This window comes from Helicobacter jaachi, assembly GCF_000763135.2.
Lineage (GTDB): Bacteria > Campylobacterota > Campylobacteria > Campylobacterales > Helicobacteraceae > Helicobacter_C > Helicobacter_C jaachi.
This window is the reverse complement of sequence record NZ_JRPR02000003.1, coordinates 57,672-173,014: the sequence shown is the minus strand read 5'-3', so window position 1 is coordinate 173,014 and position 115,343 is coordinate 57,672. Positions and strand designations below refer to the sequence as shown.

The following is a 115,343-nucleotide window of genomic DNA, read 5'->3' as shown; positions in this document are numbered from 1 at the left end:
TTAATGGGCTGTGAGGAGTTGCTCACAAAAATATGCATAGATTCTGTAAGTTTATGCTCTTTGTTTGGGCAAGCGCAAGTATAGTAGTAGTATTGCACTTCTTTGACTTCACAAGTAGCGCGGGTTTCAAGCTGCTCTCTGCGATATTTTTCAATCTGCATATCTTCTTGCAAAATATGTGTCAAAAGCCAATCTTTAGCAATAGTAGAAATCATCTCTTTTAGCACTTCAACTGAATGCACATTCTTCACCATTCCCGCCATTTCTGCTACTATGTCGCGGTGAATTTTCCTATGCTCCTCTAGGCGCGGATAGCCAATAGCCTGCATATACTGCTCTTCATCTTTAAAATGCGTTTTCATATAGTCAAAAAACTCCACAAGTATCATCTTTATTTCATTAGGAGAGCTTGGACTATTAGCGATACGATAGGCTTTATGCGCTAGATTAAAAAGTGTCTGGTGCTGCTGGTCGATTATCTCATGCCCCACGCTAAAATCCCCACTCCATTGTGGTAACATAACCCCTCCTTAACCAAGCACTTTTAGAAACTTAATACTCTGCTGGCATTCTTTGCAGCGAATATTTTGGGTGCTATTTTTCACAAAAATATGCATAGATTCTGTAAGTTTATGCTCTTTATTTGGGCAAGCGCAAGTGTATATATAAAATTTTTGCGCCGCTTTGGCTGGATTTTTGCTCTGCATTTCTTTGCGATATTTTTCAATCTGCATATCTTCTTGCAAAATATGTGTCAAAAGCCAATCTTTCGCCATAATAAGAATCTTATCCTTTAGCTCATTAGCAGAATGAATGCTTTTGACCATAGCTGCCATATCGCTCACAATTTGGCGATGGATTTTCTTATGCTCCTCTAGGCGCGGATAGCCAATAGCCTGCATATACTGCTCTTCATCTTTAAAATGCGTTTTCATATAGTCAAAAAATTGCGTAATCATATCTTTGACTTCATTGCGTGTGGTGTGGCTATTGGCAATTTTGTAGGCTCTATGGGCTAGCTCAAATAATACTTGATGCTGCTCGTCGATAATCTCATGATGAACGCTAAACTCATCGCTCCAACTTGGTAGCATCACAAACCCCCATTCCTTATTTTTACCTTATTTTTGGCTGAAAAGAGGTTAGATTCTATACCTTTTAAGTTTAATGCAAGTTAAAATAAACTCCCTTTAATCGTAATTTTAAAACTTTTGCGATGATGTGGGCAATATCCATACTGCGCGATAAGTTTTTTATGCTCTAAAGTTCCATAGCCCTTGTTTTGTGCAAGCTTGTAGTGTGGATAGAGAGTATCTAGGGTTCGCATTTGCTTATCTTTATGCACTTTTGCCACAATAGAAGCACACGACACAACAGGCATTAAGCTATCTGCTTTGATGAGCGGAGTGAGTTTAATGTCCATAGATTCTAAATGCGCGGGCAGAAGTGCATTAAAAGTAGTATTTCCATCAAGGATAATGCCCTGTGGGAGCTGCTCTAAAGAGAGATTAAGGCTTTGTATAACATCTCCCATTTGGCTTATAATATGCTCTATCCCATATCGCATAGCCCAGCTTAAGCCATTTTTATCAATCTCCCATGCGTCAATCTGTGCGCAAAAAAGCTTAATTTCATTATCTTTTTGCGCATTTACAAGCGCGTTGTAGATGTTTTCGCGCTTTTTGGGCGTGAGCTTTTTGCTATCCTTAGCCCCAAAGGTGGCAATAACTTCTGCCTTGCCAATCACTCCAGCGACAAATAATCCCCCACAAATACAACCTCTTCCAGCCTCATCAATGCCCGCTACCCACATATAATCCCCTTAAAATCCTAACCAGTTACGCCAGTCATTTGTGTTAGCCACTTTACAATTATTTCTAAAAATTTTCTTAAAAGCAAATTATAGAATCTTATAGCAACTTGAAAGTAATGCCAATATTTGCGCATAATGTTTAAGTATTTTTGGGATAGAATCTGCGCATTTTTAGGTCTTTTAAACTTCACAATAAGCCTTAACGCGCAAAAAGCCAACACTAATGGCAAAAGCTTAAGGAGAGAAGGAGTAAATATGAAAAAAAGTATGATTGCCCTATGTGTGATTTGCGCGTGTGGCTTTGCGCTAGATTATAGCTTTGGCGGGAGGGCAGAGGCATTTGGCAAATTTAGCTTTAATGATGGCAAGGCAAATGAGGCAGATTCTATAAATCCTAGCGATAGCTATGCTTCGATGTTTGGGGCGCTAGAATGGGCAGTGCGTGAGGGTGGATTAGAGCTTGCTCTAGGTGGTGCGCTTAATACGCTTGCCTATGATAGCACCACTGCGCAAGGTGGAACATCATTAGGTAATGGCTATGTGGGCGCTTGGTGGGGATATAGAGGGAATGAGGGCTTAGAAACACGCCGATATATTTTGCATAACGCCTCCATTGGCTTTGAAAATAGCCTTTTTTCTTTCAAAGCGGGACGATATGAGACGCAAGGGCTTGATTGGTTTAATGCATGGAATGAGGGCATACAAGTGAGGATAAATCCCATAAATGGCTCATCTTGGCATTTGGCGGCTTGGGGATTTTACTCTAATGCGCGTGCAATGGTGTATAATAATTGGTTTTGGGATTATACACGCTTTAGTCTTGCAGGAGAGGCTTTAGGCGCTGGCGGTGTGGATTTAACATTTAATACAGAATCTACACAGACGCAATTTTCAGCCTATGGATATTATGTGCCACACCGCTTTAGCGCGCCGGGCGTAAAGCTTTGGCTTAAAATCTTAACTCATCAGTTTGAAGCTATAGGGCTTTTTCCGCGTAATGCGCTTAATCCTACTTGGTATGATGGCACGCAAATTACGCAGGATACGATACTAGGCAATAAATTTGATAGAAGCACGCAAACGCTTTTCTTAAAATATCAATATGGCGATGATGAGCAAGATAATTTTTATGCGGGAGCTATGTTTTATAAAAACTGGGGGAATGCAAATGCGTGGATAGGCACTTATGGCGACCCATTTGGGGGGATTGTGGATATTTGGACGGGGAGTGCGTATGATAAGGGAGCATCGCTTAGCGATATAGTGGGGCGTAATGCGACAAGCGGTATGCTCTATGTGGGTGGGGTGAATTATGATATAAACTGGCAGTTGCTTGGGCGCTTGACTACAAGTCCGCGCAGTGATGAGCAGAGCATTGCCCTAACGCTCACAAAAGAAATTATAAAAGATTTACGCTTTCGCATAAAGATTGAGTATTTTAATGATACTACCAAAGCAGGCTATGCTGTGGGAAATTCGCCTGTTTTAAGCCAAAATCAAACCAATGATAGAAGTCACATAATGACTTGGCTTTTGCATACATTCTAGATTCTATAATTCCCACGCTATTGCTTTTTTATAAAAAGCCGCGCGTATCTTGTCGGAGGGCAAGTGAATTGCCCTGCAACGCCTAAAGTATAAAGTTATAGCTGCTTAAAAGCATCTATCAACTTGTTTTTTAAGGCTAGATTCTATAATTCCCACGCTGTCGCTTTGTCTCAAAGAAACTTCATATGTTACAAGGCTAGATTCTATAAAACACATATTTGCAAGATTAATAATCCTGCAAATAAAGTATTATCTATGACCAATAAAATATCATAGGCATCATTGCAGACATAGCAGACCAAACAAAAACTAACGGAGAGAACTTAAAATCTCTAGGAGAGCTAGGAGCTAAGACATACGCAAACAGGCTGCGTGCTTTAAGCTATAGATAAATATTTGCTTAATATTTATAAGCATATGGCATAAATTTTGATATAAATTTTATGATATTAATAGTAAAAATATAATAAATTATGCAAAAATATTAAGGAGTTGGTGTGAAGCGTATTATTATTTCTAAATTATTGTGGATAGTGCCTATTGTGCTGCTCTGCTCATTTGGAGCATTTTGCCTGCTGCGTCTTGGTGGGAGCGACCCTGTGATGTCATATATTATTCATTCTAATCTTATTGCCACGCCTGAACTTATTGCTGATATTACGCGAAGCTTTGGGCTTGATAAGCCACTTTTGACACAATATTTTTTATGGCTAAAAGATGCCATAACGCTTAACTTTGGTAATTCTTATATGACTGGGCGAAGCGTGAGCGCTGATTTTTTATACTTTTTGCCCAACACCCTTTTGCTCGTGCTATGTGGCTTTATCTTAACTTTTGTTTGCTCTCTTCCTTTAGGGATTATAAGCGCGCATTATCATAATAAAATGCCTGATGTGCTTATCCGCTTTTTTTGCTTTATAGGAGTGAGTATGCCAAATTTTTGGCTAGCATTTTTGCTTATGCTGCTTTTTAGCGTATATCTTGGCTGGCTGCCTGCTGTGGGGATAGAGGGGGCAAAAAGCTTTATTTTGCCAAGTATATGCATTGCGCTTATGTCAATATGTATTATCGCGCGGCTTATTCGTGCTAATATGCTAGAAGCGCAGAAAGAAAGATATGTGATTTATGCCAAAATGCGCGGTGTGCGCGGTATGAGGCTGCATATAAAACATATTTTTTATAACGCATTTTTGCCTATTTTAACGGCTATGGGTATGCACATAGGCGAGTTATTGGGGAGTGCGCTAGTGGTTGAGAGCGTGTTTGCGCTGCCGGGTATTGGACTTTATAGCATTCAAGGGATTGCAAATCATGATTATCCTGTGATTGAGTGCTTTATTGTTGTGCTTAGCGTGTGCTTTGTGCTGTGTAATGGCGTGGTGGATATTTTGTATGGTGTGCTTGATGTGCGCATACGCAAGCACATAGAGGAAACACAAAGGGAGGCACAATGAATCTAGCCTCTACAAATAAACAACCTTCTTTTGCGGACACAAGCCTATGGAGAGTGCTTAATATCTGGCAGAATCTTAGCTGGTGGGGAAAATGCGCATTCATAGGACTTAGCATAGTTTTGCTTATAGCCATTTTTGCACCCTTTATCACTCCATATAAGCCTGATGCGCAGGATTTAGAATCTATCCTTGCTCCTATGAGCGCGCAGCATTTTTTAGGCACAGATTATTTAGGGCGCGATGTTTATACGCGTCTTGTGTATGGAGCTAGGCTCTCGCTTTTTTGCACTTTTATTATTTTAGGCTGCATTGTGCTTTTAGGCGTGACTTTAGGTGGATTAAGCGGCTTTGTGGGTGGGCAGCTTGATAGAATCTGTATGCGAATATGCGATGTGTTTATTAGCGTGCCAACTGTGGCGCTTTCACTATTTCTAGTAGGCGTGCTTGGAGCGGGCTTAGAAAATGTGATGATTGCTATTATTTTAACGCATTGGGCGTGGTATGCGCGAATCGTGCGTAGCATTGTGTTTAATCTTAGACATAAGGAATATGTGCGATTAAGCTATACCTTTGGCGAAAGCGGGTGGCAAAGGTTTAAGCGGCACATTATGCTGCCTATACTCACGCAATGCATTGTCCTTACAAGTATGGATATAGGGCATATTATGCTGCATATTGCGGGATTATCCTTTCTAGGCTTAGGTGTGCAGCCCCCCACTGCGGAATGGGGCATAATGCTTAATGAAGCAAGGGAATATATGTGGGATTATCCTATGCTTATTGTGTATCCGGGTATGGCTTTGTTTGTGAGCGTGGCATTATGCAATCTGTTGGGGGAAGCGCTAAGAGATACGCTTGGCATGGCTTGTATGATGGGTAATGCGCCAGAGGATACACAACAAGGCAGCAAGGAAGTTAAGGCCACTACAAGCGCGCAAAGTTTGAGTATAGAGAATCTGCATATTAAAATCGGGGATAAAACGCTGCTTAACATAAAACATATTAGCGTGCGAAGGGGTGAATGCGTGGCATTGCTAGGCAAAAGTGGGAGCGGGAAATCTCTAAGCGCGCTTGCTTTGCAGGGATTTTTACCATCAAATTTAGTGCAGCCAAGCGGTGATGTGCGGCTTAATGGTGCGCTTATAAATCCTGTTGCTTACCGCGCACGCGCTTTTGCGTGCATTATGCAAAATCCTCTAAGCTGCTTTAATCCCCTTCTTAGCATTCATAATCACATTAAAGAAAGTTTGAAATCTATCCAAAAACCCTATGATAGGGATTTTATCCACAAATGCTTGCGAGATGCGGGTTTAAATGAATCTGTGCTAGAGGCTTATCCTTGCGAGCTAAGCGGTGGTATGCTCCAAAGGGTAAGCATAGCGCTAGCGCTGCTCACGGAAGCACCCTTTATCATAGCCGATGAGCCAACAAGCGATTTAGATAAATCTACAGAATCTGCTATCTTAGATATTTTGCGACAGCTTCAAAAGCAAAAGGGCATAGGTATTTTGCTCATCACGCATAATCTACAAATCATTGCGCATTACGCGCAGCGCGTGTATGTGATTGATGAGGGCGCTATTATAGAATCTATAAGCATTGCTCATAATAGGCTTTATGCCCATTCGCACGAGAAAGACTTACAGGAGAGAAATTCGCAAGATTTGCAAAATATAGAATCCACCTACACCCCGCGCACGCAAACCACGCGCTATTTGCAGCAGATTCTAAATAAGGAGCTTTCATGCTAGATTTTATCAATGTATCTTATGCTTATCGCTCCTATCGGCTTTTTAGAAGTCATAAAAAGGAGGTATTAAGGCATATAAATTTTACTTTAGAATCTGGCACAAATCTTGCCATTATGGGACCTAGCGGTAGCGGGAAAAGTACGCTTGCTCAAATTGCTTGCGGACTTTTGCGACCTAGTGTTGATGAGCATAGAGCTAAGGGCGAAGTGCGCTTTAATGGAAAAACGCTTAATCTCCGCTCTCTAAGCGCGCGGAGGGCATTTTACTCCCAAGTGCAGATTCTATTTCAAGATAGTTTGGGCAGCCTTAATCCTTACTTTAGCTGCTATGAAAATCTCATCGAGCCGCTTATATATTTGCAAAAATACCGCTCACAAAGCAAGGCGCACCTTTATGAATTGCTTGAAATTTTTGGACTTTCAAAAGATGTGCTGCATAAAAATGTGGCGATGATTTCAGGCGGGCAAGCACAGCGAATCTGCCTCATACGCGCCCTGCTTGTCAATCCGCAATTATTAATCCTTGATGAAAGCACCTCAGGGCTAGATTATGAGCTATGCCTTGAAGTGATAGATTTTTTAAAGCGCTGGAGCAAAGAGAGTAGTGCAGATTCTAAACGCAGCATTTTGCTTATCACCCACGATGCGTTTGTGGCACAAAGCCTGTGCGATGAGATAAAAACCATACACAATGGGCATTTGCAGGCATTGCAATAATTATAAGAGAGCTTTTGCCCACATTAGGCTATGCGCTTAAAATTATTGATGATAACCCTTTGTGAGCGCGGTATTTTGCAACTCAATGACTAACTCATCATATGAAGTATGCGCTTCTTGCAAAATATGTGTGAGTAGCTCCAAAGAAGCGTGCATACCCCCTTGTGCCTCTGCGGCTCTAAGTTTAGCGTATAAATCACTCATAAACGCCACTCCCTCCTTGCTAGGGCGGCGACGCACAGAATAATAGCCAATGATATGATTATGCTCATCAAAAGAGGGCGTGATATTAGCAAACACCCAATAAATATTTTTCTGCTTTGAGAGATTTTTCACAAAGCCAAAAAACTCCCTGCCATGCTGTATATTATCCCACAAGACTTTAAAAGCAATATGCGGCATATCAGGGTGGCGGATAAGATTATGCGGCTGCCCTAGAAACTCCTCTTCGCTAAAGCCGCTAAAGCAGGCAAAATCAGCATTACCATAAGTGATATGTCCTTTTAAATCTGTCTTAGAGGTGATTAGGGTATTATCCTTGAGATAGACTTCTTTAGGCATTTGTCCTCCTTGCAAAAGAGCCTTTGCTCTTAAATGTTATAATCATACAATGTAAGAATAATGTAATTTTTAGATTCTGTAATTTTTGGGGATAAATATGCGCAATGCGTTACTTGTGGCTACATATAAGCCACCTTTTATAAGCTCAAATGCTTATCTTTCATCATTAAAAAGGCAATTTAACATAAAAAAAGCAGGCTATCTTGGCACGCTTGACCCATTTGCTAGAGGCGTGCTTGTGGTGGGCTTTGGCAGCTATACGAGACTTTTTCCATATTTGCTAAAAACTCCCAAAACATACAGGGCTACGCTGTGGCTTGGCGCAAAATCTGCTAGCCTTGATATTGAGCGTATAGAATCTATAAGCCTCGTGCAGGAGCGTGATGTGCAGGAGATTAAAGATGTGCTAGATTCTATGTGCGGGCGTATTACTTACACGCCGCCTATTTTTAGTGCTAAACACATTGGCGGCAAGCGCGCCTATGAGCTTGCGCGTGAGGGGAGGGCAGTGCATTTAGCACAAGTGCAAATGGAGATTTTTGACATAGAACTTTTATCTTTCACTCACCCTTTTATCCATTTTGAAGTGAGCGTGAGTGAGGGCGCGTATGTGCGTAGCATTGGGGAGATGATAGCTCATAAGCTTCAAGTGCATGGCGCGCTTTCAAGTTTGGAACGTGTGAGTGAAGGGGAAATGAGTGTGAGCCAAAATGAGGGGATTAGAATCTTAAATCCGCTAGATTATTTGCCTTTTACAAAACTCACATTTGCGCAAATACAAGCTCTATCACCGCAAATTAGTGCGACATTAGCGAGCGATATATTTCAGGGCAAAAAAATTACGCTAAAAAACATACAAAAGGGCAAATATATAGTTTGTTTTGAGGATTTTTTCTCTATAATTGAGGTTTTTGCAGATGGCAGCATAGATTACATTCTTAACAGGATAGCATTATGTTAATACTTTCAAGAAAGCAAGATGATAGCGTGATAATAGGCGATGATATTGAGATACGCATTATCTCTATTGACAAAGGCAGCGTGCGGCTTGGATTTTCTGCGCCCGCATCTTGTGTGATTTTGCGCGGTGAGCTTAAAGAAGCCATTAGCTCGCAAAATAAACAAGCTTGCCAAAATGTGCCTTTGGATAATCTTAGCACGCTTAAATCCCTCTTAAAAGCCAAAAAAAGCTAGGCTTACTATGCACATACTCATTTATCCAAAACTTAATATTTTTTTAAAGATTATTGGTTTTCAGGCGGGCTTTCATCAACTGCAATCGCGCTTTGTTTTGGCGCAAGGTGGGCTATATGATGAGATGTATATTTCAACAAGTAATGCCTTTGCACTCAAAGGCGATTTTGGCTGCGCGCTAGAGGATAATCTCATTTATAAGGCTAAATGCGCGCTTGAACATTATCTGCACAAGCACAATAAGCCCACAAAGGCTTTAGATTCTATAAAAGTAGAGGTGTTAAAGCGTATTCCAAAAGGTGCTGGGCTAGGCGGTGGTAGCGGCAATGCAGGCGCGTTTTTAAAAGCTATAAATACATTTTTATCACTGGGTTTAACGCAAAATGCGCTTTTAGATATAGCCAAAGGCGTTGGCGCAGATGTGGCGTTTTTTGCAAGTGGCGTGCAGAGTGCGAATGTGCGTGGACGAGGGGAGATTATAGAATCTACAAATACAGAATCTGCAAATGAAACGAGCTTAGATTATGAGATTTACACACCTAGTGTATTTTGCGATACTAAAAAAGTCTATCAATATTATGCAGATTCTATAAAGGCTAACAAACGCGCATATAGCGAGCCTGTTAAAGATTGGTTTAAACTCTCAAGCAAGGCTTTATTAGAGCAGCACAAAGATAGAGCGGAGATGAATGATTTATTTTTAAGCGCGCTCAAGGCGTATCCTGCACTTTTAGATGTGGCGCGCAATTTAGGGCAGGAGTGGTATTTTAGTGGTAGCGGCAGCAGCTTTTTTAGGCTTAAAAAGGCATAAAGGAAGCGTATGCAAAGTAGGATAATTGCCAAAAATAAAAAGGCATATTTTGATTATGAGATTTTAGAGAGCTTAGAGGCAGGCATTGTGCTGCTAGGCAGTGAGGTAAAAAGTATCCGCGCTGGGCGAGTAAATCTCAAAGATAGCTTTGTGAAAATTATGCGCGGGGAGGCGTTTTTATTTAATGCGCATATTTCATTTTTAGAGACTACTTTTGCGCATTTTAAGCCCAATGAGCGGCGAGAGAGGAAGCTATTATTGCACAGAAAGCAGCTTGATAGGCTTTTTGGGAGTGTGAGTAAAGAATCATTAAGCATTGTGCCATTAAACATTTATTTTAATCAAAAAAATAAAATCAAACTTTGCATTGCGCTTGCGCGTGGGAAAAAGCTGCATGATAAGCGAGAGAGTATAAAGAAAAAAATGCTTGAGCGTGAGGCTAGGGCGAATATGAAAGATTATGGCAAAAAGTTATGATTATAGAATCTAGCCCTTAACTCGCGCTTATACTACGCAATCAACAGCGTAGTATGATAGAATCTAAACCTTAAAAAACAAGTTGATAAGCTGCGTAGGCAGATTATAGCTTTATACTTTAGGCGCAAATGTGCGGATTTGCCGCCATTTGTAAGACCACGCGGAGCTTTAGCTCAACAGCGCGGACATGATAGAATCTGCACAAGGAGTAATGATGAGAGAAATGGTAGATTATGGGGTGCTTGGGTTTTTATTATTTTTAAGCATCGTAGTGCTTGGTGTAGCACTTGAGCGATGGTGGGTGTATAGGCATATTAATCTTAAAGATTTTAATGATAAGCGCATTTTAGAGCTTGTGCTGCATAAGCGCTTAACGCTCATTGCTACTATTGGTTCAAATGCTCCTTATATTGGGCTTTTAGGCACGGTGTTTGGGATTATGGTAACTTTTGTGGAGATTGGCTCAAACTCGCTTGTAGATACTCAAAGTATTATGGCAGGATTAGCTCTAGCGCTTAAGGCTACTGCTGCAGGGCTTGTTGTGGCTATACCCTCTATTATTTTTTATAATTTTTTGTTGCGGCGTGCAGAGGAGCTACTCTCTTTATGGGATATTGCGCATAATCCCCTGCCAAAGTCGCCCACAAGGTATGATGTATGAAAAAAATAGATTCTTTAAATCTTATTCCATTTATTGATATTATGCTCGTGCTATTAGTTATTGTGCTAACTAGCGCGTCATTTGTAGTGCAAAGCAGAATCCAAGTAGATGTGCCGCGCCTTGAAGAATCACAAGGGCAAAATGCCGATAAAAAGGACACGCATAGCATTACAATTGATAAGCAAGGGCAGCTTTTCCTTGATGATAAATCTTTGAGTTTAGAGGAGTTAAGGGAGCAGGTGAGTGGGTTTGATAAAAATATGCAAGTGATTATCCGTGGCGATAGGGAGAGTGATTTGGAATATTTCCTTGAAATCACTACTATGCTACGCGATAAGGGTGTAAGTGATGTGTATGTTATCACAGAGCAGAAGTAGATTCTATAAACTTAAGGAGTATGTATGCAAGAGTTAAATTGGCTCATTAATATTTGCTTTACTATTGTGATGGTAGGGCTGTTTGTGTGGGATTTTAAGACTTTTGGCGAGCCTATGCATAAGGACTTTAAGGCTATTATTATGAGCACGGGGGTGCTTGGGACATTTGTGGGCATTTTTGTGGGGCTTATGGGGTTTGATACGCTTGCTTTGCAAGATTCTGTGCCTTTATTGCTTAATGGCTTAAAAACTGCCTTTTACACTTCGATTGTGGGTATGGGGCTAGCCATAGCGCTCTCTATCGTGCAGCGGGCAAAGGGCGTAAAAAGCGCGCAAGATATGAATATAGATTATATTTTACACCAAGCACAGAATCTAGGCTATCTCAAAGATATAAATGAGTTATCTCATAAGACTTGCGCTCACTTAGCCGCGCTGCCCACAAAGGCGGATATGCAGCAGATTAATACCACTACCAATGCGCTTTTAGAAACAAGCCTAAAAAATATCGATACATCACTGCAAGAAGCCATTAAGCAGCTAGCCTCTGGCGCGTCTAAAGAACTAATTGCCGCGCTTGAGCTGGTGATAAGGGATTTTAACCATAACTTACAAAATCAATTTGGCGATAATTTTAAAGAATTAAATAACGCTGTGGGCAAGCTGCTCACTTGGCAGGAGCATTATAAACAAAGCATTGAGCAAAGCCAAGCGCTCCTTACTCAAACACAACACGCCATGCAAGAGAGTGCCGAGGCTATGGGTAAAACGCAAGTCACGCTAGATTCTATAGTGGCGCAAAATAGCAGCGCTATGGAGTTTTATGAAAAAACACTAAGCGTAATTAATGATATGAAAGCAAAAGGTGAGCTGCTGCAGGCTCAACTGAGCGAAGTAGCGACATTAGGCAGCAATGCGCGCGAGTGTTTGGGCGATATGGATAAGTTTTTTAAAAAAGCCACTTATGGCTTTAGCACGCTAGAGGAGAGCGCAGCACAGCATACAGAGGCTTTAAAGGGCGAGATAGAATCTTATTTCAACCAACTTCAAGAGCATTCAAGTGAGAATATGAGCCTTTTTAGGCGATTTGTAGAAACGCATATGAAAGAATCTCAAGAGGGTGTTACGCAGATTCTAAGTAATAATAATGCGCTTGTGCGTGCGCAGTATGAGGATTTAGCGCAAAGAAGTGATGAAGTGTTTAAGCAGCTTGCTCAAAGTGCGAATACGCATATTGAAATCCTAAGCCGCGAGTTAGAGAAAAATATTGCTAAAAACTTAGAATCTAGCACGCACCAAGCCGCAGAATTTGCGCGCTTAAGGGAGCATATCGCCACAAATCACACCGCTATTTTAGAAAGTTTAGAATCTAGCCTTGTGCGCTTAAATTCTCATAATGAAATCATTATGCAAGATATGGCAAAGGGCATAAAAAATATGCAAGATATGTATCTCTCAACCTTAAGCGCGAGTATGGATTCTGTAATGAATAAGGAGCAAGAGCTCATTAAAGCGCGCCTTGATAGCCTAAATGAGCTAGCCACTAAGACAGATAGCAATCTTAATGCGCAATATGAGCAAGTCAATCACTTTTTAAAGAAAATTGCAAGCGAGTATTTAAAAATTATGCAAAAACTCACTAAAGATTCTGTAGCCATTCCCAAAGATATGGGCGCACAGGTGATTAAGGAGTTTGGCGATTTGCAGCATAATTTGCTTGCACATCTAGGCAATCTTAATGCGCAAATTCAGCACAACAGCGTGCAACTCATCGAGCTATATCGCAATGTGCAAAATATTTTAAATGAAAATATTAATGGCAATAAATCCTTGCAGAGCGAGATTAGAAGCACTTTTAGTTCGCTTGATGAATCTTTAAGCGCGAGTATGGAGAATTTTAAGGAAAATTATGAATGGTTTTTGCGTCGTGTGCGTGAAATCATCGGCTCAAGATGATAGAATCTAACGCGCAGTAGGCAAGTGAGGTATTTATAGAATCTAGCCGCAATACATAAAGGGAGCATATGAAACATAATCAATGGATTAGCATTTCGGATATGATGGCAGGGATTATGATGATTTTTCTGCTCATTATGGTGTCTTTTATGCTTATCACGCAAGAAACGCAAGAGGATTTAAAAAGGCAGAATGAAAAGCTCTTAGCCCTTAATGAAGCGATGAGCGAGATTGCGCAGAATTATTCTAATTTGCAGCAGGAGCTGTATGAAGCGCTACTTAAGGAATTTAGCGGAGATTTAAAAAAGTGGGACGCGCAAATTGATGAGGATAATACGATTAGATTTAATGAACCAGAAGTATTGTTTGACACAGGCGCAAAGCAGGTTAAGAAGCGATTTAAAGATATTTTAGATGATTTTTTTCCGCGCTATGTGCGGATTTTATCGCTGCCAAAATTTCAAGACAATATCGAGGAGATACGCATAGAAGGGCATACTTCGCAAAGTTGGTTTTCTGCTCATACGCTTGAAGAGCGCTATCTTGGCAATGCTGAACTCTCTCAAGCGCGCGCTTTGGAGGTGCTAAAATATTGCTTTAATCTAAAAAGTATTGATGGGCAAAAGGAGTGGCTTATTAAGGTATTTCGCGCTAATGGATTATCCTTTGCTAAGCCTTTAAATGATGATGAAAAATCAAGGCGCGTAGAATTTCGAGTGATAACAAAGGCAAATCAAGATTTGCTTAAAATCCTTGAGATTAGCAAAGATTTTAAGCCTAAATAACCTCTTTTTAAGTAAAAAAGCGGCATAATCGCGGACTTTATTTTAATTTTTAAGGTAGCTATTCATGAAAAGGACTTATCAACCACACAACACACCAAGGAAGCGCACGCATGGATTTCGAGCGAGAATGAAAACTAAAAATGGTCGCCGCGTGATTAATGCTAGGAGGGCAAAAGGGCGCAAGAGGCTTTCTGTATAGAATCTGCGCAAGAGCGGATATGACTAGGGGGTAGATAGTAATTTGGTGAAGTTAGATTCTCTCAAAAATAAAGCAGAATTTGACTTTGTTTATAAAAATGCTCGGCGATTTTTTCATAAAAATTTTGCCCTTTACGCACTTCAGACACATACTTATCCCAATTCACCAAAGATTTTGCAAGTCATTTTAGCCCGTCAAGCGCGCGTATATTTGGGATTAAGTATTTCTAAAAAAATAGGCAAAGCCCACATGCGCAATCTCATCAAGCGGCGGCTAAGGGCTATTGTTTATGAGCAGCATTATGTGGGCTTTTTGTTTGTGATTGTCGCAAGGCAGGGCATTACATCAGTTGATTTTGCCACACTCAAAGCAGATTTACTCTTTGCTTTTAAGCAGTTAAAAATATCCTCGCGCCATAAAAACTCTGCAAAAGATTCTATAAAAAGCACATCTGCAAAAGGCGCAGATTCTATAAATCATACAGAATCTGCAAAGCACATAGAATCTAAAAAGAAAATAGATTTTGCAACAAAGCCAGATTCTATAAAAAAGAGGGATTTTACCAAAAGGGCAGGGCTGTGCAAATCATAAGAATATCACTCATTGGGCTTGTGAGATTTTATCAAAAGTTTTTATCTCCGCTTACTATGGGCGCATGTCGGTATTATCCGAGCTGCTCGATGTATGCGCTGTGGCTTTTGCAGTTTGAAAACCCTTTGCTTGCGGTGTTTAAGATAATGTATAGAATCCTGCGCTGCAATCAGCTTTTTGCAGGAGGGATTGCCTATCCATTAGTGAGATTGAAACTTAAAAACATTGTATTTGAGCCAAAAAGCGTGAAATATTGGCTTGTCCCCTCTACAAATGTAAATTTTTTAGATATAATTTCACCTTTTGACAAAACTTACACCATGCGAGTTTATATCATCAAATCACTCTTTTAAAAGGCCAAATATGTATCGTCCAAATGAACAAGATAGCGGTATATCTCTTACGCGCGTGCTGGTTGCCATAGGTTTATCCATTGCTTTTTTTGCTATTTATGCCTATTTTGTCCCACAAACACCGCAAAAAAGCGCGCAAAATACAAATACTCAAACGCTAGATTCTAAACAAAATGCTCCCCAAAATATAGAATCTGCCCATATAGAATCTGCACCCAACTCACCAGCTGCTCAATCAAGCACCCAAACATCTGCCCAAACTACACAAAGTGCGCAGACATCAATACCGCAATCCTTAAAGCAACAAGTCATCGCACATATAGAATCTAGCGAATTTGAAATGGAGATTGATGCGCTAGGCAGGATTAAGCAAGTTTATCTTAAAGATGAGAAATTCACGCGCAATGAGCAAACAAGTCTTTGGAGTATGATAGCTAGTGCGTTTGGCATACGCACAGCCCATAAGCCAAATATCGATAAACTCGCGCTTTTTGGAGATTCTCAACTGCGCACTATGGAAGTGCGCTTTAGCAATGCAAGCATTAATCAAAAGGCATTTGAAACTCCATACACTGCGAGCAAAGCGCATATTGGGATTAAAGATAGCCCAGCAGAATTAGTCCTCACACAGAATCTAGGTGAAGTAATTTTGACAAAATACATCACCATTTATCCTAATTTATCCTATGATGTGCGCATTACGCTAAGTAAGCCTGATATTGAATATTTTGTGAGTAATGGTATGCGCCCAAGCGCGGATAGTGATACTTACGCGTTTCGAGGTGTGATTACGCGCAATAGCACAGATGGGGTTTTGACTAAAATTGAAGATGGCGATGCGAGCAGTGATTATTTGGCTAAAAATGCTCAAGATATGCGTAGTTCTAGCTTTGTGGCGAGTGTGGATAGATATTATACGAGTTTATTTTTTGCTAAGACGCCCTTGTATGTAGTGGTAAGCGGCGATAATGCACATAATCCTATGCCTTATGTGCGTTTTTCTAATCAAGCAGAGTTTTCAGGCTACATAGGTCCAAAAGATTATAGGCAGCTGCAACAAATTGATGAGACGCTTACCGATGCGGTGGAGTATGGGCGCATTTCGTTTTTTGCTAAGCCGCTTTTTTTACTGCTTGCGTATTTGTATGATTTGTGCGGGAATTGGGGTTGGGCAATCGTGCTTTTAACGCTTATTGTGCGTATTGTGCTTTATCCGCTCACTTATAGAGGTATGGTCTCTATGCAAAAGCTCAAAGATTTAGCCCCAAAAATGAAAGAGCTGCAAACGCGCTATAAAAGCGACCCGCAAAAGCTGCAAATGCACATGATGGAATTGTATAAAAAACATGGGGCAAATCCCATTGGCGGCTGCTTGCCACTTATTTTGCAAATCCCTGTATTTTTTGCTATTTATCGTGTGTTGCATAATGCAGTGGAGCTTAAAAGTGCTGCGTGGATAGCGTGGATTGATGATTTATCAGCTATTGACCCCTATTTTGTGCTGCCTGTGCTTATGGGGGTGAGTATGTATGTTTCTCAAAAGCTCACGCCTGCAAATTTCACAGACCCTATGCAAGAGAAAGTTTTCAAGATGCTGCCACTTATTTTTGCGATATTTTTTATTGTTTTTCCTTTCCCGGCGGGGCTTGTGCTGTATTGGACAGTGAATAATATATTCTCTATTATCCAGCAAATCATTATTAATAGAGTTATGGCAAATAAAAAAGCAAAGGAGATAGCCGAGCATGAGGCATTGCACCACAAAAATAAGTCAAATAAAAAGGGGATAAAATGAAAAAAATTGTAGAAAAAACTTTAGAGGCAGCCCTCATTAAGGCTTCAACAGAGCTTAATTGCTCTGTGGCAGATTTGGAATATGAAATTGTGCAAAATCCCACAAATGGCTTTTTAGGACTGGGTAAGAAAGATGCTATTATTATTGTCGATACTAAGCATAAGAGCGCACACCGTAAAGAAAGTGCAAAAAGAGAAACTTATCTGCCAAAGCAAGCGCTAGAGATAGAGGAGATAGATGAAGATTCTCAAAATTTTATGCCAAAGCCGCAAAAGATTTGGGGAGAGCAAAATTCTTGGGATAATTATAATCGAGACGATGAGGCAAATATCAAGCAAATACGCACAGAGTTAGAATCTTTGTTTAAACTTTTACCTTTTGATATTGATAAATTTGAAGTGCGTATGCTGGAGGACAATACACTTTATATTTACATTGATGGACGCGATTGCGCGCTGCTCATCGGTGAGAGGGGCTATCGGTATAAGGCGCTCTCATACTTACTATTTAATTGGATTAATCCTAAATATGGCTATTCTTTGCGGCTAGAAATTGCTGAATTTTTAAAAAATCAAGAAGAGATGATAGATGTGTATCTTAAAGATATTGCACGTTTGATTAAGCTTAATGGCAAGGCACAGACAAAAGCACTCGATGGGATTTTGGTGTATATTGCTTTAACTAAATTGCGCGAGATGTTCCCAGAGAAATATGTATCCGTGCGACAAAATGAAGCAGATGAGAAATACATCATCATCAACGACTTTAGACGATAGCACTATTGTCGCTATTGCTACTCCCATAGGCATAGGCGCTATTAGCATTGTGCGCTTAAGTGGTGCGCGCGCTTATGAAATTACACTTTTACTCACAAAAAAAAATCAATTATTGCCTCGTTATGCGCATTTATGCCGGATTTATGATAGAGAGGGAGTAGCCATTGATGAAGCCATAGTGCTTTATTTCCCAAAGCCTCACAGCTACACGACGCAAGATGTGTGTGAAGTGCAGTGCCATGGCGGGATTGTGAGTGCTAGAGCGATTGTGGAGCTGTGCATCAATTTAGGCGCGAGAATGGCTCAAGCAGGCGAATTTAGCAAGCGCGCTTTTTTGGGTGGGCGATTAGATTTAGCACAAATTCAAGCCATAGCCGGACTCATACAATCTCAAAGCCTTGAGGCAAATAAAATGCTTATGCGCCAACTTAGCGGAGAGCTAAGCACTTTTGTAGAGGAGGTGCGTGAAAGCTTGCTTTTGGTGCTAGCTTATATGGAGGCGAGCATTGATTATGGTGATGAAGTGGGCGATACTACTCATTTTATACACACGACTTTAGGGAAAATAAAGCAGAAATTAGAGCAAGTTTATAGCGCATCAATAGCACGACAAGGGGTGATTAATGGCTATACTTTAAGCATTATAGGCAAGCCAAATGTGGGCAAAAGCTCTTTGCTTAATGCGCTTTTAATGTATGAGCGTGCTATTGTGAGCGATATAGAGGGGACGACGCGCGATACCATTGAGGAGACATTGTGCATTGGTAGTGCTTTGGTGCGCGTGGTGGATACAGCGGGCATTCGCCAAAGTGATGATAGCATTGAGCGCATTGGCATCACAAAGGCAAAGGAAGCCGTGTCACGCAGTGATATTATTTTGGCTGTGTTTGATAATTCACAGCATTTTGATGAAAAAGATAGCGCGATTATGGATATATTAGAGCAAAATGCTAGAGAAAATAAGCATATTGTGATTATTTTAAATAAAAGCGATATGGGCGCGACACATAATGAAAGCATTTTTGCAAAGTTTAATGCGCCTATATTACGCACAAGCATTAAGCATAATGGCGCGCGCGATATTTTAAAAGTTATTGAACCAATTGTGAGCGCAAATAGCGGGAGTGATAGCATTATTCTTACATCAAGCTATCAGCTTGAGTGTCTAAAAAATGCGCTAGATTCTATAAATAAGGTTATTGCTGGGCTTAAAGATGATTGCATACAGAGTTGGATTGAGCTACAGGCATTTCACATACAAGATTGTATAGAATCTATCAGCGCGCTCACTCGCCCTTATGAGCATACAGAGTTGCTTGATAGGCTTTTTGGCACATTTTGCCTAGGCAAATAGGCTAATGCTTGATTTCTCGCGCTCTATTATAGAATCTAGGCTGCTTTTTGATTATCCCTTTTTACTTAAACGCGATGATTTAATCCATCCCTATTGTAATGGCAACAAAGCGCGCAAATTCGCCGCACTCCTGCAAAATCAATACCACCAAAACATTTGGCTAAGCTATGGCGGCAATCAGTCTAATGCAATGGCGTCTTTAGCCTATCTTGCGCACATTAAGGGCGCGACATTTCATTATGTGATGCCCAAAGCTACTTTTGCGCCCAAAGGCAATCTAGCCTTTGCCCTTAAATGCGGTATGCGCGCGCATACTTTGCCTGTGGGTAGCAGTGTGGAGCATTTAAAATCTTATGCGCACTCTTTGCTTACGCCTAAGACACTTTTTATTCCTCAAGGTGGCGATGTGCAAATGGCATATTATGGTATGCGCGCCTTAGCGTGCGAATTAAAGCAAAGTATAGAAAAGCAGGGCAGGGGAAGTGGGGTGATTATTTTTTACACAAGTGGCAGCGGTGTGGGAGTGGTGGCACTTAAAAAGGCTTTAGATTTACTCTATCCGCAAGCAAGTCTAGTAGCACTTAACTGCGCTAAAGCGGATTTGTGCGCTTTGTTTGATAGCCATAATGTATCCGCACCCATTATTTTAGAATCTCCCTTTATCTTCGCTAAGCCCAAAATTGCGATATGGGATATGCAAAGCTATCTTAAAAGCCATAATGTGCGCTGTGATATTATCTATGATAGCGTGGGATTTTATATGCTGCGGCAGCATTTGCACGCTTTCAAGGGCTATAAGCTTGTGTTTATCCACTCTGGCGGGCTTATGGGTAATCTTTCACAACTCCCCCGCTATGCGCATATTTTAAATCCAGCGCATAAGCGTAGTCAAAAGGTATGAATAGAATCTAGCCTTGTAGGCTAGTCCTGCTTATAAATACATTTGTGCTACAATACCGCCTTAGGCATAGATTCTGTAAATGGAGCATAATAATGGCAGACAATCCCCAAGCTTTTATTCGTAATTTTTCAATCATCGCGCACATCGACCATGGTAAATCCACACTCGCAGATAGGCTTATTCAAGAGTGCGGCGCGGTGAGTGAGCGCGAAATGAGAGCGCAGATTATGGATACTATGGATATTGAAAAGGAGCGGGGGATTACCATTAAAGCCCAATCGGTGCGATTAAATTATCATTATAAAGGGCAGGATTATATCCTTAATCTCATTGATACACCCGGGCATGTGGATTTTAGCTATGAGGTTTCGCGCTCTTTGAGTTCATGCGAAGGCGCGCTACTTGTGGTTGATGCAAGTCAGGGCGTGGAGGCGCAAACTATTGCAAATGTGTATATTGCTATGGAAAATAATCTTGAAATCCTCCCTGTGATTAATAAAATCGACCTCCCAGCAGCCCAGCCGCTGCGTGTAATGGAGGATATAGAATCTACTATCGGGCTAGATTGCACAGAAGCTTTGCAGGTGAGTGCCAAAAGTGGCGTGGGCATACAAGCGCTTATAGAATCTATCATTGAGAAAATTCCAGCGCCCAGCGGAGACCCACACGCTCCAACAAAGGCTTTAATTTATGATTCGTGGTTTGATAATTATTTGGGCGCTTTAGCCCTTGTGCGGCTTAAAGATGGAAGTTTGCGCGTGGGAGAGGAAGTGCAGGTGATGAGCAGTGGGAAAAAATATGAGGTGCTAGCGCTATATTATCCCCACCCTGTGCAGAAAATCCCAACGCAGAGCATAGCGTGCGGCGAGATTGGCATTATCTCACTAGGATTAAAAACGCTCACAGATATGGCAGTGGGAGATACTATTACAAGCGCGAAAAATCCTACCAGTGAGCCTATTGAGGGGTTTCGCCCAGCAAAGCCTTTTGTATTTGCAGGCATTTATCCTATTGAAACAGATAAATTTGAGGAGCTGCGAGATGCGCTTAATAAGTTAAAACTTAATGATTCTGCGCTGAATTTTGAGCCAGAGACAAGCATAGCTTTAGGCTTTGGCTTTCGTGTGGGATTTTTGGGACTTTTACATATGGAGGTGGTTAAAGAGCGCTTAGAGCGTGAGTTTGGACTTAATCTCATCGCCACTGCGCCCACAGTGGTGTATGAAGTGTATCTCACTGATGGCACAAAAATCTTAGTGCAAAATCCTAGCGAGCTGCCAGAAATCCAAAAGATAGAATCCATTAAAGAACCTTATGTGCGTGCGAGCATTATCACGCCTAGCGAATATTTGGGCAATATCATTACTTTATTAGCCAATCGGCGCGGCGTGCAGGAAAAAATGGAATACCTCACACAATCGCGTGTAATGCTTGTGTATGCGCTGCCTAGCAATGAAATTGTTATGGATTTTTATGATAAGCTCAAATCCTGCACGAAAGGCTATGCGAGCTTTGATTATGAGCCTATAGAATCTAGAGAGGGGGATTTGGTGCGGCTTGATATACGCGTAGCAGGCGAGATTGTCGATGCGCTCTCAATTATCGTGGATAAATCAAAAAGCTATGAGAAGGGCAGGGCGTTGGTTGAAAGTATGAAAGAGCTTGTGCCGCGTCAGCTGTTTGAAGTGGCTATCCAAGCAAGTGTGGGGAATAAAATCATTGCTAGAGAAAGTGTGAAATCTATGGGGAAAAATGTAACTGCAAAGTGCTATGGCGGCGACATTACACGCAAGCGCAAATTGTTAGAGAAGCAAAAAGAGGGCAAGAAGCGTCTTAAAGCCATAGGCAAAGTTGAGCTACCTCAAGAAGCGTTTTTAGCTGTTTTGAAAATCGATGGATAAAATATGATAGCGTTTTTAGACTTAGCCAAAGTGAATGAGCGATTTAGGGGCGAGCTAGATTCTGAAATAGATGATATTTTAAAAAGTGGCAGATATGTGCTAGGCGAGCATAATAAGCGCTTTGAGCAGGCTTTTAGTGCGTATTGTGGCGTAAATGCGAGTGTGGGCTGCGCTAATGGCTTAGATGCGCTAAAATTAGCTATTTTAGGGCTAGATTTAAAGCCTGGTGATGAAATTATCGTGCCAGCAAATACCTACATCGCCTCGATGCTTGCCATTTGGGCGTGCGGCTGCGTGCCTGTGTTTGTCGAGCCAAATATAACAAATTATAATATCGATGTGGATTTGATAGAATCTGCTATCACGCCCAAAACGCGCGCGATTATGGTGGTGCATCTCTATGGGCAGGCTGTGGATATGCAAAAAGTGTGGGATTTAGCCTCTCGCTATAAATTATTTATTATTGAGGATTGCGCACAGGCGCATGGAGCGATATATCAGGGCAAAAGAGTAGGCACACTAGGCGATGTAGGCGCGTTTTCATTTTATCCGGGTAAAAATTTAGGCGCACTAGGTGATGGCGGTTGTGTGGTGAGTAATGATTATGCGCTTATAGAGAAAATCCGCGCTTTAGGCAATTATGGCTCGCATAAAAAATATGAGAATATTTACAAAGGCTGCAATTCAAGGCTTGATGAGCTGCAAGCGGCATTTTTAAATATTAAGCTTAAAAAGCTTGATGCCGATAATGAGCGGCGCAGGGAAATTGCACGCTTTTATTGTGAAAATATAGAATCTAGCTTGATTATTTTGCCTAAATGTGAGGACAAACACGCGCATGTGTGGCATTTATTTGTTATCCGCTGCGCGCAAAGGGCAAAATTGCAAACATATTTAGCCCAAAATGGCATTGAAACGCTCATACACTATCCTATCCCGCCGCACAAACAGCAAGCCTGTAAGGAGTATAATCATTTACATTTGCCCATTACCGAACGCATTCATAATGAAGTGCTTTCGCTCCCTGTAAGCCCTGTGATGAGTGATTGTGAGGTGCAAAGGGTGGTTGAAGTAATCAATAAATTTACTTAAATATGGCGTATTAATTTACTCATAATTTGGTAGCCTTCTATAAATCTTTAAATTTTCATAAAAGGAGAGCGTATGAAATATCGACAACTAGGCAGTAGCGGGGAGATGATACCCTGCATGATGTTAGGCACAGCGACTTTTGCAGGTAGCACGGAGCTATTTAGGAAATGGGGGCAAACGCAGGTTTTCGAGGCAAAGGAGCTAATCAAACTTAGCATAGATTCTGGCTTTAATGCCTTTGATACGGCGGATTGCTATTCGCTTGGCGACGCGGAGATTGTGCTTGGCGAGGCGCTTAAGGACTACAAAAGGAGCGAGTATTTCATCAGCACAAAGACTGGCATGTGGATGAGTGATAATCCAAATGACATCGGCACTTCGCGCGCTAAGATTGTAAGGAGCGTGGAGGCTTCGTTGAAAAGGCTGCAGATTGACTACATTGACTTGTATCATCTGCACTGCTATGATGCGAAAACGCCGCATATTGAGGCTCTAAGCGCGCTAAATGAGCTTGTGAAAGCGGGGAAAATCCGCTATTTTGGCGTGAGTAACTACTCTGCGTGGCATTTGATGAAAATGCTAAGCGTGGCGGATAAGTATAATCTGCTGCGTCCTAGCGTGCATCAGGCGTATTATTCGCTTGCTGCGCGTGAGTTTGAAAATGAGCTAATGCCGCTGGGTGTGGAAGAGGGCGTGGGGACACTTGTGTGGAGCCCACTAAGTGGCTCGATGCTAAGCGGCAAAATCACGCGCACTAAACGCGATGTGGAGGGCTCTCGCCTTAGCACTGATGGCGCGTGGGACGTGGATATGGAGAAGCTTTATGACATCACCGATGTGTTAGAATCTATTTCGCGTGATACTGGGCATAGCATCGCGCAAATCTCGCTAGCATGGGTGCTAAGCCGCCCTAGCGTGTCTAGCCTAGTCATTGGCGCGCGAAACACTATGCAGCTTGACGCAAACCTCAAAGCTGCGAGTATAACGCTAGATTCTAAGCATATAGAGGCACTAGATAAGGCAAGTCAAACAAAGCTGCCATACCCATACTGGCATCAGCGCGCCACGGTAGATAGCCGCGACCCTTATCCGGTGAAGAGATATTAGAAGTTATAGAATCTAGATTCTATACAGGGCTAAAGTGGAATGGCAAATGGGGCGGATTTAGGCAGAGAGCAAGCTATTTTTGATGAAAAGATAGCCGCATTTTTGCGCACAGGTGAGGATTGTGGAGATTGTGCGCATATCTTGCACGCACCGCTTATTGTATCGCTCACTTCATACCCTGCGCGCATTCCCACACTACACTACACGCTTTATACGCTTTTTGTACAGGATTTAAAGCCAAGTGGCATTGTGCTATATTTAAGCGAAGATGAGTTTTGCAACAAAGAGGGCGATTTGCCTAAAAGCGTGCTAGATTTTAAGGCATTTGGTTTGCAAATTAAGTGGTGCAAAGGCAATCTTTATGGCTACAAAAAGCTCATTTATGCGCTTAAAGACTTTGCAGATTCTATAATTGTAAGTGCTGATGATGATAATTTATATCCCACAGACTGGCTTTCAAAGCTTTATGTGGCTTATGAGACAAATGCGCATTTTATCCACTGCCACCGCGCGCATAGGATTACATTTGACAAATATAATCATATTTTGCCCTATCAAAAATGGGAACTTGATGTGGATTTTATTCAAAGCGTGCCATCATTTTTGAATCTCCAAACTGGCGTGGGTGGCGTGCTATACCCGCCGCATTGTTTGTATAGAGATATTTTTAAGCAGGAGTTATTTTTGTCGCTTTGCCCATTTGGTGATGATTTATGGTTTTGGGCAATGGCGGTATTAAATGATGTAAAAATAAATATCGTAGAGCATAATGCCAAAATGCACAAGAGCTTTATTGACTTTGCGCGCACTGGGGCTTTGTGGGTGGAGAATGCTAAAGGGCGCAATGATATATATTTGTCAAATTTATTTAAGCATTATCCATTACTGCGGGAAAAGATAACTTTTAATGTGCAAGAATATTGGGAAATCCGCTACAAGTCGTTTAAGACGCTAGGAGGGGGGGGCATTGGAGCTTCTGGAGCTGGAAGTTATAATCACTTGGCAGATTTTAAGGCGCGCGTGCTTAATACCTTTGTGCAGGAGCATAACATAGCGCGCGTGCTAGAATGGGGCTGCGGCGATGGCAATCAGCTAAGCCTCTGCGCATATCCGCAATACATTGGGCTTGATGTATCAAGCTTTGTGATACAAAGGCTTAGGGAGAAGTTTAGGCAAGACAATACTAAAGCCTTTTATGAAGTGGAATATTTTTTACAAAATCAAGCGCAAATGCCCTTTACAAGCGCGGATTTAAGCCTTTCACTTGATGTGATTTATCATCTTATTGATGATAGAATCTATGCAGCATATATGCGTAATTTATTTGCTTTTTCGCATCAATTTGTAATTATTTATGCTTCTAATGTTGATGCGCCACATACTGCGCATGTGCGACATCGCGCCTTTAGTAAATGGATAGCAGCGCACATTAGCGGCTGGGAGCTTATAGAATCTATCCCCAATGCCTACCCTTATGATGCGCAAAATCCACAAAATACATCATTTGCAGATTTTTATATTTATAAAAAAATATAAAACTTGTTTGTTTTTGCTTAAAAAGCGGTTATAATGGTTTTTGTGTATTTATATTTGCGCATTTTTATGTAAGGAGAGTATATGAGAAGTGTAGTTTTGCTTTTGGCGCTGCTATGTGCGCTGTGTGCAAGCGATGTGCAGGAGTTGCAAAAAACGCTAAAAGCTAATGATATTATAGGCAAAGTCATCTCAAGCACAAGTTTGGGTAATGGCTTAGATATGGTGGTTATAGAGGCGCAAAATCAAGAAGTGCCATTTTTTGCCACAAGCGATGGAAAGGTAATTTTTCAACCGCAAGTGCTTTTTTTTCAAGATAAAAATACAGAATCTAAAGCGCAAGGATTCTATGCGAAAGTTCAAGAGAAGCAAAAGGCTAAGACTGATATCAAATTGCTAGAGGTGTTTAAAAGCCAGAGCGGAAAAGTCTTTCATTTTAAGGCTAAAAAGCCTAGTAGCAAGACGCTCTATATTGTCGCAGATGCGAATTGTCCTTATTGTAGGGAGGAGTTTAAAAAGCTTGAAGCGCACTTAGAAAAGGCAAATGTGGAGATGGTACTAGTTGGATTTTTGGGCGAAGATTCTATGCTAAAGGCTGCTAATGCGCTTAAAAACAAAAGTGGCAATCAAGCCAAAGATATAGCCATGCTCTCCCAGCTTTACCAAGCAGACATTAAAGGTAAGCCAATGGATACGCAAGGCGCAGCCACACTCACGCAAGCAGTGGCTAACACAGGCGTGCATAGCGTGCCTTATATCATCGAGCGTTAATATGCGCGGTGTAGATTCTCTGTTTAGAGTAGCTGTATATAATTCTCATTTTATTTTTAATTGTGGGGAATGGTATGAAAATCCTTGATGTGCGAGCGGCTAGCTTTGAATGTGCATTTCAAGAAGTGCTAGCGCGCGGTAAAATGGATATAAAAAATGTCTCCAATATAGTGCAAGAGATACTAGATTCTGTGCAGGAAAATGGCTTAGCAGCGATTAAAGCTCATATCGCGCAGTTTGATAAATGGGAGGCGCGTGAGTTTAGCGATATTTGTATCACGCAAGAGCAATGCCTTAAAGCCTATAACGCACTTCCCTTAGGGCTTAAATCTGCGTTGCATGTAGCCTATGATAGAATCTACGCCTTTCACCAAAAGCAAAAAGAAAAAAGTTGGATTGATTGTGAGGCAAATGGCAGCCTGCTTGGTTCAAAGCTCACACCTATGGAGCGCGCGGGCTTATACATTCCCGGAGGGAAGGCTGCTTATCCTAGCTCGCTTTTAATGAATGCCATTCCTGCGATTGTAGCGGGTGTTAAAGAAATTGTCGTATGCTCGCCAACACCCAACAATGAGCCGCATTCTTTGCTGCTTGCGGCATTGCATTTATGTGGGATTAAAGAAATTTATAAAGTAGGCGGGGCAAGCGCCATAGGGCTTATGGCGTATGGCTGCAAAGAAGTGCCAAAGGTAGATGTAATCACAGGTCCGGGAAATATTTTTGTGGCGTGTGCAAAAAAGTTAGTCTTTGGCGAAGTAAATATTGATATGATTGCCGGTCCTAGCGAAATAGCCATTATTGCGGATAAAGATGCTAATGCGCGCTATGTGGCGTATGATTTGCTCTCTCAAGCCGAACATGATGAAATGGCAAGCTCGATTTTAATAAGCGATAATTTGCCACTTATAGAATCTGTGCAGGCTCATATACAAGATATTTTGCCAACTCTAAGCCGCGCTCACATTGCGGAGAAAAGCATTCAAAATCGTGCTGTGATGATACATACACGCAGCCTTAAAGAAAGTATAGATATTGCAAATGCCCTAGCTCCAGAGCATTTGGAGATTTTATGTAATGAAGCTTTCGCAGTGCTACCACTCATTAAGCACGCGGGGGCGATTTTTTTAGGGCAGTATTCAAGCGAGCCTATTGGCGATTATTTGGCAGGTCCTAATCATACTTTGCCTACAGGCGGGAGTGCCAGATTTTTTTCACCCTTAAGTGTGGAGCATTTTATGAAGCGGAGTTCCATTATTGCTTTTTCTGCTCCTGCATTGGCAGAAATGGGCGAGGCTTGCGCACTATTAGCACAAAGCGAATCACTTCAAGCGCACGCGCAAGCGGTTTTAACAAGGCTAGATTCTATATCGACAAGAGATTTTTCAAAGGAGCGTGAATAATGGACGCATTTTTTGAGGGCACGCCGCTGCAAAAATGGCAAGAAATCATCTGCAACGCCTCGCCCACTTTAGTAGGGCTAGAATTAGAGCATTTATTAGAGCGCATAGCGATATATGAGGCGATTTTAGAAAAACAAGGCATTGATATAGAATCTGCCTTTAGTGAATACCGCTTTGATGAGGGCTTTGCAGAGGCGTTAAGTGAGGCAAAAAACAATCTCGCACTGGATTCTATGGCAAAAATATTGAGTAATTATGAATAGTATGCGCGCGCGAATGTATCCACAAATCTATAGATATTTAGCAATTTTTTTGCTTTGCTCCATTGCTTTGGCTTCTACGCCGCTGTGGGTATGGGAAAAAAGCCTAGAGCTTGAAAAAGAGCAGGTATATAAGGCGGATATTAGCGTGGGCAATGTGCAAAAAATACTAGAATTTCGCTGGACATTATTTAAAAATAAAGGGCTTGTGCTGCATATTCGCTATGATAAGTTTAATCATCAAGTCGTGCTGTATGAGGACTATCAGCGTAATGCCTATAAAATACCGCTTGGCAGGGGAAATAGCGAGCAAAAAGATGAGCCGCATTTGGTGATATATTTTAAAAATTTTGCGGATAAAAAGGCGCATTTAAAGCTTTATATTGAGGGCATTGGGGCAAGTGTGATTAGCGAAAGTGTGGGCAAAGTATGAATATAGCATTTGCCATAGAGCGCATAAAGGCGCACATTAAGCAATATATTACAGAATGTAAAAATGAGCAAGTAACGCAGCTTTGCACGCATTTAAGTTATGGAAAAATGCTGCGTAGCAAGCTGCTATTAGCCATTAGTGGTATGAGCGAGGAGGCTTTGCGGGTGTGTGCGTTCATTGAGATGATACAAAGTGCTTCGCTTTTGCATGATGATGTTATCGATGAGGCAATGACAAGGCGCGGCAAAGATTCTATAAATGCGACTTTTGGGAATAAAAATGCCATTATGCTAGGCGATGTGCTGTATTCTAAGGCATTTTATGAGCTAAGCACCTTAGATGTGCGATTGGCGCAAAGCGTGTCTGCGGCGGTGGTTAGACTATCTGTTGGAGAGATTGAAGATGTGAGCTTATCGCAAAGCTTCCATACGCACAAGGAGCGCTATATTCGTATGTGTGCGGATAAAACAGCTGCGCTTATTGTCGCAGCAGCGGAGTGTGGCGCGATTTTAAAGGGCTTAAATAAGCATATTTATAGAATCTATGGCGAAAATTTGGGCATTGCTTTTCAAATTGTTGATGATGTGTTGGATATTACACAAGATGCTAGCACGCTTGGTAAGCCCGCAATGAGCGATTTTAAGGAGGGTAAGACTACGCTACCTTATATGTATCTTTATGAATGTTTAGATGCTAATGAGCAAGCGCAACTGCTTTCATATTTTGGGATAAGTTTGAACGCAGAACAAGCAATGTGGATACGCCTCCAAATGCAAAAGCATAATATCATTACACGCAGCATTAATGAAGCCAAAATGTATGCAAACAAAGCTAGGGAGGCTATTCAAAATGAGGGAAATGACAAACTGCAAGCAATCCTTGCGCAAATGATTGAGCGGACATTTTAAGGGAGGCTACACATAATGGAAGAAAAGGTGCAAATGGAATATATGGTGGTGAGTTTTTCTCATAAAAATGTAGAAATTGATATGAGAGAGCGGCTTAGTATTAAAGAAAGTGAAATGCTCCCTTTTTTGCGCGAAATTACGCATAATGAAGCCATAAGCGAGTGTATTTTGCTCTGCACTTGTAATCGTGTGGAATTTTATGTGAGCGTGTATGACAAAAAGCGCGCGCTAGCACATATTTATCAAACTCTCAGTGCATTCAAGGGCATAGATGTGGCGCATTTAGAGCAAATAGCAGTTGTGCGCTTGAATGAATATGCCATTTATCATATTTTTGGCGTGGCTTCAAGTCTTGATAGTTTAGTCGTTGGCGAAACGCAAATCACAGGGCAGCTCAAAAACGCGTATAAATTTGCCTTTGATAATGGATTTTGCAGCAAAGATATGACGCGCCTTATGCATTTTGCCTTTAAATGCGCAGCAAGCATTAGGCAGCAGACAAATATTTCTTCTCATAGTGTCTCTGTAGCCTCAACAGCAGTATATATGGCAGAGCAAACACTTCAAAAGCAAGGTAAAACTTTAGCAGCCCTGCCTGTTTTGGTCGTTGGCAGTGGCGAAATGGGACGCCTCGTGTGCAAGCATTTATTAAACACTAAAGCACATATTACGCTCATTTCACGCACGCAAAGCCATGCTAAAGCCCTAGCAGATGAGCTAAACACAAAAGATATTCATATAGAATCTTGGGAGCGTTTGGAGCAGATTTTAAATGATTTTGCAGTGATTTTTAGCGCCACAAGCGCGCCAAAGTGCGTTATTAGCGCGCCAATGGTGCAGGAGCGAAATTTTCCTCGATGGTGGTTTGATTTAGCTTTGCCGCGAGATATAGAATCTATACAGCATAAAAATGTGCAGATTTTTTGCGTAGATGATTTGCAAGAAGTAGTCCAAGAGCATAAAGACGCAAGGCAGGAGAGTGCTAAGGAGGCACATAGAATCTTAGAGGGTTTTGTAGTGGAATTTTTCACTTGGCTGCAGACTTTAAGCATTGAGCCTGTGATTAAACATATCCGCTTTCTTGCGAAACAATCTTGCCTAAAAGAGCTTGATAGAGCCATAAAAAAGGGCTTTATCCCTAGCGAGTATCGCTCAAATGTTGAAAAAATTTTGCATGGTGCGTTTAATACATTTTTGCATAATCCCACAATGCGGCTAAGACAGGCAAGCGAAACGCCTCAAGGTGACCCCATTATCGAGGCGATGAAAAGTATGTTTGATATTAATGATGAAATTGTTATGCTCAATAATTTTAAATGCGAGAAAGATACGACATTTTAATATAAAGGACTGCTATGCTTTTTTCACAACTTTTTCTCACCACGCTTAAAGACGCTCCCAAAGATGCCATTTTAAAAAGTCATAAATACCTTGTGCGCGGGGGATTTATCCAGCAAATGGGGAGTGGGATTTATAATTTTTTGCCATTAGGGAAAAAGCTGCTTGATAAGGTGCGTTATATCGTAAAGGAGGAAATGGATTCTGTAGGGGCGCAAGAAGTGCTTATGGGGTTTGTTACACCTGCGGAGCTATGGAGAGAATCTGGGCGATATGAAAAGTATGGCGATGAATTGCTGCGCTTTACAGATAGGAAAGAAAATGAATTTGTGCTAGGTCCAACCCATGAAGAGGTGGTAACGCAAATGGTTAAAAATAGTGTAAAAAGCTATAAGCAGCTTCCATTGCATCTCTATCAGATTCATACTAAATTCCGCGATGAAATGCGTCCGCGCTTTGGGCTTATGCGAGGGCGTGAATTTATTATGAAAGACGGATATAGCTTTCATGCTAGTAGTGAGGATTTGGATAGGGAATTTGATGTTATGGAGCAAACATATAAGCGCATACTTACGCGAATGGGCGTTACATATAAAATCGTAGAGGCAGATTCTGGAGCGATTGGGGGTAGCGGAAGTAAAGAATTTATGGTGCTTGCACCTTGTGGGGAGGATACTATTGTGGTGTGCGAGCATTGCGATTATGGTGCAAATATAGAAGTGGGCAAGCGTGCGCATAGGAGTGCGCCACGCGCTCATGAAGTGCGCTATGACAGCAATGCGCCACAAGGGGATTTTGCACGATTTTTTACGCCTAATATTAAAGATATGCAGGCTTTGAGTGATTTTTTTAAGGTGGATAGATTCTATCTTATCAAAGCCATTGTGAAAAAAGCAAGGCATATTAATGGGAGTGCGGAATTAGTGTATTTTTTTGTGCGCGGCGATGATGATGGGGAAGAAACCAAAATGCTAAACGCCATTAATGCGCATCAAGCTTGCTATATCGCACTCGAGGAGGCGAGCATAGAGGACATAGGGCAAGCTGGGCTTGAAGCAGGGTTTATTGGACCTTATGCGCTGCGACATATTACTCATGCAAAGCATATTTATTTTGATGAATCGCTAAAAGATGCGCAGCACTTAATTTGCGGGGCAAATGAGAAAGATTGGCACTTTGTGGGTGTGAATCTAGGCGAGTTTGAGGGCTTAGTGTATGCGGATTTAGTGCAGGTTAAAGAGGGCGATTTGTGCCATAAATGTGGGGGGAAATTGTATTACACAAAAGGCATTGAGGTAGGACATATTTTTAAGCTTGGGACGAAGTATTCTTATGCACTTAATGCGCAGTTTTTGGATAAAAATGGCAAGGCGCAGGATTTTATTATGGGCTGTTATGGCTTTGGAATTTCACGCATTTTGCCTGCGATTTTGGAGCAAAAAAGCGATGAGTTAGGCTGCGTGTGGAGTAAGGAAGTGAGCGTATTTGATATAGTTATTATCATATCAAATATAAAGGATAAAGCCCAAAGTGAATTTGCTTATAGAATCTACAACGAGCTTAAGGCGCATGGCGTTGATGTGCTGCTTGATGAGCGCGATGAGCGCTTTGGGGTAAAGATGAAAGATTTTGAGCTGGTGGGATTTAATTATGCGCTTATTGTGGGCAAAGGCTTAGAAAATGGGCAGCTAGAGCTCATTAGGCGCGAAGGATTGGTAAAAACAGAGCTTGAAGCGGCAAATGTGTGTGAGCGCATCATTCATCTCATTAAGGAGTAAAAATGAGCATACTCACTATTGGCACGCGTGGTAGCGCGCTGGCATTATGGCAGGCTGAATATATCAAATCTCGCTTAAAAAACGAATGCGGCTTAGAATCTCAAATCCAAATTATCAAAACACGCGGAGATAAAATCCTTGATGTGCCGCTCGCAAAGATTGGCGGCAAGGGACTTTTTACTAAAGAATTAGAGGAAATGCTTTTAAATGGGACAATTGATTTGGCTGTGCATAGCCTTAAAGATGTGCCTGTGGAGTTTCCTCCTAGCCTTGATTTAGCCGCTATCACGCAGCGCGAGGATAGTAGAGATTGCTTTTTAAGCGTGAAATATCCTGATATGACTTCTTTGCCTAAAAACGCAAAAGTAGGCACAACTTCGCTGCGCCGCTCTATGCAGATAAAAAAATATCGCTCCGATTTAGACACGTTAAGTCTGCGCGGCAATGTGCAAACGCGCCTAGAAAAGCTAAAAAATGGCACATTTGACGCTATTATCTTGGCACAAGCGGGCATTACAAGGCTAGCCATTACTGCTAAAGATGTGCCATATATTACGCCTTTAGCCTTTATGATACCCGCTATGGGGCAGGGCGCGCTAGGTATTGAAATGCGCACTGATAGCCCATATTTTAAGACTATATCTACGCTCACGCATGCAGAGACTGCGCTTTGTGTGAGTGCGGAGCGAGCATTTGTCAAAGCTCTTAATGGCGGCTGTCAAGTGCCTATTGGTGTGCATGCAAGATATGTGAATAAGGCACTTATTTTGGAAGCCATTGTGGGGTTGCCAGATGGGAGCGAGTGCATTAGCGATGTGCAGGAAATGCCTATAGGCTTAGAGGAGCAAGAGAGGGCTAGGGATTTTGGGATACAGCTCGCACAGGGCTTTATTGCCAAAGGCGCAAGGGAGCTTTTAGCTCGCGCCGCACAAATGGCGTTTGCGTAGATTCTGTATTTTATAGAATCTATCTTTTTCTCTTTCACAACGCTTTGCGCTTTTCTAGATTCTATAAAATTAAAGCTCCGCAGAATCTGCGCGGTATATGTGCCAAAGGGGTTGCTCAAAAATATCAGGGATATTAGTAAGCACTTCAAAAGGCTTGAAGCGCTCTTTGTAGCCCATGCAATAGTGATTTTTAATCCAATATCCGGGATAGAAGTATTTTAAGCCATAATCCTTGCCAATTTGAATTTGCTTTAAAATATTAAGCGTTCCTAAGCTGTAGTGCGCAAAATGGTGGTCATAGAAAAAATACACCGCCGTAATGCTATCAAAAAGCACATCTACAAGCCCCACGCCAATGAGTTGAGAATCTACAAAATACAATAGCTCATAGCCAAAGTCTTGATGCCCATCTACAAACATATCCATATAGTTTTCGGGCGTTGTGGGGGTGTATTCCCAACCTTTTTTATCGCGCATAGTGAGATGATAGCGATTATATAGCTCGATATGGGCTTGTGTAACGGTGGGCTTTTGTATGTATGTATCGATATTTTGGGATTTTTTTAGCACTCTTTTGTGATTTTTGCTAAAAGTAAATTCATCAATGAGCGTGCGCACAGAAATGCAATCTGTGCAGCCATTACACATAGGAGTAAAAAAATAATTGCCAAACCGCCGCCACCCCCGCTCTAGTAGTCCATGATAAAAAGAAGGCGTTACATTTTGGATATGAAAATAGCGAAAAAGGCTTTTTTTAGAATCTATGTAGCTACAAGTTTTTTCATCAGAATAAAATTCAACCAATCTCATAGCTATTTGATATGCTCATAATTTTTCTTAAAAGTGCTTACTTTAAGCAGATACCGCCTACCCTCATCGGAGGGGAGCTTAGTGCGCAATGTATCATAGACTTTTGATGATGAGAGGGCATTAATGCGCTGGAAAGCTTGAGTTTTATCGCTTGCAAAAGTCCTAAGCACACTGCCCGCACCTGCATTATACGCCGTAATCACGCAATATTCTTGACTTAGCTTATCTTTCACATCGGGCAAATAGCGATTAAAAAGAATGCTTAAATACGCCACGCCATACTCGATATTAGTTTCAGGGTTAAAAAGCATTTCTTTAGTAGGCTTGCCCTTTTTGCCATTAATAAGCTCATACGCGTCCGCTCCTGCAGTGCTTGGCACGATTTGCATGAGTCCATATGCGGGCGCACCGCTCACAGCGTAGGGATTGAAATTAGATTCTGTTTGGATAATGCCTAGCACAAGGGCTGGCGAGACATTATACTTACGAGCGTATTTTTGCACAATGGCTTCATATTTATGCTCGCTTTTGCTTTGATAATCCCCAACCATTTGCAAATCCACATAATTCACCACCTTGCCCTTGCTATCCTTGCGGGTTTTTAGCTTATGAGTTATGAGATATTTGGCATAGCGTTGCGCGCGCCATTGTGTAAGTATATCCTCCCCATCGTTGTCTTTGATTAAGCCTGCTAAAAATGGTTTGCCATCAAAACTAAAATCATCGCTTGAGTATAAATCAACCTTGCTTGGGTCTTGAGGCAGCAAAAGTGTGTGGCTAATGGCTTGCTCTAGCGACTGCATAGGATTTATAGAATCTATAGTCTCAATGCGTATTGCTCCAGAGGTAAAATCAATGCTAGCCTTTGATTTGTAGTTGTTTGAATATTTCACATAAGTTTGCGCGCTAGGCAGGCTCACATCTTCCGCGCTCCACTGCTTTGCGACATTGCCGCTTAGCGCATTAGCAATTTTATTATATTGCTTCTTTGCCTCTTTAATATCGCGCAAAAGGGCTTTGTGGTCGCTTGCGTAGATTCTAAATTGATTACCTGCAATTTGCTGCAGAGCGTAATTTGGGTCATCAGCAATTGCGACTTTATGGGCATTTTGCACATTAAGCGCAGAGCAGCCAAACAAACAAAGCGCGAGAGTGAGAATCTGCAAGAGTTTATGCAAACCTTGCCGCAAAAAGGAGTTTTGTCGCCCAAAAACTTTCAAAAAATGCCTTATATCTTAAGATTTAGGCTTAGGATTGTAGCGTAAAAATAAAAACTTTTTATTATCATTATGAATGTGCTATACTTTTTGCCTATTCAAAAATTAATAAAATTAAATAAAATGATAATGTAAAAATACTATAAGATTAAAGTCATCTAAAGTTACTAAAGGCGGGTGAAATGTTATGAATATCGTGTTTGGTCCTGTGCATTCGCGGCGATTTGGGCGCTCTTTGGGCGTTGATTTATCACCTTTTGAAAAGCAGTGCAATTTTGATTGCGTGTATTGCGAGCTTGCAGGGCATAAAAGTGTAGATTCTATGCGTAAGATTGTGAGCGTAGATGATGTGATAAAAGCGGTAAAATCTGCACTCAATGTGCATGAATGTGATGTTTTAACGCTTACAGCAAATGGCGAACCAACGCTGTATCCATATTTACAAGAATTAATTAGCAATCTTAAGAAAATAGTGCCAGATTCTATAAAGTTGCTCCTTTTGACGAATGGTTCGCTTTTGTGGAAGCCAAGTGTGAGGAGTGCTATGAGCCAGCTTGATATGGTGAAATTTTCTTGCGATAGTTTAGAATCTAGAGCCTTTAAACACATTGACCGCCCGCATTCAAGCCTTAAACTTACGCAGATTAAAGAGGGCATTGCCACTTTTTGCAAGGAGTTTAAGGGCGAGATTATTGCTGAAGTGCTATTTGTCAAAGGCATTAATGACACTTTGGAGCAAAGCAGGGAAATTGCAGCATTTCTAGCTAGCCTACCCATTCATCGCGTGGATATTGGGAGTATTGACCGCCCACCTGCCTATAAGGTTGAGGCAGTGAGCGAAGAAGAGCTAAAAAAACTTGCGGCATGTTTTTATGCCTATCCTAAGCTTCATATTAATTTGCCCAAACGCAAAGATAATGCCGCAGAAAGTGCGCAAAAATCATACTCACAAGATGAGCTTATTGGGCTTATCAAGCGCCGTCCATTAAGCATTAATGACGCTCAAAAAATGTTAGATTCTCAATCATTAGCACTTTTATATAAACTCTGCCAAAAAGGTAGCATAAAGCAAAGCAGTGTAGGGAATAACGCATTTTATCAGCTCGCCGACGGGCTGCATAAAAAATTATAGAATCTATTGCAGAATTTCACTATCTTAGAACGCAAAGGCATAATATGACACAGCAGTATATAGAGCAGTTTATTTCACAGGCTTTAAGTGAGGATTTAGGTAGGGGTGATTTATTTGCCCTCATTGCGCCAGATAGGAGCGTTAAAGCCTCTGTTGTCGCTAAAGAAGATGGCATATTTTCAGGGGCTGTATATGCGCAAGCTTTAATGAAACACTTTAACATACACATCATACGTATGCATAATGATGGGGAATTCTTTTCACAAGGGGCGCATTTATGCGATATAGAGGGAAGTTATATATATATTTTGCAGCTTGAGCGCGTGCTGCTTAATATCCTAGCTCATAGCAGCGGGATAGCGACTTTATGCGCTGCATATATGGCGCAAATACAAGATATATCCATTAAGCTGCTTGATACACGCAAAACGCGCCCTTTGCTACGCGAACTTGAGAAATATTCTATCCGCAATGGTGGGGGCTGTAATCATCGCTTTGGGCTTGATACAATGCTTATGCTAAAAGACACGCATTTATCGCATATTGGGAATCTTTGTGAAATTATTAGCACTGCTAGAGAGAGATTGCCATTTATGTGTCCTATTGAAGTGGAGTGTGAGAATCTAGCGTATGTCAAAGAAGCTATAAGCGCGGGAGCAGATGTGATTATGTGTGATAATATGAGTGTGGCTCAAGTGCGTGAAGTGGTGGCTTATCGTAATGCCACCGCACCGCATATTGTGCTTGAAGCCAGTGGGAATATCACACTTGAGAATATTAGAGCATACGCGCTAAGTGGCGTTGAGGCTTTGAGCGTTGGCTCGCTTATTCATCAGGCGCGCTGGCTTGATTTAAGCCTAAAAATTAAGTAGTGTAAGATTTTATATGCGCTTTGATAGAGAATCTTTTTTTATGCATTGTTTGCAAAAAGAGGGTGTTACGCAGGGCATAGGCGATGATTGCTGCATTTTGCTTAATGCTAGCCCAAAAATGTATAAAACACATAGCGCGCATATACAATCGCTCACTCATCATTGCCCTGCATTATTTGCTAAGTCTAATAAATCCTTAGCTATCGGTATGGATAGCTTTTGTGAGGGAGTGCATTTTTTACAAAAGTGGTTTTCGCCCTATGAGATAGCGCAAAAAGCCTTTATGGTTAATCACTCCGATATGGTGGCAATGAATGCAAAGCCCTTATATGCGATGCTAAGTATCGCGCTGCCAAAGCATTGGGAGAGAAGGGAGATAAAAGATTTTGCTAGAGGTGTGGGCGATTTTTGCCGCCTGTGGGGGATAAAAATTATAGGTGGGGATACCATTAGCGCGGAAAAAATGCAAATTCATATCACTTATTTTGGTTTGAAGCATAAGCACACGCTTTATCGCGATAAAATAGCGCACGGTAGCCTTATTTGCTGCACTTGTGATATGTATCCAAAGTATGCGCTAACTCAAAGTCTAAAAAACCTTAATATGCTGCTTAAAAATCCCAAAGCTAAAAAGCCAAAGGGCATATTTTTATCCCCCAAATTGCGTGCGGACTTTATTTCTCATTGCGCGCATTTTTTGAGGGGGGGTATGGATATATCTGATGGCATTTTGAGTGAAATCACACGTCTATGTGCGCTTAATCATGCAGGGTTCAAATCGTTTATTCCCCTATTTAGCGCACAATCAAGGCTTTTTCTCCAAAGTGCGGAGGTGTATGAAATGCTTTTTGCTATAGCGCCTAAAGACTTGCTGCGCGCCAAACAAATAGCCAAAAAATATAGAATCCGCATTCGCCCGCTTGGTATGTTAAGTAAAAAACGCTACAAACTACCGCCATACCGCAAGTGGCATTAAGGCAGCAGATTACACAAAGGAGTTTTATGACCATTATTCTAGCCACCAACAATGCGCACAAAATCCGCGAATTTCAAGCCATATTAAAAGATGAGTTTAAGCAGCACAAAAACATCAGAGTATGCGCATATAGCGACATTATAGAGCCTTTTGAGATTATAGAATCTGGCGTAACTTTTAAGGAAAATGCCACAATTAAAGTTAAGGCTATTTATGAGGCTATTAAGCACGAATTTAAGTTTCGCCCCTTGCCCTATGCTGCGCCATATTTTATTATCGCAGAGGATAGCGGGCTATGTGTGCTAGCACTCAATGGCGAGCCGGGCATTTATAGCGCGCGGTATGCGAGCTTTAAGCACTTTGATAGCATAGAATCTAGCACAGATTTAGCCAATCTGCACTGTCTTATAGAATCTATAAAGCCCATTGCGCCTACACCTGCGTATTTTCTTGCACATATTGCTATGATTGAGATAAAGGCATTTTCTTGCACACCGTCAGCAGATTTTATCATAGAGCATTTTGAAGGCAAGCTTAAAGGCAGTGTAATAGCGCAAATGCGAGGCAATGCGGGCTTTGGTTATGACCCTATTTTCATACCTAGCGAGGATAATCCTTTAGGTTTAAGTTTAGCAGAATATAATCCAAGTGCTAAAAATCGTATATCCCACCGCAAAAAAGCCATTTCTCAATGCATAGAAAAAATTTTAAGCTAAGATTTAAGGTAAAAAAAATTTCTTTATGGCTACAATGCGCATTCTATCTTACATTACAAAGGATTAAAATGTTAAAAATGACAACTTCACGGGTTTCTATTATCGTTTGCGGCGCGCTTCTTATGTCGGCTTGCACGACAAATCCCTACACAGGCGAATCGCAAGTAAGTAAAACCGCTATTGGCGCATTAGGAACAGCGGCTGTGGGCGCTGGAATTGGCGCATTGGTGCATAAGAAAAATAGGGCAAAGGGTGCGGCTATTGGCGCAGGTGTGGGCGCATTAGCAGGGGGAGCAGTGGGCGCATATATGGATATCCAAGATAAAAAATTGCGTGAAGAGTTGCAAGGCACGGGGGTAAGCGTTACAAAAATTGGAGATGAAATCACACTTAATATGCCCGGCGATATTACTTTTAGAACAGGTAGTGCGGACTTAAGTGGGGATTTCTACCCAGTGCTTAATTCTGTGGCAAAAGTGCTTAATAAGTATGAAAAAACTATTGTGAGTGTTGTTGGATTTACCGATAATACAGGCTCTGATGCGACAAATTTAGCACTTTCTCAACAGCGTGCTAATGCCGTGGCGCAATATCTTAAAAATCAAAAAGTTAAAAGTGAAAGATTTGTCATTGAGGGCTTAGGCTCAAGCGAACCAATCGCTTCAAATGCCACTGCAGAGGGCAGGGCAAAAAATCGCCGCGTTGAAATTTCACTTACAGCGATTACTAAATAGTATAAAACTCCCCCAAGTTTAGGGACTTAAGGAGGATAGTATATGAAGCAGCTTGTGCCATCTATCCTCTTTGTTGCAAGCATTATATGCATTTTGTGCGTAGGATTCTATCCGCAAATGTGCGTTTTGTTTTATCCGGCATTTTGTGGGCTTGCTTTGGCGCTTTTTATCCAAACTTACAGCATTTTAAGAGTAAAAAAGCAAGCCACCATTAAAGCCTACTACAAGCCAGATTCTATATTGCATCGTTATTTTGCTCACTTTACACTTGTGAGATTTGTGAGTTTTTTTGTCGCGCTTGTGGGAAGTGTGACGCTTTTTTTTATGCTTATATTTCCTAGTGGGAGTGAGATTTTTTTACTTTGCTTACTTGTGCCAATTAGCATATATGGCTTTAGAGTGATAAATTTCATCTGTAAAGCCAATATTAGCGGGGATTTCGCATCTGTGCTTGCGCTTAAATATACCGCTATTGTTTGTGCGCTTGTGGCGTGTTTGATTGAGATTATATTTGCTAATAGCGCTCAAGGTGCGCCTATAATGGACACGCAAACGCATTATCAAAATCTATTACAAAGCTATCATATCGCACAAATGCCCTGCCAAATATGGCAAGAAATTTTTGCCTTTATTTTGCTTAAAAAAGCTATTCTTGATATGCTGTATGCAAATGTAGCAGATACTTATTTGCATATTGGGCTTGAGATATTATTTGCCTGCGGGCATTTTGCTTCGTTTGTGAGCTTTTGTTTGCTGTGTGTGGGGAGTGAGAGGGGTATTTATAAATATTTTGCACTTAAAAAACCAAAAAGGGAAGCTAAGGAAAATCAAATTATAGAATCTACGCAAGATTTGCCCGCTCATACACGCTCTTTTAGGCAGTTTTTCACCATGCTTTTTTTTCTCATAAGCCTCTATATCGCCTTTAATATAAGCATTCATCTGCAATCTTTGGCTAAATCTACAAGTGCGCTCCCTCCGCTGCTTAGCTCACAGATTCTAGAAAAAAATGCACCCTACATCACGCTAAGTATTCAAGGCGCGCAAGGCTTCATAAATAGCAGCGATGTGCCAGCCTTAACACACAAGCTCCAAAGCAATGTTGCAGATTTTCAATCTCAGCTTGATAGCGCTGTGCAGGGCAGTGTAGATGAATATTTTGTCAAAGAAGAAGTGATTATTAATGAATATTCTAAATGGTATTTTAGCGTTTATGGCGAATATACGCGGCTTTTTTACGCGGCGATTGGTAAGGGTGAGGAGATTGCACAAGAGCAGTTTATTTTTTTGCTTAAAACCTACACGCCCTATGATTTAGAGGCTCATCTTAATGACATTTATGATAAAGCATTGGCAAATCTTAAGCCCCATTTGCAGCAGAGTTTTAATTTTTTTATCACATACAAAAAGCCAAATAACGCGCAATTTACGCAAAATCTCTCTTTTAGTGAAATTAATCATAAGCTTGATTTACTCTCTCCTAGGGCAACTGATGGCATTGCAGCAATTTTTAGCGCAAGTGTGGCAGGCTCTATGATACTTAAAAGTTCAGCCAAAATGCTTGGTAAATCAACGGCGAAAGTAGTTGGCAAAACAGCTGTAAAAAAGGGCATTTCTACCACTGCTGGTGCTGGTGGGGCGATTTTATGTGGGGCATTGGCGCCATTGTGCGCTATAGGTTTTTTTGTGGCGAGTGATTATGCGATTAATAGCGTTGATGAAGTGCTAAATGAAGATGCGTTCAAAGCCCAAATGCGCGAGGGCTTTACGCAGTGGAAAATTCAGCTAAAAAACAGCCTTGTAAGCTATAATGCACAACTTTCAAAACAAATTTTACAAACTATCCCTTTAGAATCTAGCCCGACTTCTTCATCGTCACAAGCAGATTCTATACACGCAAATTAAGGAGGAGCAATGAAGCAAATGAGCAAGGCGACATTCATACTTAGTGCCTGCCTTTTTGCTGGCATAGTAGTGCTAGCAAATTTTACTGTGCAGTTTTCTGTGTTAAACACCCCGCTTACTTATGGCGCACTCACTTATCCTTTGAGCTTTTTGCTTATGGATATTTTAAGTGAAAAATATAGCAAAGCCCAAGTGCTAAAAACGCTTTGGCTAGGGCTATTGCTTGCCTTTGTGCCTTCACTTTTAGCTAGTGAGCCGCGCATTGCTATAGCGAGCGTTTGTGCATTTTTTGTTTCACAAAATTTAGATATTCACATCTTTTTTTATTTAAAAAATCGCTTCCCCAACCTTTGGTGGCTGCGTAATAACGCTAGCACGATGATTTCACAATTTATAGACACTATGATTTTTTTCCACATCGCTTTTTTATTTATTTATCCATGGGAACACATTGTGGCTATGCTTTTGGCTGATTTTAGTATGAAAGCCTTTCTTTCGCTGTGTGATACGCCATTATTTTATGCATTTGCCATACGCACTAAGCCCAAAATCACAAAATCATAAGGGGATAATATGAATTTTTCTAACAAATGCTCGCGTCTCTTTGGGCGCTTTGCCTCTCATAAGTTTTTTCCTCCCTTGCAGCGGCTTATTAATGCCATTTATGTGAAAATATTTCATATTGAGCTAGCTGAATTTGCCCCTAGCGCTAGCTATCCTTCGCTTAATGCCCTTTTTACGCGCGCACTCTGTATCCCTCGCTCCATTAATCCAAATCCTATTGTGCTTATATCGCCCTGTGATAGCTTGATTACACAAATTGGTAAGAGTGAAGACAAGCAGGCGTTGCAAATTAAAGGTATGGCGTATTCTATCGAGGAGCTTTTAGGGCAGAAGCTTGATAGAGAGTTTTATTATGTGAATTTTTATCTTTCTCCTAGAGATTATCATCGCTATCATGCGCCTTGTGATATGCAAATTTATGAAGTGCGCTATTTTAGCGGTGAGCTTTTGCCAGTTAATATGCCATCTTTGCACAAAAATCAACATTTATTTGCCAGAAATGAACGCGTGGTAGTTGTGGCAAAGACACCAAGTCATAAATGGCTTTATTTTGTGGCTGTAGGCGCGCTCAATGTGGGGAGTATTGTTATGCATTTTGAATCTAAGATACAAAGCAATGCCAAATCGCATAATATTTCCTACACCTACAGCACGCCTCTTTCTGTCAAAAAAGGCGAGGAGTTGGGTATGTTTAAAATGGGCTCAACCATTGTGCTGTTTATGGAGCAAATGCTCCTTGATGTGCCTATTAATCAAAAAGTGAAATTTGCCCAAGATATAGGCACTTACGCATAATTAATTTATTTGTGATATAAGCCACGCATACAAATAAAAGGAGTGAGAATGTCGGTAAATGAGGCAGATTCTAAAGTGCTTTGCGGCGAGATAAAAGCCCTATTAAAAAAGCTTGATGGGCTTTTGGTGGCGCATTTTTATCAAAAAGATGAGATTGTGGCATTAGCAGATTTATGCGGGGATAGCTTGGAATTATCGCGCAAGGCTTCTGTGAGCGATAAAAATTTGATTATCTTTTGCGGCGTGGCGTTTATGGGGCAGAGTGTAAAGGTGCTAGCTCCGCAAAAGCGCGTGGTAATGCCACGCCTTGCGTGCTGCTCAATGGCGAGAATGATTGATAGTGAATATTATGACAAAAGCATTGAAACTTTGGAGGCGTATGGGCTAAAGAGAGAGGAGATTTTCCCTATTACTTATATTAATTCAAATGCCGATGTAAAGGCAAAGGTAGCCCAAATGGGCGGGCTAGTTTGCACCAGTGCTAATGCGCATAAAATTTTTGACTTTGCCAAAGCACAGGGCAAAAAAATCTTTTTCCTCCCCGATAGATGTTTGGGGGAAAATCTCGCGCGCGCAGATGGCAAAAAAGCCTCGCTCTTAGGCAGGGATAGCAAAGAGGTGATTTTAGATTCTGATGTGATTTGCTATGATGGATTTTGCTCCGTTCATCAGCTTTTTACGCCAAGTGACGTGGCATTTTACCGCTCAAAATTCCCCGATATTAAAATTGTCGTGCACCCAGAATGTGATAGCAGCGTGGTGGAGCTAGCCGACTTTGTAGGCTCTACAAGCCAAATTATCACCTATGTGCAGAATCTGCCTTTAGCACAAAGAGTGGCTGTTGGCACGGAGTTTAATTTGGTTAATCGCCTGCGCCCTAAATATAATGGCACACAAACTACCTTTGTGCTAAGCTCAAGCAAGCCACAATGCCCTACGATGAATGAAACGACTCTGCAAGATATACTTGATGTCCTGCTCGCATTAGAAGATGATAAGCCCATAAATGAGGTATTTTTAGAATCTAGCGTGCAAAAATGGGCAAAAATCGCCCTTGATAGAATGCTTGAGCTTTCTTAATTTATCCCAAGATAGAATCTGCCATAAAGTCGCCCTCTATACTTTTTGGCGCAATTTGTGCGCTAAAAAGTGGCGTGAAATCCCCCATTTTATAATGCTCCACACCCACGCGCCCAATCATAGCAGCATTATCCGCGCAAAAAGCAAGCGGGGCTAAATGCAAGGTAATATCATATTGCGCGCATAGTTGTGCTAATTTTTCTCGCAGTGTGCTATTTGCGCTTGCTCCACCCACAATGGCAAAATGCTTTAAATGCGCACAACGCTCCTTAGAATCCTCCGCAAGCCCGCTATGCTTTAAATCCTGCTTTTTTTGCTCCTTAAAAAATAGTTCGCATTTTTGGGTAATGTGATGACACGCCGCCTCCTGAAAGCCCGCACAAATACTTGCCATATTTGCCTCACTTAGAGGCTTTGGCAAATCCTGCAGAGCTAGTCTTACAGCATTTTTAAGCCCAGAGAAGCTAAATTGCACTTTTTTATTACGAGCTAGAGGGATAGGAAAGTGCTGCGCGCGCAAATGCGGATACTGCCCTTTAAAAGTGCGCGCATAAGATTCTATAATAGGACCGCCCGGATAGCCAAGCCCTAGGTATTTTGCCACCTTATCAAAGCTCTCACCAAAGCTATCATCAAGCGTTTGAGCAATAAGCGCGATATGATTAAAATCATACATTTTTAGAATCTGTGTATGTCCCCCAGAGACGAGCAAAATACCAAGTGGCAGCAGGGATTGTGGATTTAATGGTGTAGATTCTATAGTGCGCGGCAAAGGCGCATTTGTCTCATCTTTAATGAAAAGTGAGTAAATATGCCCTTTGAGGTGATTTACGCAAATGAGAGGGACATTTAGCCCAAGACATAGCGTTTTTGCCATCATTAAGCCTTCAATCAGCGTTACGCTTAGTCCCGGGCGCGTGGTTACAGCAATGGCTTTAATAGGCGATAAATCATTATGTAGAAATATTTTAAGTTTTTCTAAAATCTCCGGAAGCCTTTGTGCATGAAGTCTTGAAGCGATTTCTGGCACAATACCACCATAAGTGCTATGCGCCTCATCTTGCGAGATTTTTATATGATACAAAAGCGCGCCATCATCGATACGAGTGAGAGCCAATGAGCTATCATCGCAGCTAGATTCTATACTTAAAATCATTTAATTCCCCAAAGCCTTTAATATGTTAGAATTATACAGCATATTTTTAAAGGACATTTTATGGCGCATACTATGGATTCTAAGGCGGATTTTGGGGTAGATTTTAAGGCAGTGAGGCTAAAGGCAGAGTGGGAAAGACAGGTGGCTACGCTTATGGCATTTCCGCATAAAAATAGTGATTGGGCAGCGCACCTAAGCCAAGCACAGCAAAGTTTTATAGATATTATTAAGCAGATTTTGCATTTTCAATCTGTCATTCTCTGCGTGGATAGTGAGGACGCAGAGGGGTTAGCATTACTTAAAGCGACATTTTATGATACTCCACAGCGCGCGCCTGTGGAGTTAAATGCAGATTCTATAGAATCTACCGCAAATCTTGCTCAAACGCATCTTGCACCCGCGCAGGCTTACATTAATGCGCATTTTAATGAATCTATCGCGCGGGAATGTATTTGCCTTTATGCGCTAGATTCTATCTTTGGGCTTTATATCGTGCGCGTGGGGACAAATGACACTTGGGCGCGGGATTTTGGCGGGATTAGCATAGAAAGCAAGCATGGGATAAAAATGCTTGATTTTACCTTTAATGGTTGGGGGCTTAAATATCCTGCCAATAAAGATAATCAAATCACGCGCCATCTTTTTAAAAAAGACTATCTCTTAAACGCGGATATGGTGCTTGAGGGTGGGAGCATTGATAGTAATGGCAATGGCATTTTGCTCACCAACACACAATGCCTGCTTGAGCCTAATCGCAACGCGCACCTAAGCCAAGCCGATATAGAATCTAAATTGAAACACTATTTCAATATTCATCAGATTCTGTGGCTGCATTATGGCTATTTGGCTGGCGATGATACAGATAGTCATATTGACACGCTTGCACGCTTTATTGCGCCTGATAGTATCGCGTATATTGTGTGTGAAGATAAGCAAGATGAGCATTTTGAACATTTAGCGCGTATGCAAGCAGAATTGCAAGCATTGAGGCAAAAGAATGGCGAGCCTTTCAAACTCATCGCACTTCCCTTTACAAAGCCTATTTTTGATGCAAACAAAGAGCGTCTCCCTGCGAGCTATGCGAATTTTTTGTTTGTGAATGATGCGCTGCTTGTGCCAACTTATAGTGATGAAAATGATGAGAGGGCATTGCAGATTTTGCAAGCGGCATTGCCTAAGCATAAAGTAGTGGGCGTAGATTGCCGCACGCTTATCCTTTGGCATGGGAGTTTGCACTGCATTAGTATGCAGCTGTATGCAGATAATCCTTCAAAGTAGGCATTTGCAGCTCCTCATACAAGGCTTTTGTGCGCTCTTTGCCACATAAATGCTCTACAATCTCTAGCGCAAATACCGCCGCAGTCGCAGGCGCTGTGGAAGTGATAATATTATCGTGCGTTACCACTGCTTGGGTAAGTTTATGCTTATCTTGCATATTTATTTCAGCCTCACAGCCCGGATAGCAGGTAAATTCACGCGGAAGCACGCCAGCCTTATCTAGCACAATGGGCGCAGCACAAATTGCGCAAAGCAGTTTATTATTAGCCCTAAAAGCTTGCAACCAAGATGTAACTAAATCATTTTTTGCAAGATTTTGCATACCCTCATAGCCTCCAGCTAGCACAACGGCGCTAAATTCTGCCATATCAAGCTCGCCTAAAGTCGCATTTGCCTCTATGATAATGTGATGTGCGCCCAGCACGCGCTTGTGAGAATCTAGGCTTGCCATTACCACGCGCACATTGGCTCTGCGCAAAATATCCACCACACTTATTAGCTCAATCTCCTCAAAGCCTTTTGCAAGCGGCACAAGAACACTTTTCATAACTCACTCCTTGTTGAAAATAATATACACATTGTAGCTTGCATAAGTAATCTTACCTTTATTTGGCGCAAACTAGCCCAAAGCTGTTGGATTATTTATAGAATCTAGTGCGCGAGGTTTGAGTGCGTAAAATCAAGCAAAAATTGCGTGAAAATATCACATAGCAGGCATAAATCCTTGATTGATACGCGTTCATTTATGGCGTGGATTCTATCATTTGGCACGCCTAGTTCGACTACATCGATATTATGCGCGGCAAAAAACCTCGCATCGCTCGTGCCTCCGCTAGTGCTTAGCTGCGTGGTGATATGAAAATGCTGCGCGATAGTTTGTGTGAGCAATTGGACAAGTGCGCTATGACTTGAGGTGATAAAAGGCAGCGAATTGGTCTTAAGCGTGAGCGTAAAGGGTAAATGTGCTAATACAGATTCTATATACGCGCGGATAGAATCTGCGCTGCTGCGCGGAGAGTTTCTCACATTAAACATAATCTTAAGTGATTGTGGCGTTATATTCACCACCTCCATACCCCCGCGAATATCTGTAACTACAAGCTTGCTAGGCGCGAAATACTTATCGCCACTATCAAGCTCAACACCCGCAAGTAAGCCAAGTCTATCGCCAAGCAGTTCAATGGGATTAATGCATTTCTCCGGATAGGCGACATGCCCTTGCTTGCCCTCAATTACAATAGTACCATTAATAGAGCCGCGCCGCCCAATTTTTAGCATATCGCCACTTTGTGCTATGCTTGTAGGCTCTGCCACAATACAAAAATGAGGGAGCAGCCCTTGATTTTTTAGCTCTTCAAGCATAAGGCGCGTGCCATAAGTCCCCTCGCCCTCCTCATCGCTTGTGAGCAAAATTGAAATCATACAACCCTTAAGGCAAGATTGTATATTTTTAGAATCTAGTTGAGATTTTATGGCTTTAGATTTTATAATGCGCGATTTTGCACTCTTAGATTCTGTAATTATAGAATCTAGCGCCCTGCAAATAGCGCGAACAAAGGCGCTCACACCACCTTTCATATCCTGCGTGCCTCTGCCATAAATATATCCATCATGCTCCATTGCGCAAAATGGCTCATATTCCCACCCTTGCCCTGGTGGTACAACATCTATATGCCCTGCAAAACATAAGTGACGCAGGCTAGATTTTGCTGTATTTTTAGGCGCGATGAGATAGAAAAGATTTTTAACGCCTTGCTTTTCTTGCTCGATAATAAGCGTATCAAGCAAAGGATTTTGCGCAAAATGGGCAAATTCAGCCTTAATTATCTCATAAATCCCACATTCCTTAGGCGTGATACTCTCCAACTTTACTAATTTTTGCAAAAGAGAAATGGGCATTTTAATCCTTTTTGGGCTTTGTTTCATCTTTATTTGGAAGCATAATTTGCGCGCCTAGCGATTTATATATACGCCCAACTCGCCCTACAAAATGCGGCAAAAAGTTTAAATCTTTGGCATAAATGCTATCGGCGATATAAAAAAAGCGCGCCTCTAGCAGCACGCTTTTAGCCTCGCCAAGCTCAAGCACATCATATAAATCACATAAAAAAGCAACCTTTATCCCCTGCGGCACGGGTGGATAGCTAGTTTCTAGCACCTCAAGGGGTATATCAAATGCATTTGCTTCGCTCACATTGTAGGCTAGCTCTGCGCTGCTATCTTGCAGGGCTTGCAAATGCGAGAGTTCGCACATACTAATGCTAGCCTTGCGCGTTTGGAGAATGTTTTTAAAACTATCTTTCTGGCTGCCATCGCTTTTTTGCATCATGCAGACAGAGAAAATAGGAGGATTTACGCAAAGAGGTGCAAAAAAGCTAAAGGGCGCGAGATTAACTAAACCATTAGGAAAAACGCTGCTTATCCACGCAATAGGGCGAGGAGTTATGGTATTACTTAGAATCTTATAATTTTGCAATGGGGTTGAAGTGGAGACATCAAGTATCATAAGTTAGCCTTTTGTGTTGATTTTCTAGCAGTCTATTAGTATAAGTGATAACTTCTGCTGGGGTGATAAACTTCATACAATTATGATGCCCCAAAGGGCATTCGCGCTTCTTGCAAGGTGAGCAAGGCAAGGCTTTTGACAAAAGCACAAAGGGGGGATTAGCACATAATACATTAGTAGAATCTTGCCTTATAGATTCTGTAAATGGCGTGTAGGGGGCTGTTTCATACATATCTGTGGGACCAAAAATAGCCACAATAGGCACTTTCAAGGCTGTAGCAATATGCATAGGTCCGCTATCATTGGTGATAAACACGCTCATCGCGCTAATGTAATCCACTAGCTCGTGTAAATTGGTTTTGTCTGTGAGATTATGAAAATATTGCATATAGGGGTGATTTTTAAGCGCAGCGGCAATGTCGGTATTTGCTCTAGATTCTATACTTGAGCCAAAAAGATAGACTTCATAGCGCTGGCTTAAAAAATACTCTATTATGCTTATAAAGTGCGATTGTTCCCATCGTTTTGCACTCCCAAATGCCGCTCCGGGATTAATCCCTATGGCATAGGTGCGAGTATCCAAAATAGGCTTTGTGCTAATGAGCTTAAGCGGCTGATTTGATAGCAAATCTAGCAAAGTAGATTGTGTATTGCTAGATTCTGTGTGCAAATGCTTGTGGTTAGGCATTTTTAAGGAGGGTGTCTGCAAAGATTTGAAAATATAAGTTTGCACTGCTTTAAGCGGCGCAATAAGGGCAAGATACAAAAGCACTTGATGATATTTTTTACCACTGCTATTATATTTTTTTAATGGAAGGGCGTTTGTGAGCAGGAAACTGCGGGCATTTCTCGCATAACCTATGCGTATTTTACTTCTGCTCAAATATAAAAGCAGAGCAGAAAAAAAAGTATTACTAAAACTAATGGCAATATCGTGCGTGCCGATGTTTTTGGCTAGTTTTTTAATAGCTAGGATTCTAAAACGCGATGTTTTACTCTCATCAATAAAAATAGCGCGCACGCGTGTATCGCGCTCATAAATCCCACAACTCGCCTTTGTGCCTACAAGCGTGAAGTCTGCTTTATCAAAGCTTTTTTTAAGCCACTCAAATGCCGCAGAAACCATCACGCTATCGCCAAGCCAGTTTGGCAAACGTAGCAAGATGTGTCTAACTTCGCTTTGAGGGGTGATACTTTGCACAATGACGCCTTATGTTAAAATTCTTTAAAGTGTGGATTCTACACATAAAATTATAATATCGCTTATAAAATCAGTCAAAAAAGCATAGATTAAGGGCTAAAATTCGTGTGAAAAGCAAAAAATTTGCCAAAATACAACATTTTTAAGGTAAAATCGGCGGTTTGACATATTTAATCTAATGTTTATTTACTTTTTAAGGAGGTTAGATGGCGTTGGTTGCCCCTCGCACATTGAGTGGATTCAAGGATAGATTGCCTAAAGAGGCGCTTGCTAAGGCACATTTATTAAATAAAGTGAGTAGTGTTTTTATGAATTTTGGCTTTGTGCCTATTGAAACGCCGCATTTAGAGTATGCTGATGTGCTAGTAAAACAGGGGAGTGAGGAGATACAAAAGGAGCTTTATCGCTTTAAAGACCATGGCGGACGCGATGTGGCTTTGAGATTTGATTTAACCGTCCCTCTAGCGCGCTTTGTGTCTCAATATAAAAATGAGGTGGATTTGCCTTTTAAGCGATTTGCTATTGGTAATGTGTTTCGTGGGGAGAGAGCGCAGAGAGGGCGCTATAGGGAATTTACACAATGCGATTTTGACTTTATTGGGAGTGATAGCATCTCTTGTGATGCAGAAATTTTGCAAGTGATTTATGCTTCACTTGTGCGGCTAGGGATTGATGAATTTACTATCTGGCTCAATCATCGCGCTATTTTGAATGGCATTTGTGAGTATTGTGGCATTACAGAGCAGCATAATATTAATGCCACTTTGCGTATTATTGATAAGCTTGATAAAGTCGGTACAGAATCTGTAAGCGCGGAGCTACAAAAAGAGCTTGGGCTTACTAGCACTCAAGCACAGAATCTGCTAGAATATACATCAATCAAGCAGCAGGGCGATAGTGAAAGCTTTTTTAAGCAAATTTCTTTCATGGAAGAGTGGAATGATTCTATAAGAAAGGGTATTGCGGATTTAAAGGCGATGTATGAGGTGCTTTCACCCTTGCAAATGGATAGGGATACTTATCGTATAAATTTCTCCATCGCGCGCGGATTGGGGTATTACACAGGTATAGTATATGAAACTACGCTCAATGCCCTAAAAAGCATAGGCAGCGTTTGCTCTGGCGGGAGATATGATAATCTCACGCGCACATTTTCCAAAGAAAAAATGAGCGGTGTGGGAGCGAGCATTGGTATTGATAGGCTTTTGGCAGCCTTAGAAGAATTAGAAATCTTGCAAAAAAAGGCAACATCAGCGCGTGCGCTTATTGTGTGTATGGATACATCATACTTTGGCTATGCGCATTTCCTTGCAGAATCTTTCCGCCGCTCTAAAGTGCCTATTGAAGTCTATCCCGAGGCGAGCAAGCTTAAAAAGCAATTTAGCTATGCCAACATTAAAGGACATGAGTTTGTGATAGTTATTGGTGAAAGTGAGTTTAACACTAAAACCCTCACGCTTAAAAATATGACTTCAGGTATGCAAATGGATAGCATTAGCTTCCTTAAGGCTTTGACGCTCATTCAAGAAGAAGAGCAAGAAGAAATGAAAATATAAGATTTAACGCAAGGAGCGGATATGAATATAGAATCTAGCCAGTGGGATTTAAGCGCACTCTTTAAAAATGAAGTGCAGCTTGAGCGATTTATGGCAAGCCACACGCGGAGGGCTAAGCATTTTGCCAAGCAATATGAAGGGCATCTCAAAGATATTAAAGCGGAGGCATTTTATCCCGTGATAAAGGAGTATGAGGAGGTGCTAGAGGGCATTGCGCGCATTATGACTTATGTGTTTTTGCGCTTTGCAAAGGACACCACGCAGGGTGATATGTATGCAAAGTATGAAATGCAAACTACACAAATTCATAACTTAGTGCTATTTTTTGAGCTAGAATTTTGTAAATTACCCGCACAAAGCCGCCAAACTATCATTCAAGCCACGCCACAATATGCATATTTTTTAGAAAAGCTCATCGAGCAAGATAAACATTTGCTCTCTTTGCCTGAAGAAAAGGTGCTACTTGCAACTTCGCCTGTGGGGGTTGGAGCATTTTCTCGGCTTTTTGATGAGCATTTAGCGCAGCTTCGATTTAAATCGCCACAATCTAAGGCTTCAAAATGGGAGAAAAAGGATTTTAAAGATTTAAAACATACAGAATCTAAAAAGGCAGATAAGATAGGCGAGGAGGAGATTCTAAGTCTATTGCACCACCCAAAACGTGCTGTGCGTAAAGAGGCACAAAAAATATTTACCAAAAAGCTTAAAAAATCCCGCCATCTTTTAAGCTATGTCCTAAATATGGTGCGCAAAGATTTAAGTATCACATGCGCATTGCGCGGCTACAAGTATCCAGAATCTGCGCGCCATATTAGCAATGCCGCTACGCAAAAGAGCGTTGATAGGCTCGTTGATGTGGTGAGTGGGCATTATACTTTGGTGAGCGAGTATTATCACATTAAGGCTTCTTTGCTTGGGATTAAAGAGCTGCAAGACTATGACCGCTACGCGCCACTTGAGGGCGAGGCATATAATCTAGCCTATAATGATGCTATAAAGCTTGTGTTAAAGGCGTTAGGGGATTTTAATAAGACATTTAAAGATATCGCTTTGAAAGCTTTGAAAAAGGGTTGGGTAGATTCTCACACAGCGCCAAATAAGCGCGGTGGAGCATTTAGTCATGGCTGTGTGCCAAGCGCACACCCTTATGTTTTACTCAATTACACCAATTCACGGCGCGATGTTTTTACGATTGCGCACGAGTTTGGGCATATGATTCATCAAGAGTTGTCTAAAACACAGGGTTATCTCAATATGGATACGCCGCTTACTACGGCTGAAACGGCTTCTGTATTTGCAGAAATGCTGCTTTTTGATACATTGAAAAACACTTTAAGCAAAGAGGAGCTTATACCCCTTTATGCAGGAAAAATAGAGGATATTTTCTCCACACTTTTTAGGCAGATTGTAATGACACATTTTGAGCGCAGAATCCACGCCCAAAGTGACGAGCTAAAAGCAGAGGTATTTGATGAGATATGGCGCGAGGAAAATGCGCGCATGTTTGGTGATAGTGTAAAATTAAGCAAAAATTATGATGGCTGGTGGTGCTATATCCCGCATTTTGTGCATTCTCCATTTTATTGCTACGCGTATAGTTATGGGCAGCTGCTTGTATTGGCACTTTTTGGGCTATATAAATCACAAAAAACGCCGCGTGGAAGGGAAAAATTTATCCAAAAATATATACATTTTTTATCACTTGGCGGGAGCAAAAGCCCTAAGGATTTGATTAGCACTTTTGGCTTTAATCTTGAAAGTGATAAATTTTGGCTGATTGGTATGAATGAGGTGCGAAAAATGCTTGAAGAATTTAAGGAGCTTGTTTATGCGCAAGATTCTATTTCACCCATACTTTAAAAGTATGATGATTCATCACGCGAAAGATACTTTGGAGTTTCTCATTAAGGAAAGTATTAATTTCAATGTGTTGTGCGATAGGACGCACACGCATTTTTCTCCAGAGCTGCCTCCTCGCATTAGTAATACTTTTGGTGAAATTATTCCTTTTGTGCTTGCGGGCTATACATTTGAGAGCATTGAGCTACAAAAGGAGTATATGAGCTTTGAGGCGGGCTTTGGGAGTGAGAATATTGGTAGTTTTGTAAGCATTGGATATGATGGAATTGTGCAAATACTGCTCCATGATAGTGATTTATTGCGCGAAATTCCGTTATTTACAAATGTAAGCCACCCTTGCTTTTATAATCTCTCCACAGAGGAGCTAGAGCAAATTGCCACCGCGCAGCAAGAGGGCATAGAGGATTCAAGGCTTGCATTTGCCTCCGTGCCTGAAAATAGTAAATTTTTTAAAAAATAAGTTCATTATGGTCGATAGAATTTTGGTAAGCAGACATAGAGGCAAGCTAGGCTTTTAAATACTCACAAAAAGGTGGATACTGCTATGGGTTTTTTTTGGAAATTTATTCTAGCTGCGATTATTGGCGCGACTTGGTATCACTTTGGTGGCGAAGATGCGGCTATGGCGTTGGTGTTTTTCTTTGTTATTTTGGGCGTGCTTTTTATGAAACCTATTCGCTATCAAGACCCTAAGAGGCGAGAAGAATATATGCAAAAAATCCGCGACAGCAGAGAGCGCAAGCTGGCTCTTGAAAATGAGCGCGTAGAGGAGCTAAAGCGACTTAAAAAGAGTGCAAGAGAGCAAGAGGAGCGATTGAAAAAGGACTTTGAGCGGCGCATTAACAAACGCTAAAATAATTTTTGCTACAATGTCGCCATTTTTATGAGAAAGGATTGAACATAATGGAAATCGTGCTTTTACTTATTGCGGGTGTGGTGGTGTATTTCCTCTACAATACTTTGCAAGAATATCTTAAAAATCCATTGCACCAAAGCCCGCAATTTAATACAACTCGCACGGATAATGCGCCTATTAATTTTCAAAATCCCTACGAGGAGCTTAGTCAAGCACAAAAAGCGCAATCTAGCGAATTTGGCATCTTAGCAGCAATCATTGGCTTTGTGGTGTGGAGCGATAAAAAGATGTGTGCGTTAGAGGAGCAGCTCTTGGAAGATTTACTTGATGATATGGCTATAGAATCTAAAAATCCAAAGCTTACTAAAGAAGAGCTAAAAGACATTGTAACCGCGCAAGAAAAGCCCTCAAAGCCACTTGAAGAGCTATGCGATGAATATGTGCTACTTACTAAAGGCGAGTATAAAAAGCGATTAAAAGTAGTTGAATTTTTATTTGTTATTGCCTATGCTGATGGCGTGCTTGAGGCAGATGAGCGCGAGTGTATTATTGATATTGCAGCATTATTTGAAATTTCAAATGAGGATTTTAATAATCTCTTTGAGCAATTTGAAAAAACATATGCCAAAGATGTGCCTATGGATTTAAAGAGGGCAAAAGAAATATTTGGCATTACTCATGAAATGCCTACAAAAGAAGCTCTAAATGAGACATACAATGAGCTTATTAAGGCAAAAAAGCAAAATATTTTTGATAATAAAAATAGCAGCAAGACTTTCCATGATACCTCGCTAGAGGGTATTAGGGAGATTGATAAGGCTTATAGTTTGCTTATAGAATCTGCACCTAGCACGGCGCAAAAGTATGATATGCAAGTGCCAAGCTTAGATGCTCCTCCCAAAACATCAGAAGATAAAACGCGCAAGGATTGGGACTTTTAGGAATGCAATTTGCTTTAAACTATCATAAATTTTTATGGAGGTTTTAGGTGGATATTACAAAGACAAATCACGGCGGCGTGCAAGGTATGCTCGCTAATATTTATAATGTATCAAATCAGCCACAAAACGCCAGTGAAAGCAAAGAGAGCGATTTTAAGTTTAATGGTGTAGATAGTGTCAATAACAAAGACAAAAGCGTGCAATCCTTGCAGAGCTTTGAGATTACAAAGCGTATTGAGGATAGATTCTCTCCATCAGAGGAGCTAAGAAAAGCGCGCGAGATAGGTGGCGAGCTAGAGGGCGGATTCCAAGATAAAACTTCATTTGAGAATCTAGCCTCCACGCTTAGAAAAGAGGGCTTAATTAATAGTAATGAAAAAGTGGCTATGGATTATCTTAAAAATAACTCGCAAAAGCTTAGCTTTGATGAGTTTGACAAAATCGCAGCCAATGATAATCACAGCAAGGAAATGAAAGGCTTAATAGATTCTGTAGTGAATAAAATGAAGTTTGTCGATGAAGTCAATGGCGGCATTCTCTAAGATTCTATAATGCAAGCATTATAGAATCTAGCGCATCAAATTTATACAAATCTAATCTTAATCTCTCCCATACTTTAGCGCACCGCTGCTAGGGCTTTCTCATAATCTGGCTCTTGAGTAATCTCATCGCAAATTTCTGTATAAACAACCTTACCTTCTGGATTTACCACAATTACAGCACGAGTGAGTAGCCCTGTAAGCGGGGAAGATTCTAAGATTAAGCCATAAGCCTTACCAAAATCTTTTGAGACAAAATCACTAAGTGTAGTGAGATTATTTATCCCCTCACTTGAGCAAAATCGCCCTTGTGCAAAGGGTAAATCAAGCGAAATAGCATAAACGCTAGTATTTGGCAAACTTGCTGCCTCTTTATTAAAGCGCCTTGTTTGTGCAGAGCAAACGCCCGTATCAAGGCTTGGCACGACATTAATAATTTGATATTTCCCACTTGCGCCACCAACTTTAACTTGCTCTAAATCCTTTGATGTGAGGCTCACTTGTGGAGCATTATCGCCTACTTTAATGGTATTTGGGCTAAGTTGCGCGGGAGTGCCTTTAAATTTTACATTCATTTCCTATCCTTTCAAGTTAGTTTATGTATCCTTAAGATACAATTTTGCATTCTAACTAAAGGGAGTTAATTGATTAGCAAGCATTACCTACTTGACACCTCTATTATCCTCGATGATACGCAGAATATTATATTTTTATGGCAGGATTCTCAAAATAAGCTTTTTATTTCTGATGTGGTGATTGAAGAGCTTGACAAAAAAAAAGATTTGCAGAATGAAACAGGATTTTTTGCGCGAGAGTTTTTCCGCTGCATAAATAGCGATGAGTCGCAGTCTTTTTTCTATATGCACGAAGATACCTTTATCCGACATGTGGCAAAGGAGAATAACGACTTTATGCAAGTTATTTATTTTCGCTTTGAAAATTTTGTTATCCCACTCACGCTCATTTTTCGCCAGCAATACAAACTCCAGCGGCAAGAGCATAGCTATAATGATTCTAAGCTCATTGAGATAGCGCGAGATTACAAATTAGTGCTTTTAACCAATGACATTTCGCTAAAAACCCGCTGCATAGCGCAGGGCATACCAGCGCAGTCGCTCTTTAGAGATAGGGTTGAAAATCCTAATGATATTGATTTTTGGGCGTTTTTTGAGCAGCATAAAGATGCGCCTTTAGAGCATTTGCAAGAAAGCAAGGCATTTAAAGACCTTACCCAATGGAGTCTTATTCAAATTGATGAGCTTGATAATACCGATAGCTCATTGTATAAAACAGGCAAAAAAATATTTGGATTAAAGGTAGGCAAAAAGTTTGAAGAGCTTAATCTTGATGAGATTCTAAAAATCAATCAACCCTACATTATGCCCATTAATTTAGAGCAAAAAATGCTCTACGCCCTGCTTACCCACCCGCAGAATAATCTCACCATTGCCACAGGCTCAACAGGCAGCGGCAAGACGCTTATGGCACTTCAGGCAGGCATTACACTTGTAAAAAATGGCGTGGTAGATGGCATTATGTATATGCGCAATACCATCACCGCAAATGATAAAGAAGCCGAACTAGGCTACCGCAAGGGCGATGAAAATCAAAAGCTAGGCTATTTTATGTATCCGCTCTATAGTGCGATAAATTTTACCATTGATAAGCTCCAAGAGCATTCTTTGGCAAAGTGTATCGAGTATCGCGGCGATGTAAGTGGCATACAAAAAAGGGACGCTACAGAATATTTTTTGCAAAAGCATAAAATTGAGATTGTGGATATTGCGCACGCGCGTGGCATTAGCATAGGAAATAAATTTGTGATTTTTGATGAAGTGCAAAACGCCTCAAACGCCACGATTAAGCTTATTGGCACGCGTATAGGGGAGGGGAGTAAGATTGTATTTTTAGGCGATTGGGCGCAGATTGACCACCCGTATTTGAGTAAATTCCGCAATGGAGCTTTAAGCCTGCTTAGCAAGGCGCTTAAAGATGATTTTATCGCAGGTATTCAGCTACGCCAGACGATACGCAGCGATGTGGCGAGTTGGTTTGGAGCAAATTTTTAATCCTTATGAATGCCACATACAGAATCTATTTTTGCTTACTCTTAGGCTTAGGCTTTGCGTATGCCGCGCGCCCCATGATTACAGATGATGCGCGCGTGGTGGATAAAAACTCCTGCCAGCTTGAAACTTGGGGTGTGTATGATGGCGATATAGGCGAATATTGGGCGATACCGGGCTGCAATATGATTTTTGATACAGAAATAAGCTTAGGTGGTATGATGAGTAATGCCTATAATGTGCCAAATGGCAGCAGCGCACTTCGCGGAGAGCAGTTTATTATGGGAGCAAAGAAAATTTTTAGCGATTTAGAATCTAAAGGCTTTAGCTATGGCATTGCGCTAGGTAATGCTTATAATTTCAGGCGCTCTTTGCACAGGTATGATTATTATGCCTATATTCCAGCAAGTGTGGCTTTGCGAGATAATACTTTGCTTTTACACGCAAATCTTGGCTACAAGCTGCAATACGAGCTAAATAAAAGGCAAATTTATAATGTAGGCTTAGGCATAGAGCAGCAGCTCACACGCTATTTGTGGATTTTGGGCGAAGGGTTTTATGAGCGATTTGATAGGGCTAAATATCAAGTTGGGCTTAGAATCTGGCTTTTACAAGATAGCATTCAGCTTGATGCCACCTATGGCAACGCATTTGCAGGCAAGCAAAGCTTTGTATCTATGGGCTTACGCTTTTTAAGCCCTGCTTTATTCTAAAGGAGCAGTATGCAAAAATTTGCAATGTATGGATTGTATATTTTTCTCATTACACTTTTAAGTGCGTTTTTGAGCGCATGCGCCACGCACACGCCACAAATGCAGCTAGCCTACAGCGTGCAAGTGGGAAGCTTTGCGAGTGTGGAGAATGCGGGGAGATTGGTAGATTCTCTAAATAATAAAGGGCTTGATGCATTTTTGTTTAAAGAAAAGGGTATGTATAAGGTGCGCTTTGGGAATTACCAAAGCCTTGAAATAGCCAAATCACAAGGGCAAAAATATCAAAAGCAAGGGCTTATTGGAGAGTTTTTCATTATCGCACCCCAAAAATACGCCATTAATCAAAAAGCCGCCTCACCTCAAATTAAAGCCAAAGATATACGAGATGACATCGTGCAGAGCGCACATCAGTATCTTGGCGTGCCTTACAAATGGGGTGGCACTTCAGAATCTGGCTTTGATTGCAGTGGGCTTACGCGCGCAGTGTATCGCTTAAATGGTATTGACTTGCCGCGCGCCTCGTATGAGCAGTTTAAAGACGGGGACGCTATTTCAAAAACAAAGCTACAAAAGGGCGATTTAGTATTTTTCACTACCAAAGGCAAGCGCATAAACCATGTGGGCATTTACATAGGCAACAATGAATTTATCCACGCGCCCAGCAAAGGTAAAGTCGTGAGCAAGGCGCGCTTAGATTCTAGCTATTGGAGCAAGGTGTATAAGGGCGCTAGAAGTTATTTATAGAATCTAAAGGCAAGTAATGAGGCTAGCAGGCATTTATGCGATTTCAAGCGAGATTTTAACGCCCTATGAGATTTTGCCCCAATGTTTAGAATCTGCCTTGCAAGCGGGGGTGAAAATCTTTCAGCTGCGTGACAAAACGCATAGCGATGAGTGGCTTTATCCTCACGCAAAGGCGCTTATTGCACTTTGTGAGCGCTACAATGCACTTTTTGTGGTAAATGATAGGCTCTCTTTGGCTTTAAGGCTTGGTGCTAATGCCTTGCATTTGGGCAAAGATGATGGGCAAATCACGCAGGCTAGGCAAATTTTTAAGGGTATTTTAGGAGCTTCGAGCTATGATAGCCTAAAGCGCGCACAAGATTTAGAATCTATAGGCGTAGATTATGTAGCTTTTGGCGCGTTTTTCCCCTCACTCACAAAGCCAGAAGCCACGAATGCGCCCATAGAAATCCTTGCAAGTGCCAAAAAGGATTTGCACATTCCGGTGTGTGCTATTGGAGGCATTAGCGCTCATAATATTTCACTGCTAAAAAATGCTCATATGCACGCTGTTATAAGTGCTTTGTGGGGTGAGAAATGGGAGAGTAATTCTCCCACAAGCGCACTAGACAAAAAGCTAGATTCTATATTTTTTAATATCAAAGCCCTCCAAAACGCGCTTTTATAGAATCTAGCCAATTAAAAGCCACAATCACCACTCTTCCCCGATGCCTAGCAAAATGCACTTATCAAAGCGCGGCAGCACGCAGTAGGCAAAAATCTCCTTGCCTATACCAAAAGATTCTATATCGCTCAAATACCTCCCATCAAAGCTTAGATAAAACACCTGCTCATCGCTAGCCTTAAGCTTCGCGCCAATGCCCACGCCACCAAAATGGCTATATTTAATAAATTCGGCGATATAAGCCTGCACAAGCACAATCCACCCATGCGTAATATCCGTCCGCTGTTTTAGCTCACGATACACGCTGTATTCGATAATGGGACGCGATGAGTAAAATGGAAAGTTTTTTTGCAGAGATTGCTCCCTTACTTGCGCCACATACGAGCGCAGCATAGGCGCGTAGGCTTGCAGATAGTAGCTGCCATCTTTTGGCAAGCTAAAGGGGTTTGGCGCTTGATTAACCGCCGCATTACCCCCAGCCAATAAAGTGCTAACCAACAGAGTGTTTGCTAGCACAGTGCCAACAAATAAAGCGCTAGCCGATAAAAAAGCGCAGCAAAACCTAGCATATAGGATTTTTGACATTACAAATCTTGATTAATGAGCTGCTCAAAGCTTTCAAAATACAGCCCAGACATCTCTTCAAGGCTCACATTAATTTCATCAACGCAGAAGTTTTCCCCGCCCACGCAGCCAATCTCCATAATGGGAATTTTATGCTTTTTTGTCATTTGCGTGAAGCTATCAAGATTGCTCGCAGTTACTTCAGCGACTATGCAGCTTTGAGATTGCGCGAAAAGCACTTGCGCGGGCAGATTTGTATGCACATTACACCCTAGCGGCTTATGCTCGCCATTGCCTAGCACCATTTTTGCTAGCGTAATTGCTAGCCCTCCCTCGCCTATGTCCTTAGCGCAGGTGATGAGATGATTTGCCTCAAGCATAAAAGTCCATAAAGCCAGCTCTTTTTGCAAATCAATAGCCGGGATTTGTCCATAAATGCGCCCCTCTAGTATCTTTTGAGCCAAAGAGCCACCAAATTCAGCCCTAATCTCGCCCAAAAGCATAATCATATTACCTTGTTTTTGAAAAGTAGAGGGAATAGCATGCTGCACATCGTGTATCACTCCAACGCTCACGATAGAGGGCGTTGGGTAAATATCTATGCCATCGCTTTGATTATGCAAGGACACATTGCCGCTCACCACAGGCGTATTAAGCACCTTGCACGCCTCTTTTATGCCCTCACACACTTCTTTAAACGCCCACATCACTTGAGGATTGTTCGGCGAGCCAAAGTTTAGGCAATTGCTAATCGCCAAAGGCTTTGCGCCGCGCACAATAGAGTTACGCCCAGAAGTAGCCACAGCGATTTTTGCGCCATTTTGCGGCTCTAAATGGCAAAACCGCGGATTACAATCCACACTCATACTTAAGCCCATTGCAGTATCTTTAATGCGTATCATACTCGCATCGCCGCTTCCTGCAGGTGTTATGGTATTGCTCTGCACGCTATTATCATACTGCTCATACACCCATTTTTTATTTGCTACCTCCACACTGCTAAGGAGCGTGAGGAAAATTTCTTGCGCGCTTAAAGATGTCTCAAGGCTTTGAGCAGGCTGCATTGGCGCTTGCATAGGGTGCAGGGGCATATCAAGCATAGGCGCATTTTCGCTAAGTTCTGCAATAGGGATATGCGCGCATTTCTCCCCATGCCAGTAAAGCTCCATAACGCCACTTTTTGTAACCTCCCCCACAATCGCAGAATCCACCTCCCACTTAGCAAAAATATCAAGCACAGCTTGTTCGCAGCCCTTTTTGGCGCAAATAAGCATTCGCTCTTGAGATTCGCTAAGCATTAATTCATAAGGATTCATACCCGCTTCGCGCATAGGCACTTTATCAAGGTGTAAAATCATACCGCTGCCGCTGCGCCCAGCCATTTCAAAGCTAGAGCTTGTAAGCCCAGCCGCACCCATATCCTGAATCCCCACAATCAAATCTTGTTTAAAAAGCTCCAAACACGCCTCAAGCAGCAGCTTTTGGGCAAATGGGTCGCCCACCTGCACAGCTGAACGCATAGCCTTTGTGTTTGAGCTAAAGCTATCACTACTCATCACAGCCCCGCCTAAGCCATCGCGCCCTGTTTTGCTCCCTACATAAATCACAGGATTGCCCACGCCCTCCGCGCGCCCATAAAAGATTTCATCTGCTTGCGCTAGCCCTAAACAAAAGGCATTGACTAAAATATTGCCATTATAGCAGGGCTCAAAGCTCATCTCACCTCCAATAGTAGGCACGCCCATACAATTCCCATAGCTGCCTATGCCCTCCACCACGCCGCGCAGCAAATAGCGGTGTTTTTTACCTAATGCGCCCTTATCCTGCACATCGCCAAATCGTATGGAGTTAAGGCTCGCCACCGGACGCGCGCCCATAGTGAAAATATCACGCATAATGCCCCCCACGCCTGTGGCTGCGCCCGCGTGCGGCTCAATGAAGCTCGGGTGATTGTGAGATTCTATCTTAAAGACCGCGCATAAATTATTGCCAATGCTAACTACCCCCGCATTTTCGCCCGGTCCTTGCACCACCCATGGCGCTTTAGTGGGGAATCCGCTTAAATATTTTTTGCTTGATTTATAGCTGCAATGCTCGCTCCACATCGCTGAAAAAATGCCAAGCTCGATGAGATTTGGCGCGCGTTTTAGAATTTTTACAATCTCCGCGTAATCTTGCTGCGAGAGTTTATGCGTTTTTAGCATTTCATCATCGGCATTAATCTCATTTAAAAGATGTGTAATATTTACCATTTTAACCTCTTAGTTATAGAATCTAGGCTCATTCAAGCAGTGCAAAAAGGCAGATTCTATCACAAATTATCCTTTTTTTTGCTTTTGCGCGGTATAAGGCTAGCTGGATTAGGCTAAAAGTTAAATTTTTTAAGTTTGGGATAAACTTTGATTAATTACAATGTGCGCTTTAATCACAAACAAATTGGAGAAGTTAGAGATATGAAGTATATCAAGTTTTTTAAGGAACTCAACAATAAAGATGTTCCCATAGTTGGCGGCAAAAATGCGAGCATTGGAGAGATGTTTCAAGAACTTGTATCAGAGGGTATCAAAGTGCCTAATGGCTTTGCTATCACAAGCGAGGCGTATTGGTATTTGCTAGATTCTGGTGGTATTCGTCAAAAAATTATTGATTTGCTTGATGGCGTTGATGTAACAGAAATTGATGTGCTAAAAACGCGCTCCAAAAAAATCCGCGAATTGATTTTTGGCACGCCTTTTCCGCCTGATTTGCGTGAAGAGATTTTTAAAGCCTATGAGATTCTAAGCGCGGAATATGGTATGAAAGAAGCAGATGTCGCTGTGCGCAGCTCCGCTACTGCGGAGGATTTGCCCGATGCGAGCTTTGCTGGGCAGCAAGATACATATTTGAGCATTAAAGGCAAGACGGAGCTTATACATTATGTGAAATCCTGCCTTGCCTCACTTTTTACCGATAGGGCAGTGAGTTATCGTGCTTCGCGTGGGTTTGACCACTTTAAAGTCGCGCTTTCTGTAGGTGTGCAAAAAATGGTGCGCGCGGATAAAGGCAGCGCGGGCGTTATGTTTAGTATCGATACTGAAACAGGCTTTAAAGATGCAGTATTTATCACTTCATCATGGGGACTAGGCGAAAATGTCGTAGGCGGCACGGTTAATCCTGATGAATTCTATGTCTTTAAACCCACGCTCAAAGAGGGCAAGCGTCCCATTATCAAGCGCCAGCTAGGGCATAAGCATCAAAAAATGGTCTATGCGCCGCGCGGCAGCGAGCACCCCACTAAAAATATCAAAACCACACAGCGCGAGATGAAAAGCTTTTCTATCACCGATGCGGATATCCTCACCCTCGCACGCTATGCGATAAAAATCGAGGAGCATTACTCCAAAGAGGCAGGCGAATATCGCCCTATGGATATGGAATGGGCAAAAGATGGCGATAGCGGCGAAATCTTTATCGTGCAAGCTCGCCCAGAAACCGTGCAGAGCCAAAAAAGCAAAAAAGGCGATGGGCAAAGGCTAGAAAAATTTAAATTTGTAAATACTGAAAGTAAAAAAGAAGTTCTGCTCACAGGTAAAGCCATTGGTGGTAAAATCGGCTCGGGCAAAGTGCGCATTATTAATGATATTGAGCATATGGATACCTTTAAAGAGGGCGAAATACTTGTGACAGACAACACCGACCCCGATTGGGAACCAGCGATGAAAAAGGCAGCCGCTGTGATTACAAATCGCGGCGGACGCACTTGCCACGCGGCTATCGTGGCGCGCGAAATTGGCGTGCCTGCGATTGTGGGCGCTATTGGCGCGACTGATAGGCTCTATAGCGGTATGGAAGTAACCGTTTCTTGCGCAGAGGGCGAGGAGGGCTATATTTATGATGGCATTCACGAATATGAGATTGAAAGCATCGAGCTTAGTCATCTTGGCAAGCCTAGAACTAAAATTTATATGAATGTAGGCAATCCCGAAAAAGCCTTTGGATTCTCACAAATCCCAAATCACGGCGTAGGGCTAGCGCGTATGGAGCTTATCGTGCTTAATCAAATCAAAGCCCACCCGCTCGCACTCCTTGATATCCAAAATGGCAACGCAAAAGGCTTAAAAGAAAAAGCAGAGATTGAAAAAATCATCTCCGGCTACGAAAATCCAAAAGACTTTTTTACCAAAAAAATCGCCGAGGGCATAGGTATGATTTGCTCTGCATTCTATCCAAATCCCGTTATCGTGCGCACGAGCGACTTTAAGTCAAATGAGTATCGCGGTATGCTAGGAGGCAGCGGCTATGAGCCACATGAGGAAAACCCCATGCTAGGCTATCGTGGCGCGAGCAGGTATTACTCTCCGCAGTATCGTGCGGCATTTGAGTGGGAATGTCAAGCGCTCGCTATGGTGCGCGATGAAATGGGATTAACCAATATGAAAGTGATGATACCATTTTTGCGCACGCCTGAAGAGGGCAAAAAAGTGCTTGAGATTATGCGCCGCAATGGTTTAGAATCTGGCAAAAATGGCTTAGAAATTTATGTGATGTGCGAACTGCCTGTGAATGTGATTTTGGCAGATGATTTCTTAAGTATGTTTGATGGCTTCTCCATTGGCTCAAATGACCTAACTCAACTCACTTTAGGCGTGGATAGAGATGGGCAGCTCGTAAGCCATGTCTTTGATGAGCGTAATCCTGCGATGTTTGCGATGTTTAAAAAGGCGATTGAAGCGTGCAAGCGTCATCATAAATATTGCGGTATTTGCGGGCAGGCGCCCAGTGATTACCCTGAAGTAACAGAATTTCTCGTAAAAGAGGGGATAAGCTCTATTTCACTTAATCCAGATTCTGTGATTGCCACTTGGCAAAAGGTTGTCGAGGTGGAGAAACATCTCAAGTAACTTTTTATAGAATCTAGCCCTTTACCTGCGCTAGATTCTGTATTTTTCTTTTTCGCAATAATTCCCAACGTTTTCTACTTTTCACTTTTCTAGATTCTATATTTTTTTAAAATTTTCTAGCTTTCTCTTTTCTAACTTTCTACTTTCTTTAAATTTCTAATCGCAAAAAGAAAAGGGGTTTATCCCCTCCCCGCTCCCCTTAACCCCGAAAAGATAAAAGCGCCGCTTTTTCTTTTCGAAAATCTTGGGGAGAGCCGCGCTTATCACTCTCTAGCCAAAATGCGGCGCACAGCACTACTGCTGTGCTTAATCCGCATTTTAGCACCACGAGAGTGGCGCGAAAGGCAGAAAATCCCAAGACGCCACGCGGATAAAGTATATCTTTATCCGCAATAAGATTAAATTGCGCAATTTCATTGCGCGACCTTAAAGGCGTCGTCGGGGTGAGGGGTGTGCTGGGGAGAGGGAGCGACCTCGCCTAATTCAAGCCCCTCTCCCCTTGCGAAAAAAAGAAATTAAGAGAATCTAGAGAGTCTCAAAAAGCAAAAACTAGAAAGCACAAGGCAACTTTACATTTGCAAAAAGCAAAATATACACAATAAAGCAAATTAAAAAGTAATAAATGTGTTGTTTTGTGTATTCACTCATTTTATTTTACGAAAATTTTACATTTCCTATTGACAACTTATACAATTTCAAATGATAATGCCACTAGTTCAATGCTGAACTACATTTTACGACTTTTACGGAGGTTTTTATGAAAAAGATTCTTATAAGTTCTGCTTTAGCAGCATTGATGGTCGCGCCTAGCCTTGGCTTTGAGGTGTATAACGCCGATGAGACAAAGGTAGATGTATATGGCTCTATCCGCGGCTATGTAGGTGCTGGCTCAAATTCATCTTATCAAGGTCAAGGACAAGATACAGGCTATCTTTTTGGCTTGCAAGATAACTCACAATTTGGTGTGAAATTCTCATCAGGCAAATTTAAAGCTAACATTGAGTTTGGTGCTGTTGAGCCTAGTATTGCCGGTCAAAATCAGCAAAACAATAGAAATGTAACTAGCTATCGCCAATTCTGGGGTTCATATACTACAGATTTTGGAACTTTCCTCTTTGGTAAGACAAATACCCCTACTATTGATAATGGCTTTACAAGTGACTGGGTGAATAATGACAATGGTGGTAATGGATTTGGCTTTATCGCTACTGGTAGCCGTAAAATTCAGTTTCAATATCTCATCGGCGGATTTGCACTAGCTCTTGTTGAGGACCAACTAGCTGCAGGGCGAAATGGTAATGCAGATGGTCAAGCCAATCAAGAATCTCCTCGCATCGCTGTAGCGTATGAGATTAAAGATGAAAAGAAAAAGCCATTCTTTAAAATAGCTGCGACATACAAATACTACAATTCTGGCAATATCGCTGATGGCGTGCCTGCTGGCACTAACGCATATCATGGCTGGGTAGCGGTAAAACCAAGCTTTGGCAATATGTTTGTCTCTGTCATGGCACACTATGGTAAAAATGGTCATCTCTATGGTGAGCAACGCACAAACTTTAGCGTGGGTGGATACTCACATCAAGAAATTGCAGCAGGGCTTGATGCGCAACGCGTAGGTGCGCGCCTTGAATTTGGAGTGAATTTCACTAAAGAAATCGGCTTAGTGCTAGGCGGTGGTTATACATCTACATCTAAAGGCTCTAATCAAAAGGATAACACCAATGTTGCAGGAGCTAATCCTGCAGGTGATAACAGCGGCTCTATCAGCTCATACTCTGCCTTTATTCAACTCCCTTACAAAGTGAGCAAAAACTTTAGCTTTATCCCACAAGTAAGCTACTATGAGACTAAAGCAGCTAAAGCAAGCGCTCAAATCGTTAATGGTGGCGATAAAGAAGCAGGTTTAATTGCTGGTGCGAGAATCCGCTGGGATTTCTAAGCCCCTCTTTCCTCTCTAGTTTGCTCCTTTAAAGTTTCACTCGTATGCAGGCCTCCCCCTGCATACCCCCTTTTATTCTCATACTTTCGCATTTCTCAATGTTTCTTGTAGATTCTATGATGTTTATAGAATCTACAAGAAATTATCCCGTGGGGTGCTCGTAATGAGGCGTTTTTGTTCGTCTTTATTTTGCATATGTGCATTTTGTAAAAGTGTATCTATGGCTACATTGTAGCCTATGGCGCGGCAGTTCTCACAATCTCCTTTGGCAAATTTCTCATTTAGGCGCGCAATCACTGCATTATGCTGCTCACTATTCCATAGCTCTTTAAAGGGTATCTCATTAAGATTCCCAAGCGAATAGCGCGCATCACCAATAAGCGGCTGGCACAAATATACCTCGCCATCATAATTAATAAATGCATTGCTTCGCATCATAATCGCACTGCAAATAAAGCTTTTTTGCAAGCGCGGTAGATAGCTGCTCCCATAATGTCCTATGCCATTATTTTTTACATTAATAAGATTTGTAGTAGCCGGATTTATAAAATCTAGCCCTTTTTCTATCTGCTCTAGCACGCAGTCTTTTTGCTCTTGTGTTAAATCAATGGAGCGCTTTTCATAATCTACTGCGGGGATAAAGATAATATAATCAAAGCCCTCCTCCATAGCCTTTTGGTAGGTGTTAAAAATCTCTTTATAATTTATGCCATTTATCACGCAGCGCGCACCCACAATGAGGTTAGATTCTGTAGTTTTAAGCTTTTTGGGCAGGCTAAATTGCCCCTCAAAATGGCGCGCTCCCACAATGGCGCGATACTGCTCCTCTTTAGTCGAATACACCGACACGGCGATATAATTAAATTGGCGCAATAGTTCATAATGCTTGGGTGCTATGGCTACGGAGTTTGTAATGAGTGCGGCTTCGATATTAGATTCTATAATCTGCCTTGCGTGAATTTCCCAACCTTTGAGCGTGGTAGGCTCGCCGCCGCCGGAGAGATACATCGCTTTTGTGCCAAGGTCTTTGCAATCTTGTATAGTTTGACTAATAATCTCATCGCTTAAGCGCGATTTATTCTGCCGCCGCTGCCCATAGGAGCAATGGATACAATTATAATTACAGCTCGCACACCAGTGGAATTCCACCGCAATGGGCGGCAGGGAGTTTAGCTTATGCCCCCCCCCCGTAGAAATTTGCTTGCTTATTTGTTCAAAATGTGGAATGATTTTTTTAGAATCTAAAAGCGTAGCGAGATTTATTTCGCGCTTTATTTGGGGATTTAGATAGGGATTTACAATGGGCATATTTTCTCCTTAAATATTATAAATATCGCTTTTGTATTTGGCAAGATTTTTGGGATTGCTAAACCACGCAATCGTCTCGCTCAAGCCCTCTCTAAGCGAATAGCGGGGCGTAAAGTTTGTTAGGGTTTTCATTTTGGTATTATCACACCATAAGCGAAACACTTCGCTATTTTGTGGGCGAATTCTTTGCGCATCAGTGATAAACTCCACATCACTATGCATAAGCTCCTTTATAAGCAAAAGCGTGTCATGGACGCTAATTTCACTATTTGAGCCGATATTTACTACCTCGCCTATGGTATTTTGCGCCTGTGCTAGGGCGATAAAGCCGCTTGCTGTGTCTTTTACATAATTAAAATCCCTCGTAGGGCTCACATCGCCTAACTTAATGCTTTTTGCTCCATTGGCAATTTGCGTAATGATAGTGGGGATAACAGCGCGCGCACTCTGCCTTGGACCATAGGTATTAAAAGGGCGCGCAATAGTAAGCGGCAGAGAAAAAGCATTATGAAAACTCATAGCAATAGCGTCTGCACCGATTTTACTCGCAGAATAGGGGCTTTGAGGCTGCAAGGGGTGCTTTTCATCAATAGGCACATATTGGGCTGTGCCATACACTTCGCTTGTGCTTGTGTGAATAATGCGCTTGACATTGGCATCTAGCGCGGCTTGGCAGATATTAAGCGTGCCTTTGATGTTGGTATCCACATAGCTTTGCGGCGCGGTGTAAGAATAGGGGATAGCAATGAGCGCGGCAAGATGAAAAATCACATCAACATCTTTGCAAATCTGTGCGCAATAGTGCGAATCGCGCACATCGCCGCTTAAAATCTCAATTTTCTCTTTGCACGCTAAATCCTCAAGCCAGCCCCAGAATCCAAACGAATTATACAAGCTTAGGGCTTTTATGTGTGCGCCATAAAAAGGCGAGGTGGGGGATTTACTCTCCTCATAGAGAGCTTGAGTTAAGTGCGAGCCTATGAAGCCATCTGCGCCAGTAATAAGAATCTGCATATATTATCCTTTAAATAATGTATTAACTTGCTCTATAAAGTCCATAGCATCGACATTTGTGCCATTTATCACAATGCCAAAATGTAAATGTGCGCCGCTCACTCGCCCCGTATCGCCGCTTTTAGCGATGATTTGCCCTTGCTTTACGCTCTGCCCAACTTTGACATTAAATGCACTCAAATGAAAATACACACTATAAACGCCCGCTCCATGGTCTATCACCACACTTTTGCCCGATAAAAATCTATCTTGCACAAGCGCTACTTTGCCATCATTGCTTGCTTTTATATCTGTGCCAATACTCGCGCGAAAGTCTGTGCCGCCATGGTAGCTTTTAATAGTATTATTAAACACGCGCGCGCTGCCATAAGGGCTTGTGATTACAGAATCTAGCGGCGCAATAAAGGGTTTATCCCATAAACGCTGCTTTGTAATGGTGCCATAGACTTTAAGCATATCTTGCCTTTCTCTCTCGATGCGCTGGGCGATTTGCTGCGAATCGCCCACTTTGTCTTGTGAAACAGTGATTTGCTCCTTTTTGTAGGATTTTTGCAAAATATTAATTTTTAGCACCACTTCTTTGCCATTTTTGAGAATCTTAGAGCCTTTTTCATAGTAGCCAATAGGCACAAAAGCGATAAATGCGCCATTTTTAGCAGGGTTGGGCATAAAATGCAAGGATTTTTTATCATAACTTAGCGTTATGGGCTTATCTGTGGTGTAAATAAAAGTCGTGCCATTGTAGGCTGTATTTGGCTCTAGCGCGCAAAGTTTAAGGCTAAAAAGCGCTATAAGGCAACACATAAAGGCATAAGGGCGCATACAAACTCCTAGATTTTGTATCAAAAAAGCGTGATTATAGCGATTCAAAGCTTAGATTAAAGAATTTTAAGCTAGAATTCACGCTTTGTTTTTAAGCAAAATACTTCAATTCACAAGGACAAGCGATGTATGCTATATTTAAGAATGGAGGCAAGCAATACAAGGTTATTGAGGGAAGTATCGTGCTTCTTGATAAAATGAGCCTTGAGCCAAAGTCAAAAATCGAATTGAACGAGATTTTAGCCATTGTAAATGGAGATAAGGCTAACATCGGCACACCTTTTGTTAAGGGCGCTAAGATTGAGGCTGAAGTTATCAACGAGGGCAGGGGCAAAAAGGTCGTTACATTCAAAAAACGCAGAAGAAAAGATAGCAAGACAAAAAGAGGCTTTAGACGCGACTTTACGCGTGTGAGGATTCTCAAAATCATAGAAAAATAAAGGAGCGATAATGGCACACAAGAAAGGGCAGGGCAGCACTCAAAACAATCGTGATTCCGCAGGGCGACGCTTGGGCGTTAAGAAATTTGGCTCGCAATTTGTTCGCGCAGGGAATATAATCATTCGCCAACGCGGCACAAAAGTCCATCCGGGCGATAATGTAGGCTTGGGTAAAGACCACACTATCTATGCACTCATCGATGGTGTAGTGAAGTTTAGCCATAAAGATAAACATCGTCAAAAAGTCTCTGTAATCCCCGCTTCGTAATTTTAGTCTTGAGCTGGGGCTTGGTGTAAGGGCGCGTAGATTCTGTGTGGATACTATGCAGATTCTATAATAGCGCGCCTTTAGCGCATTGGTAAGTGTTAGTATAATATTTACAAATGCGCTTGTGCTTGTAAGGATTGTCGATGTTTGTAGATAGCGTGGATATATTTATTGCCTCTGGCAAGGGTGGTGCTGGGGCTGTGAGCTTTAGGCGAGAAAAGTTCGTCTTGCAAGGCGGACCTGATGGCGGCGATGGCGGCGATGGCGGCGATGTGTATGTGGAAGTGGATAATAATGCAGATACACTTTCTAAATTTCGCGGTGTGCGGCATTATAAGGCTAAAAATGGGCAGCCGGGCGCTTCAAAGCGTTGCCATGGCAAAAGGGGTGCTGATATAAGCATTAAAGTGCCGCTTGGCACGCAAATATTGGACTTTGATACGCAAGAGCTGATATGCGATATGAATACTTATCCTAAACGCACACTTTTGCTCAAAGGCGGCAAGGGCGGGCTTGGTAATGCGCATTTTAAAAACGCCACTAATCAAGCGCCAACTTACGCTCAAAGCGGCAAAAGCGCTCAAGAGCGACATATCCAGCTTGAGCTTAAACTTATTGCAGATGTTGGGCTTGTGGGCTATCCAAATGTGGGCAAATCCACGCTTATTTCCGTGCTATCAAATGCAAAGCCGCGCGTGGCTGATTATGAATTTACCACGCTTGTGCCAAATCTAGGCGTGGTGAATGTGGGCGATTATCGCTCCTTTGTCGTGGCGGATATTCCGGGCATTATAGAGGGTGCGAGTGAGGGGAAGGGCTTAGGGCTAGCGTTTTTAAAGCATATTGAGCGCACAGCGATGCTGCTTCTTGTGCTTGATGTGGCGCGCGAGCAGGATATTGCAAGTCAATTTGAGCATTTAAGGCAGGAATTATATAACTTTTCATCGCATCTAGCGGCGCGCCCTTTTGGCATTGTGCTAAGCAAAAGCGATACGCAGGGAGCAGATTCTATGCATGAAGTTTTTGCGCATTTTGTAGAGCTTTTCCCACATTTTCATATAGAAAATGATGTAGCCATTGCGCCTAAGATACAGGATAATACTTTGCGCGATAATGCTTTGCCACGCTTTATTTTGCCTATTTCAAGCGCGACAAATTATCACATTGCAGAACTTAAAACGCTTTTAGCTAAAAATTTATAGAATCTAACCCTAAAAAAATAAAGTTGATAGATGAGCGTTAGCCAAGCTATAACTTTAAAGAAAGAAATGCAGAATCTAGCGGCTTTAACGCTCGCGCACAGAATCTAGATTCTATAATCATAATTTTTTGAAATAAAATCCCGTGAAGTGGGGGAGTGAAATATCGCGATGGAAAGGGAGGTAGATGCCATCGGTTGGGACTTTCCATTCATCAATGAGCGTAAAGCCGCGCGAGGTAAAAAAGGCTATAAACTCCTGCTTATTAAACACATAGAGCGGAACATACACTTGATTTAGGACATTTTGGAGGGTTACAAAGGTTGGGACTTTATCTTGAATAGGCATACGCGTAAGCAATATGTGCTTCGCCCCCCCCCCCGTTAAAATAATCTGTTAATATGTTAGAAAAATGCTCGATGTAAAAAAGCGCGCCTGAAGAAAACAAAATATCCGCGGGCTTCATCGTGGGGGTAAAACTAAGATTATCCGCGTGCAAACTATGGGCAACCTCCCTGCCTAGCGTGATATTAGCCTCTAGCTCGCATACGCACCACTGCGGATTAATCTCACTATTGGCGGTATATGAGTAATAATGCCCTCCCACAGCGCCACCAAAGTCGCATACGCTAGCTTGTGGATTGTCTTTAAAAATCCTATCGAGCCAAAAAAACACTGGATATTCCGTATCAATGGGCTTTAACGGCTTAGAAAATGCCTCAATGTAGCTTTGCGCACTGCTAGATTTGACTTTATTATAGCCCTCATCGGCGCGCTTGCCTCCGATGTGTTTGGGCATATTGCTTAATGCCTCACTAAAGCTTTTAAAAACCCCTCTAAAAGCGATATACGCGCGAGGATAGCGCATATAGGCATAGCAATCTTTGAGAAAATATAGAATCTGCTTTACACATTTCATAAAAACTCCTTGTAGCAAGTGATAAACGCGGTTTATGTGGCTGATTTTACACGAATATGCAGCTCATTAAGCTGCTCTGTGCCAACAGCGCTCGGTGCAGATGTGAGCGGGCAAGATGCTTTCTGCGTTTTGGGGAAAGCAATCACATCGCGGATACTTTGGGCTTTGCTTAAAAGCATAATAAGCCTATCAAAGCCAATGGCAAAGCCCCCATGAGGCGGAGCGCCATAGCTTAAGGCTTCAAGCAAAAAGCCAAATTTATCTTGTGCCTCTTGCGCGCTTATGCCGAGCAACTCAAATATACGCTTTTGTATAGAATCTTTGTGGATTCTCATACTGCCCCCGCCTAGCTCAATGCCATTTAGCACGACATCATAGGCAATAGATTCTATATCTTCAATATCTTGCTTGTCTAAATCTTTGGGCATCGTGAAAGGGTGATGAAGTGCCTTAGTAACGCCATCTTCACGCTCAAACATAGGAAAATCAACCACCCACAAAAATTCATACGCATTTTCATCGATTAAGCCCATATCCGCGCCGATTTTAAGCCGCAGCCTCCCCATATAATCCCACACTATTTTTTTTGCTCCCGCACCAAAAAATATAATATCACCAACTTCCGCACCCACGCGCGAAATAAGCTCATCTAGCGCCGTTTGTGAGATAAATTTCACCAAAGGACCTTTAAGCTCATCGCTTTTAACTTGAATGTAGGCTAGCCCTTTTGCGCCAAATTTGCGCACGAATTCTTCTGCTTGGGTGAGGCTTTTACGCGTGAAAAAATTATCACCATTTTTCACGCAGAGGGCTTTTATGCGGTTTGTTTTAGAATCTAGTGCGATATGTTTAAAAATGTCATTGCTAGATTCTATAAATAAATCTGCTACCTCCACAAGCGGCATATCAAAGCGCAAATCAGGCTTATCGCTGCCATAAGTTTCCATAGCAGTACTATAGCTTAAGCGGCGAAAGGGCGTATGTATCTGCACACCGCACGCGCTAAAAATATCTCTAAGCAGCGTTTCTGCGACTTTTATGACATCTTCTTGCTCACAAAAGCTCATTTCTACATCAATTTGAGTGAATTCTGGCTGCCTATCTGCGCGCAAATCCTCGTCCCTAAAGCATTTAGCGATTTGAAAATATCTATCAAAGCCGCCTACCATAAGCAGCTGCTTGAAAAGCTGGGGGCTTTGAGGCAGGGCATAAAACTCGCCTTGATGCACGCGCGAGGGGACAAGATAGTCTCTAGCTCCCTCTGGCGTGGCTTTGGTTAAAATTGGCGTTTCAATTTCAAGAAAGCCCATATTATGCAAACTATTGCGCGCGGTGATAGCGACACTGGAGCGCATTTGAAAGATATTATACGCCTTAGGCGCACGCAAATCTAGATAGCGGTATTTTAGGCGCAGCTCCTCATTTACGCTCTCATCGCCTATGGCTATGGGTGGGGTAGGGGATTTGTTTTCAATAATAAGCGAGGAAAGCACAATTTCAATATTGCCCGTTTTAAGCTTTGGATTCTGTAATCCCTCGCCTCTAGCGCGCACTTTGCCTTTAGCGATAAGGACATATTCATCGCGCACACTTGCGGCAATGTGATGCGCCTCACTGCTTGGGTCGCACACAAGCTGCACAATGCCACTCTTATCGCGCAAATCAATAAATATCACACCACCATGGTCTCGGTAGGTATTGCACCAGCCGCATACTTGCACTTCTTCTGTGATATGCTCCTCTGTCAATGCTGCACACAAATGGGTTCTTAACATCTTTTGCCTTTATGAGTGATTTTAAAATGGATTAGAGATTGACATTCGATAGAATCTGTCGCAGGGCTTGCTCGATTTCTGCGGGGTGAGATTTACTAATAAATCCATCAGCGTGTAGCTGCTCTGCCATTTGATGATTACTATCGCTGCTCATTGATGAATTAATAATCACAGGGATATGGCAAGTTGCGGGCGTTTCTTTAATGCGCTTTAGCACTTCAAAGCCTGACATTACAGGCATTTCTAAGTCTGTGATAATCGCGCCGATATTATGTGCCACGCCCGGATTATGCAAATAATCAAGCAATGCTTTACCATTGGGGAAAGTGAAATATTTTAAATCTAGTTTTTCAATGATTTTTTGCAAAGATTTAGCCGCAGGCTTAGAATCTTCAGCCAAAAGGATAACTTTATCGCTTGAAATGCCTTTGAGGTCGTTAAGTTCAAGCTCATTAGCAGTATTGCCGCTTGGAAAGGCTTCTGTAAGCATTCGCTCGACATCAAGGATTTGTATCACAGAGCCATCATCATATTTGGTGGTAGCCGTGATTTTAGAATCTCCATCTATGCCATATTCCGAACCCACATTGATATCCGCCCAGCTTTTGTGAATAATGCGCTTGACATTCATAATCTTTAGCCCCACGGTGTTATTTGAAAAGCTACAAATTATCACTAGGCTCTTTTTGGTATTAAGCGAATAGGGCGTTAAATCGCGCTCGGGGTGGTCTTTACTATAATAAAGCCAGCGGCGCATATCCACAAGCGGAATAGTCTCATCGCGCACGGTGAGATAGCCTAGCACGATGCCGCTATTATCGCCCGCTGTTTGGGTGAGTTCATTATCATAATAGATAATCTCGCGGATTTTAAAGACATTCATGGCATAAAGTTGGCTTACGCCATCTTTTTCCTCTTCTAGCGTAAAGCATAAAAATTGCACTTCGTTATTGAGATGTAGGGAAGTTGTTTTATCAATTGAGTTTTGCTTCTCTTTCAAAGCCTACCTCCAAAATGTGTGATGTTTGGAATTATGTGATTTCAAAAATTTTCACTCAAAAATGATATAATTCTACCCAAAATTACATAACATAGCGTTGAAACTTCAAATTTTAAGAGGCAAAATCCATATGACAGAGCAAGAATACCACACTCAAGTGCAGATTCTAAAAAAAATGGCTTATCATTATTATGTGCTTGATGAGCCAATCGCCACTGATGAGGAGTATGATAGCCTCTATCATAAAATATTACATTTTGAGAATTTGCACCCTGCACTTATTGATAAAAGCTCTCCCACACAGCGCGTGGGCGATACGCCTTTAGAATCTTTTAGCAAAAATGCGCATTTGATGCGTATGTGGAGCTTAGAAGATGTGTTTAATAATAATGAATTCATGGAGTGGGTGCAGCGGATTTATAAGAGCTGCCCGCAGGCAAGCTTTACTTGCTCGCCAAAATTTGATGGTGCAAGCTTAAATCTTTTATACCGCGAGGGCAAGTTGGTTAGCGCAACTACGCGGGGCGATGGGATTATGGGCGAGCTTGTTACGCACAATGCAAGGACTATTAGGAGCATTCCGCTAGAGATTGATTTTAAAGATGAAATTGAGATACGCGGCGAAGTGGTGATAGCTAAAGATGATTTTGAGTTTATAAACAAAGAGCGATTGAGTGAAAATCAAAGCCTTTTTGCTAATCCCAGAAATGCCGCAGCGGGTAGTTTAAGGCAGCTTGATGCCAAAATTACTGCCAAACGCAAGCTGCGCTTTATGCCATGGGGGATTGGCGCGGGGCTAGGGGAGTTTAAGAGTTTTTATGAGGCATTAAAAGGCATTGCGCATTTTGGCTTTGCGCCACTGCCATTTTTAACGCACTGCAAGGATATTAGCGATATTCAAAGCGTTTATGCAAGCCTACTTGCGCAGCGCAATGATTATCCTATAATGCTTGATGGAATGGTGATTATGCTTGATGAAATCCCTTTGCAAGAGCAGTTGGGATGGACGATTAAATCGCCTCGTTTTGCGTGTGCGTATAAATTTCCAGCTATTGAAAAAAGCTCGCAGATTCTATCTGTGAGCCTGCAAGTGGGGCGTACGGGTGTGATTACGCCTGTAGCGGAGCTAGAGCCTGTGGAGATTGAGGGAGCGATGATTGCGCGTGCGAGTTTGCATAATTTTAGCGAGATTGAGCGTAAAGACATTCGCATAGGCGATAGGGTGATTATTATTCGTAGCGGTGATGTGATACCTAAGATTATTAAGCCGCTAGTATCTTTGCGCGATGGCACGCAAAAGCCCATTGTGAAACCCACGCATTGCCCTGTGTGCGGTGAAGAGCTGCTTATAGAGGAGATTTTTATCAAATGTCAAAATCTTAGCTGTCAAGCGCGCGTTATAGAATCTATTATCCATTTTGCGTCCAAAAAAGCCCTAAATATCGATGGTTTGGGTGAAAAAATAGTCATTCAGCTCTATGATAATAAAATTATTCAAAATATTAAGGATATTTACGCGCTAAACCTAGAGCAGCTGCTTGCGCTAGAGGGCTGGCAAGAAAAGCGCGCGCAAAATCTCATTAATGCCATACAACACACTAAAGGCGTGGAGCTGTGGCGATTTATAAACGCGCTAGGGATTGAGCATATTGGCGAGGGTGCGAGCAAAAAGCTAGCGCGTGCGTTTGGAGAGAGGGTCTTTTACCTGCAAAAAGAGGAGATTTTGAGCCTTGAGGGCTTTGGGGAGGAGATGGCAGATTCACTTATTGAGTTTAATCACGCTAATAAGGCGCTTATAGCGCAGTTGCTTGAGATTATTAAGCCAACTATGCAAAGCGTGCCTATAGAAACTCATCATATGTTTTATGGTAAAAGTATTGTCCTAACAGGCGCGCTTAGCAAGCCACGCGATGAGATAGGCGCACTTTTAGAATCTAAGGGCGCTAAGATAAGCTCAAGTGTGAGTAAAAAGACGGATTTTGTCATCTGTGGGGAGAATGCGGGGAGTAAATTTGATAAGGCTAAGGCTTTGCAAATCCCTATTTTAAGCGAAAGTGAGCTTTTTGAGCTGTTAGATTCCTAGCATTTTGCGCCAAATATCTCTAAGGTTTTGTAACTTTGCCAAAAGGAGTAGGGCGAGGTGGCTTTGTCACGCATTTAGGATTTAAGGCGTGAATAACGCTAAAGGGACTTTTAACACGCTTTTTTTAATGGGCAAAATGCGGGGAGCAGAAGTAGGGGGAGTAGCGGACGAAATAGGCAAAATGGATTGCTCCGCGTGATTTAGGGGAGATTGTAGAGGTTGCAAATTTGGCTCTAAAGCGCCCGCATGCACATCATCTGGGAAAAATATGGCTAAATCCCCCGCCTCTAAGCGTAATAAAGTGCGATTAGTTGAATGCTCGCTAATGCCCTTAGGTTTGCTCTTATAGCGCATATTTGGCAGTATAGAATCTAAAGTGCTAGATTCTATATCATTTTCATACACAATCAAATCTTTTGCCTCATCATAGGGCGTTTTGACACAAAATGTGCTTCTATCGCCCACGCATACATATTCATAGCCTGCTACGATAAGTTGAAAATCTACATAAATGCGATGTGTTTCTAAAAATGCTTCTTTCACGCTTTTAAGATAATAGCTCTGCTCAATGGCGCGAATACCCTGCGCTAGCGGATAAGATATTTCACATCTTTGCTCATTGGGCTTGATTGAGAGTGCCAAAATGCGCTTATGTACGCTATGCGCAGGATTAAGCGCGTCTAAGATATAGGCTTGCACTTCTTGCAGTGCGCTAAATGTGAGAAAAAACCAATCCAAATCTTTTGCCTTGCCTATGAGTGCCATATTTACTCCTTGTCGTATTGCTATAAATGTTTGCCAAATGTGGCGCGTTATAGAATCTAGAAAATACAATGCTATGAAATCTTAGCGTTTTTTAGATTCTATAAAAATAAATTTTATGTAGGGGAGGAGTTAAGGTGGCATTATATAAAAAAGTTTGAAAAGTATAGTTTTCATAACTAAATTATGTTAGCATTATATAAATTATTGGCTTTGCCGCGAAATTGTAAGACCGCGCGGCTTTTTTACAAAGCGGCTTTTTATAAAAAAGCAACAGCGCGGGAATTTTATAGAATCTCAATAAATCTCAATAAAAGGCAAAAAATGAAATATCCACTTAATTATAAAGATGAGTTTGGCGCGACATTGCTCTTTTGGATTACGCGCTTTGTGCGCTACAAGCTCACTACATTATCTAATCATCAAGTGCATGATAAAGCTAGTATCCTAGAAGCCATTAATGCGCTTAATAATGATGAGATAGATTCTATAGATAAGTTAGATAATCTCTGCAAAAGCGTGAGAAAGGCTGGTTTAATAGGCATTAACACCTACTCTATTCCATTAATTAAACTCTACATATTTCTCACGCAGAGCGAATTTAGGGCGAAGTTTGATAGTATGGAGCGCATTGATGAGGAGGTTTTGAGTGATTTTTTGAGCGTGGAGACTAGCACACTTTCAAATGCGAGCAAGAAAAACTATCGCATAGCGCTCATTGGGCTTTTTAGCTATATTGATAAGCAAAATGAGTATGATGGTAAATCCTATGTGTATGATATTACGCTTAAAATTAACGCCCTGCAGGGCAAAAGTGGGCAGAAACTCCCCGCATTTCTAAGCCAAAGCGAGCTAGAGCAGTTTTTGCAAGCTATTGATAACGCAGAGCTAGGGCAGAAAGTGGCTGCGCGCAATAAACTTATTATTAAACTCATCGTTTATACGGGCATACGCGTGAGCGAGGCTCTAAACCTGCGCAGAAAGGATATATTCCCCGCGCAAGATTGTTATTTATTGCAGATTAAGGGCAAGGGCAATAAGCCGCGCGTGGCAATGATACGCAAAAATCACATTCAAAGCCTGCTAGATGCGTGGCTTACGCAGCGGCTAGCCCTAAGTCCAAAATATGATTTGCTGTTTTGTAATATGAAAGGTGCCGCGCTTACCCAAAGCTATGTGTATAAAAATGTGGAGCAAATCCTTATGCAAGCGGGCATTCGTAAGGAAAAAAATGGCGCGCATATGCTGCGGCACTCCTTTGCTACCCTGCTCTATCAGCAAAAGCGTGATTTGGTTATGGTGCAAGAGGCGCTTGGGCATTCAGACTTAAACACTAGCCGCATTTATACGCATTTTGATAAAGAGCGTTTGCGCGAAGTTATGGGCGTTATGGATAATGTGGGGCAGGAGGAGGATTCTAATAGCAATTAGCACTTTGGACTTTATGTTTGCGCTGCGCTCACACGCTGTGCAAATATGGCTCACACTAGTGGCTTTTTAAGCCTTAGCTAGCGCGTGTAGATTTGCGCAAACGATAGGCTTTTGAGCGGCACGCACTTGAGCAGGTTTTAGCACTTTTGCTACCCACAAAAGGCTTATGGCAGACTACGCAATCTTTTTTTGCTTTATCAAGACTTCTTAGAAGCGACACCACTTCGCTTTGTGTAAGCGTATGTTTGCAGTATGGACATTCCATAATCACTCCTTACAAAATTTGTAGCATTCTAACAAAAAACATAAAATACATAAAAACGCCTTTTAGATTCTATATTTTGATGTTCTGCAAAGTAATTCTTACATAATTCTATCACACTTTATAAAATGTATTGACATGCCTTATAAAATGTGATAAAATCCCCACTTTTCATCTTAAATCATTGACAAGGAGTTTTTATGAGATTTGCATTTTTTTGCGCCATGTGTTTGGGTGCGTTAGTTAGTTTTGCTAAAGATTTAGAGACCCATTCGCTCACACCTCTAATAGCTAGTGAAAATATCTCAAATAGCGGTGATGTAGGCGTTATCGATGATATGTTTTTGCAAAATACACAAGCACAGAATCTAAAAGAGATATTTGCCAAAAATGCCGATACGCAAGTGGGCGGTGGCGCGCAAATCGCCCAAAAGCTTTATGTGCGTAATATCGAAGATAGAATGTTCCGCATGCATATTGATGGCATTGCGCAGGGAGGGAATTTGTTTCATCATCAAGGCAATATGCAACTCTCGCCCTTTTTAATTAAAAACATTGAAATACAAAAAGGTTTAGCAGATGTAGAATATGGCGCTGGGGCGTTATTTGGTGGTATTAATATTACCACTAAAAATGCGTTTGATATGCTTAAAAATAACAATTATGGCGCGCTTGTAAGCCTTGGAGGGCAAAGCAATCGCGGTATTAATACTGCTGTGGCTGCTTATGGCAAAATAATAGAGAATCTAGGCTTGCTAGCAAGCTATGATTTTGATGATACGCCATATTATCGCGATGGAGATGGGCGCAAGGTGCTTACTTCGCCTAGTCAATCTCACAACGCGCTTTTTAAGCTCACATATATGCCAAAAAATGGGCATAGCCTTAATCTCAACTATCATTTTAATCATCTAGATTCTATCGCGCCCTTTGCGGCAAATGTGCTTACTGCTAGTAATCCCACACTTTTTGATAATGCCCTAAATGCGCACAATGCAGGGCTAAAGTATGATTATGCAAGTGAGGATTTTGCGTTTTTTATTAATTCATATTATGCACACAAATCACTTAGCCTCTCTCCGCGCACCACACTGCAAGCAGTGCATGAAGAAGAGAGCGCCATGGATTTATCCTTAGCGCATTTGGGGAGTGATGTGATGTTTAAACATTACTTTGGAGAGGCGCGCCATAATATAAAATATGGGCTTAATTATCAGCTTATCTCCACTAAAGCGCATAATCTCACACAAGAGCAGCTTGCACATAATAATCGTGGATATGAGCAAGGAGCGGTTTATGGAGGGTTTATAGGAGCGGAATTTTATCTTTTAGATTCTATAATGTTTGCTCTAGGCTCGCGCTATGATACATTCTCCTACAAAGATAAATTCGCGCTCAAACATAACACAAGCGGCTTTAGCCCCTATGCGATATTGCAATATGCGCCATTTGCAAATATGAGTTTTAAGCTTAAATATAATTACAACACACGCGGCGCAATGCCTCAAGATATATCGCTCCTTAGCAATGCCCATGCGCTTATCCGCCCACTTCGCGCAGAAAATCTCCATAATGCAGAGTTTAACATCGATTATGACAATAGCGTTTTTAGCACGCATCTTGGGCTATATCATCAGCAATTAAAGCATTTTATTAATAGCTATGCAAATAGTGGCGCAGCCCATGAGCATAATCACGCCGGAGAGCATACGCATGAAGATATGTATAGGCAAAATACGCCAGATTCTATAAAAATCATAGGATATGAGGCAAGTGCGGGCTTGGATTTTGATATGATTACCTTTCATATGGGTATAGCGCAGAGTTTTCCTACCTTTAAGCAAAGGCTTATTACTGATACTTTTGAGCTAGCTGCAGTGAGTGGGAGAAGCTATAGTGCGAGTGTGGGTTTGCGCCCATTTAGCGCCGCGCCACAATTTGAAATCCTCTATCTTGCGCGTTTTATAGAATCTATAAACTATCAGGGCTATAATTTGTATTATAACGACTTAGATTCTGTGCATAAAGGCGCGTATAATACGCATAATCTCTACTTGAGTTATCTATTTAAACATGCGCAGCTAAAAGTAGCATTTTTAAATCTTACCAATCAAACTTACATTAGCGCTACTTCGCCGCTTAAAGAGCTTTTTGCTAAAGAAAGCGGTGTGGGCATATATGAGCCGGGCTTTAGCGCAAAAGTGCAAGTGGCGTTTTGGTTTTGATATTTTTATGCTAGAATGCGCGCACTTTAATGTATGGAGCGATGTATGAATGATAAAAATGGGAGCAATGATAAACAGAAGTCTTTTACAGAATCTACAAATATAGAATCTACAAAGCTAGATTCTATAAATGCTACAGAATCTAGCGCAGATTCTATAAAATCCCAAATGGAGGATAAAATTCGATTATTGGTGGGAGTGTGCGCACTTGCGCTGTGGCTGTATGATGTGGAGCTATATGGCGATGTGTTTAGATATATGCCTTTAGCCTTTGGCGTGGCATGGCTCGTGCAGAGGCGATATACGCCGCTTTTGTATCTTGTGATAACAAGCATTGTAGTGCTAGGTGTGGCTTATGCAATAAAGCTCGCTTGCGTGTATGTGGCTAATTATTATGCGCATATAGTTGATATAGAGCTTTTAGCTACTTTTGCGCAGCGCCCCATTAATGGCGCATTTAATGGCTTCCCAAGTGGGCATACGACCTCTGCGTTTATCGCCTCTGCGTTTGCGTTTCGATATGTGAGTGTGAAATGGGGTTTATTTACATTTGTTTTGGCTGCGTTAGTGGCTTGCGCGCGTGTCATGGGTGATTGGCATACGATTATTCAAGTGGTTTTTGGGGGGATTTGGGGTTTTGTGGGGAGTTATTGTATGATAAGTTTGTGTATGTGGATTGACAAAAAGCGGCAAAAAAGGCTATAATCCGCGCCTCTTAGATTCTATCCTTATGGGCTTTCATTTGGTAAGAGCGCGCGGCTTTTTATAAAAAGCAATAGTGCGGAATAGAATCTAAAGCGGGGCTGATTGGCTTTCGACAGGAGTGAAGAGGCTTAGGTGCATGTGAGCTAGCACGCTCTAAAACTGCTACATTTATAAACGCAAACAACGCAAATTACGCTCCAGCCTACGCAAGAGTAGCGTAGGTTTATCGCTTTTTGGAGCCGACTTTAGTTTTAATGCTAGCTAGATTCTAAAGTCGTCATTTGAGCTAGATGCTCTCCTTGCACCGCCTTGGGCAGGGAGAAAAGACAAAAGGCTGCTTATGGATTATCTTTGGGGTATTGAGATAGCCATAAAAAGATGTTAATGCCTACTAAACATGTAGAAGCCTAAGAAGCTCTCATTTTTGGACTGGGGTTCAACTCCCCACAGCTCCACCAACTCCAAATTAACATTCTATCATCAAAACCTGCTATAATCTTAGCGTAATACATTGTTAAGGAGCAAATATGAATCTCTCAAAAGTCCCTGTTGGCGAAAATCCCGATAAAATTAATGTCATCATTGAAATCCCTTATGGCTCAAATATCAAATATGAAGTTGATAAAGATAGCGGCTTAGTCGTGGTGGATAGAGTGATGTATAGCGCGATGTTTTATCCAGCAAACTATGGCTTTGTCCCAAATACTTTAGCAGATGATGGCGACCCTGTTGATGTGCTTGTGCTTAATCCTTATCCGCTGCAAGCAGGCGCGATGATAAAATCAAGGCTTATTGGCGTGCTTATTATGGAAGATGAAAGCGGAATGGACGAAAAGCTCATCGCCGTGCCTATTTCAAAGATTGACCCTAGTTTTGATAATATTCAATCTTTGCAGGATTTGCCACAAATTACGCTTGATAGAATTAAAAATTTCTTTGAAACTTACAAAACTTTAGAGCCAAACAAATGGGTAAAGGTAAAAGAATACAAAGATAAAGCCGCTGCACAAGCGATTTTGGATAAATCTATTAAAGCTTATAATGGCTAGATTCTATATTCCCGCGCTGTTGCTTTTGCTCACACAAAGGCCACGCGCATTTTACAAATGTAGGCAAAGCCCACATTAGCCCTCGAAGTATAAAGTTATAGATGCTTTAAGCATCTATCAACTTGTTTTTTAAGGCTAGATTCTATAATTTACAGAATCTAGCCTTACTCATAAGCCTATTTACACAAAGGACGCGTTATGTTTCATAAGATTCTCATTGCTAATCGCGGCGAAATTGCCGTGCGTATTATCCGTGCGTGCAGGGATTTGCACATCAAAAGTGTAGCCATATATGCAAGGGCAGATAGAGATTGCCTGCATGTGAAAATGGCTGATGAATCTTATGAGATTAGCGATGACCCGCTCAAAGGCTATCTTGATGCAGATTTGATTGTAGAGACAGCGCTTAAGGCTGAAGCTGATGCTATTCACCCCGGGTATGGATTTTTAAGCGAAAATGCCGCTTTTGCCAAAAAGGTGCAAGAGGCGGGCATTACTTGGATAGGACCTGATGCGCTCACCATTGCCAAAATGGGCGATAAAAATGCTGCACGCGAGATTATGCAAAAAAATGGCATTCCTATCGTGCCCGGCACACAGCCGCTTAATCAATACTCCACTAATGAGATAGCCAAACTAGCGCAAAAAATAGGCTATCCCATTATTTTAAAAGCAAGTAGCGGAGGCGGTGGGCGCGGCATACGCGTGGTAGAAAAAGAAGCAGATTTAATAGAATCTTTTAACGCCTGCAAGCGCGAAGCTATGGCGTTTTTTAAAAATGATGATGTGTTTATGGAAAAATACATTCTTAATCCGCGCCATATTGAATTTCAAATTTTGGCAGATAATTATGGCAATGTCATTCATCTCTTAGAGCGGGATTGCTCCATACAGCGGCGACATCAAAAGCTTATTGAAATTGCACCAAGCCCCTTTATAAGCGATGATTTACGCCGCAGAATGGGCGCTACTGCAGTGGCTGCTGCAAAGGCTGCAGGATATACTAATGCTGGAACGGTGGAATTTTTACTTGATGAGGATAGCAATTTTTATTTTATGGAGATGAATACGCGCATACAGGTTGAACATGGCGTTACGGAGGAAATTACAGGATATGATTTAATAGGGCGGCAAATTCGTATTGCACAGGGCGAGATTTTAGAATTAGGACAGCATGACATACACGCGCAGGGCTATGCGATTGAGGCAAGGATTAATGCTGAAGATGTGGCAAATGACTTTGTGCCAAATCCGGGCAAGATTAGTGCGTATTATCCAGCACTAGGACCTTTTGTGCGTGTGGATAGCTGCATTTATAAGGACTATGTGATACCTCCTTTTTATGATTCTATGGTAGCAAAGCTCATTGTGCGCGCTTCAAGCTATAATTTAGCAGTCAATAAACTCGCGCGCGCTCTAAGTGAATTCACCATTAAGGGCGTGAAAACTACCATTCCATTTTTGCTTAATATTTGCAATGATAGGGATTTTAAAAATGGGCATTTTGATACCTCATATATTGAAACTAAGTTTGCAAAGCTTATACCCTCTCCTCAAAGCAAGCCCCAAGATGATGTAGTAAGCGTAATTGTAGCAGCCCTTAGCGCGCGATATGGAGCGTAATTATGCAAAATGTATATCATAGCACGGCATTTTTGGACAAGAGGGCTTGTGAAAAGTATCATTTAAGCGCAGAAATTTTGCTTGAAAATGCCGCTTGCGCGTTAGAATCGCTAATTAATACGCTCACGCATAAAGGCAGCGTGATTACTATTATGTGCGGGAGTGGAGATAATGGCGCGGACGGCTACACGCTTGCTAGACGCCTAAGTGGGGAATATCATGTGAGAATCTATCAAGCCAAAGAGCCAAAATCGCCCTTGTGCGTGCAGGCTTGTGAGCGCGCACAGCTGTGTGAAGTGAAATTTATTAAAAAAATTTTGCCTTGCGATGTGGTGGTGGATTGCGTGGTAGGAAGTGGGCTAAAAGGTGAGCTAGAGCGCGATATAAGCGACATACTTGCTCTGGCAGAAAAAAGCGCGCGCATTTGCATAGCCTGCGATGTGCCAAGCGGTCTAAGTGTGCATAATGAGGGCTATATTTTTAAGGCACATCACACGCTTTGTATGGGTGCTATAAGCCTTGTGTGCCTTGAAGATAGGGTAAAGGATTATGTCGGCAGGCTACACATTGGCAAGCTTGGGTTATCTCAACATCATTATGAAGTAAGCTCAAATATTAAAATGCTTACAGAATCTGACTTGTCCCTGCCCAAACGCACGCAGCAAAATACGCATAAAGGCGACTTTGGGCATTTGGCGGTGTTTGCTGGGGAGAAAAGTGGAGCAAGTATATTAAGTGCGAGTGCGGCGCTACATTTTGGGGCTGGGCTTGTGAGCATTGTAGGCAAGCAGGATATGTGTATTCCTATGGATTTAATATGCGTAGATTCTATCCCACATAATGCCACAGCCATTGCGCTTGGTATGGGCTTAGGAGTGGAGAGGGCTAGTTTAGTTTTAGAATCTTTGCTTGATAGTGCGCTGCCTTGCGTGCTTGATGCAGATGTATTTCACTCACCCATGATAAAAACTTTCCTTGATAGCCTTAATCAAAGGCTAGATTCTCAAAATGTCATTCTCACACCCCACCCAAAGGAGTTTGCATCACTACTTAGAATCTGTGGGCTTGGCGATTATGAGGCGCATAAAAGGCTAGATTCTATGCTTAATTTTACGCAAAAATATCCGCGCGTTACGCTTTTGCTTAAAGGTGCAAATGTGTTTATTGCGCAGGCTCAAGCGGTGTATATTAATCCGCTTGGCACAAATGCGCTTTCAAAAGGTGGGAGTGGTGATGTGCTAAGCGGACTTATTGGTGCGCTGTTGGCTCAAGGCTATGCACCACTTGAGGCTGCTCTGCAAGGCTCGCTCGCTCATACTATAGCGGCAAAAAAGCTAAGTGAGCGCATTGCAGATTACGCATTTACGCCAAGTAGGCTTATTGAGACACTTGATAATTTATAAAGGATAAAAAATGAATGATTTATTGCAGATTGGCTCTCACACTTTTTCATCTCGCCTTATTGTGGGTAGCGGCAAATATAGCGATTTTGCCACTACTAAAGAAGCGACATTAGCAAGCGGGGCGCAAATCATCACCGTGGCCGTAAGGCGTGTGAATATTATGGATAATAAGAGCGAAAATTTGCTTGAGACTTTTAGGGATACTAATATTCAATTTTTGCCAAATTCCGCAGGGTGCGTGAATGCAAAGGAGGCAATCACGCTTTTTAGGCTCGTTAGGGAGGCTACGGGCATTAGTTTTATTAAACTTGAAATCATTGGCGATACGCAAAAAACGCTCTATCCTGACATCGTTGAAACGCTAGAGGCTACGCAGATTCTGGCAAAAGAGGGATTTTGTGTGCTGGCTTATACAAATGATGACCCCATTATGGCAAAACGACTAGAAGATGCAGGAGCGAGCGCTGTTATGCCTTTGGCTGCGCCTATTGGTTCGGGGCTTGGAATCCAAAATCGCTATAATATTGCCTTTATCAAAGAGGCTATTAAAGTGCCGCTTATTGTCGATGCAGGCGTGGGGTGCGCAAGTGATGCAAGCATTGCCATGGAGCTAGGAGCCGATGGTGTGCTTACAAATACTGCTATTGCACAGGCGCAAAATCCTATAATGATGGCTGAAGCGATGAAATATGCTGTAAAAGCAGGCAGGCTTAGCTATCTGGCTGGGCGCATACCGCGCAAAGCCTACGCGAGTGCTAGCTCGCCACTTGATGGGTTAGCAAAGCTGCAATAATGCTTAGCGCCTAAAAAGTGAGGGTTAAGGACAACAATGAGAGATGAAATTTTTATGCAAGATATTGGCAAGCAATTTGAATTTGATGAGCAAGTAGCAAGCGTGTTTGATGATATGCTCGAACGCTCTGTGCCGCATTATAAGGAGGTTGTGGGCTTAATTGTGGATTTTTGCAAAATGAATATATGTGATAATGCTAGCGTGCAAGGCTCACAAAAAGCGCTTATTTATGATTTGGGCAGCTCCACTGGCACGACACTTTTAGCCCTTTGGCAGGCAATGTCGGGATATGCAGAGTTTATAGGCATTGATAATTCTAGGGCGATGATTGATAGGGCAAATCTTAAGGCTAAGGCTTATGGGGCGGAGATTACTTTTATACATAAAGATATTTTAGCCTATGAGTTCTTGCCCTGTTCGTGCGTGATAGCAAGCTATATTTTGCAATTTATACGCCCTATGCAAAGGCAGGCGCTTTTGCAAAACATATATAATGCGCTTGATGTTGGAGGGGTTTTCTTTTTAAGCGAGAAAATGACTTCTCATCATAGAATCCTTGATAGGCAAATGATAGAGCGCTATTTGCGCTATAAAATGCAGCAAGGATACACGCAGGGGGAAATTAGCAAAAAGCGTGAGGCATTAGAAAATGTCCTTGTGCCTTTTAGTTTGGAGGAAAATATCAATTTACTTAAAAATGTGGGATTTGTCGGTGTAGAGGTGCTATTTAAATGGGTGAATTTTGGGACAATTATCGCCAAAAAATAAAGCTAAATAAAATGGGAAAAAATTAAGAGAGTAAAGTGGGGCGCGAGAAAGCCGCTTTGTGAGACTTCTCTTACAGGCTTCTCGCTTTTGCTAGGATTATTTGATGCCCTCAGCAGCTTTTTTTAGTCTACCTTTGTTGGTAACGGCTTTAGATTCTATCTTTTCAATTTCTTCTTTTGCTTTGTCTAAATTTGCAGCCTTGCCTACTTGCACAAGTCCAGACATATTCATTGGTCTGTGAGGTGTGCAAACATACACATATACGCCCTCTTTTTCAAGCTTATAAGTGAATTGCTCATTGATTTTGCCAGAGAATGGCTGCGCACCATCAGGAACAAGCGTGCTTTTTGCATCATGTCCTTTATCTGTAGGGATAAAAGTGATTGTATCGCCAACGGCAGCCTTAACAAGTAGTGGCTCAAAAGTCATTGTGCCATCTGCATTTTTATTGAGCATTTTTACTTGATGGTCTTTTGCTTGAGCCAAACTCAAACACAATACGCCAGCTGCCAAACCTAGAATTACTTTCTTCATAGGGTCTCCTTTAAGTAAAATTTGAAAGCCACGCATTCTAGCACAAAGCCATTAAGAATCCATTAATTTGAGGTATTTCAAGGGTAGCTAATGTGTAATTTTGCAAATAATAATCATAAAAGTAACTCTGCCCTACTCGTGGCGCAAAGCGTCAATGGGATTAAGCTTTGAGGCTCTTTTGGCGGGGATATAGCCAAATAGCACGCCAATAAAGGCAGAAAATAAAAACGCAATTACTGCGGTTGGAATATCAAAAATAAAAGGTATTTCCATATATTTACTTAAGCTAAGTGACGCAAAAAATGCCCAAATAATCCCAAGCACGCCACCTAAAGAACTAAGCGTGATAGATTCTATCAAAAATTGCATAAGCACTTCGCTCTGCAGTGCGCCAATTGCCATACGCGTGCCAATTTCTTTTGTGCGCTCTGTAACGGAGACAAGCATAATATTCATAATGCCAATGCCTCCTACAATCAAGCTTACCCCCGCTATCATACCAAGCAGGGCGGTGAGCATTTTAGTCGTGGAAGTGAGCGTTTCTGCAATTTGCTTTGTATCCATAATCTCAAAAGAATCTTTCTCGCCACTGCGCACATTGCGCACCTGTCGTAAGGCTTTAGTGAGTGCTGGCACAATCTCATCAGAATCTACGCCATCTTTTGCGCGCAGCATAAGGCGATTAATAGAAAAAAGTGTGTTACTTCCTGCAACAGAGCGCAAATAAGCCTTAGCAGGGAGCAAAATCACATCATCTTGGTCATTACCCATACCGCCCTGCCCTTTAGATTCTAAAACGCCAATACACTCGCACACAATATTATTTAAGCGTATTTTTTGCCCAAGCGGATTTTTACCATTAAAAATATTTTTGCGCACCGATTCGCCAATCATACATACATTACTTCCCACGCGGTATTCATTTGCCTCAAAGCTTCTGCCTTCGCTCGTATCCCATTGTGTTACTTCAAAAAAAGCAGGATTTACGCCTTGAGCTTGAGTGGTGGTGTTTTGGGATTGATATTGCAGCATAACAGAGCTTTGGGAGATTGGCGCAATGGCTTGTATATATTCTTGCACAAGCGATTGCAGCTCTTGAACTTCTTGCATACTAAAATTACGGCGCAAGTTTGCTCCACTAGGATTCATCGCGCGCGCGGGGAAAACAAGTAGCAAATTACTCCCAAGTGAAGAGATTCTATCGCTTATCATTTTAGTTGTGCCATTGCCTAAACTAATCATCACAACCACCGCACCCACGCCAATAATTACACCTAGCATAGTAAGAAATGCGCGCAAAAAGTTACGCTTAATCTGCCGCAAGGCTAGCAAAAAGGCATTAAATATCATTTCTGCTCCTTTGAATCGCCAACCAATCGCCCATCTAAGAAATGCAATTCTCTGCTGGCATATTCTGCCATATCTGGTTCATGCGTTACCATAAGGATAGTAATGCCTAAATCTTGATTAAGACCTTTTAGAATCTCCATAATCTCCACGCTACGCTTAGTGTCAAGATTTCCTGTTGGCTCATCGGCAAGTAAGAATAATGGCTCTGAAGCAATCGCACGCGCAATGGCTACGCGCTGCTGCTGCCCGCCGCTAAGCTTAGCACTTGTATGAGATGCCCAATCTTTAAGCCCTACCTTATCAAGTGCGGCAAGGGCGATTTGCTCCCGCTCTGCTTTTTTCATACCGCGATACATAAGAGGCAGCTCAACATTTTCTAATGCTGTTGTGCGCGCTAAGAGATTAAATCCTTGAAAAATAAAACCAATGTAATTGCGCCTAAGCAGTGCGCGCTGATTTTGTGTAAGCTCAAAGACATTTACTCCGCAGAAAAGGTATTCCCCGCTTGTGCCTACATCAAGCGTGCCAAGTATATTTGCAAGGCTTGATTTACCAGAGCCGCTAGGTCCCATAAGCGCTACAAATTCACCTTTATCAATGCTTAAACTTACGCCTTTTAAGGCTTCAAATGCGCCCTCCCCCTTGCCATAGGTTTTGCGCACATCTTTTAGGACAATAAAATCCTCTCTAGATTCTATAAAAGCTTGCTTTACTTCTTGTCCTGCCATTTCGCTCACAGCCCTTGCTCCTTAAACATTATAGAATCTAATTGACTTTCACGCCTGTGATAATATCCGCATTCTCATCAATGCCGCTTAGAATCTGCGCATAATTGCCATCAGTTATGCCAATTTCCACATTCACCGCCACAGGATTGCCATCTTTTAGAATCCACAATGTGCCGCTTTTGCCATGCTCTTTTTGTCTAGTATTAATCTGCGCTCTTGGGCGTGGAGGGGGAGAAAACATCGAGCCAAGCGCAGAACCACTCTTTTTTGCCCCTGCTTTTTGCAAAGATTTATTTAAATCAAAATAAAGCGCAGCATTTGGCACAAGCAAGGCATTTGTGGCATTAGCAATGATAATATCTGCCGTAGCACTCATATCTGGGCGCAAAAGCAGAGATTTATTATCCACTTCCATTTTGGCGCGATAAATAATAATGCTCGAGCTTGAACTCGCACTAGAACTAGAGCTTGAGCTTGATGAACTTGTCGTGGTGCCATCGCCTGAGCCAAAATTCACGCGATTAACCTTTGTATGAAAGCTCCTATCTGGATAGGCATCAACGGTGAAAACCACATCTTGCCCCTCTTTTACTTTGCCAATATCTGCTTCCGAAATACTCGCCACTAGCTGCATTTCTGCGAGATTTTCAGCCACTTTAAAAAGTGTGGGTGATTGAAAGCTAGCAGCCACGCTCTGCCCTACTTCGACATTGCGCGTTAAAACAATGCCATCAACTGATGAGACAATTTCGGAATTTTTTAAATTAATTTTGGCAGTCTCAATGCTGGTTTGAATCTCCACAATAGAAGCGCGCTTTACCTCCACATCAGAGAGCGCTGCGGTATAGTTTGTCTTCGCTGTTTGTAATTCAAGCAGCGAAGGCGAAGCGCCCTTTGTGGCGTCATAAAGCTCTTTTAGCCTATCATAATTCCATTTTCTATCCGCTAGCGTGCGCTCACTAGCTTTAAGATTGGCTTGAGCGGAGTTGAGCTGTGCCTCATAGCGCGCAATTTCTTGATTAATACTCTCTGGATTAATACGCGCTAATACTTGCCCCTTTTTAACTTCATCATTTTCATCAACAAGCACTTCAAGCACAAGCCCAGAAATAACGCTCCCAATTTCTACTTCATTCACAGGAGAAATAGAGCCAGAAGCGGAAATGCTTGATTTAATGTCGCCATAAGTGGCTCTAGTGGTTTCATAAGTGATTTTTGTGCCAAAAAAATTCCATAAGAAAAATACAAGCGCGCCAAGTATCACCACGCCGCCAAGTATCATAACCCACGCAAATGGAGTGAGTTTTTTATTTGAGGATTTTTTTACTTTTAGTGTTTCATAGAGATTCATTGTCATTGTCCTTGTGATGATGTATTTTTAGAATCTAGCTTAGAATCTGCTAGGGCTAAATTCCCACCTAAAGCCTTAAAAAGTGTAACAAGCGAAATCATCTCATTTGCTTTGGCTGTAAAAAGCTGCGTTTGCAGGCTCAAATAAGTATTTTCTGTAGTTAAAAAATCATTCCTATCAAGCAATCCACGCATATTTTTAGCAGCATTGCTCTCATAAGTTTTTACCCCCACTTCATACGCACCTTGCGTATTTTGCACTTGACGCTTTTTAGATTCTATATCAAAAAGAGCATTTTCTACTTCGCTTAGAGCAGTATTTACATTATTTTGCAGTGTGTAAAAGGCTTCCTTGCTTAATTCCTGCTGTATGAGATAATTTTGCTTTAAAGCAGTGCGGTTAAGCAGTGGCGCGGTAATAGAATTTGCCAGCTGAAAGACAATAGAGCCAGCGCCATTGGTGCTATATAGCACTTCACCTATGGAGCCGCTAAGAGAGATAGTGGGTAAGCGCGCAGCCTTAGCATTTGTCTGCTTATAAAGTTGGGAATGCAGCGCATAGAGGCTTGCTTGAATATCAGGGCGGGAGAGCAAAATATCACTTGGCATTTTATCTACATAAAATGTCGCGATATGTGGAAAAGTATATGTTTTAGAATCTAGAAAATCAATGCTTTGTGCAAGCTCATCAACATTAATATTTAATAGCACAAGCAAGGCATTTTTATTCTGCTCAAAGGTGTAGCGCAGCGTTTCATAGGTATTTTTTTGCGTTGTTGTGCTAGTAATAAAAGTTTGATAAGTGCTAATATCAATTAAGCCTAATTGAAATTTATCCGCATTAATTGCCTCAATTTGCTCTAAATTACGTAATGTGCTTTGCGCTTGCATAAGCGCGTTAGCATTATCGCGCAGGGTAAAATACAAAGTCGCTACTTCAGCGATAAGCGAGATTTGCGCAAAGGCGAGATTACTTTGGGCTTGGGCATAATCTTTTTTGCTTGATTGACGCAGGGCGTTAAGCTTGCCAAATAAATCAAGCTCCCAGCTCATACTCACATTTGCATTTATAGAGTTTGCTCCCGGGCGCACAACCGTGCTTTGTGAGAGTGTGCGATTATCAATATAGCTTGAATTAATACCAGCATTAATGGTTGGAAATATGCTTGCGGTGTTAATTTTAACTTGTGATTTAGCTTGCTTAATGCGTGAAATCATCGTGAGCACATTTGTGTTTTTTTCTAGCGCGATACTTAGAATCTTATGCAATGATTTATCATCAATGAGCGTCATAAACTGCTGCAGGCTAAAGGGCTGCTCTTCAAGCTTTGCATAATCGCTTTGTAGCGCGCTCAAGTCTTTTTGTGAGGTATTTTGCAAAGAGGGAGTGAGATTGCTAAATTTCTGCGGGATATGCGCTTGTGTGGCAGTTTCATCAAGTGTAGGAATCTGTGTGCTGCACCCAAAAACCACTATACACATAAGCACCATGTGAATGTATAATAAAAACCGCTTCACCTTATAATCCTTGCGAAATTTATAGAATCTACCTTGAGAACATCTATGGCGTTTGTTGTTTTGCCATATTTGCTTTGAGCTAAATTTTGGGCTAGATTCTATATTTGAGCCTCGCATACTAATAAAATATTGTGAAATTAAAGTGAAACTTAAAGATTGGGCGATTATAATAAGGGCTTTTATTCTTTACCTTTATTTTACATTTAGAGATTTTTGAATTTTGGGGGAAATTGTGAGATATGCCACTTTAGCGACATGGGCGACATTATGGATAAGCATATTTTTTATAAGTGCATGCTCACATCAAGGCAGTTTGGAATCTTTTAATAAGCATTACTATGGTGGGGAAGATAAAAAGGCTTATGAATATGCCAAAAAAGAGGCAGGCTCATCAGGTGATGTATTATGGAATCTGCAGGCGGGTATCAGCGGCTTTAGCTCGCAGCAGCAGGACACTGCGGCAATTTTAGAGCAAGGGGAGTTATTATTTAGCCAATATGAGGCAGAAGGGCTGCTGGGTGGTATTTTTGGCAATGTAGGGGCTGTGATTTTAAACGAAAATGTAAAGACATATCGCGGTAATATTTATGAGGGCGTTATGTTTAATTACTACAAGGCGCTTAATGCAATGTCGCAGGGCGATTATGCTTTGGCGCGTGTGGAATTTAACCGCGCTAATGATAGGCAACGCAGGGCAAAAGACTACTTCAATAAAGATATTCAAAAGGCTATGGCAGAAGAAAGCAAACAAAGCGCACAAGATAAAACGCTTAATCAAGTGGATATGAGTGCCTCAACGCAAGCTATCTCGCCTGTTTTGGAGCAGCAATATAGTAATTTGAAAAATTTTCATGCCTATGGAGGCTTTATAAATCCTGCTGTGAGCTATGTATCTGCGCTATTTTTTATGAGCGAGGGAGATTATAGCAAGGCTTTAGATTTATATAAAGAATCTTATGGGATAAATAAAGCTCAAGTGATAAATCAAGATTTACAGGTTATGCAAAATCGCAAAACAGGTAAATTAGCGCAGAAATACACTTGGATTATCATAGAAGATGGAAAAAGTGCGTATAAACAAGATATGTCGCTTGATTTGCCCGCGTATTTGGTGAGCAGCAATGTTTTGCATGTGGGTGTTTCTGTGCCAACCATCATAGCAGGTGTAACAAGCGCGCGGACTTATTATGCGCTAAATGCTAGCAGTAAAATTGAGGCTAATGAGATAAGCTTGCTTGATGCGGTGATTGCCAATGAGTTTGAAAAGCAACTGCCCTTTATCCTTACGCGTGCGATTACCTCTGCGATATTAAAAGCTAGCACACAAGCGGTCCTAAGCGACCAGTTAGGCACAGCTGGTGCATTGGCAGGTATGCTTTATTCTATAGGGACGACAAGTGCCGATGTGCGCATTGCTACAGCTTTGCCTAATCGAATTTTGGCTATGCAGATTCCAAATAATGCAGGCGATGTGAGTTTGCAAGCTGATGGATATGGGCTATATAATGTGCATTTTGAGTGCATAAATGACCCATTATTGCAAGAAAAAGCGCAAAAATTGCGCAATGTTGTCGTTTTGTGTGAAAAACACGATAATATCCTCTACCTACGAGTTAAAGGTAGTAATCCAACTTATAGAATCTTAAAAGGAGGTATGAGTGAATAAAAGGTTTTTGTATGGAGTGGTTATTAGTGCGTTGGTAGTGGCAGGGTGTAGCACATCGCCTCAATATATCGATACAGCAGATTCTAAGTCATATACGAGTATGGGGCTTGATTATCACGATATTGAGAAAGCGGCAAGCGATAGTGTGCAATCTTTGCTTAGTAGTGGTTATGTGCGTAAGATATCAAGTGCAGGTTCGCCAAAGGTGCTTATGATTTCAGGTGTGGTAAATGACACTATGCAGACCATTGACACAGACCAGCTTACGCGCAAAGTAACGCGCGATATGCGCAATAGTGGGAAATTCTTGCTCACACTTGCTGTAGGCGATAAGAAAGATAAGGGTATATCAATGGGGCGAAGTGTGCGCGATGATGATGAGTTTGACCAACACACTACCATTGAAAAAGGCACGCTAAAAGCGCCAGAATATTCCCTTTCAGGCAAGATTGTGCAGAAAAATACTAAAGTTGGCTCAAAGCAGCGCACAGATTATTACTTCTTGCTTACACTTACAAACCTCAAAAGTGGGCTTGTAGTATGGGACGATGAAGTAAATATCATCAAACTTGGCTCTAACTCTTCTGTGAGTTGGTAAGAGCTTAATTTTTTAAAAAGGAGACATAATGAAAACAAATGTAAAACACATTATAGCAGGCGGTATGTTGGCGGCATTATTCATCGCAGGTTGTGGGGATAAAGATGATGCTTTGGGCGAGGGCGCTAAAAAAATTGATAAAAAAGCGCTCCAAGCCCTTAATATTCAAGGCGCACCGAATTGGGTGCTAAATGGCGGACAGGGCGATATGAGCGCCATAGGCACTGCTGATATTGTAAATGGTGATTTGGGCTATGCGCGCACAGAGGCTTTGGCTTTGGCTAGAGACGAGCTTGCAAGGCAAGTGGCAACTGAAATTGAGGGCGTTATCAATCGTGCTGCAAGTATGAGTATGGGAACTTCTGCACAAGATGCGCAAGTATCAAAAGCTAGCGAGCAAATCACTAAGCAAAGCGTGTCTCAAACACTTAGCGGCACAAAGCAAACAGACACTTGGATTACACAAGATGCCACTAAGATTTTTGTGCTAATTAAGCTTAATCCCGAGCTTAAGGCTAAATTGCAGGCAAATGTGAAAAAAGAAATCAATAAAAGCGCGCTTCCTGCCAAAGTAAAGCAAGAGGCTATCAAATCTGTTGACACAAGCTTTGTGATTGAATAATGTCATTTTAAGTTTGTAAATCTTTTATGAATCTAAGGAGGCATTATGCGCCGCATTATTTTATTTATCCTATCTGTGCTTATAACGCTTGGCTGCTCTAATGGCACGCCTAAGCCACCCTCATGGTATGGGAAAAATGAAGCGAATGCAAGCCTCCTTATTGGTTTTGGAAGTGCCAAAACCCTTGATGCTGCCAAAGCCAATGCTTTGAGTGATATTATTACGCAAATTAATGTCGAAGTAAGCTCGCAATTTAGCTCCAACACGCAGCGGCAGGATAATCTTATGTCGTATAATTCAAGCAATGATGTTTGGCTAAATAGTGCGGGCATAGAGTTAAATGATGTGCGCTACACAAAGGACGCGTTTGAAAATGATAGATTCTATATTCGGGCTGAAATCCCTAAAAGCTCGCTTATCTCGCAGTTTAAAAAACAATTTGATAGCACATATAATGCTTTAAATATGGCTAGTTTAAATAAATGTAGCACGCTTTCCATTAAAGATAAGGTGCGACTTGAAAAGGCTTTGGGTAGTTTGCGTCTTTATGGCACGCTTTTGCAAACGCTTAATACTGCCTCTAAGCCTATTACTTCACTTGAGAATATGCTTAGCCACAATACCCCACTCCCCACAGCGCGCCTGATAGTTGAAAGCAATATGCCAAATGATATTATCACGAGTGATTTGGCAAAAGAATTGGGATATTTTTATAGTCTTGATGGTGAGGCGACACAGGTTTTAAAGGCAAAAGTGCATGTAGAGGGCGCGAATAATGGCATTAAAATTAGCCTTATCTTTAGTATTTTTGACTGCCGCAATAATCCTATTTTCAACACAAGCCTAGATTATACGCATTATGCGGCTAGTTTTGATGAGGCTTTGCGCTTTGCCTCGCAGCGCGTGAGCGTGCAGCTCTATAAGAAAATTCAAGAGTGGATTGAACGTCCTTAGATTCTATAATTTCCGCGCTATTGCTTTTTTGATAAAAAGCCGCGCGCATCTTACCCAAATGAGCAAAGCCCGTTTTACGCGCCTAAAGTATAAAGTTAGAGCTGCTTACGCATCTATCAACTTGTTTTTTGAGGCTAGATTCTATATGTTGCTTTTTTGATAAAAAGCCGCACATTTGCGCCTAAAAGTATGGAGGAATTAAGAATCTAGATAGGGCAAAAGGGGATATTGAGCGTTTGAGCAGTTTGGGCGCGGTGATGATTAAAATGCGCTATATTCTCCTGCAGCGAGCAATGATAAGAGGGTATCATATGAGCTAATTTCTCCCGCCATAGGTTTGATTGCATATCTTTAGCAAAGCAAGATTCAAGCACTTGCAGCATAATATTTACCGCCGTAGAAGCCCCCGGAGATGCGCCAAGCAAAACTGCTAGCGAACCATCGCTTGATGTGATAACCTCCGTGCCAAACTGCAAGCTCCCCCGCCCTTTTGTATTTTTCTTAATAATCTGCACTCTCTGCCCTGCAAATCGCGCCTCCCAGTCCTCAAGCCGTGCCGCAGGACAAAACATATTAAGCTTACGCATACGCTGCTTATTAGACATAAGAATTTGCTTGATGAGATAGATTGTGAGGGGAATATTATCAACGCCTGCTTGCAAAATAGGCGCGCAATTGCTCATTTGTATGGATAAAGGGAAGTCAAAGAGGCTGCCATGCTTTAAAAATTTAGTATTAAAGCCCGCATATGGACCAAAAAGTAGCTCTTTTTTGCCCTGAATAATGCGAGTATCTAAATGAGGGACAGACATAGGTGGGTCGCCAATGGAGGCTTTGCCATAAATTTTTGCATGGTGTTTATTTATAATGTTTGGATTTTTACACACAAGCCACAATCCTCCTACAGGGAAACCACCATACCCGCGCCCTTGAGGGATTTTACTCTTTTGTAAAAGTGGGAATGAGCCACCCCCTGCGCCTAAAAATACAAACTGCGCATTTACTTGCTTATTTTGTCCATTTGCGAGATTACAAATATCTAGTTGCCACGATTTACCTATCTTTTTTAAATCCCGCACTTTATGTTTAAGGTAAAGATTAAATCCGCTTTGTCGCACAAGACTGCTTTTAAGCTGCCGTACAATCTCGCCAAAATCCACATCACTTCCACCCTCCACATAAGTAGCGGCAATCTTTTGATGAGTATCTCGCCCTTCTAGCAAAAGCGGCGCCCATTGCGCAATTTGCCCTCTATCCTCGCTATATTGCATAGCCTTAAAAAGAGGAGAAGTCTTAAGATTTTCATAGCGCGCCTTAAGATAGGGGATAATATCATCTACCACAAAGCTTAAATGCGGCAAGGGATTAATAAAAGTGCTAGGCTCTTTTAGAATCTGCTGCCGCACGCAATATGCCCAAAATTCTTTACTTAATTCGTATTGTTGATTAATGTTTAATGCCTTAGAAATATCAATGCTGCCATCTGCCCTTTGAGGTGTGTAGTTTAGCTCGCATAGTGCTTGATGCCCCGTGCCGGCATTATTCCATACCATACTGCTCTCTAATGCCACATCATCTAGCATTTCATACAAATTAATTTGCGCGCAAGGATTAAGCTCTCTTAGCATAGCCGCTAGAGTAAAACTCATTATTCCCCCGCCAACCAAAACTACCTCACAATCCTCGCTCATTCCCTTGCTCCTTCCCTATTTCCACATTTACACTGGCTGTTGTTTGTATGCTATGTTTGGGGATTTGTTGTCGAATTATTGCTTAAAATCTCCCTTATGTTAGGATATTTTTGTAAATATTTTTTAAAAAAGTAAAATAAAATAATAACTTTATATCCAAAATATCCCTTTTTATTCCTTAATTAATATTTCTTTAAACATTACACTAAGATTTAACGCCCACATAAAGTGTAGAAATATTTGCACTATATCCCTTGATATAATAGCTCTTAATGCCCCGCTCTAAAAGCTTTTGAGCAAGCTCTTGGCTGCTTACAAAATGTTTTATAGAATCTGGCAAATACTTATAAGCCGCATAGTTTTGCGATACAAGCCCGCCAACTAAAGGCAAAATACGCTGTGTATAAAAACGCATCATACTATCAAATATCCCACGCGGCTTATTATTCATAAATTCTAAAATCACAAGAATCCCCCCGTGAGTAAGCACACGCGCAAATTCATCAAGCGCTTTGTCTAAATCCACCACATTGCGCAGTCCATACGCGATAGAGACTATCTCTACACTTTGCGAAGGTATAGCCTTAGATTCTATCTCTAAAGCCTTTGCCTGCCCTATACTTAACTCCACAATGCCCTGCTCCATAAGCGGCGCAAGTTTTTGGCGCGCTACTTGCAGCATACCACTTGATGGGTCAATCCCATACATCTTAGCAATATGTTTATGTGCGCCTTTAGCCTCATTATACCAATGCCACAGCATATCTCCTGTCCCGCACGCCACATCAAGGATACAAGATATATGTTCCTTGCCTAATGCCTCAAATGCTTTCTTACACGCCTCTTTGCGCCATTTTACATCAATGCCCAAACTCATCACGCGATTTGCCCTATCATAACTTGGGGCAATGTCATTAAACATATCTACAATTTGTGCTTGCTTCTCCTGTGTGTTACTCATCTTGCGCCTTTGTGGAATGTGCAGATTCTATAGAATCTAAAAATGTTTTTCTCTCTTGAATAAATGCCCTTAATGTATCAATTTGGCTTTGTGTCTGCTGGCTTGCAGTCCCGCCAAGGCTACTGCGCGCATTCATAGAAGATTCTAAGGACAAAATAGCCTTTACACCTGCTTTAATGCGAGCATCTACTGCCATAATCTCACTTTCGCTTAAATCACTTATATCCACGCCCCTATTTTCTGCATAAGCCACGACTTTGCCTGTGATATGATGCGCATCGCGAAAAGCAACATTGCATTCACGCACTAAAAAATCTGCCAAATCTGTAGCGCTCAAATGCCCGCGTTTTGCCATTTTATACATATTTTGTGTGTGGATTTGCATACTTTCTAAACAAGCTTTGGCAATTTTTAAGCAAATTTCTACATTTTTAAGCGCGTCAAACACGCCTTCTTTATCCTCTTGTGTGTCTTTATTGTATGCGAACGGCAAACCTTTCATCACGCTAAGTAATCCTATAAGTGCGCCATACACTCGCCCACACTTCCCACGCAAAAGCTCTGGCACATCGGGATTTTTTTTCTGCGGCATAATTGAACTGCCCGTGCTATAGGCATCACTTAAAGTGATAAATTTAAATTCCACGCTGCTCCATAGCACTAGCTCTTCTGCTACGCGCGAGATATGCAGCATTATCATAGAGAGGCTATAGAGCATATCAAGCGCAAAATCCCTATCGCTTACAGAATCCATAGCATTAAGTGTGGGTGCGCTAAATCCTAGCTCTTTACTTAAGTAGATTCTATCATTCCCATAAGGCGTGCCAGCGAGCGCCCCACTCCCAAGCGGACAAAAATTATTACGCGCATAATCATCGCCTAAGCGCTGCACATCTCGCCTAAAATTACACGCCCACGCTACAAGATGAAAACCAAAACTAATAGGCTGAGCGTGTTGGAGATGCGTCATACCGGGCATAATGCTCTGTGTATGTTGGCTTGCAATGTCTAAAATGCACTCCATAAGGGCTAGAAGCAAATGCTGCACATAAAGATTGTGCTTTAAAATATACAAGCGAAAATCTAGCGCCACTTGGTCATTGCGGCTACGCGCGGTATGGAGCTTTTTGCCCACATCGCCTATAAGCTTAGTAAGCGCAGATTCTATAGCCATATGTATATCCTCATCGCCTATATCAAAGACAAACTCGCCAGATTCTATACTCTGCGCAATCTGTTCTAAGCCTTTTAGAATCTGCTCTAATTCCGTGGCGTTTAAAACACCAATGCGAGCAAGCATTTTAGCATGCGCCTTTGAACCTAAAATATCCTCGTGCCACAAGGTTTTGTCAAACAAAATAGAGGCATTAAATTCCTCCAAAAGCGAGCTAGATTCTAAAGCAAATCTCCCACTCCATAGTTTTGCCATTTTTGCCTCCTATAAGGGCTTGCACACTGCTAAAATCACAATGATGATGAGTAAAATTGTAGGCACTTCGTTAAAGATTCTAAAAAATCTGTGATTTTGCGTGTGCGGCGTGTTTTTTAATTTCTTAATAAAATATCCGCACATTACGTGATAAATAAATAAAATAAGCACTAATGTAAGCTTTATATGCAGCCACATACCAGAATCTGCTACCTTTAATATGCTAGGATTAAGCGCTATCATCATTATGCCTGTAGCAAATGTAACAAGCATAGCGGGCATTCCAATGTATTTATAGAGCTTTATCTCCTGTATTTTTACAATCTCCACAAACTCCGCCTTATCGCTATGCTGCGCGTGATAGACAAATAAACGCGGCAGATAAAAAAGCATAGCCATCCAGCATACAAGCGCAATAATATGCAAAGCCTTGATATAAAGATACTCCATTCCTACCCTTTTTGCTTGTTTTGAAAGCTGCGATTATAATAAATTACATGTTAAGAGATTCTAAAGCTTAGGCTTGTTTTGTAAAATATTCCCTCACCACTTCCCTATCATCAAAATGGATTTTTTTATCGCCAATGATTTGATAATCCTCATCTCCCTTGCCCAAAATGAGCAGCACTTCATCATCTTTAAGTTCGCTTAGTGCTTGATGTATCGCAGCTTTGCGATTTATATGAGTAAAAATCTGCGCATTTTCATTGCGCGTATCTATGCCGCTTAAAATATCTGCGATAATGGCTTGTGGGGATTCTGTGCGTGGATTATCACTAGTGATATAAATTTTATGCGCAAAATTCTGCGCGCATAAGCCCATTTGCGGGCGCTTTGATTTATCTCTATCCCCGCCTGCGCCAAAGACAACGGCTATTTTTTGATGCTTAAAGCTTTCAAAAATTTGATACATACCATCATAAGTGTGAGCAAAATCCACAATCACAATAGGCTTTGTATGCACCACTTCCATACGCCCACTCACTCCACTAAAGCGCGCTAAAAGCTTAGTTATAGAATCTAGCGACTTGTGGGTAAGTATTTTTAGCGCAGCAAGCGCAGCTAGAGCGTTGTATAGATTATGCTTGCCATATAAATGCATATCTAAAGTGCTAGATTCTATATCTTGCCCTTTTGTCCATTGTATATGCGCACTTATACCATTTTCTAGCGTGTAATCTTTCGCCTTTAAATGCGCATTGTGCGTAATACCATAATAAATTGCCTCCTTATCATCGCAGTGCGCATAAGGCTCATCGGCGTTTATAAGCTTTGTGCCGCTCCCAAGGAAAAAGCTATTTTTCACGCGCCGATATTCTGCGAGATTTTTATGATAATCCAAATGGTCGCTGGTAATATTTGTTAGGATTTTTAAATCAAATGTAAGCCCATCTATGCGCTCCTGCACGATGGCGTGCGAGCTTACCTCCATAATGAAAAAATCACATTTTTGCTCTATGGCTATGCTTAGATTCTCATATATTTCAAGCACGCTAGGCGTAGTTAAGCCCTTAGGCTTCATCTCGCGCCCATTTATGAAAAACCCTCTCGTGCCAAGTAATCCCACGCTAAAGCCCATTTCAAGCAGCACAGAGCAAATCATAGCCGCTGTAGTTGTTTTGCCATTTGTACCAGTAATTCCCACTATGCGCGGCAAAAATGCTGCATTATGCAATGAAAGCGCGCCATATGATGAAGGCGCATTTGGCGTAGGCTGTGCATTATCCTGCGGTGGATATAAAATCTCATTTAGCTTATTAGATTCTATAATATGCACTTTAGCAGCCATTGTTTGTGCTAGCATTCGCTCGATATGGGGCGCATTTTGCTTATTTTTCACAAGCAATATAGAATCTATGGTGCAATCTCTTAGTGCCTTTAGTATTTTGCTCCTAGATTCTATACCCTTGCTTTTATCTAAAATAGCCTCAATCACGCGCGTATCATCGGTAATAGCTTTATAGAATCTGCTCTTATAGTTTATGTTTTTTAGAATTATCATAAGCCACCTTTTGCAGAATTTTCTCAATCTCGCCATCATAAATGATACTTCTTTTTAAAGATTCTATGTATTCAATGGACATATCTTGATAGTCATTCTCCACAAGTTCCTTAAGAAATTCGTAGATTTCGCCTTTGTCGGTGAAAATAATTTTTGTGCTAAAAAGGAGGGATTCAAAAGCTTCTTTAAAATTCCCCTGCGCAATGTGCTTAAAATCCTTATACAAAATCCCATCAATGCTATCTACGCGCAAATCCTCAAACTCCCTCATCGCGGAGCAAATTTGGTCTGTGCTTCCATCAAAGCTCCTAATAGTTTTTAGAATCTGCTCTCTAGCGCGCGCCTTGCTTACTTCTTGCACAAGTAGGATTTGATAATACTCATAAAGGCTTAAAGCCTGCTCCTCAAAGTCTTGTGCCATATCAGCAAGCAAAATGCCTATGGTAGATTCTGTATTTTCTGGCTCAAGGGTGAGATTATGCGCAAAAAGCTCAAAAGACTTTTGGAACTGCTTAGCGCTAAAAAGCTCAAAAGCTTTTTTGTTGTTTTTGTTAATCACTTGGCGCGTGCGTGTATCTGTGAGTTTAATAATATCCATTTATATCCATTATTATAAGTTTATTTCTGCTCCATGCGGAACATTAACAATTGCAATATCGGGGTGGATTTCCTCTTTTAGCCGGCTTTCAATAGCGTATTTAAGCGTGTTTGAAGAGCTAGGACAGCCCTTGCAAGCCCCCTCAAGCCGCACATAAACTTTTGCATCTTTAATGCCTAGCAAAGTAATATCCCCACCATCAAGTGTGAGTGTCGGGCGCACTTTGCTTATAACTATCTCAACAGGTGTTTGCAGCTCTTCATCACTAAAGGGAAACACGAAGCCTCCTTATGCACATTTTCATCAACTTGTGGGCAATCTTAGCGTATTTTTTCAAACGCTTGCACCTTTTGTATATTTGTTTATAAATTACACAAGATAAACATTTTGGCTTGTAAATCTGTAAGGCTTGCTTTGAAATTCGTAAAATCCTCGTATAGAATGTTAAGTGTTTTTATCATAAAGATTTTCAAGGAGAGAAAATGAAAATGTCAAAGAAAGTGTCCATATTGAGCTTAGTTTGCGCGGTGAGCCTTGCATTTTGGGGTTGCGGCGAGGATAAGACTCAAGAAGTGTATAAAGTAAAATTTGCCCATGTTGTAAGCGCAAACACGCCAAAAGGGCAGGCGGCTGATTTTTTTGCTAAACGCGTAGATGAGCTAAGCGGCGGCAAAATCAAAGTAGAGGTATTCCCTAGCGCGCAGTTAGTTGATGATGATAAAGTATTTCAAGAGCTTACACGCAATAATGTGCAAATGGCAGCGCCAAGCTTTTCAAAATTCACGCCTATTGCCAAAGAATTTAATATATGGGATATACCCTTTTTATTCCGTGATACTACGCATTTGCATAAAGTAATGGACGGCGAAGTGGGGCAGATTCTAAAAGATACTATTTCTAAACGAGGCGTGGTGGCACTTGATTATTGGGACGCTGGATTTAAGCAATTTAGCACGAATAAAAAGCCTATTGTGGTGCCAGATGACGCAAAAGGACAAAAAATAAGGATTATGAGTTCAAAAGTGCTAGAAGAGCAGATTAGAGCCATTGGCGCGATTCCTCAAGTATTGCCTTTTGGAGAGGTGTATTCTGCACTATCTACAGGTGTGGTTGATGGGGCTGAAAATCCGCTTTCTAACTTGTATAATTCCAAATTTTATGAAGTGCAAAGCTCAATTACTCTATCAAATCACGGGTATTTGGGATATTTAGTAGTGGTAAGCGATGGATTTTGGAAGCAACTGCCCGATGATTTAAGAGATATTTTCAAACAAGCTTTGCATGAAGCCACAGAATTTGAGCGCGATGAGAGTGCTAAAGAGGAAAAATTACTCCTTGAAAAGCTTAAAAAAGATGATGCTACAAAAACAGAAATCTTTACGCTAAATGATGAGCAAATTGCCCTATGGAAGCAAACTATGGAGGCTATCTATCCAAAATTTTATGACATTGTAAGTAAAGATTTGATTGATAAAGTCTTGCAAGTTCAATAAAGGATTATGATGTTATCTTTTATTGCCAAACCATTTGTGTGGGCTCATCATAGCCCACGTGTGCAGAGAATCTTTGCCATTTTAGATGTGATTATTGCCTCAATTAATAAAAATATCGCTGTTGTTGGCTTGGTTGTAGGCGTGCTTGTCACGGCTATAAATGTTTTTTGCCGCTATCTCACAGGGCTTTTTCCAGATTTTTTTCATTTTTCCCTTACTTGGGCGGAGGAAGTTGCACGATATTGCTTTTTATGGTCGGCTTTATTTGGCGCGGCGTATGGCTTTAGAAAGGGCGTGCATATTAGCGTTACCATGCTTTTAGAGCAGTTTCCACCAAAGCTTGCTAAAGCTTGCGTGATTGGAATCCACACGCTCAATTCACTTTTCCTTGCCTTTATGTGCTACGCAGGAGTGAAAGTCTGCTATGAAAATTATCTTTTAGGCTATATGAGTGAAGCTTTACATGATGTGCCTTTATGGATTTTTTTACTTTGTTTGCCATTTGCCTTTTTTGGTGCGACATATCGCTCTATTGAAAAGATTTATGAAGTGTCTTGGACAAGCGCGGATAAGGTTGTTAAAAACGCAGAAAGTGAAATGATACACGATTCTGTCATTAAAGATTAAAGCGGGGTGTCCTTTGAGTATCATATATTTATTATTAGTGCTATTTGGCTTACTTCTCCTAGGAGTGCCTGTATCCATTGCTTTAGGAGTAAGTGCTGTAAGTGCGTTTTTCTTTTTCACATCATATAATTTAGTGGGTTCGGTTGAAATTATGTTAAATGGGCTAAAACCAGCTCTTATGGCGATTCCTATGTTTATTTTAGCTGGCTCTTTAATGAGTAAAGGAAGCTCCGCGCAACGCATTGTGGATTTTGCTAAATCTCTTGTAGGGCATTTGCCCGGAGGCTTGCCTATAAGTGCAATTTTGGCTTGTATTATCTTTGCCGCAGTGAGTGGAAGTTCTCCTGCTACGGTTGTGGCTGTTGGCTCTGTGATGTTTTTGGCTATCAAAAATGCTGGCTATCCTAAGAGTTATGCTGTAGGCGCTATCACATCTGCTGGGAGTCTAGGGATTTTAATCCCCCCATCTGTGGTGATGATTGTATATGGCGTAACTGCTGAAGTCTCCATCGAAAAGCTCTTTATGGCTGGAGTTATTCCGGGGCTTATGATAGGCGCTATGATGATGTTATGCCTATGTAGGCGCTAGACGACTAGGATTTAAAGCCACAAAGCCTGAAAGCTTGAAAGTAAGATTCCAAAAATTCCGCGAAGCATTTTGGGCATTACTTATCATTTTTGTCATTATTGGCGGTATTTATGGTGGTATTTTTACTGCCACAGAGGCTGCGGGCATAAGTGCGATATATGCTTTTATTGTTTCTGTATTTGTGTATAAAGATATTAAGTTTAAAGATTTATATGCTGTCTTTTTGGACGCGGCTATTACCACAGCGATGATATTTTTTATTATTGGCTTTGCGGTGGTGTTTGCATATTTTTTAACTAGTGAGAGAATCCCTCACATCATCGCAGAATTCCTTGTCGCACATCAAATGAGCTGGTGGATATTCCTTATCCTTGTAAATATTGTACTTTTTATCATGGGGCAGTTTATGGAACCTAGCTCTGTGGTGATGATAATGACTCCCCTACTTTTGCCTATAGCCACTCAACTAGGCATTGACCCTATACATTTTGGTATTGTGATGGTTGTAAATATGGAATTAGGTATGCTTACGCCCCCTGTGGGACTAAACCTCTTTGTGGCAAGCTCTCTTACAGGCTTAAGCCTTAAAGATGTAACGACTTCTGTCCTTCCTTGGCTTGGAGTAATGCTTGTAGGCTTAGTGCTTGTAACCTATATCCCTGAAATTTCGCTTTGGCTCCCTAATCAACTCAAGTAACGCTTTAATCACACATAAGGAAGCCTATGGAATTTAAAAATATTAAGCAGATAGAAAAAGCGCAGAGTTTTAATCAAAAAGATGGAGTAAAACTTTTTATTGTGCTACTTTTCTTTCTTGCTATTTCTTTAGTAGCCGTTTTTGTGCATAATGGTAATAATACGCTCCTGCTTGTCTTTGCCACTATTATTGGCGGATATATGGCTATGAATATTGGCGCAAATGATGTAGCAAATAATGTAGGACCTGCTGTTGGCTCACATGCTATTACACTCATAGGAGCTATCATCATTGCTGCAATTTGCGAGGCTATGGGAGCTATAATTGCCGGTGGCGAGGTTGTTGAGACCATTAAATCTGGTATTATAGAATCTAGCCAAATCACCGAGCCTCGCGTATTTGTCGCGCTTATGCTAGCCGCACTTGCCTCTGGTGCTGTATGGTTGCATTTAGCCACAGCCATTGGCGCGCCTGTCTCTACTACGCATTCGCTTGTGGGAGGGATATTAGGAGCTGGCATTGTTGCTGGAGGCTTTGGCGTGGTAAATTGGATAGAGCTATTGCGCATTGCGTCAAGCTGGGTGATTTCCCCTGTGCTTGGAGGCATTATCGCAGTGCTTTTTTTGCTTGTGATTAAAAAAAGCATTACCTACAAAGATGACAAGCGCGAAGCTGCCAAAAAGGTAGTGCCTATCCTTATTTTTGTAATGACTTGGTCTTTTAGTCTCTATCTCATTCTTAAGGGTTTGAAAAAAATCCTTCCCTCTATTAATTTAAGTGTATCTGTGGGGATTAGTCTTATTTTTGCCATAATCATTTATTTTATTGTGCGCCCAATTATTGCTAAAAGGGCAGATTCACTCCTTAATACTAAAGAGGATATCAACTCACTTTTTACCATTCCGCTTGTGTTTGCCGCGGCACTTTTGAGCTTTGCGCATGGCGCAAATGATGTGGCTAACGCTATTGGACCACTTGCCGCTATTAGTGAAGCACTCAATAATTTAGGTAATCCCACTGCCACCGATGGACAGGCAGAAGTATCATTATGGATAATGATTGTTGGGGGATTAGGTATTTCACTAGGCTTAGGTCTTTATGGACCGCGCCTTATTCGCACTGTGGGGAGTGAAATCACGGAGCTAGATAAAATGAGAGCTTTTTGCATTGCCATGAGCGCGGCACTTACGGTGTTGCTTGCCTCGCAGCTTGGATTGCCAGTAAGCTCCACGCATATTGCCATTGGAGCGATTTTTGGTGTAGGATTTTTGCGTGAGTATCTTAAAAAGCGTTATTATGAAATGCAGCAAACCATTATAGAGGCGCACAAAGGTAAGGACGCCCAAGAAGTTGAGGCATTTTTAGAGCAGTTCAATAAAGCAAGCATTAAGAAAAAAGGCATTATGCTAGAGTCGCTTAAAAATAATAATAAGCTTAAAAATATACCGCGTCTTGATAGAAAAGAGCGCAAATCGCTTAAAAAAGCCTACAAATATGAGCTTGTCAAACGCAGTGCTTTAAATAGGATTGTCGCTTCTTGGCTTATCACCGTGCCTGTTTCTGCTCTGCTTGGCGCGCTTGTTTATTATGTAATTATTAGCTCGGGATTTAATATTTAGTTTTTTAAAAGATTTGATTGAATACAATTCAAATCTTAATTTTGCTTATCTTTAAGGAGAATCTTTGGACCCGTATTCGTCAGTCTTGATGCTTATTGTGGCATTGTTTTTAGTTTTTCTCAATGCCTTTTTCGTGGTTTCGGAGTTTGCGATTGTTAAAATTAGAAAATCTAAGCTTGAGGAGCTTGCCAAAAATGGCGTGAAAAACGCCTCACTTGCCCTAAGAATGACACATTCACTGGATACTTATTTGAGCGCCACGCAGCTTGGTATCACTTTTGCCTCGCTCGCACTTGGGTGGGTTGGGGAGAGTGCTTTTGTTAAATTTATCATTATTCCTTTTGATTATTTTCTAGCTTCTTCGCCATTTTTAGCCCACTCCATAGCCTCAATCATTGCTTTTATATTTGTTACACTTCTGCATGTCGTCTTAGGTGAGCTTGTGCCAAAGTCAATTGCCATTGCCAAGACAGAATCTGTAGTACTGCTTATTGCTAAGCCTCTCTATACTTTTTGCATTATCTTTTCTTTTTTTATTAGGCTTTTTGATATGCTTGCAGCCTTTTGTCTTAAATTTATCGGCATTGCGCCTGCGCGCGAGAGCGAGGCTGCACATTCTGATGAGGAGCTAAAAATTATCGTAGGAGAGAGCCTTAAAGGGGGCTATATAGATTCTATCGAGGGAGAGATTATCAAAAATGCGGTGGATTTCTCCGATACATTGGCTAAAGAAATTATGACGCCTAGAAAAGATATGATATGCCTGAATGCTAAAGACGAGTATGAGCAAAATATTAATATCGTTTTGCAGACAAATCACACGCGCTACCCTTACTATGAAGATTCTAAGGATAATATTTTAGGAATGATATATATTAGGGATTTGTTTGAAAACGCCATAAAGGGCAGCGAGCGCAATCTCGCAAAGCTTGTGCGCAATATGCTTATCGTGCCAGAAACAGCACATATTTCTGAAATCCTAGCTACAATGAACAAGCAGCAAATTCACACCGCGCTTGTGGTTGATGAGTATGGCGGGACTTCGGGACTTCTTACTATGGAGGATATCATCGAGGAGATTATCGGCGATATTTCTGATGAACATGATTTGAAAAATGAGGATATAAGGCAGCTTGATACAAAAACTTATGAATTTAATGGCAAGCTTGATTTAGAAAGTATTGAGGAGAAGTTTGGCATTACTTTTAGCAATACTAATGACCATATTACCATTGGAGGCTATGTCTTTGGGCTGCTTGGGCGACTGCCTGTAATTAAAGATAAAATTTGCGATGAGCATTTTGAGTTTGAAGTGCTTGAAATGGACGGCGCAAGGATTAAAAAACTAAAAGCTATCTATATGTCAAACAAAAGCCAACCTAAGGCTTAAAGTATAGAATCCAGCCTTTTGTTTTTCTAAATTTCTGGTTTTCACTTTGCCAGATTCTATAAAGTTTATAGAATCTACACGCACAGCTTGCTTAAAAAATCCTTTAATCGTGGCGTTTGCGGCGATTCAAAAATATCTTTCGGGCTGCCATCCTCAAGAATCCTCCCCTGCTCCATAAACACAATGCGACTGCCCACCTCCCTAGCAAAGCGCATTTCGTGCGTTACGCATACCATACTCATACCCTCATTTGCCAAATCCCGCATTAAATCTAGCACCTCGCCCACCATTTCGGGGTCTAGCGCGCTTGTTGGCTCATCAAAAAGCATAATTTCAGGCTTATTCATAAGCGCGCGCGCAATGGCTACACGCTGCTTTTGCCCACCGCTTAAAAATGATGGATACACCTCCTTTTTATCCAATAGCCCTATGCGCGCTAAAAGCTCGCAAGCCTTTTCCTGCGCGCTTTTCACATCTAGCAGCCCCAAAAGTGTAGGCGCAAGTGTTAGATTTTCAATCACATTAAGATTATTAAATAGATTAAAATGCTGAAAAACCATACCCATTTTCGTGCGCGCCTTATTAATATCCCACGCGTTAGGCGCGTTTGTGGGATAGAGGATTTTATTATCTAAGCGTATCTCCCCACCATCTGGCATTTCAAGCAGATTAAGACACCGCAGCAGCGTGGACTTCCCCGAGCCGCTAGGTCCGATGATAACGACCTTTTCACCCTTGTGGATATGCAGATGTATAGAATCTAGCACGAGCTTAGAGCCAAAGTGCTTGCTCACATGTCTAATATCTATCACTTGCCCTAAGCCTCCTCTCATAGTATTTCACAAGCCCGCTCGCGCACAGCACCAACGCCAAATACGCCAATGCTAAAAAGAAATAAGGCAGCATATACTCATAATTCGCCCCACCTATACTTTTAAAAGCGTAAGTCAAATCATGCACGGTGATGTAATTTGCCACAGAAGTTTCCTTTAAAAGCGCGATAAACTCATTCCCAAGCGTAGGCAGGGCATTTTTCAGCGCTTGAGGGAAAATGATATGACGCATACTCTGCGCGTTATTTAGCCCCAAAGCGCGCGCGGCTTCATCTTGCCCTTTATCCACGCTTAAAATCCCAGCGCGCACTATCTCGCTCACATACGCGCCGCTATTTAGCCCAAAGATAATAATCGCCACAAATAGCGCACTCAAGCCCTTTAGCCCAAAGGCAGGCAAAATCACAAAGTAAATAAATAAAAGTTGCACCACAATAGGCGTCCCACGAAAAAACCCCACATAAATTTTTAGCGCGATATTTAAGATTCTATGCAGGAGTACAGGCTGCCTATGTGTGAGCGAGATAGCCACCATTGTCCCCACACACACGCCAATGATGAGTGCTAAGATTGCCAGCAGCAAAGTCGTGCCAAGCCCCTCTAGCACGAGTCTATAGCCGCCATTTGTGATAAATTGATTAAGAAATAGGCTAAATTTCTGCGCTAAATCCATACCCTGCAATCCCTGCTAGTTCGCGCCCTGTGCGTAATGCTTCTTAATAATATTCTCCATTGTGCCATCATCTTTCATACTTTGTAAAATGGCATTGATTTGATTTTTTAGCTCATTTTCACCCTTTGCCACGCCAATGGCATACTGCTCATTTGTCAAGGGGATTTCTAGCAGGCTCACGCCCTCACTTGCCGCCACAATGGCACGCGCAGGCATTTCATCTATCATCACAATATCAACTTGATGATTTTTCATAGCAATTGTAGCTAAAGCGCCATTTGAAAAGCCCTTTACCTCTGCATTTGCCAAGCCCTCAAAGCCCCAGTCTTTATCCCCACTTACATAAAATTGCGCAGTAGTGCCTGCCTGCACGCCGATTTTAAGATTTGGGATAGCGCGCAAAGTCTCTAAAAGCTGCTCTTTATCGTGAATATGGGCAAATCGCTCATCGCTAGATTCTATAATCACCATTTGCGAGGCGTTAAAATAAGTATCGCTAAAGTCAATGACTTTAGCACGCGTTTGGTTAATCGTAAGCCCAGAAATGGCTATGTCTGCGTTATGCGAAGCTAGCGCAGTAACTACTGAATCAAACTCCATATCCTTAATCACTAGCTTTTTATGAAGTTTATCCGCGATGACTTTGGCTATGTCCATATCAATGCCCCTAAACTCCTTGCCCTCCACATACTCAAATGGCATAAAGTTCGCCGCTGTGGCGACTACAAGTTCATCATCACTGCAGGCATTTAACATAAATAGGCTGCATAGTATAAGGCTTAAGATTTTTGCGCGCATGACACCCTCCGCTTTTGCTTTTTAAGCTTTTTGGTTTTTAAGATAAAGGGTAATTGTAGTGAATTAAACTTAAAATATAGAATCTACGTTATGGTGGTCACGACTGGACTTGAACCAGCGACCCCTACCATGTCAAGGTAGTGCTCTACCACTGAGCTACGCGACCACAAAGTCCGTATTTTACCCTTAAATTAATTTAATTTTTATTAATCGCCACCGCAGCTTATCAACTTCATTTCTAAGGTTTAGATTCTATCATGCCACGCTTATTGCTTTTTATAAAAAGCCGCGTGGTCTTACAAAGCGCGGCAAACCGCACTTTGCGCCTAAAGTATAAAGTTATAACCTGCTTACGCAGTTTTATCAACTTCGTTTCTAAGGTTTAGATTCTATAATTACAGAATCTAGCGTGTGTTGCAGGGCTTGCAGTTTTTTATGCATTACATCTAAAGCGCATTTTTCGCCCTGCATTTTAATTCGCACCGCATGGGGCAAAAACGCCTCTTTGCTTAAAGCAATATTAAGCTTTTTTGCCTCATATTCATATTGTGATAAAAGCGCGTAGGGAATGCTCACCTCTAGGCTTTGTGTGTTCATAAAATCTTGCAAAAAAGCAGATTCTATAGCCGCTTGTGTAGCAGCCGTATATGCGCGCACCAACCCCCCAACCCCTAGCAGCGTCCCGCCAAAATAACGCACAATCACAACGCCTACATTAATAAGCCCCTCTCCTCGCAGCACATTGAGGCTCGGTCTGCCTGAACTGCCCTTTGGCTCTCTATCATCATCAAAAGATTCTATAATCTGCTCATACTCATTCAAATATCGGCTTGCGCGCACGAAATGCACCGCTTTTGTATGCTCTGCGCGCAGCTGCTGGCATAGATTCTCAAAATCGCTAAATGGCACAAGAAAGCTTAAAAATTTCGAGCCTTTAGCTTCAAAACTGCCTTGTGCGGGGGTAAA

At 41.6% G+C, this 115,343-nt stretch carries 113 protein-coding genes, 1 tRNA gene, 1 other RNA gene and 1 pseudogene (2 of these 116 cut by a window edge); 75 read left to right on the top strand and 41 right to left on the bottom strand.

Annotation, left to right across the window (positions count from 1 at the left end):
• From LS71_RS06040 to LS71_RS09445, 4 genes are all read right to left on the bottom strand, one after another.
• A protein-coding gene (locus LS71_RS06040; RefSeq protein ID WP_138109848.1) for a bacteriohemerythrin crosses the window boundary here: on the bottom strand, positions 1-521 show its 5' portion. 46 nt of this gene lie to the left of the window's left edge; only the first 521 of its 567 coding nucleotides appear in the window; the start codon lies at positions 519-521; its stop codon lies beyond the left edge, outside the window.
• Positions 522-530: 9 nt separating this feature from the next.
• A complete protein-coding gene (locus LS71_RS06035; RefSeq protein ID WP_138109856.1) occupies positions 531-1,094 on the bottom strand; it encodes a bacteriohemerythrin in 564 nt (187 codons plus the stop codon).
• A gap of 80 nt (positions 1,095-1,174) precedes the next feature.
• Positions 1,175-1,813, bottom strand: coding sequence for a ribonuclease HII (locus LS71_RS06030; RefSeq protein ID WP_034355558.1), 639 nt, complete (start codon positions 1,811-1,813; stop codon positions 1,175-1,177).
• A 17-nt stretch (positions 1,814-1,830) separates the two neighbouring features.
• Complete coding sequence (locus LS71_RS09445; RefSeq protein WP_194145669.1) at positions 1,831-2,004, bottom strand: hypothetical protein; 174 nt, start codon at positions 2,002-2,004, stop codon at positions 1,831-1,833.
• A gap of 64 nt (positions 2,005-2,068) precedes the next feature.
• Here LS71_RS09445 and LS71_RS06025 point away from each other — a divergent pair, with 64 nt between their 5' ends.
• The 4 genes from LS71_RS06025 (at position 2,069) to LS71_RS06010 (ending at position 7,282) form a co-directional block, all read left to right on the top strand.
• Positions 2,069-3,361 (top strand): outer membrane family protein, encoded by a 1,293-nt coding sequence (locus LS71_RS06025; protein ID WP_034355561.1) that lies wholly within the window; start codon positions 2,069-2,071, stop codon positions 3,359-3,361.
• A gap of 497 nt (positions 3,362-3,858) precedes the next feature.
• A complete protein-coding gene (locus LS71_RS06020) occupies positions 3,859-4,815 on the top strand; it encodes an ABC transporter permease subunit (protein ID WP_034355564.1) in 957 nt (318 codons plus the stop codon).
• Entirely contained in the window at positions 4,812-6,566 is a 1,755-nt protein-coding gene (gene nikC, locus LS71_RS06015; RefSeq protein WP_069723512.1) for a nickel ABC transporter permease subunit NikC, read from the top strand. The genes LS71_RS06020 and nikC overlap by 4 nt, the downstream gene beginning before the upstream one ends.
• Positions 6,560-7,282, top strand: a complete 723-nt coding sequence (locus tag LS71_RS06010) for an ATP-binding cassette domain-containing protein (RefSeq protein WP_034355567.1) — start codon at positions 6,560-6,562, stop codon at positions 7,280-7,282. Before nikC ends, LS71_RS06010 begins: the two co-directional genes overlap by 7 nt.
• Positions 7,283-7,324: 42 nt before the next feature.
• On the opposite strand, the gene LS71_RS06005 is transcribed toward LS71_RS06010, so the two are convergent.
• Positions 7,325-7,843 (bottom strand): PAS domain-containing protein, encoded by a 519-nt coding sequence (locus tag LS71_RS06005; RefSeq protein ID WP_034355570.1) that lies wholly within the window; start codon positions 7,841-7,843, stop codon positions 7,325-7,327.
• A 97-nt stretch (positions 7,844-7,940) separates the two neighbouring features.
• Here LS71_RS06005 and truB point away from each other — a divergent pair, with 97 nt between their 5' ends.
• The 27 genes from truB to hemC all read left to right on the top strand — a co-directional run bounded on the left by truB (position 7,941) and on the right by hemC (position 33,541).
• Entirely contained in the window at positions 7,941-8,804 is an 864-nt protein-coding gene (truB, locus tag LS71_RS06000) for a tRNA pseudouridine(55) synthase TruB (RefSeq protein ID WP_034355573.1), read from the top strand.
• Positions 8,798-9,037, top strand: a complete 240-nt coding sequence (locus LS71_RS05995; protein WP_034355576.1) for a carbon storage regulator — start codon at positions 8,798-8,800, stop codon at positions 9,035-9,037. Before truB ends, LS71_RS05995 begins: the two co-directional genes overlap by 7 nt.
• A gap of 7 nt (positions 9,038-9,044) precedes the next feature.
• Positions 9,045-9,848 carry a 4-(cytidine 5'-diphospho)-2-C-methyl-D-erythritol kinase gene (locus LS71_RS05990; RefSeq protein WP_034355579.1) on the top strand — a complete coding sequence of 268 codons (804 nt, stop codon included), beginning with the start codon at positions 9,045-9,047 and terminating at the stop codon, positions 9,846-9,848.
• 9 nt (positions 9,849-9,857) lie between these two features.
• Positions 9,858-10,325 carry an SsrA-binding protein SmpB gene (gene smpB, locus LS71_RS05985; RefSeq protein WP_034355582.1) on the top strand — a complete coding sequence of 156 codons (468 nt, stop codon included), beginning with the start codon at positions 9,858-9,860 and terminating at the stop codon, positions 10,323-10,325.
• A 214-nt stretch (positions 10,326-10,539) separates the two neighbouring features.
• Positions 10,540-10,986 carry a TonB-system energizer ExbB gene (exbB, locus tag LS71_RS05980; protein ID WP_034355585.1) on the top strand — a complete coding sequence of 149 codons (447 nt, stop codon included), beginning with the start codon at positions 10,540-10,542 and terminating at the stop codon, positions 10,984-10,986.
• On the top strand, positions 10,983-11,363 hold the full coding sequence (locus tag LS71_RS05975; protein WP_034355588.1) for a biopolymer transporter ExbD: 381 nt from the start codon (positions 10,983-10,985) through the stop codon (positions 11,361-11,363). The genes exbB and LS71_RS05975 overlap by 4 nt, the downstream gene beginning before the upstream one ends.
• A 24-nt stretch (positions 11,364-11,387) precedes the next feature.
• Complete coding sequence (locus tag LS71_RS05970; RefSeq protein WP_034355591.1) at positions 11,388-13,319, top strand: hypothetical protein; 1,932 nt, start codon at positions 11,388-11,390, stop codon at positions 13,317-13,319.
• Positions 13,320-13,387: 68 nt separating this feature from the next.
• A complete protein-coding gene (locus LS71_RS05965) occupies positions 13,388-14,104 on the top strand; it encodes an OmpA/MotB family protein (protein ID WP_034355593.1) in 717 nt (238 codons plus the stop codon).
• A 64-nt stretch (positions 14,105-14,168) separates the two neighbouring features.
• The gene (rpmH, locus tag LS71_RS05960; RefSeq protein WP_011114959.1) at positions 14,169-14,303 is read left to right on the top strand and encodes a 50S ribosomal protein L34; all 135 of its coding nucleotides are present in this window, start codon (positions 14,169-14,171) and stop codon (positions 14,301-14,303) included.
• A gap of 45 nt (positions 14,304-14,348) precedes the next feature.
• Entirely contained in the window at positions 14,349-14,894 is a 546-nt protein-coding gene (gene rnpA / locus LS71_RS05955) for a ribonuclease P protein component (RefSeq protein WP_069723513.1), read from the top strand.
• Entirely contained in the window at positions 14,882-15,247 is a 366-nt protein-coding gene (gene yidD / locus LS71_RS05950) for a membrane protein insertion efficiency factor YidD (RefSeq protein WP_052058091.1), read from the top strand. Before rnpA ends, yidD begins: the two co-directional genes overlap by 13 nt.
• A gap of 10 nt (positions 15,248-15,257) precedes the next feature.
• Positions 15,258-17,042, top strand: a complete 1,785-nt coding sequence (yidC, locus tag LS71_RS05945; RefSeq protein WP_034355596.1) for a membrane protein insertase YidC — start codon at positions 15,258-15,260, stop codon at positions 17,040-17,042.
• Entirely contained in the window at positions 17,039-17,818 is a 780-nt protein-coding gene (locus LS71_RS05940; RefSeq protein WP_034355599.1) for a Jag N-terminal domain-containing protein, read from the top strand. Before yidC ends, LS71_RS05940 begins: the two co-directional genes overlap by 4 nt.
• A complete protein-coding gene (gene mnmE / locus LS71_RS05935) occupies positions 17,781-19,172 on the top strand; it encodes a tRNA uridine-5-carboxymethylaminomethyl(34) synthesis GTPase MnmE (protein WP_034355601.1) in 1,392 nt (463 codons plus the stop codon). Before LS71_RS05940 ends, mnmE begins: the two co-directional genes overlap by 38 nt.
• 4 nt (positions 19,173-19,176) lie before the next feature.
• Positions 19,177-20,073 (top strand): pyridoxal-phosphate dependent enzyme, encoded by an 897-nt coding sequence (locus tag LS71_RS05930; RefSeq protein WP_052058093.1) that lies wholly within the window; start codon positions 19,177-19,179, stop codon positions 20,071-20,073.
• 92 nt (positions 20,074-20,165) lie between these two features.
• Positions 20,166-21,974 carry a translation elongation factor 4 gene (gene lepA / locus LS71_RS05925; protein WP_034355605.1) on the top strand — a complete coding sequence of 603 codons (1,809 nt, stop codon included), beginning with the start codon at positions 20,166-20,168 and terminating at the stop codon, positions 21,972-21,974.
• Between the two features lie 3 nt (positions 21,975-21,977).
• Positions 21,978-23,066 (top strand): DegT/DnrJ/EryC1/StrS family aminotransferase, encoded by a 1,089-nt coding sequence (locus LS71_RS05920; RefSeq protein ID WP_138109846.1) that lies wholly within the window; start codon positions 21,978-21,980, stop codon positions 23,064-23,066.
• Positions 23,067-23,138: 72 nt separating this feature from the next.
• Entirely contained in the window at positions 23,139-24,173 is a 1,035-nt protein-coding gene (locus LS71_RS05915) for an aldo/keto reductase (protein WP_034353062.1), read from the top strand.
• 39 nt (positions 24,174-24,212) lie between these two features.
• The gene (locus tag LS71_RS09700) at positions 24,213-25,709 is read left to right on the top strand and encodes a methyltransferase domain-containing protein (RefSeq protein ID WP_238700359.1); all 1,497 of its coding nucleotides are present in this window, start codon (positions 24,213-24,215) and stop codon (positions 25,707-25,709) included.
• An 81-nt stretch (positions 25,710-25,790) separates the two neighbouring features.
• Positions 25,791-26,477, top strand: coding sequence for a thioredoxin domain-containing protein (locus LS71_RS05905; protein ID WP_138109845.1), 687 nt, complete (start codon positions 25,791-25,793; stop codon positions 26,475-26,477).
• Positions 26,478-26,551: 74 nt separating this feature from the next.
• Complete coding sequence (gene hisD, locus LS71_RS05900; RefSeq protein WP_034353059.1) at positions 26,552-27,877, top strand: histidinol dehydrogenase; 1,326 nt, start codon at positions 26,552-26,554, stop codon at positions 27,875-27,877.
• On the top strand, positions 27,877-28,140 hold the full coding sequence (locus LS71_RS05895) for a DUF2018 family protein (RefSeq protein ID WP_034353056.1): 264 nt from the start codon (positions 27,877-27,879) through the stop codon (positions 28,138-28,140). The genes hisD and LS71_RS05895 overlap by 1 nt, the downstream gene beginning before the upstream one ends.
• Positions 28,133-28,570 (top strand): hypothetical protein, encoded by a 438-nt coding sequence (locus tag LS71_RS05890; protein WP_034353054.1) that lies wholly within the window; start codon positions 28,133-28,135, stop codon positions 28,568-28,570. Before LS71_RS05895 ends, LS71_RS05890 begins: the two co-directional genes overlap by 8 nt.
• A 14-nt stretch (positions 28,571-28,584) precedes the next feature.
• On the top strand, positions 28,585-29,478 hold the full coding sequence (locus LS71_RS05885; protein ID WP_034353101.1) for a polyprenyl synthetase family protein: 894 nt from the start codon (positions 28,585-28,587) through the stop codon (positions 29,476-29,478).
• Between the two features lie 15 nt (positions 29,479-29,493).
• Positions 29,494-30,819 carry a glutamyl-tRNA reductase gene (gene hemA, locus LS71_RS05880; protein ID WP_052057845.1) on the top strand — a complete coding sequence of 442 codons (1,326 nt, stop codon included), beginning with the start codon at positions 29,494-29,496 and terminating at the stop codon, positions 30,817-30,819.
• Between the two features lie 14 nt (positions 30,820-30,833).
• The gene (locus tag LS71_RS05875) at positions 30,834-32,594 is read left to right on the top strand and encodes a proline--tRNA ligase (RefSeq protein ID WP_034353053.1); all 1,761 of its coding nucleotides are present in this window, start codon (positions 30,834-30,836) and stop codon (positions 32,592-32,594) included.
• A 2-nt stretch (positions 32,595-32,596) separates the two neighbouring features.
• On the top strand, positions 32,597-33,541 hold the full coding sequence (gene hemC / locus LS71_RS05870) for a hydroxymethylbilane synthase (protein ID WP_034353051.1): 945 nt from the start codon (positions 32,597-32,599) through the stop codon (positions 33,539-33,541).
• A gap of 69 nt (positions 33,542-33,610) precedes the next feature.
• Here hemC and LS71_RS05865 read toward each other — a convergent pair whose 3' ends face one another.
• Both LS71_RS05865 and LS71_RS05860 read right to left on the bottom strand, forming a co-directional pair.
• A complete protein-coding gene (locus tag LS71_RS05865) occupies positions 33,611-34,351 on the bottom strand; it encodes an arginyltransferase (RefSeq protein ID WP_034353050.1) in 741 nt (246 codons plus the stop codon).
• A gap of 2 nt (positions 34,352-34,353) precedes the next feature.
• Complete coding sequence (locus LS71_RS05860) at positions 34,354-35,571, bottom strand: murein transglycosylase domain-containing protein (RefSeq protein ID WP_238700358.1); 1,218 nt, start codon at positions 35,569-35,571, stop codon at positions 34,354-34,356.
• Positions 35,572-35,755: 184 nt separating this feature from the next.
• Here LS71_RS05860 and LS71_RS05855 point away from each other — a divergent pair, with 184 nt between their 5' ends.
• The 9 genes from LS71_RS05855 (at position 35,756) to nadA (ending at position 44,342) form a co-directional block, all read left to right on the top strand.
• Positions 35,756-36,700, top strand: coding sequence for a radical SAM protein (locus tag LS71_RS05855; protein ID WP_034353048.1), 945 nt, complete (start codon positions 35,756-35,758; stop codon positions 36,698-36,700).
• Between the two features lie 44 nt (positions 36,701-36,744).
• Complete coding sequence (nadC, locus tag LS71_RS05850) at positions 36,745-37,572, top strand: carboxylating nicotinate-nucleotide diphosphorylase (protein ID WP_034353046.1); 828 nt, start codon at positions 36,745-36,747, stop codon at positions 37,570-37,572.
• Positions 37,573-37,585: 13 nt separating this feature from the next.
• Positions 37,586-38,548, top strand: coding sequence for a thiamine-phosphate kinase (locus tag LS71_RS05845; RefSeq protein ID WP_034353044.1), 963 nt, complete (start codon positions 37,586-37,588; stop codon positions 38,546-38,548).
• Between the two features lie 26 nt (positions 38,549-38,574).
• Positions 38,575-39,264 (top strand): non-canonical purine NTP pyrophosphatase, encoded by a 690-nt coding sequence (locus LS71_RS05840; RefSeq protein WP_034353041.1) that lies wholly within the window; start codon positions 38,575-38,577, stop codon positions 39,262-39,264.
• A gap of 68 nt (positions 39,265-39,332) precedes the next feature.
• Positions 39,333-39,998 (top strand): YiaD family glycine zipper/OmpA-like lipoprotein, encoded by a 666-nt coding sequence (locus LS71_RS05835; protein WP_034353038.1) that lies wholly within the window; start codon positions 39,333-39,335, stop codon positions 39,996-39,998.
• A gap of 42 nt (positions 39,999-40,040) precedes the next feature.
• Positions 40,041-41,903, top strand: a complete 1,863-nt coding sequence (locus LS71_RS05830) for a hypothetical protein (protein WP_052057843.1) — start codon at positions 40,041-40,043, stop codon at positions 41,901-41,903.
• A 9-nt stretch (positions 41,904-41,912) separates the two neighbouring features.
• The gene (locus LS71_RS05825; RefSeq protein ID WP_034353037.1) at positions 41,913-42,467 is read left to right on the top strand and encodes a queuosine precursor transporter; all 555 of its coding nucleotides are present in this window, start codon (positions 41,913-41,915) and stop codon (positions 42,465-42,467) included.
• A 9-nt stretch (positions 42,468-42,476) separates the two neighbouring features.
• Positions 42,477-43,262, top strand: coding sequence for a phosphatidylserine decarboxylase (locus LS71_RS05820; RefSeq protein WP_034353034.1), 786 nt, complete (start codon positions 42,477-42,479; stop codon positions 43,260-43,262).
• Positions 43,263-43,310: 48 nt separating this feature from the next.
• Positions 43,311-44,342 (top strand): quinolinate synthase NadA, encoded by a 1,032-nt coding sequence (gene nadA, locus LS71_RS05815; RefSeq protein ID WP_052057841.1) that lies wholly within the window; start codon positions 43,311-43,313, stop codon positions 44,340-44,342.
• 1 nt (position 44,343) lies between these two features.
• Here nadA and tsaD read toward each other — a convergent pair whose 3' ends face one another.
• Positions 44,344-45,498 (bottom strand): tRNA (adenosine(37)-N6)-threonylcarbamoyltransferase complex transferase subunit TsaD, encoded by a 1,155-nt coding sequence (gene tsaD, locus LS71_RS05810; RefSeq protein WP_034353032.1) that lies wholly within the window; start codon positions 45,496-45,498, stop codon positions 44,344-44,346.
• 60 nt (positions 45,499-45,558) lie between these two features.
• Here tsaD and LS71_RS05805 point away from each other — a divergent pair, with 60 nt between their 5' ends.
• Positions 45,559-46,776: an agmatine deiminase family protein gene (locus LS71_RS05805; RefSeq protein ID WP_238700357.1), complete on the top strand. Its 1,218-nt coding sequence runs from the start codon at positions 45,559-45,561 to the stop codon at positions 46,774-46,776.
• Here LS71_RS05805 and LS71_RS05800 read toward each other — a convergent pair.
• From LS71_RS05800 to waaF, 4 genes are all read right to left on the bottom strand, one after another.
• Positions 46,739-47,323, bottom strand: coding sequence for a DJ-1 family glyoxalase III (locus LS71_RS05800; RefSeq protein WP_034353029.1), 585 nt, complete (start codon positions 47,321-47,323; stop codon positions 46,739-46,741). The genes LS71_RS05805 and LS71_RS05800 overlap by 38 nt on opposite strands.
• Before the next feature lie 104 nt (positions 47,324-47,427).
• Positions 47,428-48,675, bottom strand: a complete 1,248-nt coding sequence (dapE, locus tag LS71_RS05795) for a succinyl-diaminopimelate desuccinylase (protein ID WP_034353027.1) — start codon at positions 48,673-48,675, stop codon at positions 47,428-47,430.
• Between the two features lies 1 nt (position 48,676).
• Positions 48,677-49,282 (bottom strand): flavin reductase family protein, encoded by a 606-nt coding sequence (locus LS71_RS05790; protein ID WP_034353025.1) that lies wholly within the window; start codon positions 49,280-49,282, stop codon positions 48,677-48,679.
• Complete coding sequence (waaF, locus tag LS71_RS05785) at positions 49,272-50,483, bottom strand: lipopolysaccharide heptosyltransferase II (RefSeq protein ID WP_238700355.1); 1,212 nt, start codon at positions 50,481-50,483, stop codon at positions 49,272-49,274. The genes LS71_RS05790 and waaF overlap by 11 nt, the downstream gene beginning before the upstream one ends.
• 212 nt (positions 50,484-50,695) lie before the next feature.
• On the opposite strand from waaF, the gene hisS reads away from it, so the two are divergent.
• The 6 genes from hisS (at position 50,696) to LS71_RS05755 (ending at position 56,238) form a co-directional block, all read left to right on the top strand.
• On the top strand, positions 50,696-52,039 hold the full coding sequence (hisS, locus tag LS71_RS05780; protein WP_194145672.1) for a histidine--tRNA ligase: 1,344 nt from the start codon (positions 50,696-50,698) through the stop codon (positions 52,037-52,039).
• 27 nt (positions 52,040-52,066) lie between these two features.
• A complete protein-coding gene (locus LS71_RS05775; RefSeq protein WP_194145671.1) occupies positions 52,067-53,899 on the top strand; it encodes a M3 family oligoendopeptidase in 1,833 nt (610 codons plus the stop codon).
• Positions 53,868-54,359: a hypothetical protein gene (locus LS71_RS05770; RefSeq protein WP_034353016.1), complete on the top strand. Its 492-nt coding sequence runs from the start codon at positions 53,868-53,870 to the stop codon at positions 54,357-54,359. The genes LS71_RS05775 and LS71_RS05770 overlap by 32 nt, the downstream gene beginning before the upstream one ends.
• A gap of 84 nt (positions 54,360-54,443) precedes the next feature.
• Positions 54,444-54,752, top strand: a complete 309-nt coding sequence (locus tag LS71_RS05765; RefSeq protein ID WP_034353013.1) for a hypothetical protein — start codon at positions 54,444-54,446, stop codon at positions 54,750-54,752.
• A 50-nt stretch (positions 54,753-54,802) separates the two neighbouring features.
• Positions 54,803-55,696, top strand: a complete 894-nt coding sequence (locus tag LS71_RS05760; protein ID WP_034353011.1) for a TerB family tellurite resistance protein — start codon at positions 54,803-54,805, stop codon at positions 55,694-55,696.
• A gap of 47 nt (positions 55,697-55,743) precedes the next feature.
• Positions 55,744-56,238, top strand: coding sequence for a hypothetical protein (locus LS71_RS05755; protein WP_034353009.1), 495 nt, complete (start codon positions 55,744-55,746; stop codon positions 56,236-56,238).
• Between the two features lie 74 nt (positions 56,239-56,312).
• Here LS71_RS05755 and tpx read toward each other — a convergent pair whose 3' ends face one another.
• Entirely contained in the window at positions 56,313-56,810 is a 498-nt protein-coding gene (tpx, locus tag LS71_RS05750; protein ID WP_034353007.1) for a thiol peroxidase, read from the bottom strand.
• A 69-nt stretch (positions 56,811-56,879) separates the two neighbouring features.
• Between tpx and LS71_RS05745 the strand changes: the two genes are divergently transcribed.
• The 4 genes from LS71_RS05745 to thiE are packed head-to-tail and all read left to right on the top strand — an operon-like array spanning position 56,880 to position 60,425.
• Entirely contained in the window at positions 56,880-58,304 is a 1,425-nt protein-coding gene (locus tag LS71_RS05745) for a PhoH family protein (protein ID WP_034353005.1), read from the top strand.
• The gene (locus tag LS71_RS05740; RefSeq protein ID WP_034353003.1) at positions 58,283-59,014 is read left to right on the top strand and encodes a hypothetical protein; all 732 of its coding nucleotides are present in this window, start codon (positions 58,283-58,285) and stop codon (positions 59,012-59,014) included. The genes LS71_RS05745 and LS71_RS05740 overlap by 22 nt, the downstream gene beginning before the upstream one ends.
• A 9-nt stretch (positions 59,015-59,023) precedes the next feature.
• Positions 59,024-59,758: an NlpC/P60 family protein gene (locus LS71_RS05735; RefSeq protein WP_034353000.1), complete on the top strand. Its 735-nt coding sequence runs from the start codon at positions 59,024-59,026 to the stop codon at positions 59,756-59,758.
• 16 nt (positions 59,759-59,774) lie between these two features.
• Positions 59,775-60,425, top strand: coding sequence for a thiamine phosphate synthase (thiE, locus tag LS71_RS05730; RefSeq protein WP_034352997.1), 651 nt, complete (start codon positions 59,775-59,777; stop codon positions 60,423-60,425).
• A 24-nt stretch (positions 60,426-60,449) separates the two neighbouring features.
• On the opposite strand, the gene LS71_RS05725 is transcribed toward thiE, so the two are convergent.
• Together LS71_RS05725 and purL are read right to left on the bottom strand one after the other, a co-directional pair.
• Entirely contained in the window at positions 60,450-60,905 is a 456-nt protein-coding gene (locus LS71_RS05725) for a hypothetical protein (RefSeq protein WP_238700353.1), read from the bottom strand.
• Between the two features lie 101 nt (positions 60,906-61,006).
• A complete protein-coding gene (purL, locus tag LS71_RS05720) occupies positions 61,007-63,238 on the bottom strand; it encodes a phosphoribosylformylglycinamidine synthase subunit PurL (RefSeq protein WP_034352995.1) in 2,232 nt (743 codons plus the stop codon).
• Positions 63,239-63,439: 201 nt separating this feature from the next.
• On the opposite strand from purL, the gene ppsA reads away from it, so the two are divergent.
• Together ppsA and LS71_RS05710 are read left to right on the top strand one after the other, a co-directional pair.
• Positions 63,440-65,866 carry a pyruvate, water dikinase gene (gene ppsA / locus LS71_RS05715; RefSeq protein ID WP_034353085.1) on the top strand — a complete coding sequence of 809 codons (2,427 nt, stop codon included), beginning with the start codon at positions 63,440-63,442 and terminating at the stop codon, positions 65,864-65,866.
• 757 nt (positions 65,867-66,623) lie between these two features.
• A complete protein-coding gene (locus tag LS71_RS05710; RefSeq protein WP_034352992.1) occupies positions 66,624-67,808 on the top strand; it encodes a porin in 1,185 nt (394 codons plus the stop codon).
• 132 nt (positions 67,809-67,940) lie between these two features.
• Here the strand turns inward: LS71_RS05710 and LS71_RS05705 are convergent, their stop codons facing one another.
• The 3 genes from LS71_RS05705 to pgp3 are packed head-to-tail and all read right to left on the bottom strand — an operon-like array spanning position 67,941 to position 70,952.
• Positions 67,941-69,116, bottom strand: coding sequence for a radical SAM/SPASM domain-containing protein (locus LS71_RS05705; protein ID WP_052057839.1), 1,176 nt, complete (start codon positions 69,114-69,116; stop codon positions 67,941-67,943).
• A 9-nt stretch (positions 69,117-69,125) separates the two neighbouring features.
• Positions 69,126-70,130: an NAD-dependent 4,6-dehydratase LegB gene (locus LS71_RS05700; RefSeq protein WP_034352989.1), complete on the bottom strand. Its 1,005-nt coding sequence runs from the start codon at positions 70,128-70,130 to the stop codon at positions 69,126-69,128.
• Positions 70,131-70,133: 3 nt separating this feature from the next.
• Entirely contained in the window at positions 70,134-70,952 is an 819-nt protein-coding gene (pgp3, locus tag LS71_RS05695; RefSeq protein WP_052057836.1) for a peptidoglycan metallopeptidase Pgp3, read from the bottom strand.
• A 125-nt stretch (positions 70,953-71,077) separates the two neighbouring features.
• Between pgp3 and rplU the strand changes: the two genes are divergently transcribed.
• The 3 genes from rplU (at position 71,078) to obgE (ending at position 72,862) form a co-directional block, all read left to right on the top strand.
• Positions 71,078-71,392, top strand: a complete 315-nt coding sequence (gene rplU, locus LS71_RS05690; RefSeq protein WP_034352988.1) for a 50S ribosomal protein L21 — start codon at positions 71,078-71,080, stop codon at positions 71,390-71,392.
• A 10-nt stretch (positions 71,393-71,402) separates the two neighbouring features.
• A complete protein-coding gene (gene rpmA / locus LS71_RS05685; protein WP_034352985.1) occupies positions 71,403-71,660 on the top strand; it encodes a 50S ribosomal protein L27 in 258 nt (85 codons plus the stop codon).
• Positions 71,661-71,803: 143 nt separating this feature from the next.
• The gene (obgE, locus tag LS71_RS05680) at positions 71,804-72,862 is read left to right on the top strand and encodes a GTPase ObgE (protein WP_034352983.1); all 1,059 of its coding nucleotides are present in this window, start codon (positions 71,804-71,806) and stop codon (positions 72,860-72,862) included.
• 117 nt (positions 72,863-72,979) lie between these two features.
• Here obgE and LS71_RS05675 read toward each other — a convergent pair whose 3' ends face one another.
• The 4 genes from LS71_RS05675 to LS71_RS05660 are packed head-to-tail and all read right to left on the bottom strand — an operon-like array spanning position 72,980 to position 76,553.
• On the bottom strand, positions 72,980-73,207 hold the full coding sequence (locus LS71_RS05675; protein WP_034352981.1) for a class I SAM-dependent methyltransferase: 228 nt from the start codon (positions 73,205-73,207) through the stop codon (positions 72,980-72,982).
• Complete coding sequence (locus LS71_RS05670; RefSeq protein ID WP_052057834.1) at positions 73,191-73,778, bottom strand: class I SAM-dependent methyltransferase; 588 nt, start codon at positions 73,776-73,778, stop codon at positions 73,191-73,193. The genes LS71_RS05675 and LS71_RS05670 overlap by 17 nt, the downstream gene beginning before the upstream one ends.
• 32 nt (positions 73,779-73,810) lie before the next feature.
• Complete coding sequence (aspS, locus tag LS71_RS05665; RefSeq protein WP_034352977.1) at positions 73,811-75,553, bottom strand: aspartate--tRNA ligase; 1,743 nt, start codon at positions 75,551-75,553, stop codon at positions 73,811-73,813.
• A 31-nt stretch (positions 75,554-75,584) separates the two neighbouring features.
• On the bottom strand, positions 75,585-76,553 hold the full coding sequence (locus LS71_RS05660; RefSeq protein WP_034352974.1) for a chemotaxis protein: 969 nt from the start codon (positions 76,551-76,553) through the stop codon (positions 75,585-75,587).
• A gap of 130 nt (positions 76,554-76,683) precedes the next feature.
• Between LS71_RS05660 and ligA the strand changes: the two genes are divergently transcribed.
• Positions 76,684-78,636, top strand: a complete 1,953-nt coding sequence (ligA, locus tag LS71_RS05655) for an NAD-dependent DNA ligase LigA (protein ID WP_034352971.1) — start codon at positions 76,684-76,686, stop codon at positions 78,634-78,636.
• Between the two features lie 81 nt (positions 78,637-78,717).
• Here the strand turns inward: ligA and LS71_RS05650 are convergent, their stop codons facing one another.
• Complete coding sequence (locus tag LS71_RS05650; RefSeq protein ID WP_052057832.1) at positions 78,718-79,401, bottom strand: YhcH/YjgK/YiaL family protein; 684 nt, start codon at positions 79,399-79,401, stop codon at positions 78,718-78,720.
• 321 nt (positions 79,402-79,722) lie between these two features.
• Between LS71_RS05650 and LS71_RS05645 the strand changes: the two genes are divergently transcribed.
• On the top strand, positions 79,723-80,829 hold the full coding sequence (locus tag LS71_RS05645) for a tyrosine-type recombinase/integrase (RefSeq protein ID WP_034353073.1): 1,107 nt from the start codon (positions 79,723-79,725) through the stop codon (positions 80,827-80,829).
• 73 nt (positions 80,830-80,902) lie between these two features.
• Here the strand turns inward: LS71_RS05645 and LS71_RS05640 are convergent, their stop codons facing one another.
• Complete coding sequence (locus tag LS71_RS05640) at positions 80,903-81,094, bottom strand: hypothetical protein (protein WP_034352968.1); 192 nt, start codon at positions 81,092-81,094, stop codon at positions 80,903-80,905.
• A 197-nt stretch (positions 81,095-81,291) separates the two neighbouring features.
• Here LS71_RS05640 and LS71_RS05635 point away from each other — a divergent pair, with 197 nt between their 5' ends.
• The 8 genes from LS71_RS05635 (at position 81,292) to cmoA (ending at position 89,657) form a co-directional block, all read left to right on the top strand.
• On the top strand, positions 81,292-83,316 hold the full coding sequence (locus tag LS71_RS05635; RefSeq protein WP_052057830.1) for a TonB-dependent receptor plug domain-containing protein: 2,025 nt from the start codon (positions 81,292-81,294) through the stop codon (positions 83,314-83,316).
• Positions 83,317-83,361: 45 nt separating this feature from the next.
• The gene (locus LS71_RS05630; protein ID WP_238700351.1) at positions 83,362-84,021 is read left to right on the top strand and encodes a phosphatase PAP2 family protein; all 660 of its coding nucleotides are present in this window, start codon (positions 83,362-83,364) and stop codon (positions 84,019-84,021) included.
• Positions 84,022-84,115: 94 nt separating this feature from the next.
• Positions 84,116-84,479, top strand: a transfer-messenger RNA (tmRNA) gene (gene ssrA, locus LS71_RS05625).
• Between the two features lie 69 nt (positions 84,480-84,548).
• Positions 84,549-85,070, top strand: coding sequence for an inorganic diphosphatase (gene ppa, locus LS71_RS05620; RefSeq protein ID WP_034352965.1), 522 nt, complete (start codon positions 84,549-84,551; stop codon positions 85,068-85,070).
• 198 nt (positions 85,071-85,268) lie between these two features.
• Positions 85,269-86,693, top strand: a complete 1,425-nt coding sequence (locus LS71_RS05615) for an acetyl-CoA carboxylase subunit A (protein WP_034352962.1) — start codon at positions 85,269-85,271, stop codon at positions 86,691-86,693.
• 2 nt (positions 86,694-86,695) lie between these two features.
• Positions 86,696-88,096, top strand: coding sequence for a bifunctional ADP-dependent NAD(P)H-hydrate dehydratase/NAD(P)H-hydrate epimerase (locus LS71_RS05610; RefSeq protein WP_034352960.1), 1,401 nt, complete (start codon positions 86,696-86,698; stop codon positions 88,094-88,096).
• Between the two features lie 10 nt (positions 88,097-88,106).
• A complete protein-coding gene (locus tag LS71_RS05605) occupies positions 88,107-88,889 on the top strand; it encodes a thiazole synthase (protein ID WP_034352958.1) in 783 nt (260 codons plus the stop codon).
• Positions 88,890-88,925: 36 nt separating this feature from the next.
• Positions 88,926-89,657, top strand: a complete 732-nt coding sequence (cmoA, locus tag LS71_RS05600; RefSeq protein ID WP_034352955.1) for a carboxy-S-adenosyl-L-methionine synthase CmoA — start codon at positions 88,926-88,928, stop codon at positions 89,655-89,657.
• Positions 89,658-89,753: 96 nt separating this feature from the next.
• Here the strand turns inward: cmoA and LS71_RS05595 are convergent, their stop codons facing one another.
• The 5 genes from LS71_RS05595 to LS71_RS05575 all read right to left on the bottom strand — a co-directional run bounded on the left by LS71_RS05595 (position 89,754) and on the right by LS71_RS05575 (position 95,254).
• The gene (locus tag LS71_RS05595) at positions 89,754-90,191 is read right to left on the bottom strand and encodes a pseudoazurin (RefSeq protein WP_034352953.1); all 438 of its coding nucleotides are present in this window, start codon (positions 90,189-90,191) and stop codon (positions 89,754-89,756) included.
• A gap of 132 nt (positions 90,192-90,323) precedes the next feature.
• A complete protein-coding gene (locus LS71_RS05590; RefSeq protein ID WP_034352951.1) occupies positions 90,324-91,541 on the bottom strand; it encodes an ABC transporter permease in 1,218 nt (405 codons plus the stop codon).
• Positions 91,538-92,269, bottom strand: a complete 732-nt coding sequence (locus LS71_RS05585; RefSeq protein WP_194145670.1) for an ABC transporter ATP-binding protein — start codon at positions 92,267-92,269, stop codon at positions 91,538-91,540. The genes LS71_RS05590 and LS71_RS05585 overlap by 4 nt, the downstream gene beginning before the upstream one ends.
• A gap of 37 nt (positions 92,270-92,306) precedes the next feature.
• Positions 92,307-93,620 (bottom strand): efflux RND transporter periplasmic adaptor subunit, encoded by a 1,314-nt coding sequence (locus LS71_RS05580; protein WP_034353615.1) that lies wholly within the window; start codon positions 93,618-93,620, stop codon positions 92,307-92,309.
• A 2-nt stretch (positions 93,621-93,622) separates the two neighbouring features.
• Entirely contained in the window at positions 93,623-95,254 is a 1,632-nt protein-coding gene (locus LS71_RS05575; protein ID WP_081946240.1) for a TolC family protein, read from the bottom strand.
• Between the two features lie 115 nt (positions 95,255-95,369).
• Here LS71_RS05575 and LS71_RS05570 point away from each other — a divergent pair, with 115 nt between their 5' ends.
• The 4 genes from LS71_RS05570 to LS71_RS05555 are packed head-to-tail and all read left to right on the top strand — an operon-like array spanning position 95,370 to position 98,977.
• The gene (locus LS71_RS05570) at positions 95,370-96,803 is read left to right on the top strand and encodes a COG3014 family protein (protein ID WP_034353620.1); all 1,434 of its coding nucleotides are present in this window, start codon (positions 95,370-95,372) and stop codon (positions 96,801-96,803) included.
• The gene (gene lpoB, locus LS71_RS05565) at positions 96,796-97,401 is read left to right on the top strand and encodes a penicillin-binding protein activator LpoB (protein ID WP_034353623.1); all 606 of its coding nucleotides are present in this window, start codon (positions 96,796-96,798) and stop codon (positions 97,399-97,401) included. The genes LS71_RS05570 and lpoB overlap by 8 nt, the downstream gene beginning before the upstream one ends.
• A gap of 28 nt (positions 97,402-97,429) precedes the next feature.
• Positions 97,430-98,023 (top strand): lipoprotein, encoded by a 594-nt coding sequence (locus LS71_RS05560; protein ID WP_034353625.1) that lies wholly within the window; start codon positions 97,430-97,432, stop codon positions 98,021-98,023.
• Positions 98,024-98,068: 45 nt separating this feature from the next.
• Positions 98,069-98,977: an LPP20 family lipoprotein gene (locus tag LS71_RS05555; protein WP_052057908.1), complete on the top strand. Its 909-nt coding sequence runs from the start codon at positions 98,069-98,071 to the stop codon at positions 98,975-98,977.
• Positions 98,978-99,183: 206 nt separating this feature from the next.
• Here LS71_RS05555 and mqo read toward each other — a convergent pair whose 3' ends face one another.
• The 7 genes from mqo to LS71_RS05520 form a co-directional block, all read right to left on the bottom strand.
• Positions 99,184-100,668: a malate dehydrogenase (quinone) gene (gene mqo / locus LS71_RS05550; RefSeq protein ID WP_034353628.1), complete on the bottom strand. Its 1,485-nt coding sequence runs from the start codon at positions 100,666-100,668 to the stop codon at positions 99,184-99,186.
• A 205-nt stretch (positions 100,669-100,873) separates the two neighbouring features.
• The gene (ubiE, locus tag LS71_RS05545) at positions 100,874-101,629 is read right to left on the bottom strand and encodes a bifunctional demethylmenaquinone methyltransferase/2-methoxy-6-polyprenyl-1,4-benzoquinol methylase UbiE (protein ID WP_034353630.1); all 756 of its coding nucleotides are present in this window, start codon (positions 101,627-101,629) and stop codon (positions 100,874-100,876) included.
• A complete protein-coding gene (gene argH / locus LS71_RS05540; protein ID WP_052057910.1) occupies positions 101,622-103,058 on the bottom strand; it encodes an argininosuccinate lyase in 1,437 nt (478 codons plus the stop codon). The genes ubiE and argH overlap by 8 nt, the downstream gene beginning before the upstream one ends.
• A 9-nt stretch (positions 103,059-103,067) precedes the next feature.
• Positions 103,068-103,508, bottom strand: a complete 441-nt coding sequence (gene hemJ / locus LS71_RS05535; protein WP_034353632.1) for a protoporphyrinogen oxidase HemJ — start codon at positions 103,506-103,508, stop codon at positions 103,068-103,070.
• A gap of 67 nt (positions 103,509-103,575) precedes the next feature.
• A complete protein-coding gene (locus LS71_RS05530) occupies positions 103,576-104,862 on the bottom strand; it encodes a UDP-N-acetylmuramoyl-L-alanyl-D-glutamate--2,6-diaminopimelate ligase (RefSeq protein WP_420810254.1) in 1,287 nt (428 codons plus the stop codon).
• 169 nt (positions 104,863-105,031) lie between these two features.
• The gene (locus LS71_RS05525; RefSeq protein WP_034353639.1) at positions 105,032-105,658 is read right to left on the bottom strand and encodes a hypothetical protein; all 627 of its coding nucleotides are present in this window, start codon (positions 105,656-105,658) and stop codon (positions 105,032-105,034) included.
• Positions 105,659-105,670: 12 nt separating this feature from the next.
• On the bottom strand, positions 105,671-105,937 hold the full coding sequence (locus LS71_RS05520) for a NifU family protein (RefSeq protein WP_034353642.1): 267 nt from the start codon (positions 105,935-105,937) through the stop codon (positions 105,671-105,673).
• 203 nt (positions 105,938-106,140) lie between these two features.
• Here LS71_RS05520 and LS71_RS05515 point away from each other — a divergent pair, with 203 nt between their 5' ends.
• From LS71_RS05515 to LS71_RS05495, 5 genes and pseudogenes are all read left to right on the top strand, one after another.
• On the top strand, positions 106,141-107,151 hold the full coding sequence (locus LS71_RS05515) for a DctP family TRAP transporter solute-binding subunit (RefSeq protein WP_034353644.1): 1,011 nt from the start codon (positions 106,141-106,143) through the stop codon (positions 107,149-107,151).
• 9 nt (positions 107,152-107,160) lie between these two features.
• The gene (locus LS71_RS05510; RefSeq protein WP_052057911.1) at positions 107,161-107,778 is read left to right on the top strand and encodes a TRAP transporter small permease; all 618 of its coding nucleotides are present in this window, start codon (positions 107,161-107,163) and stop codon (positions 107,776-107,778) included.
• 13 nt (positions 107,779-107,791) lie between these two features.
• Positions 107,792-109,064 (top strand): annotated as a pseudogene (locus LS71_RS05505) (TRAP transporter large permease).
• A gap of 26 nt (positions 109,065-109,090) precedes the next feature.
• Positions 109,091-110,683 (top strand): inorganic phosphate transporter, encoded by a 1,593-nt coding sequence (locus LS71_RS05500; RefSeq protein ID WP_034353646.1) that lies wholly within the window; start codon positions 109,091-109,093, stop codon positions 110,681-110,683.
• A gap of 64 nt (positions 110,684-110,747) precedes the next feature.
• Positions 110,748-112,073, top strand: coding sequence for a hemolysin family protein (locus tag LS71_RS05495; protein ID WP_052057913.1), 1,326 nt, complete (start codon positions 110,748-110,750; stop codon positions 112,071-112,073).
• Between the two features lie 74 nt (positions 112,074-112,147).
• Here LS71_RS05495 and LS71_RS05490 read toward each other — a convergent pair whose 3' ends face one another.
• From LS71_RS05490 to LS71_RS05470, 5 genes are all read right to left on the bottom strand, one after another.
• Positions 112,148-112,885 (bottom strand): amino acid ABC transporter ATP-binding protein, encoded by a 738-nt coding sequence (locus tag LS71_RS05490; RefSeq protein ID WP_034353648.1) that lies wholly within the window; start codon positions 112,883-112,885, stop codon positions 112,148-112,150.
• The gene (locus LS71_RS05485; RefSeq protein WP_034353650.1) at positions 112,872-113,579 is read right to left on the bottom strand and encodes an amino acid ABC transporter permease; all 708 of its coding nucleotides are present in this window, start codon (positions 113,577-113,579) and stop codon (positions 112,872-112,874) included. Before LS71_RS05485 ends, LS71_RS05490 begins: the two co-directional genes overlap by 14 nt.
• Before the next feature lie 15 nt (positions 113,580-113,594).
• Complete coding sequence (locus LS71_RS05480) at positions 113,595-114,335, bottom strand: ABC transporter substrate-binding protein (protein ID WP_238700350.1); 741 nt, start codon at positions 114,333-114,335, stop codon at positions 113,595-113,597.
• A 133-nt stretch (positions 114,336-114,468) separates the two neighbouring features.
• Positions 114,469-114,543 (bottom strand) — tRNA-Val (locus tag LS71_RS05475).
• A 209-nt stretch (positions 114,544-114,752) separates the two neighbouring features.
• A protein-coding gene (locus LS71_RS05470) for a YigZ family protein (protein WP_034353654.1) crosses the window boundary here: on the bottom strand, positions 114,753-115,343 show its 3' portion. The gene runs 12 nt beyond the window's last position; 591 of the gene's 603 nt are visible here — the last part of the coding sequence; the start codon falls outside the window, past its right edge; the stop codon is at positions 114,753-114,755.

What these genes read in the sequence shown, in the direction of transcription:
- LS71_RS06035 (WP_138109856.1), bottom strand. Translation starts at nt 1,094, where the DNA reads ATGCTACCAAGTTGGAGCGATGAGTTTAGCGTTCATCATGAGATTATC.
- LS71_RS06030 (WP_034355558.1), bottom strand. Translation starts at nt 1,813, where the DNA reads ATGTGGGTAGCGGGCATTGATGAGGCTGGAAGAGGTTGTATTTGTGGG.
- LS71_RS06025 (WP_034355561.1), top strand. Translation starts at nt 2,069, where the DNA reads ATGAAAAAAAGTATGATTGCCCTATGTGTGATTTGCGCGTGTGGCTTT.
- nikC (WP_069723512.1), top strand. Translation starts at nt 4,812, where the DNA reads ATGAATCTAGCCTCTACAAATAAACAACCTTCTTTTGCGGACACAAGC.
- LS71_RS06010 (WP_034355567.1), top strand. Translation starts at nt 6,560, where the DNA reads ATGCTAGATTTTATCAATGTATCTTATGCTTATCGCTCCTATCGGCTT.
- LS71_RS06005 (WP_034355570.1), bottom strand. Translation starts at nt 7,843, where the DNA reads ATGCCTAAAGAAGTCTATCTCAAGGATAATACCCTAATCACCTCTAAG.
- truB (WP_034355573.1), top strand. Translation starts at nt 7,941, where the DNA reads ATGCGCAATGCGTTACTTGTGGCTACATATAAGCCACCTTTTATAAGC.
- LS71_RS05995 (WP_034355576.1), top strand. Translation starts at nt 8,798, where the DNA reads ATGTTAATACTTTCAAGAAAGCAAGATGATAGCGTGATAATAGGCGAT.
- LS71_RS05990 (WP_034355579.1), top strand. Translation starts at nt 9,045, where the DNA reads ATGCACATACTCATTTATCCAAAACTTAATATTTTTTTAAAGATTATT.
- smpB (WP_034355582.1), top strand. Translation starts at nt 9,858, where the DNA reads ATGCAAAGTAGGATAATTGCCAAAAATAAAAAGGCATATTTTGATTAT.
- exbB (WP_034355585.1), top strand. Translation starts at nt 10,540, where the DNA reads ATGAGAGAAATGGTAGATTATGGGGTGCTTGGGTTTTTATTATTTTTA.
- LS71_RS05975 (WP_034355588.1), top strand. Translation starts at nt 10,983, where the DNA reads ATGAAAAAAATAGATTCTTTAAATCTTATTCCATTTATTGATATTATG.
- LS71_RS05970 (WP_034355591.1), top strand. Translation starts at nt 11,388, where the DNA reads ATGCAAGAGTTAAATTGGCTCATTAATATTTGCTTTACTATTGTGATG.
- LS71_RS05965 (WP_034355593.1), top strand. Translation starts at nt 13,388, where the DNA reads ATGAAACATAATCAATGGATTAGCATTTCGGATATGATGGCAGGGATT.
- rpmH (WP_011114959.1), top strand. Translation starts at nt 14,169, where the DNA reads ATGAAAAGGACTTATCAACCACACAACACACCAAGGAAGCGCACGCAT.
- yidC (WP_034355596.1), top strand. Translation starts at nt 15,258, where the DNA reads ATGTATCGTCCAAATGAACAAGATAGCGGTATATCTCTTACGCGCGTG.
- LS71_RS05940 (WP_034355599.1), top strand. Translation starts at nt 17,039, where the DNA reads ATGAAAAAAATTGTAGAAAAAACTTTAGAGGCAGCCCTCATTAAGGCT.
- mnmE (WP_034355601.1), top strand. Translation starts at nt 17,781, where the DNA reads ATGAGAAATACATCATCATCAACGACTTTAGACGATAGCACTATTGTC.
- LS71_RS05930 (WP_052058093.1), top strand. Translation starts at nt 19,177, where the DNA reads ATGCTTGATTTCTCGCGCTCTATTATAGAATCTAGGCTGCTTTTTGAT.
- lepA (WP_034355605.1), top strand. Translation starts at nt 20,166, where the DNA reads ATGGCAGACAATCCCCAAGCTTTTATTCGTAATTTTTCAATCATCGCG.
- LS71_RS05920 (WP_138109846.1), top strand. Translation starts at nt 21,978, where the DNA reads ATGATAGCGTTTTTAGACTTAGCCAAAGTGAATGAGCGATTTAGGGGC.
- LS71_RS05915 (WP_034353062.1), top strand. Translation starts at nt 23,139, where the DNA reads ATGAAATATCGACAACTAGGCAGTAGCGGGGAGATGATACCCTGCATG.
- LS71_RS09700 (WP_238700359.1), top strand. Translation starts at nt 24,213, where the DNA reads ATGGCAAATGGGGCGGATTTAGGCAGAGAGCAAGCTATTTTTGATGAA.
- LS71_RS05905 (WP_138109845.1), top strand. Translation starts at nt 25,791, where the DNA reads ATGAGAAGTGTAGTTTTGCTTTTGGCGCTGCTATGTGCGCTGTGTGCA.
- hisD (WP_034353059.1), top strand. Translation starts at nt 26,552, where the DNA reads ATGAAAATCCTTGATGTGCGAGCGGCTAGCTTTGAATGTGCATTTCAA.
- LS71_RS05895 (WP_034353056.1), top strand. Translation starts at nt 27,877, where the DNA reads ATGGACGCATTTTTTGAGGGCACGCCGCTGCAAAAATGGCAAGAAATC.
- LS71_RS05890 (WP_034353054.1), top strand. Translation starts at nt 28,133, where the DNA reads ATGAATAGTATGCGCGCGCGAATGTATCCACAAATCTATAGATATTTA.
- hemA (WP_052057845.1), top strand. Translation starts at nt 29,494, where the DNA reads ATGGAAGAAAAGGTGCAAATGGAATATATGGTGGTGAGTTTTTCTCAT.
- LS71_RS05875 (WP_034353053.1), top strand. Translation starts at nt 30,834, where the DNA reads ATGCTTTTTTCACAACTTTTTCTCACCACGCTTAAAGACGCTCCCAAA.
- hemC (WP_034353051.1), top strand. Translation starts at nt 32,597, where the DNA reads ATGAGCATACTCACTATTGGCACGCGTGGTAGCGCGCTGGCATTATGG.
- LS71_RS05865 (WP_034353050.1), bottom strand. Translation starts at nt 34,351, where the DNA reads ATGAGATTGGTTGAATTTTATTCTGATGAAAAAACTTGTAGCTACATA.
- LS71_RS05855 (WP_034353048.1), top strand. Translation starts at nt 35,756, where the DNA reads ATGAATATCGTGTTTGGTCCTGTGCATTCGCGGCGATTTGGGCGCTCT.
- nadC (WP_034353046.1), top strand. Translation starts at nt 36,745, where the DNA reads ATGACACAGCAGTATATAGAGCAGTTTATTTCACAGGCTTTAAGTGAG.
- LS71_RS05845 (WP_034353044.1), top strand. Translation starts at nt 37,586, where the DNA reads ATGCGCTTTGATAGAGAATCTTTTTTTATGCATTGTTTGCAAAAAGAG.
- LS71_RS05840 (WP_034353041.1), top strand. Translation starts at nt 38,575, where the DNA reads ATGACCATTATTCTAGCCACCAACAATGCGCACAAAATCCGCGAATTT.
- LS71_RS05835 (WP_034353038.1), top strand. Translation starts at nt 39,333, where the DNA reads ATGTTAAAAATGACAACTTCACGGGTTTCTATTATCGTTTGCGGCGCG.
- LS71_RS05830 (WP_052057843.1), top strand. Translation starts at nt 40,041, where the DNA reads ATGAAGCAGCTTGTGCCATCTATCCTCTTTGTTGCAAGCATTATATGC.
- LS71_RS05825 (WP_034353037.1), top strand. Translation starts at nt 41,913, where the DNA reads ATGAAGCAAATGAGCAAGGCGACATTCATACTTAGTGCCTGCCTTTTT.
- LS71_RS05820 (WP_034353034.1), top strand. Translation starts at nt 42,477, where the DNA reads ATGAATTTTTCTAACAAATGCTCGCGTCTCTTTGGGCGCTTTGCCTCT.
- nadA (WP_052057841.1), top strand. Translation starts at nt 43,311, where the DNA reads ATGTCGGTAAATGAGGCAGATTCTAAAGTGCTTTGCGGCGAGATAAAA.
- tsaD (WP_034353032.1), bottom strand. Translation starts at nt 45,498, where the DNA reads ATGATTTTAAGTATAGAATCTAGCTGCGATGATAGCTCATTGGCTCTC.
- LS71_RS05805 (WP_238700357.1), top strand. Translation starts at nt 45,559, where the DNA reads ATGGCGCATACTATGGATTCTAAGGCGGATTTTGGGGTAGATTTTAAG.
- LS71_RS05800 (WP_034353029.1), bottom strand. Translation starts at nt 47,323, where the DNA reads ATGAAAAGTGTTCTTGTGCCGCTTGCAAAAGGCTTTGAGGAGATTGAG.
- dapE (WP_034353027.1), bottom strand. Translation starts at nt 48,675, where the DNA reads ATGCCCATTTCTCTTTTGCAAAAATTAGTAAAGTTGGAGAGTATCACG.
- LS71_RS05790 (WP_034353025.1), bottom strand. Translation starts at nt 49,282, where the DNA reads ATGATACTTGATGTCTCCACTTCAACCCCATTGCAAAATTATAAGATT.
- LS71_RS05770 (WP_034353016.1), top strand. Translation starts at nt 53,868, where the DNA reads ATGCGCAAGATTCTATTTCACCCATACTTTAAAAGTATGATGATTCAT.
- LS71_RS05765 (WP_034353013.1), top strand. Translation starts at nt 54,444, where the DNA reads ATGGGTTTTTTTTGGAAATTTATTCTAGCTGCGATTATTGGCGCGACT.
- LS71_RS05760 (WP_034353011.1), top strand. Translation starts at nt 54,803, where the DNA reads ATGGAAATCGTGCTTTTACTTATTGCGGGTGTGGTGGTGTATTTCCTC.
- tpx (WP_034353007.1), bottom strand. Translation starts at nt 56,810, where the DNA reads ATGAATGTAAAATTTAAAGGCACTCCCGCGCAACTTAGCCCAAATACC.
- LS71_RS05735 (WP_034353000.1), top strand. Translation starts at nt 59,024, where the DNA reads ATGCAAAAATTTGCAATGTATGGATTGTATATTTTTCTCATTACACTT.
- thiE (WP_034352997.1), top strand. Translation starts at nt 59,775, where the DNA reads ATGAGGCTAGCAGGCATTTATGCGATTTCAAGCGAGATTTTAACGCCC.
- purL (WP_034352995.1), bottom strand. Translation starts at nt 63,238, where the DNA reads ATGGTAAATATTACACATCTTTTAAATGAGATTAATGCCGATGATGAA.
- ppsA (WP_034353085.1), top strand. Translation starts at nt 63,440, where the DNA reads ATGAAGTATATCAAGTTTTTTAAGGAACTCAACAATAAAGATGTTCCC.
- LS71_RS05710 (WP_034352992.1), top strand. Translation starts at nt 66,624, where the DNA reads ATGAAAAAGATTCTTATAAGTTCTGCTTTAGCAGCATTGATGGTCGCG.
- LS71_RS05705 (WP_052057839.1), bottom strand. Translation starts at nt 69,116, where the DNA reads ATGCCCATTGTAAATCCCTATCTAAATCCCCAAATAAAGCGCGAAATA.
- LS71_RS05700 (WP_034352989.1), bottom strand. Translation starts at nt 70,130, where the DNA reads ATGCAGATTCTTATTACTGGCGCAGATGGCTTCATAGGCTCGCACTTA.
- pgp3 (WP_052057836.1), bottom strand. Translation starts at nt 70,952, where the DNA reads ATGCGCCCTTATGCCTTTATGTGTTGCCTTATAGCGCTTTTTAGCCTT.
- rplU (WP_034352988.1), top strand. Translation starts at nt 71,078, where the DNA reads ATGTATGCTATATTTAAGAATGGAGGCAAGCAATACAAGGTTATTGAG.
- rpmA (WP_034352985.1), top strand. Translation starts at nt 71,403, where the DNA reads ATGGCACACAAGAAAGGGCAGGGCAGCACTCAAAACAATCGTGATTCC.
- obgE (WP_034352983.1), top strand. Translation starts at nt 71,804, where the DNA reads ATGTTTGTAGATAGCGTGGATATATTTATTGCCTCTGGCAAGGGTGGT.
- LS71_RS05675 (WP_034352981.1), bottom strand. Translation starts at nt 73,207, where the DNA reads ATGCCTATTCAAGATAAAGTCCCAACCTTTGTAACCCTCCAAAATGTC.
- LS71_RS05670 (WP_052057834.1), bottom strand. Translation starts at nt 73,778, where the DNA reads ATGAAATGTGTAAAGCAGATTCTATATTTTCTCAAAGATTGCTATGCC.
- aspS (WP_034352977.1), bottom strand. Translation starts at nt 75,553, where the DNA reads ATGTTAAGAACCCATTTGTGTGCAGCATTGACAGAGGAGCATATCACA.
- ligA (WP_034352971.1), top strand. Translation starts at nt 76,684, where the DNA reads ATGACAGAGCAAGAATACCACACTCAAGTGCAGATTCTAAAAAAAATG.
- LS71_RS05650 (WP_052057832.1), bottom strand. Translation starts at nt 79,401, where the DNA reads ATGGCACTCATAGGCAAGGCAAAAGATTTGGATTGGTTTTTTCTCACA.
- LS71_RS05645 (WP_034353073.1), top strand. Translation starts at nt 79,723, where the DNA reads ATGAAATATCCACTTAATTATAAAGATGAGTTTGGCGCGACATTGCTC.
- LS71_RS05640 (WP_034352968.1), bottom strand. Translation starts at nt 81,094, where the DNA reads ATGGAATGTCCATACTGCAAACATACGCTTACACAAAGCGAAGTGGTG.
- LS71_RS05635 (WP_052057830.1), top strand. Translation starts at nt 81,292, where the DNA reads ATGAGATTTGCATTTTTTTGCGCCATGTGTTTGGGTGCGTTAGTTAGT.
- LS71_RS05630 (WP_238700351.1), top strand. Translation starts at nt 83,362, where the DNA reads ATGAATGATAAAAATGGGAGCAATGATAAACAGAAGTCTTTTACAGAA.
- ppa (WP_034352965.1), top strand. Translation starts at nt 84,549, where the DNA reads ATGAATCTCTCAAAAGTCCCTGTTGGCGAAAATCCCGATAAAATTAAT.
- LS71_RS05615 (WP_034352962.1), top strand. Translation starts at nt 85,269, where the DNA reads ATGTTTCATAAGATTCTCATTGCTAATCGCGGCGAAATTGCCGTGCGT.
- LS71_RS05610 (WP_034352960.1), top strand. Translation starts at nt 86,696, where the DNA reads ATGCAAAATGTATATCATAGCACGGCATTTTTGGACAAGAGGGCTTGT.
- LS71_RS05605 (WP_034352958.1), top strand. Translation starts at nt 88,107, where the DNA reads ATGAATGATTTATTGCAGATTGGCTCTCACACTTTTTCATCTCGCCTT.
- cmoA (WP_034352955.1), top strand. Translation starts at nt 88,926, where the DNA reads ATGAGAGATGAAATTTTTATGCAAGATATTGGCAAGCAATTTGAATTT.
- LS71_RS05595 (WP_034352953.1), bottom strand. Translation starts at nt 90,191, where the DNA reads ATGAAGAAAGTAATTCTAGGTTTGGCAGCTGGCGTATTGTGTTTGAGT.
- LS71_RS05590 (WP_034352951.1), bottom strand. Translation starts at nt 91,541, where the DNA reads ATGATATTTAATGCCTTTTTGCTAGCCTTGCGGCAGATTAAGCGTAAC.
- LS71_RS05585 (WP_194145670.1), bottom strand. Translation starts at nt 92,269, where the DNA reads ATGGCAGGACAAGAAGTAAAGCAAGCTTTTATAGAATCTAGAGAGGAT.
- LS71_RS05580 (WP_034353615.1), bottom strand. Translation starts at nt 93,620, where the DNA reads ATGAATCTCTATGAAACACTAAAAGTAAAAAAATCCTCAAATAAAAAA.
- LS71_RS05575 (WP_081946240.1), bottom strand. Translation starts at nt 95,254, where the DNA reads ATGCGAGGCTCAAATATAGAATCTAGCCCAAAATTTAGCTCAAAGCAA.
- LS71_RS05560 (WP_034353625.1), top strand. Translation starts at nt 97,430, where the DNA reads ATGAAAACAAATGTAAAACACATTATAGCAGGCGGTATGTTGGCGGCA.
- LS71_RS05555 (WP_052057908.1), top strand. Translation starts at nt 98,069, where the DNA reads ATGCGCCGCATTATTTTATTTATCCTATCTGTGCTTATAACGCTTGGC.
- mqo (WP_034353628.1), bottom strand. Translation starts at nt 100,668, where the DNA reads ATGAGCGAGGATTGTGAGGTAGTTTTGGTTGGCGGGGGAATAATGAGT.
- ubiE (WP_034353630.1), bottom strand. Translation starts at nt 101,629, where the DNA reads ATGAGTAACACACAGGAGAAGCAAGCACAAATTGTAGATATGTTTAAT.
- argH (WP_052057910.1), bottom strand. Translation starts at nt 103,058, where the DNA reads ATGGCAAAACTATGGAGTGGGAGATTTGCTTTAGAATCTAGCTCGCTT.
- hemJ (WP_034353632.1), bottom strand. Translation starts at nt 103,508, where the DNA reads ATGGAGTATCTTTATATCAAGGCTTTGCATATTATTGCGCTTGTATGC.
- LS71_RS05530 (WP_420810254.1), bottom strand. Translation starts at nt 104,862, where the DNA reads ATGCTAGCACAAACAATGGCTGCTAAAGTGCATATTATAGAATCTAAT.
- LS71_RS05525 (WP_034353639.1), bottom strand. Translation starts at nt 105,658, where the DNA reads ATGGATATTATTAAACTCACAGATACACGCACGCGCCAAGTGATTAAC.
- LS71_RS05515 (WP_034353644.1), top strand. Translation starts at nt 106,141, where the DNA reads ATGAAAATGTCAAAGAAAGTGTCCATATTGAGCTTAGTTTGCGCGGTG.
- LS71_RS05510 (WP_052057911.1), top strand. Translation starts at nt 107,161, where the DNA reads ATGTTATCTTTTATTGCCAAACCATTTGTGTGGGCTCATCATAGCCCA.
- LS71_RS05500 (WP_034353646.1), top strand. Translation starts at nt 109,091, where the DNA reads ATGGAATTTAAAAATATTAAGCAGATAGAAAAAGCGCAGAGTTTTAAT.
- LS71_RS05485 (WP_034353650.1), bottom strand. Translation starts at nt 113,579, where the DNA reads ATGGATTTAGCGCAGAAATTTAGCCTATTTCTTAATCAATTTATCACA.
- LS71_RS05480 (WP_238700350.1), bottom strand. Translation starts at nt 114,335, where the DNA reads ATGTTAAATGCCTGCAGTGATGATGAACTTGTAGTCGCCACAGCGGCG.